The sequence below is a fragment of the Halomonas qinghailakensis genome (assembly GCF_025820815.1).
Classification (GTDB): domain Bacteria; phylum Pseudomonadota; class Gammaproteobacteria; order Pseudomonadales; family Halomonadaceae; genus Vreelandella; species Vreelandella qaidamensis.
This window is the reverse complement of the sequence record NZ_CP096973.1, coordinates 1,607,647-1,722,989: the sequence shown is the minus strand read 5'-3', so window position 1 is coordinate 1,722,989 and position 115,343 is coordinate 1,607,647. Positions and strand designations below refer to the sequence as shown.

At 50.9% G+C, this 115,343-nt stretch carries 111 protein-coding genes and 1 other RNA gene (1 of these 112 running past the window's edge); 45 read left to right on the top strand and 67 right to left on the bottom strand.

Translation table 11 applies throughout. The features are described from left to right. Together uvrD and M0220_RS08130 are read left to right on the top strand one after the other, a co-directional pair. Positions 1 to 1,305: the 3' portion of a DNA helicase II gene (gene uvrD, locus M0220_RS08135; RefSeq protein WP_264019109.1), read on the top strand. Its footprint begins 894 nt before the window's first position; only the last 1,305 of its 2,199 coding nucleotides appear in the window; the start codon falls outside the window, past its left edge; its stop codon occupies positions 1,303 to 1,305. Between the two features lie 136 nt (positions 1,306 to 1,441). Continuing rightward, complete coding sequence (locus M0220_RS08130) at positions 1,442 to 2,530, top strand: TRAP transporter substrate-binding protein (protein WP_264019108.1); 1,089 nt, start codon at positions 1,442 to 1,444, stop codon at positions 2,528 to 2,530. Positions 2,531 to 2,606: 76 nt separating this feature from the next. Here M0220_RS08130 and M0220_RS08125 read toward each other — a convergent pair whose 3' ends face one another. Continuing rightward, on the bottom strand, positions 2,607 to 3,020 hold the full coding sequence (locus M0220_RS08125; RefSeq protein WP_030071501.1) for an acyl-CoA thioesterase: 414 nt from the start codon (positions 3,018 to 3,020) through the stop codon (positions 2,607 to 2,609). Between the two features lie 153 nt (positions 3,021 to 3,173). On the opposite strand from M0220_RS08125, the gene M0220_RS08120 reads away from it, so the two are divergent. The 7 genes from M0220_RS08120 (at position 3,174) to M0220_RS08090 (ending at position 9,668) form a co-directional block, all read left to right on the top strand. After that, positions 3,174 to 4,058 (top strand): PstS family phosphate ABC transporter substrate-binding protein, encoded by an 885-nt coding sequence (locus tag M0220_RS08120; RefSeq protein WP_264019107.1) that lies wholly within the window; start codon positions 3,174 to 3,176, stop codon positions 4,056 to 4,058. A 96-nt stretch (positions 4,059 to 4,154) separates the two neighbouring features. After that, a complete protein-coding gene (locus M0220_RS08115; protein ID WP_264019106.1) occupies positions 4,155 to 5,273 on the top strand; it encodes an ABC transporter permease subunit in 1,119 nt (372 codons plus the stop codon). Next, entirely contained in the window at positions 5,273 to 6,697 is a 1,425-nt protein-coding gene (gene pstA, locus M0220_RS08110) for a phosphate ABC transporter permease PstA (protein WP_264019105.1), read from the top strand. The genes M0220_RS08115 and pstA overlap by 1 nt, the downstream gene beginning before the upstream one ends. After that, positions 6,691 to 7,506 carry a phosphate ABC transporter ATP-binding protein PstB gene (gene pstB, locus M0220_RS08105; protein ID WP_030071508.1) on the top strand — a complete coding sequence of 272 codons (816 nt, stop codon included), beginning with the start codon at positions 6,691 to 6,693 and terminating at the stop codon, positions 7,504 to 7,506. The genes pstA and pstB overlap by 7 nt, the downstream gene beginning before the upstream one ends. Positions 7,507 to 7,536: 30 nt before the next feature. After that, positions 7,537 to 8,262, top strand: coding sequence for a phosphate signaling complex protein PhoU (gene phoU, locus M0220_RS08100; protein ID WP_030071511.1), 726 nt, complete (start codon positions 7,537 to 7,539; stop codon positions 8,260 to 8,262). A 67-nt stretch (positions 8,263 to 8,329) separates the two neighbouring features. Next, the gene (gene cysZ, locus M0220_RS08095; protein ID WP_030071513.1) at positions 8,330 to 9,064 is read left to right on the top strand and encodes a sulfate transporter CysZ; all 735 of its coding nucleotides are present in this window, start codon (positions 8,330 to 8,332) and stop codon (positions 9,062 to 9,064) included. Positions 9,065 to 9,188: 124 nt separating this feature from the next. Continuing rightward, the gene (locus tag M0220_RS08090) at positions 9,189 to 9,668 is read left to right on the top strand and encodes a copper chaperone PCu(A)C (RefSeq protein WP_264019104.1); all 480 of its coding nucleotides are present in this window, start codon (positions 9,189 to 9,191) and stop codon (positions 9,666 to 9,668) included. A 113-nt stretch (positions 9,669 to 9,781) separates the two neighbouring features. Here the strand turns inward: M0220_RS08090 and M0220_RS08085 are convergent, their stop codons facing one another. The 6 genes from M0220_RS08085 to M0220_RS08060 form a co-directional block, all read right to left on the bottom strand. Further along, on the bottom strand, positions 9,782 to 10,102 hold the full coding sequence (locus tag M0220_RS08085; RefSeq protein ID WP_264019103.1) for a hypothetical protein: 321 nt from the start codon (positions 10,100 to 10,102) through the stop codon (positions 9,782 to 9,784). 467 nt (positions 10,103 to 10,569) lie between these two features. Further along, complete coding sequence (locus M0220_RS08080) at positions 10,570 to 10,872, bottom strand: hypothetical protein (RefSeq protein WP_264019102.1); 303 nt, start codon at positions 10,870 to 10,872, stop codon at positions 10,570 to 10,572. A gap of 298 nt (positions 10,873 to 11,170) precedes the next feature. Continuing rightward, positions 11,171 to 12,478, bottom strand: a complete 1,308-nt coding sequence (gene phoR / locus M0220_RS08075; protein ID WP_264019101.1) for a phosphate regulon sensor histidine kinase PhoR — start codon at positions 12,476 to 12,478, stop codon at positions 11,171 to 11,173. Positions 12,479 to 12,480: 2 nt separating this feature from the next. Then, entirely contained in the window at positions 12,481 to 13,170 is a 690-nt protein-coding gene (phoB, locus tag M0220_RS08070; protein WP_030071524.1) for a phosphate regulon transcriptional regulator PhoB, read from the bottom strand. A 123-nt stretch (positions 13,171 to 13,293) separates the two neighbouring features. Beyond that, positions 13,294 to 14,184, bottom strand: coding sequence for a 4-hydroxybenzoate octaprenyltransferase (gene ubiA, locus M0220_RS08065; RefSeq protein ID WP_264019100.1), 891 nt, complete (start codon positions 14,182 to 14,184; stop codon positions 13,294 to 13,296). 34 nt (positions 14,185 to 14,218) lie between these two features. Next, the gene (locus M0220_RS08060; RefSeq protein WP_232222355.1) at positions 14,219 to 14,815 is read right to left on the bottom strand and encodes a chorismate--pyruvate lyase family protein; all 597 of its coding nucleotides are present in this window, start codon (positions 14,813 to 14,815) and stop codon (positions 14,219 to 14,221) included. An 87-nt stretch (positions 14,816 to 14,902) separates the two neighbouring features. Between M0220_RS08060 and M0220_RS08055 the strand changes: the two genes are divergently transcribed. From M0220_RS08055 to yccS, 4 genes are all read left to right on the top strand, one after another. Then, a complete protein-coding gene (locus M0220_RS08055) occupies positions 14,903 to 16,096 on the top strand; it encodes an NAD(P)/FAD-dependent oxidoreductase (RefSeq protein ID WP_264019099.1) in 1,194 nt (397 codons plus the stop codon). Between the two features lie 104 nt (positions 16,097 to 16,200). After that, complete coding sequence (locus tag M0220_RS08050) at positions 16,201 to 16,473, top strand: HU family DNA-binding protein (RefSeq protein ID WP_018918476.1); 273 nt, start codon at positions 16,201 to 16,203, stop codon at positions 16,471 to 16,473. Then, complete coding sequence (locus tag M0220_RS08045; protein ID WP_030071535.1) at positions 16,473 to 16,829, top strand: hypothetical protein; 357 nt, start codon at positions 16,473 to 16,475, stop codon at positions 16,827 to 16,829. Before M0220_RS08050 ends, M0220_RS08045 begins: the two co-directional genes overlap by 1 nt. Before the next feature lie 302 nt (positions 16,830 to 17,131). Then, positions 17,132 to 19,378 (top strand): YccS family putative transporter, encoded by a 2,247-nt coding sequence (gene yccS, locus M0220_RS08040; protein ID WP_264019098.1) that lies wholly within the window; start codon positions 17,132 to 17,134, stop codon positions 19,376 to 19,378. Between the two features lie 14 nt (positions 19,379 to 19,392). Here the strand turns inward: yccS and recG are convergent, their stop codons facing one another. After that, complete coding sequence (gene recG / locus M0220_RS08035) at positions 19,393 to 21,471, bottom strand: ATP-dependent DNA helicase RecG (RefSeq protein WP_264019097.1); 2,079 nt, start codon at positions 21,469 to 21,471, stop codon at positions 19,393 to 19,395. Next, positions 21,468 to 22,397, bottom strand: coding sequence for a hydrogen peroxide-inducible genes activator (locus tag M0220_RS08030; RefSeq protein WP_030071541.1), 930 nt, complete (start codon positions 22,395 to 22,397; stop codon positions 21,468 to 21,470). The genes recG and M0220_RS08030 overlap by 4 nt, the downstream gene beginning before the upstream one ends. 149 nt (positions 22,398 to 22,546) lie before the next feature. Here M0220_RS08030 and M0220_RS08025 point away from each other — a divergent pair, with 149 nt between their 5' ends. Next, positions 22,547 to 23,428 carry an SDR family oxidoreductase gene (locus tag M0220_RS08025; protein WP_264019096.1) on the top strand — a complete coding sequence of 294 codons (882 nt, stop codon included), beginning with the start codon at positions 22,547 to 22,549 and terminating at the stop codon, positions 23,426 to 23,428. 189 nt (positions 23,429 to 23,617) lie between these two features. On the opposite strand, the gene M0220_RS08020 is transcribed toward M0220_RS08025, so the two are convergent. The 4 genes from M0220_RS08020 to gmk all read right to left on the bottom strand — a co-directional run bounded on the left by M0220_RS08020 (position 23,618) and on the right by gmk (position 27,303). Then, positions 23,618 to 24,007 (bottom strand): RidA family protein, encoded by a 390-nt coding sequence (locus M0220_RS08020; RefSeq protein ID WP_030071543.1) that lies wholly within the window; start codon positions 24,005 to 24,007, stop codon positions 23,618 to 23,620. A 137-nt stretch (positions 24,008 to 24,144) separates the two neighbouring features. Beyond that, the gene (locus M0220_RS08015) at positions 24,145 to 26,277 is read right to left on the bottom strand and encodes a RelA/SpoT family protein (RefSeq protein WP_264019095.1); all 2,133 of its coding nucleotides are present in this window, start codon (positions 26,275 to 26,277) and stop codon (positions 24,145 to 24,147) included. 44 nt (positions 26,278 to 26,321) lie between these two features. Beyond that, the gene (gene rpoZ / locus M0220_RS08010; RefSeq protein WP_030071545.1) at positions 26,322 to 26,582 is read right to left on the bottom strand and encodes a DNA-directed RNA polymerase subunit omega; all 261 of its coding nucleotides are present in this window, start codon (positions 26,580 to 26,582) and stop codon (positions 26,322 to 26,324) included. A gap of 88 nt (positions 26,583 to 26,670) precedes the next feature. Then, positions 26,671 to 27,303 carry a guanylate kinase gene (gmk, locus tag M0220_RS08005; protein WP_030071546.1) on the bottom strand — a complete coding sequence of 211 codons (633 nt, stop codon included), beginning with the start codon at positions 27,301 to 27,303 and terminating at the stop codon, positions 26,671 to 26,673. 207 nt (positions 27,304 to 27,510) lie between these two features. Between gmk and M0220_RS08000 the strand changes: the two genes are divergently transcribed. Then, positions 27,511 to 28,206 carry an extensin-like domain-containing protein gene (locus M0220_RS08000; RefSeq protein ID WP_264019094.1) on the top strand — a complete coding sequence of 232 codons (696 nt, stop codon included), beginning with the start codon at positions 27,511 to 27,513 and terminating at the stop codon, positions 28,204 to 28,206. Between the two features lie 23 nt (positions 28,207 to 28,229). On the opposite strand, the gene M0220_RS07995 is transcribed toward M0220_RS08000, so the two are convergent. Further along, the gene (locus M0220_RS07995) at positions 28,230 to 28,481 is read right to left on the bottom strand and encodes a hypothetical protein (RefSeq protein WP_264019093.1); all 252 of its coding nucleotides are present in this window, start codon (positions 28,479 to 28,481) and stop codon (positions 28,230 to 28,232) included. 92 nt (positions 28,482 to 28,573) lie between these two features. Then, positions 28,574 to 29,773, bottom strand: coding sequence for an MFS transporter (locus M0220_RS07990; protein ID WP_030071552.1), 1,200 nt, complete (start codon positions 29,771 to 29,773; stop codon positions 28,574 to 28,576). A 197-nt stretch (positions 29,774 to 29,970) separates the two neighbouring features. Here M0220_RS07990 and M0220_RS07985 point away from each other — a divergent pair, with 197 nt between their 5' ends. Continuing rightward, on the top strand, positions 29,971 to 30,582 hold the full coding sequence (locus M0220_RS07985; protein WP_264019092.1) for a DNA-3-methyladenine glycosylase family protein: 612 nt from the start codon (positions 29,971 to 29,973) through the stop codon (positions 30,580 to 30,582). Here the strand turns inward: M0220_RS07985 and aqpZ are convergent. Continuing rightward, positions 30,579 to 31,328, bottom strand: a complete 750-nt coding sequence (gene aqpZ / locus M0220_RS07980; protein ID WP_030071557.1) for an aquaporin Z — start codon at positions 31,326 to 31,328, stop codon at positions 30,579 to 30,581. The two genes, M0220_RS07985 and aqpZ, sit on opposite strands and share 4 nt — an antisense overlap. 429 nt (positions 31,329 to 31,757) lie before the next feature. Between aqpZ and M0220_RS07975 the strand changes: the two genes are divergently transcribed. Further along, the gene (locus M0220_RS07975) at positions 31,758 to 32,774 is read left to right on the top strand and encodes an IS30 family transposase (protein WP_264017463.1); all 1,017 of its coding nucleotides are present in this window, start codon (positions 31,758 to 31,760) and stop codon (positions 32,772 to 32,774) included. A gap of 63 nt (positions 32,775 to 32,837) precedes the next feature. On the opposite strand, the gene M0220_RS07970 is transcribed toward M0220_RS07975, so the two are convergent. The 3 genes from M0220_RS07970 to M0220_RS07960 all read right to left on the bottom strand — a co-directional run bounded on the left by M0220_RS07970 (position 32,838) and on the right by M0220_RS07960 (position 35,765). Further along, positions 32,838 to 33,407: a histidine phosphatase family protein gene (locus M0220_RS07970; RefSeq protein WP_264019091.1), complete on the bottom strand. Its 570-nt coding sequence runs from the start codon at positions 33,405 to 33,407 to the stop codon at positions 32,838 to 32,840. A 118-nt stretch (positions 33,408 to 33,525) separates the two neighbouring features. Then, on the bottom strand, positions 33,526 to 34,608 hold the full coding sequence (gene ppk2 / locus M0220_RS07965; RefSeq protein ID WP_030071560.1) for a polyphosphate kinase 2: 1,083 nt from the start codon (positions 34,606 to 34,608) through the stop codon (positions 33,526 to 33,528). 278 nt (positions 34,609 to 34,886) lie between these two features. Next, positions 34,887 to 35,765, bottom strand: a complete 879-nt coding sequence (locus tag M0220_RS07960) for a YicC/YloC family endoribonuclease (protein ID WP_264019090.1) — start codon at positions 35,763 to 35,765, stop codon at positions 34,887 to 34,889. A 143-nt stretch (positions 35,766 to 35,908) separates the two neighbouring features. Here M0220_RS07960 and rph point away from each other — a divergent pair, with 143 nt between their 5' ends. After that, positions 35,909 to 36,646: a ribonuclease PH gene (gene rph, locus M0220_RS07955; protein ID WP_030071563.1), complete on the top strand. Its 738-nt coding sequence runs from the start codon at positions 35,909 to 35,911 to the stop codon at positions 36,644 to 36,646. A 99-nt stretch (positions 36,647 to 36,745) separates the two neighbouring features. Here rph and M0220_RS07950 read toward each other — a convergent pair whose 3' ends face one another. Then, entirely contained in the window at positions 36,746 to 37,513 is a 768-nt protein-coding gene (locus M0220_RS07950; protein WP_009723298.1) for an exodeoxyribonuclease III, read from the bottom strand. A gap of 152 nt (positions 37,514 to 37,665) precedes the next feature. Here M0220_RS07950 and pyrE point away from each other — a divergent pair, with 152 nt between their 5' ends. After that, a complete protein-coding gene (gene pyrE / locus M0220_RS07945; RefSeq protein WP_030071566.1) occupies positions 37,666 to 38,331 on the top strand; it encodes an orotate phosphoribosyltransferase in 666 nt (221 codons plus the stop codon). A gap of 3 nt (positions 38,332 to 38,334) precedes the next feature. Here the strand turns inward: pyrE and M0220_RS07940 are convergent, their stop codons facing one another. Then, positions 38,335 to 38,808, bottom strand: a complete 474-nt coding sequence (locus M0220_RS07940) for a tRNA (cytidine(34)-2'-O)-methyltransferase (protein ID WP_264019088.1) — start codon at positions 38,806 to 38,808, stop codon at positions 38,335 to 38,337. Between the two features lie 96 nt (positions 38,809 to 38,904). Here M0220_RS07940 and rep point away from each other — a divergent pair, with 96 nt between their 5' ends. Next, on the top strand, positions 38,905 to 40,974 hold the full coding sequence (gene rep / locus M0220_RS07935; RefSeq protein ID WP_264019086.1) for a DNA helicase Rep: 2,070 nt from the start codon (positions 38,905 to 38,907) through the stop codon (positions 40,972 to 40,974). Positions 40,975 to 41,068: 94 nt separating this feature from the next. On the opposite strand, the gene M0220_RS07930 is transcribed toward rep, so the two are convergent. After that, positions 41,069 to 41,899 (bottom strand): c-type cytochrome, encoded by an 831-nt coding sequence (locus M0220_RS07930; protein WP_030071572.1) that lies wholly within the window; start codon positions 41,897 to 41,899, stop codon positions 41,069 to 41,071. A gap of 223 nt (positions 41,900 to 42,122) precedes the next feature. Further along, complete coding sequence (locus M0220_RS07925; protein WP_264019085.1) at positions 42,123 to 43,037, bottom strand: GNAT family N-acetyltransferase; 915 nt, start codon at positions 43,035 to 43,037, stop codon at positions 42,123 to 42,125. Positions 43,038 to 43,106: 69 nt separating this feature from the next. On the opposite strand from M0220_RS07925, the gene M0220_RS07920 reads away from it, so the two are divergent. The 3 genes from M0220_RS07920 (at position 43,107) to M0220_RS07910 (ending at position 45,923) form a co-directional block, all read left to right on the top strand. Continuing rightward, positions 43,107 to 43,766, top strand: a complete 660-nt coding sequence (locus M0220_RS07920) for a response regulator transcription factor (protein ID WP_264019084.1) — start codon at positions 43,107 to 43,109, stop codon at positions 43,764 to 43,766. A gap of 25 nt (positions 43,767 to 43,791) precedes the next feature. Beyond that, positions 43,792 to 45,204, top strand: a complete 1,413-nt coding sequence (locus M0220_RS07915; protein ID WP_264019082.1) for an ATP-binding protein — start codon at positions 43,792 to 43,794, stop codon at positions 45,202 to 45,204. 101 nt (positions 45,205 to 45,305) lie between these two features. Continuing rightward, positions 45,306 to 45,923: a CBS domain-containing protein gene (locus M0220_RS07910; RefSeq protein WP_264019081.1), complete on the top strand. Its 618-nt coding sequence runs from the start codon at positions 45,306 to 45,308 to the stop codon at positions 45,921 to 45,923. A gap of 115 nt (positions 45,924 to 46,038) precedes the next feature. On the opposite strand, the gene nhaD is transcribed toward M0220_RS07910, so the two are convergent. The 5 genes from nhaD to M0220_RS07885 form a co-directional block, all read right to left on the bottom strand. Further along, on the bottom strand, positions 46,039 to 47,505 hold the full coding sequence (gene nhaD / locus M0220_RS07905) for a sodium:proton antiporter NhaD (RefSeq protein WP_264019080.1): 1,467 nt from the start codon (positions 47,503 to 47,505) through the stop codon (positions 46,039 to 46,041). 153 nt (positions 47,506 to 47,658) lie between these two features. Further along, positions 47,659 to 49,485, bottom strand: a complete 1,827-nt coding sequence (gene glmS, locus M0220_RS07900) for a glutamine--fructose-6-phosphate transaminase (isomerizing) (protein WP_264019079.1) — start codon at positions 49,483 to 49,485, stop codon at positions 47,659 to 47,661. A 64-nt stretch (positions 49,486 to 49,549) separates the two neighbouring features. Next, entirely contained in the window at positions 49,550 to 50,917 is a 1,368-nt protein-coding gene (gene glmU / locus M0220_RS07895; protein WP_264019077.1) for a bifunctional UDP-N-acetylglucosamine diphosphorylase/glucosamine-1-phosphate N-acetyltransferase GlmU, read from the bottom strand. Between the two features lie 19 nt (positions 50,918 to 50,936). Next, positions 50,937 to 52,037, bottom strand: coding sequence for an FAD:protein FMN transferase (locus M0220_RS07890; protein WP_264019076.1), 1,101 nt, complete (start codon positions 52,035 to 52,037; stop codon positions 50,937 to 50,939). A gap of 77 nt (positions 52,038 to 52,114) precedes the next feature. Next, positions 52,115 to 52,915 carry an undecaprenyl-diphosphate phosphatase gene (locus M0220_RS07885; RefSeq protein ID WP_030071591.1) on the bottom strand — a complete coding sequence of 267 codons (801 nt, stop codon included), beginning with the start codon at positions 52,913 to 52,915 and terminating at the stop codon, positions 52,115 to 52,117. Between the two features lie 203 nt (positions 52,916 to 53,118). Between M0220_RS07885 and M0220_RS07880 the strand changes: the two genes are divergently transcribed. Then, complete coding sequence (locus tag M0220_RS07880) at positions 53,119 to 54,312, top strand: cation diffusion facilitator family transporter (protein WP_030071592.1); 1,194 nt, start codon at positions 53,119 to 53,121, stop codon at positions 54,310 to 54,312. Positions 54,313 to 54,318: 6 nt separating this feature from the next. Here M0220_RS07880 and mgtE read toward each other — a convergent pair whose 3' ends face one another. From mgtE to argC, 19 genes are all read right to left on the bottom strand, one after another. After that, the gene (mgtE, locus tag M0220_RS07875; protein ID WP_030071595.1) at positions 54,319 to 55,701 is read right to left on the bottom strand and encodes a magnesium transporter; all 1,383 of its coding nucleotides are present in this window, start codon (positions 55,699 to 55,701) and stop codon (positions 54,319 to 54,321) included. Positions 55,702 to 55,872: 171 nt separating this feature from the next. After that, entirely contained in the window at positions 55,873 to 56,301 is a 429-nt protein-coding gene (locus M0220_RS07870) for a F0F1 ATP synthase subunit epsilon (protein ID WP_030071596.1), read from the bottom strand. A gap of 24 nt (positions 56,302 to 56,325) precedes the next feature. After that, complete coding sequence (gene atpD, locus M0220_RS07865; RefSeq protein WP_030071599.1) at positions 56,326 to 57,705, bottom strand: F0F1 ATP synthase subunit beta; 1,380 nt, start codon at positions 57,703 to 57,705, stop codon at positions 56,326 to 56,328. A gap of 76 nt (positions 57,706 to 57,781) precedes the next feature. Then, complete coding sequence (atpG, locus tag M0220_RS07860) at positions 57,782 to 58,669, bottom strand: F0F1 ATP synthase subunit gamma (RefSeq protein WP_030071601.1); 888 nt, start codon at positions 58,667 to 58,669, stop codon at positions 57,782 to 57,784. Positions 58,670 to 58,734: 65 nt separating this feature from the next. Then, a complete protein-coding gene (atpA, locus tag M0220_RS07855; protein ID WP_009723316.1) occupies positions 58,735 to 60,279 on the bottom strand; it encodes a F0F1 ATP synthase subunit alpha in 1,545 nt (514 codons plus the stop codon). Between the two features lie 16 nt (positions 60,280 to 60,295). Then, positions 60,296 to 60,829: a F0F1 ATP synthase subunit delta gene (locus M0220_RS07850; RefSeq protein ID WP_009723317.1), complete on the bottom strand. Its 534-nt coding sequence runs from the start codon at positions 60,827 to 60,829 to the stop codon at positions 60,296 to 60,298. An 11-nt stretch (positions 60,830 to 60,840) separates the two neighbouring features. Beyond that, positions 60,841 to 61,311 carry a F0F1 ATP synthase subunit B gene (locus M0220_RS07845; protein WP_009723318.1) on the bottom strand — a complete coding sequence of 157 codons (471 nt, stop codon included), beginning with the start codon at positions 61,309 to 61,311 and terminating at the stop codon, positions 60,841 to 60,843. Between the two features lie 78 nt (positions 61,312 to 61,389). Further along, on the bottom strand, positions 61,390 to 61,617 hold the full coding sequence (gene atpE, locus M0220_RS07840) for a F0F1 ATP synthase subunit C (RefSeq protein ID WP_007112217.1): 228 nt from the start codon (positions 61,615 to 61,617) through the stop codon (positions 61,390 to 61,392). Between the two features lie 65 nt (positions 61,618 to 61,682). Further along, positions 61,683 to 62,510: a F0F1 ATP synthase subunit A gene (atpB, locus tag M0220_RS07835; protein ID WP_009723319.1), complete on the bottom strand. Its 828-nt coding sequence runs from the start codon at positions 62,508 to 62,510 to the stop codon at positions 61,683 to 61,685. A gap of 7 nt (positions 62,511 to 62,517) precedes the next feature. Next, positions 62,518 to 62,919 (bottom strand): ATP synthase subunit I, encoded by a 402-nt coding sequence (locus M0220_RS07830; RefSeq protein ID WP_030071604.1) that lies wholly within the window; start codon positions 62,917 to 62,919, stop codon positions 62,518 to 62,520. A 191-nt stretch (positions 62,920 to 63,110) separates the two neighbouring features. After that, a complete protein-coding gene (locus M0220_RS07825; RefSeq protein ID WP_264019074.1) occupies positions 63,111 to 64,040 on the bottom strand; it encodes a ParB/RepB/Spo0J family partition protein in 930 nt (309 codons plus the stop codon). 24 nt (positions 64,041 to 64,064) lie between these two features. Then, a complete protein-coding gene (locus M0220_RS07820; protein WP_030071608.1) occupies positions 64,065 to 64,832 on the bottom strand; it encodes a ParA family protein in 768 nt (255 codons plus the stop codon). Next, positions 64,832 to 65,497 (bottom strand): 16S rRNA (guanine(527)-N(7))-methyltransferase RsmG, encoded by a 666-nt coding sequence (gene rsmG, locus M0220_RS07815; protein ID WP_264019073.1) that lies wholly within the window; start codon positions 65,495 to 65,497, stop codon positions 64,832 to 64,834. Before rsmG ends, M0220_RS07820 begins: the two co-directional genes overlap by 1 nt. Next, a complete protein-coding gene (gene mnmG / locus M0220_RS07810) occupies positions 65,494 to 67,398 on the bottom strand; it encodes a tRNA uridine-5-carboxymethylaminomethyl(34) synthesis enzyme MnmG (RefSeq protein ID WP_030071612.1) in 1,905 nt (634 codons plus the stop codon). Before mnmG ends, rsmG begins: the two co-directional genes overlap by 4 nt. Before the next feature lie 566 nt (positions 67,399 to 67,964). Continuing rightward, a complete protein-coding gene (locus tag M0220_RS07805) occupies positions 67,965 to 68,723 on the bottom strand; it encodes an amino acid ABC transporter ATP-binding protein (RefSeq protein WP_318784692.1) in 759 nt (252 codons plus the stop codon). Positions 68,724 to 68,733: 10 nt separating this feature from the next. After that, a complete protein-coding gene (locus M0220_RS07800) occupies positions 68,734 to 69,405 on the bottom strand; it encodes an amino acid ABC transporter permease (RefSeq protein WP_264019072.1) in 672 nt (223 codons plus the stop codon). A 103-nt stretch (positions 69,406 to 69,508) separates the two neighbouring features. Beyond that, positions 69,509 to 70,279, bottom strand: coding sequence for a transporter substrate-binding domain-containing protein (locus M0220_RS07795; protein WP_264019071.1), 771 nt, complete (start codon positions 70,277 to 70,279; stop codon positions 69,509 to 69,511). 149 nt (positions 70,280 to 70,428) lie between these two features. After that, on the bottom strand, positions 70,429 to 70,782 hold the full coding sequence (gene erpA, locus M0220_RS07790; protein ID WP_030071618.1) for an iron-sulfur cluster insertion protein ErpA: 354 nt from the start codon (positions 70,780 to 70,782) through the stop codon (positions 70,429 to 70,431). Positions 70,783 to 70,961: 179 nt separating this feature from the next. After that, entirely contained in the window at positions 70,962 to 71,996 is a 1,035-nt protein-coding gene (argC, locus tag M0220_RS07785) for an N-acetyl-gamma-glutamyl-phosphate reductase (RefSeq protein ID WP_264019070.1), read from the bottom strand. A 214-nt stretch (positions 71,997 to 72,210) separates the two neighbouring features. Here argC and M0220_RS07780 point away from each other — a divergent pair, with 214 nt between their 5' ends. The 5 genes from M0220_RS07780 (at position 72,211) to M0220_RS07760 (ending at position 77,062) form a co-directional block, all read left to right on the top strand. Next, positions 72,211 to 74,016, top strand: coding sequence for a chloride channel protein (locus M0220_RS07780; RefSeq protein WP_030071622.1), 1,806 nt, complete (start codon positions 72,211 to 72,213; stop codon positions 74,014 to 74,016). A gap of 22 nt (positions 74,017 to 74,038) precedes the next feature. Next, positions 74,039 to 74,470 (top strand): protoporphyrinogen oxidase HemJ, encoded by a 432-nt coding sequence (gene hemJ, locus M0220_RS07775; protein WP_030071624.1) that lies wholly within the window; start codon positions 74,039 to 74,041, stop codon positions 74,468 to 74,470. After that, complete coding sequence (gene thiD, locus M0220_RS07770) at positions 74,470 to 75,279, top strand: bifunctional hydroxymethylpyrimidine kinase/phosphomethylpyrimidine kinase (RefSeq protein ID WP_030071626.1); 810 nt, start codon at positions 74,470 to 74,472, stop codon at positions 75,277 to 75,279. Before hemJ ends, thiD begins: the two co-directional genes overlap by 1 nt. Before the next feature lie 36 nt (positions 75,280 to 75,315). Beyond that, the gene (hemL, locus tag M0220_RS07765) at positions 75,316 to 76,596 is read left to right on the top strand and encodes a glutamate-1-semialdehyde 2,1-aminomutase (RefSeq protein WP_264019069.1); all 1,281 of its coding nucleotides are present in this window, start codon (positions 75,316 to 75,318) and stop codon (positions 76,594 to 76,596) included. 88 nt (positions 76,597 to 76,684) lie between these two features. Beyond that, a complete protein-coding gene (locus M0220_RS07760; protein WP_264019068.1) occupies positions 76,685 to 77,062 on the top strand; it encodes a hypothetical protein in 378 nt (125 codons plus the stop codon). 66 nt (positions 77,063 to 77,128) lie between these two features. Here the strand turns inward: M0220_RS07760 and M0220_RS07755 are convergent, their stop codons facing one another. The 6 genes from M0220_RS07755 to M0220_RS07730 form a co-directional block, all read right to left on the bottom strand. Beyond that, positions 77,129 to 78,370 carry a hypothetical protein gene (locus M0220_RS07755; RefSeq protein ID WP_264019067.1) on the bottom strand — a complete coding sequence of 414 codons (1,242 nt, stop codon included), beginning with the start codon at positions 78,368 to 78,370 and terminating at the stop codon, positions 77,129 to 77,131. Further along, positions 78,367 to 78,882 (bottom strand): hypothetical protein, encoded by a 516-nt coding sequence (locus tag M0220_RS07750; RefSeq protein WP_264019066.1) that lies wholly within the window; start codon positions 78,880 to 78,882, stop codon positions 78,367 to 78,369. The genes M0220_RS07755 and M0220_RS07750 overlap by 4 nt, the downstream gene beginning before the upstream one ends. Positions 78,883 to 79,162: 280 nt before the next feature. Further along, a complete protein-coding gene (locus tag M0220_RS07745) occupies positions 79,163 to 79,993 on the bottom strand; it encodes a CsgG/HfaB family protein (RefSeq protein WP_264019065.1) in 831 nt (276 codons plus the stop codon). Positions 79,994 to 80,064: 71 nt separating this feature from the next. After that, positions 80,065 to 80,481, bottom strand: a complete 417-nt coding sequence (locus M0220_RS07740; RefSeq protein ID WP_030071638.1) for a curli assembly protein CsgF — start codon at positions 80,479 to 80,481, stop codon at positions 80,065 to 80,067. After that, positions 80,481 to 80,996: a CsgE family curli-type amyloid fiber assembly protein gene (locus tag M0220_RS07735; RefSeq protein ID WP_030071641.1), complete on the bottom strand. Its 516-nt coding sequence runs from the start codon at positions 80,994 to 80,996 to the stop codon at positions 80,481 to 80,483. The genes M0220_RS07740 and M0220_RS07735 overlap by 1 nt, the downstream gene beginning before the upstream one ends. A 22-nt stretch (positions 80,997 to 81,018) precedes the next feature. Then, the gene (locus M0220_RS07730) at positions 81,019 to 81,711 is read right to left on the bottom strand and encodes a response regulator transcription factor (protein ID WP_264019064.1); all 693 of its coding nucleotides are present in this window, start codon (positions 81,709 to 81,711) and stop codon (positions 81,019 to 81,021) included. Between the two features lie 282 nt (positions 81,712 to 81,993). Here M0220_RS07730 and rdgB point away from each other — a divergent pair, with 282 nt between their 5' ends. The 4 genes from rdgB to M0220_RS07710 all read left to right on the top strand — a co-directional run bounded on the left by rdgB (position 81,994) and on the right by M0220_RS07710 (position 85,422). Beyond that, complete coding sequence (gene rdgB, locus M0220_RS07725; RefSeq protein ID WP_030071642.1) at positions 81,994 to 82,602, top strand: RdgB/HAM1 family non-canonical purine NTP pyrophosphatase; 609 nt, start codon at positions 81,994 to 81,996, stop codon at positions 82,600 to 82,602. Further along, a complete protein-coding gene (gene hemW / locus M0220_RS07720; RefSeq protein WP_264019063.1) occupies positions 82,595 to 83,764 on the top strand; it encodes a radical SAM family heme chaperone HemW in 1,170 nt (389 codons plus the stop codon). Before rdgB ends, hemW begins: the two co-directional genes overlap by 8 nt. Before the next feature lie 48 nt (positions 83,765 to 83,812). Further along, complete coding sequence (locus M0220_RS07715) at positions 83,813 to 84,493, top strand: OmpA family protein (protein ID WP_030071646.1); 681 nt, start codon at positions 83,813 to 83,815, stop codon at positions 84,491 to 84,493. 83 nt (positions 84,494 to 84,576) lie between these two features. Next, entirely contained in the window at positions 84,577 to 85,422 is an 846-nt protein-coding gene (locus M0220_RS07710) for a 23S rRNA (adenine(2030)-N(6))-methyltransferase RlmJ (protein ID WP_264019062.1), read from the top strand. A 38-nt stretch (positions 85,423 to 85,460) separates the two neighbouring features. Here M0220_RS07710 and mnmE read toward each other — a convergent pair whose 3' ends face one another. From mnmE to rpmH, 4 genes are all read right to left on the bottom strand, one after another. After that, a complete protein-coding gene (gene mnmE / locus M0220_RS07705) occupies positions 85,461 to 86,831 on the bottom strand; it encodes a tRNA uridine-5-carboxymethylaminomethyl(34) synthesis GTPase MnmE (protein ID WP_264019061.1) in 1,371 nt (456 codons plus the stop codon). A 101-nt stretch (positions 86,832 to 86,932) separates the two neighbouring features. Then, complete coding sequence (gene yidC, locus M0220_RS07700; RefSeq protein ID WP_030071653.1) at positions 86,933 to 88,618, bottom strand: membrane protein insertase YidC; 1,686 nt, start codon at positions 88,616 to 88,618, stop codon at positions 86,933 to 86,935. Positions 88,619 to 88,747: 129 nt separating this feature from the next. Beyond that, a complete protein-coding gene (gene rnpA / locus M0220_RS07695; protein WP_030071655.1) occupies positions 88,748 to 89,149 on the bottom strand; it encodes a ribonuclease P protein component in 402 nt (133 codons plus the stop codon). A gap of 13 nt (positions 89,150 to 89,162) precedes the next feature. After that, positions 89,163 to 89,297, bottom strand: a complete 135-nt coding sequence (gene rpmH, locus M0220_RS07690) for a 50S ribosomal protein L34 (protein WP_009723348.1) — start codon at positions 89,295 to 89,297, stop codon at positions 89,163 to 89,165. A gap of 534 nt (positions 89,298 to 89,831) precedes the next feature. Between rpmH and dnaA the strand changes: the two genes are divergently transcribed. The 4 genes from dnaA (at position 89,832) to gyrB (ending at position 96,127) form a co-directional block, all read left to right on the top strand. Beyond that, on the top strand, positions 89,832 to 91,298 hold the full coding sequence (dnaA, locus tag M0220_RS07685; RefSeq protein WP_030071658.1) for a chromosomal replication initiator protein DnaA: 1,467 nt from the start codon (positions 89,832 to 89,834) through the stop codon (positions 91,296 to 91,298). Between the two features lie 56 nt (positions 91,299 to 91,354). Then, entirely contained in the window at positions 91,355 to 92,458 is a 1,104-nt protein-coding gene (gene dnaN / locus M0220_RS07680) for a DNA polymerase III subunit beta (protein ID WP_264019060.1), read from the top strand. A 105-nt stretch (positions 92,459 to 92,563) separates the two neighbouring features. Further along, a complete protein-coding gene (gene recF / locus M0220_RS07675) occupies positions 92,564 to 93,667 on the top strand; it encodes a DNA replication/repair protein RecF (RefSeq protein ID WP_264019059.1) in 1,104 nt (367 codons plus the stop codon). A gap of 39 nt (positions 93,668 to 93,706) precedes the next feature. Beyond that, the gene (gene gyrB / locus M0220_RS07670) at positions 93,707 to 96,127 is read left to right on the top strand and encodes a DNA topoisomerase (ATP-hydrolyzing) subunit B (RefSeq protein WP_030071665.1); all 2,421 of its coding nucleotides are present in this window, start codon (positions 93,707 to 93,709) and stop codon (positions 96,125 to 96,127) included. Positions 96,128 to 96,291: 164 nt separating this feature from the next. Here the strand turns inward: gyrB and gmhB are convergent, their stop codons facing one another. The 3 genes from gmhB to glyQ form a co-directional block, all read right to left on the bottom strand. Continuing rightward, a complete protein-coding gene (gene gmhB / locus M0220_RS07665) occupies positions 96,292 to 96,843 on the bottom strand; it encodes a D-glycero-beta-D-manno-heptose 1,7-bisphosphate 7-phosphatase (protein ID WP_030071667.1) in 552 nt (183 codons plus the stop codon). A 212-nt stretch (positions 96,844 to 97,055) separates the two neighbouring features. Next, positions 97,056 to 99,122: a glycine--tRNA ligase subunit beta gene (glyS, locus tag M0220_RS07660; protein WP_264019058.1), complete on the bottom strand. Its 2,067-nt coding sequence runs from the start codon at positions 99,120 to 99,122 to the stop codon at positions 97,056 to 97,058. Then, complete coding sequence (gene glyQ / locus M0220_RS07655; protein ID WP_030071671.1) at positions 99,122 to 100,081, bottom strand: glycine--tRNA ligase subunit alpha; 960 nt, start codon at positions 100,079 to 100,081, stop codon at positions 99,122 to 99,124. The genes glyS and glyQ overlap by 1 nt, the downstream gene beginning before the upstream one ends. Before the next feature lie 110 nt (positions 100,082 to 100,191). Between glyQ and rfaD the strand changes: the two genes are divergently transcribed. After that, positions 100,192 to 101,148 carry an ADP-glyceromanno-heptose 6-epimerase gene (gene rfaD / locus M0220_RS07650; protein ID WP_264019057.1) on the top strand — a complete coding sequence of 319 codons (957 nt, stop codon included), beginning with the start codon at positions 100,192 to 100,194 and terminating at the stop codon, positions 101,146 to 101,148. Beyond that, the gene (gene waaF, locus M0220_RS07645) at positions 101,141 to 102,187 is read left to right on the top strand and encodes a lipopolysaccharide heptosyltransferase II (protein ID WP_030071675.1); all 1,047 of its coding nucleotides are present in this window, start codon (positions 101,141 to 101,143) and stop codon (positions 102,185 to 102,187) included. Before rfaD ends, waaF begins: the two co-directional genes overlap by 8 nt. Here waaF and M0220_RS07640 read toward each other — a convergent pair. Further along, entirely contained in the window at positions 102,177 to 103,835 is a 1,659-nt protein-coding gene (locus M0220_RS07640) for a sulfatase-like hydrolase/transferase (protein ID WP_035536395.1), read from the bottom strand. The two genes, waaF and M0220_RS07640, sit on opposite strands and share 11 nt — an antisense overlap. Positions 103,836 to 103,969: 134 nt before the next feature. Further along, positions 103,970 to 104,722, bottom strand: coding sequence for a glycosyltransferase family 2 protein (locus M0220_RS07635; RefSeq protein ID WP_030071680.1), 753 nt, complete (start codon positions 104,720 to 104,722; stop codon positions 103,970 to 103,972). A gap of 77 nt (positions 104,723 to 104,799) precedes the next feature. Here M0220_RS07635 and M0220_RS07630 point away from each other — a divergent pair, with 77 nt between their 5' ends. Together M0220_RS07630 and M0220_RS07625 are read left to right on the top strand one after the other, a co-directional pair. Further along, on the top strand, positions 104,800 to 105,849 hold the full coding sequence (locus M0220_RS07630; protein ID WP_030071682.1) for a glycosyltransferase family 4 protein: 1,050 nt from the start codon (positions 104,800 to 104,802) through the stop codon (positions 105,847 to 105,849). Beyond that, positions 105,827 to 106,735, top strand: a complete 909-nt coding sequence (locus M0220_RS07625) for a glycosyltransferase family 9 protein (protein WP_264019056.1) — start codon at positions 105,827 to 105,829, stop codon at positions 106,733 to 106,735. The genes M0220_RS07630 and M0220_RS07625 overlap by 23 nt, the downstream gene beginning before the upstream one ends. A gap of 9 nt (positions 106,736 to 106,744) precedes the next feature. Here the strand turns inward: M0220_RS07625 and M0220_RS07620 are convergent, their stop codons facing one another. Continuing rightward, a complete protein-coding gene (locus tag M0220_RS07620; RefSeq protein ID WP_030071685.1) occupies positions 106,745 to 107,488 on the bottom strand; it encodes a 3-deoxy-D-manno-octulosonic acid kinase in 744 nt (247 codons plus the stop codon). On the opposite strand from M0220_RS07620, the gene M0220_RS07615 reads away from it, so the two are divergent. The 3 genes from M0220_RS07615 to waaA are packed head-to-tail and all read left to right on the top strand — an operon-like array spanning position 107,487 to position 111,293. Further along, complete coding sequence (locus tag M0220_RS07615; RefSeq protein ID WP_030071686.1) at positions 107,487 to 108,584, top strand: glycosyltransferase family 9 protein; 1,098 nt, start codon at positions 107,487 to 107,489, stop codon at positions 108,582 to 108,584. The two genes, M0220_RS07620 and M0220_RS07615, sit on opposite strands and share 2 nt — an antisense overlap. Then, positions 108,574 to 110,004: a bifunctional D-glycero-beta-D-manno-heptose-7-phosphate kinase/D-glycero-beta-D-manno-heptose 1-phosphate adenylyltransferase HldE gene (hldE, locus tag M0220_RS07610; protein WP_030071688.1), complete on the top strand. Its 1,431-nt coding sequence runs from the start codon at positions 108,574 to 108,576 to the stop codon at positions 110,002 to 110,004. The genes M0220_RS07615 and hldE overlap by 11 nt, the downstream gene beginning before the upstream one ends. Continuing rightward, the gene (gene waaA / locus M0220_RS07605) at positions 110,004 to 111,293 is read left to right on the top strand and encodes a lipid IV(A) 3-deoxy-D-manno-octulosonic acid transferase (protein ID WP_030071691.1); all 1,290 of its coding nucleotides are present in this window, start codon (positions 110,004 to 110,006) and stop codon (positions 111,291 to 111,293) included. Before hldE ends, waaA begins: the two co-directional genes overlap by 1 nt. On the opposite strand, the gene rpiA is transcribed toward waaA, so the two are convergent. Further along, positions 111,285 to 111,959, bottom strand: a complete 675-nt coding sequence (gene rpiA / locus M0220_RS07600; RefSeq protein WP_264019204.1) for a ribose-5-phosphate isomerase RpiA — start codon at positions 111,957 to 111,959, stop codon at positions 111,285 to 111,287. The two genes, waaA and rpiA, sit on opposite strands and share 9 nt — an antisense overlap. 160 nt (positions 111,960 to 112,119) lie before the next feature. Here rpiA and ilvA point away from each other — a divergent pair, with 160 nt between their 5' ends. Then, entirely contained in the window at positions 112,120 to 113,634 is a 1,515-nt protein-coding gene (gene ilvA / locus M0220_RS07595) for a threonine ammonia-lyase, biosynthetic (RefSeq protein WP_030071695.1), read from the top strand. Between the two features lie 411 nt (positions 113,635 to 114,045). Here the strand turns inward: ilvA and M0220_RS07590 are convergent, their stop codons facing one another. The 3 genes from M0220_RS07590 to M0220_RS07580 form a co-directional block, all read right to left on the bottom strand. After that, complete coding sequence (locus M0220_RS07590) at positions 114,046 to 114,678, bottom strand: 5-formyltetrahydrofolate cyclo-ligase (RefSeq protein WP_264019054.1); 633 nt, start codon at positions 114,676 to 114,678, stop codon at positions 114,046 to 114,048. A 50-nt stretch (positions 114,679 to 114,728) separates the two neighbouring features. Next, positions 114,729 to 114,911: non-coding RNA, 6S RNA (ssrS, locus tag M0220_RS07585), on the bottom strand. A gap of 50 nt (positions 114,912 to 114,961) precedes the next feature. Beyond that, on the bottom strand, positions 114,962 to 115,270 hold the full coding sequence (locus tag M0220_RS07580; protein ID WP_030071698.1) for a cell division protein ZapA: 309 nt from the start codon (positions 115,268 to 115,270) through the stop codon (positions 114,962 to 114,964). Positions 115,271 to 115,343: the final 73 nt, after the last annotated feature.

The following is a 115,343-nucleotide window of genomic DNA, read 5'->3' as shown; positions in this document are numbered from 1 at the left end:
AGTCATAACAGTGAGCGGCTAGGCAAAAACCTGTGGACTGACGGTGTCGAAGGCGACCCTATTTCTATCTACGCCGGGTTTAACGACTTAGAAGAAGCCCGCTATATCGTCGATACCATCAAAGAAAAGGTCGATGAAGGGTTTAATCGCCGCGATATTGCCATTCTTTACCGCTCTAATGCTCAGTCGCGTTTACTGGAGGAGACGCTGATCCGCCAAGGGATGCCCTACCGTATTTACGGAGGACATCGCTTCTATGAACGTTTAGAGATCAAAAATGCCCTCGCCTACCTGCGGCTACTGCTTAATCGTGATGACGATGCCTCTCTGGAGCGCGTGATTAACGTGCCCACCCGCGGGATTGGCACCCGCACGGTTGAAATTGTGCGCCATCGCGCCCGAGAGCAAAGCGTTTCACTGTGGCAGGCGCTGCACGATGCCATCCAAGACGGCACGCTAAAAGGCCGTGCAGCCAACGCCGTGCAGACATTTGCCAACCTCATTGAGCAATTAGACAACGATGCATCTGGCTTGCCACTGCATGAAATTATCGACCATGTCACCGCTCATACTGGCCTTATCGAGCATCACAAGAGCGAGCGCGGCGAAAAAGGGCAAGCGCGCGTGGAAAACTTGGAAGAACTGGTGACCGCTGCTCGCGCCTTTACCCATGGCGATGCCTTCGAAACCCCTGAAGCGGGGGAAGGAATGGCGGCGCTGGAAGCATTTCTTTCTGAAGCGGCGCTTAACGCAGGCGACCATGAAGCCGATGAGTTTGAAGACAGTGTGCAATTGATGACACTGCACTCTGCCAAAGGCTTGGAGTTCCCCGTGGTGTTTATTGCCGGCGTTGAAGAGGGCCTGTTTCCTCATAAAATGTCGATCGAAGAGCCAGGGCGACTCGAAGAGGAAAGGCGACTTTGCTATGTCGGCGTTACCCGCGCAATGCAGAAACTCTACCTGACCCATGCCGAAACCCGCCGTCTGCACGGCAAAGAAGTGTTTCCCAGGCCATCGCGTTTTCTACGTGAACTTCCCCCCCATCTATTGGAAGAAGTCCGCCTACGTGGTCATATTTCGCGTCCCGTTACCGCTTCACGCTCAAGTTTTACGCAGCAGCGTGTTGAAAGCGACGGCGATCTGCCTGCTCTGCATGTTGGCCAGCGGGTAATGCACCCAGTGTTTGGCGAAGGCATTATTCTTAATGCAGAAGGCGAAGGAGCCCGCGCTCGGGTTCAAGTCAGCTTTGAAGGGGAAGGGGTGAAATGGCTCGTACTAGGGTTTGCCAAACTCGCCCCACTTTGATCGGTGTTAACGTAAGCGTAAAGCTGTAGGCGAGCACTTGCCCATTAAAACCTGCTTAGCGCATACTGGCTAGTGGACACTGCGCTCACTGCGCGTTAATAAAAAAACATCAGATAATTTCGGAGTTATGCCCGCCATGCAACGCCGTCAATTTCTCAAAACCGCCGGCCTCGGTGCCGCCGGTGTCGCTGCTGCGCCTTTTGTTTCCACCGCTAGCGCCAACGAAACCTACACTTGGGACATGGTCACCTCCTGGCCGAAAAACTTCCCCGCGCTTGGTACAGGTGCCAATGACTTCGCACGTCGAGTTGAGCAACTCTCCAATGGCCGCATGCGCATACGCGTACACGGCGCTGGTGAACTTGTTCCTGCACTTGAAGTGTTTGATGCAGTCGCTGCTGGTACTGCCGAGATGGGACATTCCGCGTCCTACTACTGGCGCGGCAAGGTCGCAGCCTCACAGTTTTTCACCGCGGTACCGTTCGGTATGAACACCACTGAAATGAACGCATGGCTGTATCACGGTGGCGGTCAGGAACTGTGGGATGAAATTTACGCCAACCATAACCTAAAGCCTTTTGCTGTCGGCAACACCGGCACACAAATGGGCGGCTGGTTTAAAAAAGAGATCAACTCCCTAGATGACATGCAGGGCCTGAAACTGCGTCTTCCGGGCCTTGCTGGCGAAGCCATGAACGGCATTGGCGTTAGTACTGTCAACATGCCTGGTTCAGAAATTTTTACCTCGTTGCAAACCGGCGCTCTCGATGCCGCTGACTGGGTTGGGCCTTACAATGACATGGCGTTTGGTCTTCACCAAGTGGCGGATTACTACTACACCTCTGCTTGGAATGAACCAACAGCCGTACTAGAAGGCACTATTAATCTAGACGCCTGGAATGCGCTACCTGAAGACCTTCAAGATGTTATTCGTGAAGCCGCGCGGGCCTCTAACCTCGCCATGATTAGCGAATTTGCCTATCGTAATGCCCAGGCATTGGAAACTCTGGTCGATGAGCATGGCGTTCAACTACGCACCTTCCCAGAAGATGTAATGGCGGCACTGTATGAATCTTCAAAAGAGGCCATTCAACGCCAAGTAGACAATGACGAAGAGTCACGCCGTGTTTATGAATCCTACTCAGCCTTTCAGAAAGTAGTGCGTCCGTTCAGCGATGTAGGTGAATACGCTTACCTGAAAAACCGCGATAATGTCGGTGCCTAGAGACACCACGGTCTGTTAGTAGCACTAAAAAAGGGCGCCAAGGCGCCCTTTTCATTTCTAATGATTGTCAACGTTTTCAGCCATGTACTGCACGAATACGTCCATTATCGTCTAACGCCACCATGACAAAACGTGCTTCGGTCACTTTCTGTCGCTCTTCCAAATAGCGACCATGGGGAGGACGCACCCATACCTCAACATTAATCTTAATCGAGCTACGGCCTATTTCCCGCACGCTGGTGTAAACACTTACCATTGAACCTACACGCACTGGGCTTAAAAAATCCATCGCTTCAATTGCTACGGTTGCTGTGCGGCCGCCTGCCTCTCTGCCTGCGGCCAGCTCGGCGGCTTGGTCCATTTGATTAACTAGCCAGCCACCCGGAATATCACCATAGAGATTGGTATCTTGCCGAGAAGCCAGTAACTTTAAGGTGAGCTGCCCCTGCGGAGCAGGTACATCGTCCAAATCAGTATCCAGCGGTGTCATAAGGTAGTCGCTTCAAAAGGTTATTGTTGTGATGTTGCTGCATCGCAATAGGCTGGTAATAGTTAATCACAAGAGGGGTGTCGTTTGAAGCGTTACAATTTACGACGAACGAGGAAATATCGGTTGCTGCTGATTGTCACTGGTTGGCTTCTAATGACAAGTAACTTTGCCTGGAGCCAGCCAGCCTCGGTGAGCGGCACATTAGGTGCTGTCGGTTCTGACACCATGGCAGGCTTGGTGCTGCGCTGGGGCGAAGCCTTAAGCGCTCGCTATCCAGATATTAACCTGCAGTTTCAAGCTGGCGGCTCAGCTAGCGCACCGACTGCCCTGGTGGCTGGTACAACTCGACTAGGTCCTATGTCGCGCCCAATGAGTGAAGCAGAACGCCAGCAATTTATTGACCGCTACGGCTATCCACCGCTTGAACTTCGCGTTGCCCAGGATGCACTAGTCGTGGTGGTGCATCGCCATAACCCGCTGGACACCCTGACACTCCAACAAGTCGATGCCATTTTTTCAACTAGCCTCGCTTGCGGTGCTCCCCAGCCCATCCGGCGTTGGAGCACACTGATGACAGCAACAGACTGGCCCTATGGCCAAATAGCTCCGCATGGTCGAAATCTAGCATCAGGAACCTATGGACTCTTCCAAGAAAAAGCTCTTTGCAACGGCGAGTTCAGGCGCGATATCAGCGAACACCTAGGCTCGTCAGCGGTCATCGCTGCTGTCGGTGAATCCTTCAACGCCATAGGCTATGCAGGCTATAACCATCTGAATTCCATGGTACGTGCACTTCGCCTAGTAGATGAGCACGGCACCGCTATTGCGCCTGACGAACGCTCCATACAACAGGGAAACTATCCATTGTCACGCGACCTCTATCTTTACGTTAATCTGCCTCCCAGCGAATCACTACCGCCCGTGGAACAAGCCTTTCTATCGCTTATTTTTTCCGACGCAGGTCAGCAGATTGTTAAAGCAGCAGGCTTTGTGCCGCTCCCTAAACGCCTACGCGATGCTCAGCGCCAACGCCTGTGAGCTGTCATTTAATTGTCACAAACAAACGATAGGGTAAGGAGACTCGACCATGCATGCTTATTTTTGTGACGGCTTTCGCTTTTCTATGATGTCGACATGACTCCTCCTCGGCTACCCTTTTCGCGTCAGCCGCTGCGCCACATGCAAGACAGACTTGCCACTGGGCTTATTACCGCCGGTGGTATTGGTGTCTTATTGGCCATTTTAGCGATTGGCATTTTCCTAATATGGGAAACGCTACCGCTGCTCGCTTTTGGCGACACAGTCTCTCTCAATAAACTTTCGCCCCTGGCCTGGGGCACGTTAAAAGCCGCACTGGCTGCCATGCTATTCGCAACACCCATTGCCCTGGGTGCAGCGATGTACTCAGCGCTATTTATGTCAGCACGTCTTCGTAGCCGTTTAAAGCCAACGCTTGAACTGATGGAAGCGGTACCTGGTGTTGTCATTGGCTTTATTGCCGGTTTACTACTCGCCCCTTGGGTAGAGCGACACCTGGCCAGCACCCTACTAATCATCATTTGGTTACCACTTAGCGCCGTCTTTGCGGGGTACCTGTGGCACCGGATTGCTGCCCGCTTTCGCCAGCGGCTGCCGCTTTCCTGGGCTGGTTTATGGCTTCTTCCCTGGCTGGCCGGCATGACGGTTCTGGCTATGTGGATGGCTCCCCTTATCGAGCAGCATTGGCTTGGCGGCGATCTGCGTCGTTTGTTGGATCAACGTTACGGTCTTGATTACGCCACGCGAAATGCATTAATTGTAGGCATTGCCATGGGGTTTGCGGTGATACCCAGCATTTATTCGCTTGCAGAAGATGCGCTCGCGGATGTGCCCCCTACTTTAATGGAAGGCGCCCAGGCACTAGGGGCTAGTCGCTGGCAAGCGCTTTGGAAAGTTGCCCTACCCACTGCAGCGCCCGGCGTTTTTTCAGCCGTGATGATTGGTGCTGGCCGCGCCGTTGGCGAAACCATGATTGTCTTAATGGCCAGCGGCAACACCGCACTCTTTAGCGCCAGTCCGTTTGAAGGTCTACGTTCACTATCAGCCTCTATCGCCATTGAACTTCCCGAGGCATCACCGGGTGGGTTGACCTACCACTTGCTGATAATGGCAGCACTGGCCTTATTCATTTTTACTTTTGTGGTGAACACGTTAGCTGAAATAGTCAGGCAACGCCTGCGCCGACGCTATCAACGCCTAGGAGGCACACGCTAATGCATTGGCAGCGTGTTGGCTTGTCAAAAAGCAGTTTTTCAAACATAAACGGTAGCGGGCTCTGGCCGTGGCTTTGTGCTGCCTGTGTGTCGCTTTCGTTATTAATGTTGGCATCATTAATAACGCTATTGGCGGTTCGCGGGCTAGGCCATTTTTGGCCAGCATCTCTTGAGGAAGTCACCCTAAATTCAGGTGAGGTTGTGATTGGACAGCCGGTACGTGAAATGGCGCTGCCTAAAGGAGCAGGGACTGAGCGGCTCTATTTCACTGGTAATCAAGAGGTGACGGGAAGCAACTGGCACTGGATTGCCATTGATGACATTAGCCAGCAGACCAAGCCAGCAGATCTTATCCGCTTAACGCGTACCCCATGGGGCGATTTCATCGGCCGTTTAACCGCTATGGAGAGTGGCGATCAACGACTAACAGACCAGGCAGCCTGGGCCTTCATCCAAGATGCGCTTGCCTTACCCGTCAACCAACGTCCCCCTGGAACGTTAGTGCTAGCCACCGCAGACGGCCAAACCCTTCGTCAACCGCTGGCGAATGTTAGCCACTTTCAATCGCCGAACGCTATGTCCTGGGGGGAAAAAACCATCGCCTGGGGGCAGCGCATCTGGCAATTTCTAAGTGAAGGCCCACGTGCTGCGAATACAGGCGGAGGTGTGTGGCCAGCCATTTTTGGCACCGTATTAATGGTCATTTTGATGTCAGTGATCGTTACCCCATTTGGAGTTCTCGCTGCTATTTACCTTAACGAAATTGCCCATCAAAACCGCTTAACACGTTTGGTACGCATTGGCGTACGAAACCTTGCAGGCGTGCCCTCGATTGTTTATGGCGTGTTTGGTCTTGGGGTATTTGTATACGGAATAGGTGGCTCTATCGATAGCTGGTTTTTTAGTGATGAGTTGCCTTCACCCACTTTTGGCACCGGTGGCCTATTGTGGGCATCGCTAACACTGGCTTTGCTCACATTACCCGTGGTGATTGTTGCTACCGAAGAAGGGCTTGCTCGCATACCCGATGCACAACGGGAAGGCGCGGTTGCACTGGGCGCTACGCGTTTTGAAATGTTGACGCGGGTTGTGCTGCCCATGGCAACACCCGCCATGCTAACCGGGGTAATTTTGGCGATTGCTAGAGCGGCTGGAGAAGTAGCGCCACTAATGTTAGTTGGCGTTGCTAAGTTAGCGCCTCAAATGCCTGTAGATGGCGACTTTCCCTACCTTCATCTAGAGCGCAAATTTATGCACCTCGGCTATCATTTATTTGATACTGCCTTTCACGGTGAAGATGTACAGGCTGCCATTCCCTTGGTTTTCGCTACCGCGCTACTACTGGTGTTAATTGTGCTAGTGCTTAACCTAACTGCCATATTTCTGCGTCATTATCTAAGGCGTCAGCGAGGAAACGAATGTTAGCGTCCTTATCGTCCGACAAGGTGGCTCCAACACCCGTGACGCATTTTTCAGCTGAACAACGCTGTTTGAGCATTCACCACTTTCACCTCGCTTATGCGGGGAAAATGGCGTTAAACGACCTAACGTTAGACCTACCGCGCCACAGCGTAACGGCCTTTATTGGCCCCTCTGGCTGCGGTAAATCAACGCTGTTGCGCGCGATTAATCGGCTACACGACCTTAATGAATCGGTAACACATAGCGGCCATATTCAGCTTGAAGGACAAGATATTCATGCACCAGACATGAATGTCACTGAGTTGCGGCGGCGCGTTGGGATGGTGTTTCAGACGCCAAACCCTTTCCCTATGTCGATTTATGAAAACGTTGCCTTTGGCCTACGTTTACAACAGCGTTTACCCAAGCGAAAAAGAGACGACATCATCGAATGGGCTCTAACATCGGCAGCGCTATGGGATGAGGTAAAAGATCGGTTACATCGCTCGGCGTGGCAGCTATCCGGAGGCCAGCAACAGCGCCTAGTCATTGCTCGTACGCTGGCCGTGCAGCCAGATGTGTTGCTACTCGACGAACCAGCGTCAGCGCTAGACCCTATCTCAACCTTAAAAATCGAAGAGCTAATCCGTAACCTAAAGTCACAGCTAACGCTGGTGCTGGTTACCCACAATATGCAGCAAGCCGCGCGGGTTTCTGACTACACGGCTTTTTTGCAGCACGGTGAACTCATTGAGTACGGGCCAACGGATCAAGTGTTCACCAACCCGCGTTTACAACGCACCGAAAACTACATCACCGGCCGCATTACCTAGGCCCTAAAGACATTACGTCAGGAGTGCTCAATGGATATTACGAGCGATACCCACAGCCAGCATATCTCTCGCCAATTCAACCAAGAATTGGAAGAGCTAAAAACCCACCTGATGGCCATGGGCGGCCTGGTGGAAAAACAAGTGCAAGATGCAGTTTTTGCGCTACTTGAAGGCGATAGCCGTCTTGCTGAAAAAGTGCGCGATAATGATCGCCAAGTAAACGACCTGCAACTGCAGATTGACGATGAATGCACCCGCGTACTGGCTCGTCGTCAGCCAGCGGCTTCCGATTTGCGCTTGGTGCTAGCGGTGATTCGCGCAACATCTGATCTTGAGCGCATCGGCGACGAAGCCAGCAAAATTGCTCGAAATGCATTACTTTTAAGCGAAAATAGCGGCAATATTCGCGGTCTAGTAGAAGTGCGCCATATTAGCGAGCATGTGCGTAAAATGCTACGCGATGCGCTTACCGCTTTCGCGCGTTTTGATACCGAACTTGCGATGCAAGTTGTCCGCGAAGATGAGTTCGTTGACGACGAGTACGGTAGCGCCATGCGCTCGCTAATGACCTTTATGATGGAAGACTCGCGTTCGATTAGCTCCGTGCTTAGCATCATGTGGGTGCTACGCGCCTTGGAACGCGTGGGTGATCATGCCAATAACCTAGCTGAGTACGTCGTCTACCTAGTAAAAGGGTTAGATATACGCCACAGCGACCCCGATTCTATCGACCCGCAAGTGCTTAAAAAATCTTGACCTAGCACTCAATTCCTCCTGCAATACGCCCAGATAATTTATCTGGGCGTTTTTATAAGGAGCAGGCATGTTGGATGCGATAACAGCGCTAAGTCGAGGTACACGTCTGGTGTACACAAAGGGCTTGCGGCGCTATATTTTCCTACCCATTCTGGTCAATATCTTCGTTTATGCTGGCATGCTGAGTTTTGTAGTCAACCGCTTTTCTGGCTGGCTAGACAGCGCCATGATGATGGTACCAAGCTGGTTAGAGTGGTTGTCATGGCTCATCTGGCCTCTGTTCTTTATCAGTCTGCTGCTGGTAATCTTTTTTACCTTTACCCTGGTTACCCACTTAATTGCCGCACCTTTCTATGGATTTTTAGCAGCCAAGGTAGAACGCCAAGCGACAGGGCGTGAACCACTGGACGACCGCGGGCTAGCCAAAACCGCCGTCGACGCCTTAGGCCGCGAGCTAGTCAAACTCGGCTATATTCTGCCTCGTATGCTGATACTGTTTGTCATTAGTTGGATACCCGGCCTAAACCTGATAGCCCCTATTTTATGGATACTCTTTTCTGCCTGGATCATGGCGATTACTTATTTAGATTATCCCATGGATAACAATAAGATAACTTTTAGAGATATGCGCACACGACTATCGCAACGGTGGTGGCCCAGTCTCACCTACGGCGGATTAATTATGCTAGTGACCTGGATCCCCCTCGCCAACCTGTTCTTGATTCCCGGCGCGGTGGCAGGTGCCGTATTAATGTGGGATGACCATTACCGTGGTACGCGCGACATTACGTCTCATCGCTAATGGCCTATCTGCTATAACGCTAGCCCAACCTATTTGTTACCTTAAGGTTGTTTGGCTTACCTAGTGTTATCAAGATTAAGCATAAGCCTTGTTAAGAAACAAGGCTCCTACAAGGAATACGACCATGCTGACCCGCGCACTCTGGCTAACGGCTCTCCTCTCTAGCAGCGTCTCTTTTGCATCGGCTCACGACGTTCAAACCGACCAGTTAAGGATTGTTCACCCTTTTGCCACACCAACTCCTCCTGGCGTGGTAAACGGTGCCGCTTATCTGGATATTACAGCTCGTACAGAACCCGTCACACTAGTTGGTGCGCAGTCACCTGTGAGTGACAGTGTTGAGCTGCATGACATGCAAATGGATGGCGATATGATGACAATGCGCCATGTCAGCGCCATTGAAATCGCTAAAGATGAAACACTGACGATGCGCCCGGGTGGCGGCTATCACCTGATGTTAATGGGCTTACACCAGCCACTGGTAGAGGGTGAGCGTTTTCCCATTACGTTAGAGTTTGCTCAACAAGACGACATTGAAATAGAGGTTTGGGTACAAGATGCCCAGCAAGGAAGCACAGATGCTGATCACCATCATCAGCATTAATAACCACAGCGTGCCGTTGCCCTGAGCGGTGCCACCATATAAAAGCCCCATAGAAGTGGGGCTTTATTAATAAACACGCGTGCTTTACCTCATAAATTTAGCCGTCACACTGGTTACCAGCGTGTACTGCTCCCCTCTTCACGATTTAGCTCTTCAGCACGATAACCTGATCTAGCTTTAGACTCTTCATCATCTTTGCTATTACGGCTAGAAGGAGAGTAGATCAGCGTATTTTCGTTATCGTTGATTAAATCCTTAGCTGAATAGCTCGCAGGACCCGAGGTATTGCGCGATTCAGGCTGAATAATTTCTTGATTATCAGCGCGTTCCTGATTCAGCTCTATAGAAGATTGCGCAAATGCCATTGGGCTAGTGATTAGACCAAACAACAAACCTACAACAGCTGCTTTTTTAATGAATGATGTCAACAACATACCTAAAACTCCTTGACCACCTACTACATGGAGTAACCGACAGGCTAATAATACGAGATACCTTTTTGTCAGTCACCAAGCACTATATTTGAATATATTAGCTCTAAGCACTCACTATAACTCAGGCATTAACAAGGCAATAGGGTATGAACCCCCTTTCAATTACCAATAAAATGTGAGCTACACACAAAAATTAATCTACGCAAAAAATTAGACCCCACCGAGGTGGGGTCTTGAGCGCTCTTACTGATCGCGATGTGCACTGCTGGCTTCCTATCCATTTGAGGGACTCCAACCTTGGAATTAACCCTAACCAGCGTGATAATCGTCGAATAATTCAATCCTTGAATTTAAGAGCATCCGTGCAATGAAACATCCGTGTTGCTAAATGGCTCATCCATAAGAATAAGAGCTATACTGACTTTAGAAAATATCAGTTACTAAAGTTAATACTAGACGGATAAGTCTTACATGCCACTATTTTCTTCTGGCAATTCTTCCGTGCTGTCATAGCCAGCATCTGAATCACCATGATCCGTTGAGCTTGGCTCCATGTCACTGGCGTTATCGCCTTCGTCATGGGTCAAATCTTGTTTGTCATAGTTACCTGTACCAGTTGTACTTTCGGTTTGGGACTCGACGGGCTGTTCATCTGGAGAAATATTATTCGCTGGGTCTGCTGGCTCTTGAGCGAATGCCGCAGGGCTAGCAACTAGACCGAACGCTACACTTAAAATACCAGCTTTCTTGAGTAGTTCCTTGGACATCATATTCCATCTCCTCGATCGCTGTTCAATACTGCTTAAATGGTAAGAAAGATTGCCTTTCGGCTTACCAATTCCTGTGATGTTCTCTCTTACCCATATACTTGCATTCGTTATGCCAAAAGCCAAAAAAAACAATAATATTTTTAATAAACAAAAACTTAAGGAAAAAAAAGAGGCGCAAGCACAACATAAGTCTTTCGAAATAAGGGGGGCAAACTGGTTAGAAATGGCACATGAGCATTATGTATCCATACTTATATGACAGCATGGCACACTTATACAATATTTGTATTTACAAGCCCTATGTCAGGCTATGCTCGTTTTCAACAACCCGGGAGGAGGGAAAAACACAGCGAAAGAGGGCTCCTTCGCCAGGATGGGATTCAATGTGTAGCAGTGCATCATGTCTTAGTAGTACATGCTTCACAATCGCAAGGCCAAGGCCCGTGCCACCCGTTGCTGTACTACGCCCTTTATCAACACGGTAAAAGCGCTCTGTTAGGCGTGGAATATGAACCGGGTCTATCCCTTCACCGTCATCATCAACGTCAATGCAGGCGCCACCATTCGGTAGCGTTTTCCAGCGAAGCGTTATCTGACTACCTGTTGGGGTATACCGCACAGCGTTAAAGGCAAGGTTAGAAACAGCACTATGCAGCTCTTGTTCGCTACCAATGAGCCGCGCGTCGCTCTCAAGCACAACATGAACACTGTGTTGTTGATTAGAAAGTGCAAGCGCATCGCGGCGGATACTATCGAGTAACGGTCCTACCGCTAGCGGTTGGTGATCCTCTCCCCCTTGATCAATTTCTAACCGCGAAAGTAGCAGCAAATCATTGACCAAATTTTGCATGCGTTTAGTCTGCTCTTCCATCTGGCCAATCCCGCGACCTAACCGCGGCGGCAACTGATCTTTCAGCTCGCCGTAGGTTTCTAAATACCCCGTTAACACTGTAAGCGGGGTACGTAGCTCATGGGAAACGTTCGCCACAAAGTCACGACGCATCTGCTCTAAACGATGGAGGCGGGTAATATCTCGCGCCATTACTAAGCGTTCATCATCGCCATAAAGGGTAATTTGATATTGAAGGATGCGCCGTTCATCGATGGGCGACGTCAAGGTTAGCGGCTCACCGTACTTACACGCGTTAAAATAGCTGATAAATCTTGGGTCACGAAGCAGGTTGGTAATGTGCTGGCCACGGTCATGAGCCGTTTGTAGGCCCAGCATTTCTGTCGCTGCGCTGTTCCACCACTCTAGGTCACCATGCCGGTCCAACATAACCACGCTATCACGCATTGCTTCAGATGATTCCTGAATACGTGCCAACGTCGCGCGTAAGCGGTTCTGGGTAATCCGTTGGCTTTTTTGATAGCGATACAAGCGATCAAATAGCTCACCCCATATCCCGTTCGCTGCAGGGGGTTCATCATGGGGATGAAGCGTTAACCATTTAAATAGCGCACGTAGTTGACGTAAATGGTAGCCAAGACAAACGGTAAGGCCCGCCGCTAGACCGATGCCTGGAACTGCCACCAGCCACCCTAGGAAAAGGCCTAGCATTGCCCACAAAACAAAGCGCCACAGTTCTCGGCTCCACAAACGCACGGTTACACCCGGGCAGAGAAGCGGTATCCAGTGCCACGCACCGTTTGAATAAGGTTTTGGTGGGCTTCCCCGAGGGCCTTGCGTAAACGACGAATGTGGACGTCTACGGTACGCTCTTCAACATACACGTTACCGCCCCACACTTGATCAAGTAACTGGCTACGTGTGTACGCGCGTTCTTGGTGGGTCATAAAGAACTGCAGCAAACGGTACTCTGTCGGCCCCATTTCCAATGCTTTGCCATAAGCGCTCACCCGATGGCTGACAGGGTCTAAAAGCAAGCCATTGATTTCGATAGGATCTTCGACGCCACGAGGCGTAGTACGGCGTAACACTGCTTTTAAGCGCGCTACCAGCTCACGGGGCGAAAAAGGTTTGGTGATATAGTCATCAGCGCCAGCTTCAAGCCCTTGAATCTTATTATCCTCTTCGCCTTTGGCGGTTAGCATGATTATAGGCACTTCTGCTGTCGCTTCTTCACGCTTCAAACGCCTTGCCAGTTCAATACCACTGGTACCGGGCATCATCCAATCCAGCAAAAGTAGATCTGGCTGATGGTCAACCATCATGGCGTGGGCATCCTGGGCGTTATCCGCTTCAAGTACGCGATAGTCAGCCATTTCAAGCGCCACGGCGATCATTTCGCGGATAGGCGCTTCATCATCGACAATCAAAACGGTCTTGGCGGTCATTCCAGGGGCCTCACGGTGTTCAATGAAAACTGGTTCGAAAGAACAGTTCAACAAAACAGTTCAGTGACATGTCAATGACGATAACACCATGACTTGATGACAATTCTATGACAAAGACGATATTTAGCCAGTGATTGGCCACCAACTCAGTACTATTCCTGCAAAAATCAATAAGCCAGACCAGTGATTGTTTAGAAATGCTTGGAAACAGCGGTCACGCTCACGGCCAGCAATTAGCCGCTGTTGGTGGGCAAACGTAGCGGCCATCCCCGTTAACCCAAGCCAGAAAAACCCTCCCAAACCAACGCGTATTCCCACCCATGCAAGTAGCAACAATGTCGCTGCTTGCAGCACACCAATGATAAAGCGGTCAGCACTACCGAACAGCACCGCGGTAGATTTAATGCCAATTTTAAGGTCATCGTCGCGGTCGACCATGGCGTATTGGGTATCGTAAGCCACTGTCCATAAAACGTTCGCACTAAACAACAGCCACGCTTCAAACGGAACGTACCCCAATACTGCACCGAATGCCATGGGGATTGCCCAAGAAAACGCCGCTCCCAAAAACACTTGTGGGAAGTGGGTATACCGCTTCATAAAGGGGTAAATAAACGCTAAAACAACACCGCCGATTGAAAGCAGCACCGTAAACCAGTTGGTCAGCAACACTAAAATGAAAGCGGCGGCAACCAGCGCGATAAACAGTAGCTGCGCTTCGGTTTCACTGATACGCCCAGTGGCTAATGGGCGATGCTTAGTGCGCTTTACATGGCCATCAAAGTGACGGTCAGCGTAATCATTGACCACGCAGCCCGCGGCACGCATCACATACACACCAGCAATAAAAATTAGCAGCACATTACGCTCAGGCACACCATCAGCCGCTATCCAAAGCGCCCATAACGTTGGCCACATCAGTAGCCAGGTGCCAATCGGGCGATCTAAGCGCATTAAATGTAAAAAATCTGCCACTCGGGCCCATCCCGTTGGCCGCAACAGAGAACGATCCATGCTTACCTCTCAAAAAGAATACGCTGGCACTAGCCTAGCGCGAAGGCAGGTCAAGATCATCTGCCATGCTTGATAAAAAGTATTCCTGTACCAATAGCGACAGTCCGCTGTGCTGAAACACTGAGCGCCGCCCCCATACACTGTCTGCCAATAGCGCAGACTGTTCGACGACAAAACGTGGCTGATGGCGGGTAGCGTAAAGCGGTCCACGCACTAGATCGGGCTGTCGAAACAACCAACTGCCTAACGAGCGCTCGCCCAGCCCTTCCAAGCCTTTGCCTTGTAACTGGCTAAGTGGCGCTACCGAGCGCGCAACCACCCAAGGTTTATTTCCCACACACAGTGCCACTTCCCTTAGCCAGGCATAGCGTCGCGGGGCAATGCCCAGCGCCAGCGCTTCATCACGCAGAGGAAACCCAACCGTTTGGCGCAGCAGTTGCACCCGAAACGCCTTGGTGTCGCCTGCGACGGTTAGCCGTGTTGTCAAGGAATCCTTCGAGGCTACCCACTGCCACCACGGGGCGCTCATCCCAGGACGAGCCGCCGCAACGGGTAGCCAATGAGTAAATAGTCGATGAGTAACGAGTTGGTGAGGGACTAGAGAGGCTTGCCGAAAAGTAGGGGCGTTCACCAGGGTCTCCGAGGCGGTCAATACATATAGAGCTAGTGTAACATGGTGACCATACTGGCTTTTGTTCCACCGACTTTTGGTGACTGCATGCCCGCAATCGATAAACAACTACTGTCCAACTCACATTCAGCGCTGATTATTATTGGCACTGGCATGGCGGGGATTGGCCTTGCACGAGCCTTGCGCCGGCAAGGCGATACACGCACCATTACCCTCATCAGCGCGGATAGCGGCGATGATTACAGTAAACCGCTGCTCTCCACCGGCTTTGCGAAGCGCTTAACGCCCGACCAGCTGGCACAGCGCAGCGCCCGCGACGTTGCCGAAGAGCTTAATGCCGAGCTAATTACCCACACCCAGGTCGTACACCTGCATGTGGATAACCAGCGCATAGTACTCAGTAACGGTCATCAGCTTCACTACGATGACCTTGTACTAGCGACTGGCGCGGCGCCACGTACACCCTTTAGCGTGCCGGAAAACGTCGCCAAACGGTGCTTTACGGTGAACGATTTAGACGAGTATCGCCGCTTTTATGATGCCTTGGCGACAGCGCCTGCACGGGTAGCAATTGTGGGGGCTGGCTTGGTGGGCTGTGAATTCGCTAATGACTTATATGCTGGCGGCCATCAAGTCACCCTTATTGCGCCAGAGCGCGCGCCGCTGCCACGTCTACTGCCCGAACCGTTAGGCCAAGCACTGGGTAACGCTTTTCAAGCAGCAGGTATTCAGCTTGCTTTAGGGCGCACCCTACAAACACTGACGCTTAACCCCGACAATGCCCTATCGCTGCACCTTGATAATGGCGACCACTATGTTGCCGACATAGCGTTACTGGCCACCGGCTTAACGCCGCGCAGCGAGCTTGCAGAAGCTGCCGGGCTGGCGGTGTCCCGCAGCGGCATCATGGTTGACCGCCAATTACGCACCTCGCAACCCCACATATTTGCGCTAGGCGATGTGGCTTGCGTTGAGGACGTAAATGCAATGTACGTGCAGCCCTTGCAAGCGTGCATAAAAGCGCTGACATCGACACTTACCGGAAAGCCAACCAGCGTCAGCTTTGGCGCATGGCCTGTGATAGTAAAAACGCCCTTACTACCCGTTGTTGCCTACCCACCTGCAACCACGCCAGCACAGTGGCAAATTGAGGGAGAAGGGAACGAAATGACAGCCATTGCTGAAAATAAAGACGGACGTTTGATTGGATTTGCGTTGACAGGTGGCTGCGTGAGAAGGAAAGTGGAGCTTTCCAGAACGGCCCCTGCGCTGCTAGGCTGATTCTCGCCGCATTTACGGCTAAGCTGAAAAAGCTAACCAGCTGAGCAATGCTGCTAATAACATCGATGAACTTACGCTTGATTTTCACATAGGGAGATACCTTTATGCGCAAACCTGAACTCGCCGCCGCCATTGCTGAAAGCGCTGATCTATCCAAAGACAAAGCAGGTCAAGTGCTCAACGTTATCTTGGACGAAATCACCAATAGCGTGGCCAAAGGTGAAGATGTCGCTCTCATTGGTTTTGGAACGTTTACCGTGCGCGAACGTGCTGCACGTACTGGCAAAAATCCACAAACTGGCGCGCCACTGCAGATTCCTGCCAGCAAAAACGTTGCGTTTAAGCCAGGCAAAGCGCTTAAGGACGCCGTTTCCTAATGAAACTCAAGCTGACGCTGTGGCTACTGAGCTTACTGCTTAAAAGAGCCCTGCGACGCAAACCGCGCTTTAGGGAACAACTTGAGCGAATGCGCGGTCTGGACTGGGGTGTTGCCACGGAAGACCTAAGCATTGCACGGTATTATCGAATGTCACCAAAAGGCATCACTACCGGCAAAGGCTTGCCCGTTGACCTAGACCTTGAGCTTCGTTTCCGCGATCAAGATACCGCGTTAAAAATACTCAAGAAACCTACACAACAGGCCTTTCTCGACGGTATGCTAGCCGGTGAAGTTCGCCTAGTGGGCGACTCTGCTGATATGAACAAGCTACAGAAGCTACTGAAAAATATGTAATAAACAGCCCGCCACCTTAAAGTGGCGGGCTTTTTTCTTCCTTTCTTTTTGTTTACCACTCAGCGTGTAAAGCATTGCCCAACCGGGCGGTGATATAAGCGTGTACCGCCAAGGTGCTGTATTGATGCGGGTTGGGGCGAGTTTGTCCGCCCACTCACCTATAAAGCCGGCTGGGCGGGGAGTGTCAGTAAACGTGAGGGAGAACACTGTCATTGATAACAGCAGGTAAAGACAAGCACAGGCCATTCCCTCTATACTAATTATTAAACTAAAGTCTAAAAAAGAGAACGCTAAGAGCCTCTATGCCGATATCCTTGCCTTTGCGGCGTCTTTGGACCCTAGATAAGTTCGCCTATAGCCTGCGCGTGTTTATCGCGTTCAGTGGGGCGTTGCTATTTAGTGGTTTTGCGGGTGACATCGCGCTGGTGATTCCGCTATTTTTGGGCATTATTGCGAGCGCTCTTTCTGAAACCGATGACAGCTGGCAGGGACGCTTACAAGCACTACTAGTCACCCTTGCTTGCTTTGCTTCAGCCTCGTTTATCGTTCAGTGGCTTTTCCCATGGCCGTGGTTGTTTGCAGTAGGGCTAGCAGTTTCTACCTTCACTTTGATTATGCTGGGTGCCATTGGCCAACGATACGCCACCATTGCCTCGGGCACATTAATCCTATCGATCTATTCGATGATCAACATTGAACAGCACGGTGGCGTTGACGAAGACGTGGCTGCCCGACAATGGCTGTTGCTTGCCGGGGCAGCGTGGTACGGATTTATTTCGATCTTATGGTGCGCCTTTTTTTCGCGTCAACCGGTTAAGCAAAGCATGGCCAGGGTATATAAAGCGCTAGGTGAATTTTTAATATTGAAGTCGGCGCTGTTTGAACCTGTTCGTGGGGTAGACCTGGAAGCCCGTCGTGTGGCACTAGCTCGACAAAACGGCAAGGTGGTCGATGCCCTCAACCAGGCAAAAGAGATGATTTTCCGCCGCTTAGAAGGCCAGCGTGGCAGCCGCAAACTGAACCGCTATCTACAGGTCTATTTTATCGCCCAGGATATTCACGAACGGGCAAGTTCTACTCACTACCCTTATAGCGCACTCACTGAAGCTTTTTTCCACCACGATGTCCTCTTTCGTTGCCAACGACTTTTAGACCAGCAAGGACGAGCCTGCCGACAGCTAGCCAAGTCGCTGCTACTTAACCGCCCCTTTGGTCATGAACAGAGCGAGCAGGCACTCGCCGATCTACGTGCCTCTATCGCCAACCTAAACGAACAGGGAAAAGCAGAATGGCGTCCGCTGATGCATCCACTCAATGCGCTTGCCGACAATCTCACTACCCTGGAAGCGCAGATTGCCAGCGCCCATAACCCAGGCACCAATGATAGCCACCGTGATAGCTCTCTTTATGATCGCTCTCCGTCTAGCGTGCTAGAAGCATGGAAACGTATTCAGCTAAATTTGACGCTGAACTCTCCAACATTTCGCCATGCATTACGCCTATCGATTGCACTATTAGTGGGTTATGGACTGCTCCAGTGGCTCGACCCAGAACAGGGGTTTTGGATTTTGCTAACCACACTATTTGTCTGCCGTCCTAACTTTGCCACCACGCGGCGCTTTCTCTCCCAGCGTATTCTGGGCACCGTGCTTGGCTTAATTGCCGGCTGGGCGTCGATTAGCCTATTCCCCCAGGCCAGCATTCAAAGCATGATTGCAGTGGCAGCGGGAGTCTCATTTTTTGCCAACCGTGAAAAGCATTATGTGATCGCCACCGCCTCTATCACCCTCCTAGTGTTATGTAGCTTCAACCAAGTGGGTGATGGCTTTAATCTGATTTGGCCGCGCCTTTTTGATACCTTGATCGGTTCACTAATTGCAGGGCTGGCAGTATTTTTTATTCTCCCCGATTGGCAAGGCCGCAAACTGTATCGAGAAGCGGCCAATGTGCTCGTCAACCATCGCCGCTATTTGGATGAAATAGTGCATCAGTACGAGGATGGGAAACAAGACGATTTGGCTTACCGGTTAGCCCGCCGCAATGCCCATAATGCCGATGCCGCACTGTCAACGCTGCTTACCAATATGCTCCACGAGCCAGGCCACTACCGTAAACAAGATGCAGACAACGGCCTACGCTTTCTGGTGCTCTCTAATACGCTGCTGAGCCATTTATCTGCCCTCGGTGCCCATCGTCACCAGTTAGCAGACGATGAAGATGATGCCGCCCTCATGCCACTTGCTAAACGTATCAGCAAGCTGATGGGGCAACTCGCAGAACAGCTTGATAAGCGCCAGCCTGTTACTCCGCTGGCCGATCACGTCAACGACCTCCTGGCACAGCTGGAGCAGAATGCCGTTGACGCATTAGATAAGAAAACTCAGGATGAACAAGGCCTAAAGGAAAATGAAAAAGCCGTGGCGCTTTACCGCCCCATACAAAGTCAGCTCCGCCTGATTGCAGCACAGCTAGGCCCACTTGGTGAAGCCGCCAACCGGTTAACTGACGACCCAGTAGAGAATCACTCTAACGCGAGCACCGCTGCTTAGCGCTGCATCACGCCCTACACTTGCCCATAGCGGCCGGCGGCTTCGCCGAGCCAGCGCCGTACTAAGACAGCAGTGACTTCAGCATTGCCTTGAAGCGCCTGAGCAAGGGCGGTGACACGCTCTAGCTGGTCGGCATCACGCTCAAGATCAGCAATTTTCATCTGGGCCAGGCCGGTTTGACGGGTGCCGAGCACTTCCCCAGGGCCACGAATTTCTAAGTCTTTTTCGGCAATACGGAAACCGTCGGTGGTTTCACGCATGACGCCCAGGCGCTCCCGAGAACTTTTTGATAGCGGCGGATGGTAAAGCAATACGCAGAAGCTTTCCGTGCTGCCGCGCCCTACTCGGCCGCGCAGCTGGTGCAGTTGAGAAAGCCCCAGGCGTTCCGGGTTTTCGATAATCATCAGGCTGGCATTGGGTACGTCCACACCCACTTCAATCACCGTGGTGGCTACCAACAGGTCGAGCTCGCCCGTTTTAAAGGCCTCCATCACCTCAACTTTTTCACTGGCCTTCATACGACCGTGAATCAGACCAATCGCGAGTTCAGACAGCGCCTGGGTTAGTTCATCACGGGTGACTTCGGCGGCCTGACACTGCAGCACCTCAGACTCTTCAATCAGCGTACACACCCAATAGGCTTGACGGCCATCGCTACAGGCATTACGGATGCGCTCAACCACTTCAGGCCGCCGCTCGTCAGACACCACCACCGTTTTAACCGGCGTACGCCCTGGCGGCAGCTCATCAATCACCGACACGTCTAAATCAGCATAAGCGCTCATAGCCAGAGTGCGGGGAATTGGCGTCGCGGTCATGATCAGTTGGTGTGGTGTTAGCCCGCCCGCTTCGCCTTTCTCACGCAGTGCTAGGCGCTGATGGACGCCAAAACGGTGCTGCTCATCAATAATCGCCAGCCCCAAACACTGAAAGTGTACGTCGCTTTGGAACAGCGCGTGGGTACCTACCACCATGCGGGCGCGACCATCGGCTATGGCGGCTTTGGCATCTAATCGCGCTTTACCTTTTAGTTTACCTGCCAACCAGGCTACTTCGATGCCCAGAGGTTCAAACCAGGCTTTAAACGCTCGGTAGTGCTGTTCAGCAAGAATTTCCGTTGGTGCCATCATCGCTGCCTGGCAGTTACCCGCCAGGGCTGAAAGCGCTGCCATTGCCGCCACCACGGTCTTCCCTGAACCGACGTCTCCTTGTACTAACCGCAGCATTGGGGCAGGGCGTGAAAGGTCTAGGGTAATTTCTTCCAGCACGCGGCGCTGCGCCCCCGTTAGGGCAAACGGCAGCTGGGCTAAAAAGCGGGCTTGTAGACTGCGGCCTGACGGCAGCGATGGCGCACCATCAGCTTGAATGCGCAGACGCACTTCACGTAGGCTGAGCTGGTGGGCCAATAACTCTTCCAGCGCCAACCGACGTGTGGCGGGGTGAAAGCCATGGGCAAGCTGCTCTAAATCTACATCTGGAGGTGGCTGATGCAGCAGCTGCAGGCTGGCATGCAGCCCAGGCAGGTTAAACCGCTGGCGCAGGTCATCGGGAATCACCTCCGGCAGCGACTCAGGCGAGCGTTGCAGTAGCGCAAGTGCTTGCTGGGTAAGTGCGCGAAGGCGCGTTTGATGCAGCCCTTCCGTAGTAGGATAAATCGGCGTGTAATACTCCTCTACCGGCGTTTCGCTACCGCCGCTTAGCCGATATTCCGGATGATAGATTTCCAGCCCGGTTGCCCCTGCCCGCGCCTCTCCAAACGCGCGCACCGTGACACCAGGACGCATTTGCTGCTGCTGGGCAGGGGAAAAATGAAAAAAACGCAGACTTAAAATACCACTGCCATCACGCAACCTGACTAACAAACTTCTCCGACGCCCTTTCACCACATCGCAGGCAGTAACTTCCCCTTCTACTACCGCCTCACTGCCCGCCCGCAATAAGCCAATAGGCGTTAGCCGTGTGCGATCTTGATAGCGCAGCGGCAAGTGAAACAAGAGGTCGCTAACGCGCTCTACTCCCACTCGCGCTAATTTCAGCGCGAGCGCCTCACCCACGCCTTTTAGCGACGAAACCGGTGCAGAAAGCTCACTCATGAGGATATGCTGGCCTTATGGTCGGGTTGCTGGCATTGGCTGATCGCCTTGGCTAGCGCATCTATCGCTTTTGGCCGAGGGAAGCTTGCTCGCCAAGCAATAGCAACGGTGCGTGATGGAGCGGGTTCAACAAAGGGACGGCTAACCAGCATGGCATTTTCATACTGGTCGGTCCCCAATGCCGACTGAGGAAGCACCGTAATTCCCAGTTTCGAGGCGACCATATGACGAATCGTTTCCAACGAGCCGCCCTCGGCAATCAGCGTATTGTTCGGACTGTTGAGCTTTTGGGTAATCGCTGGGCACGCTTCTAGAATTTGGTCACGGAAACAGTGCCCTTCGCCTAGCAACAACAATCGCTCTTCCAATAAGTCTTCTTTGTAGATCGCCTCACGGCTTACCCAGCGGTGACTAGCGGGCATCAATACTTCAAAGTGTTCATCGTAAATCGGTTTAGTAACCACATCAGTCTCTGTAAAAGGCAGTGCCACGATGATGACGTCTAGCTCGCCACTGCGCAGCTTCGCCCGTAGTGTGCTGGTCATACCCTCCTCAATATACAGCGGCATTTGCGGTGCGGCGTTCGCCAGCGCTGGCACTAAATGCGGGAATAAATAAGGGCCTATCGTATAAATAGCACCAATACGCAGCGGGTTAGCCAGCTGATCTTTGCCGGCATTGGCCATTTCATAAATAAGCCGGCTCTGCTCCAGCACGCGCTGTGCTTGAGCCACAATTTTTTCTCCCAGCGGGGTGACTTGCACGGTCGATTTCGAACGCTCGAACAGCGGCGTATCGAGCTCGTCCTCCAGCTTTTTCACTGCCACCGAGAGCGTTGGCTGAGAAACATGGCAGCGTTCAGCAGCGCGACCAAAGTGACGCTCTTGGGCAAGGGTTACGATATAGCGTAGTTCTGTTAAAGTCATAGCGGTGCCAGAGGCATCCTCTCGTTGCAGCTCGTTACAGGTAATCGTGATAGCGAGATGGAAAAGGACAAACAAACCCTATTGAAGATGGCACATCTCATAGGGACTTTGTATCTGATAGGGAATATTAATCAACAGGAGTGCGCAAGATGAAGCTAACGGTATTGATTATTGGCTGCGGGGATATTGGCATAACGTTAGGACGCGAGCTACTCAGTGAAGGGCATCGTGTCATCGGCGTGCGCCGCCAAGTCGAAACGTTAAAGGACACCGGCATTGAGCCGTTAGCACTGGATCTCAACGATCTTGAGAGTGCTGATGCCAATGCATTGCCCCATGCTGATTATGTTGTTTACACCGTTAGCGCTGACCGTTTCGAAGAAAGCGCATACCAAAGCGCCTACCCAGACGGTTTAAAGCGTGTGCTTGGCGTACTCGAACAGCACAAAACACCGCCAAGACGTATCTTCTTTGTCTCCTCAACCAGTGTCTACGGACAACAGGAAGGCGAAGTCGTTAGCGAAGATAGTCCAACAGAATCAACCAGTTTTTCTGGTAAATTGATGTGTGATGCTGAACAGGCACTCATTACGCATCCGTTACCCGGTACAGTAGTGCGTTTTTCCGGCATTTATGGCCCTGGCCGAGACCGTCTCATTCACCAAGTTGCGGAAGGTCGCATTGCCGCAGTTACGCCGGTTAGCTACTCTAACCGCATTCACCGTGATGACTGCACCGGTATTTTGGCGCACTTAATCCGCTGTCAGGAAAAAGGTATGCCGCTAGCAGAGCTTTATTTAGGCAGTGACTGCGAGCCCGTCACCCTGCATAACGTGATGGCCTGGCTAGCCAAGCAGCTAAATGTCGAATCTACCGATACCATGCAATCACCACTGCGCCGCCGAACCAGCAAGCGCTGCGATAACAGCCGTATTCGTGAAATGGGCTACCAGTTCCGCTACCCGACTTACAAAGAAGGCTACGCACAGGTGTTAAAAGAAGGTGGTTTCTTGGCGCCACAAAAAGCCTAACTGCTCTTTCACTAACTTATTTTTCGCTAACTTACTTTTCACTAACGTAAATTTTCTAACTTACTTGGCGCTAACTTATTCAACCTTATTTAGCGCCTCACTATTCTCATTCATACCCACCTCAAAAAAGAGCGAGCACGTAATTAAACAGTGCTCGCTCGTATGGCTGGCAACGTTAAGCCCGATGACTTAGTCGCCGATTACCATTACCGCTTCTGCTTCCACTTGGCTGCCTTTAGGCAGCGCTTTCACGCCAACGGCTGCGCGAGCAGGGAAAGGCGGTGAGAAAAACTCTTCCATTACCTTATTAACGATCGCAAAATTATCCAGATCAACAAGGTATAAGTTGAGCTTAACAATATCACCAAGCGAGCCAGCTGCTTCTTCACAAACCGCCTGCAAGTTAGTAAATACTTGACGCGCTTGCGCCTCAAAGTCGTCAGAGATAATGTCCATTGTCTCTGGATTCAGTGGGATCTGGCCCGAAAGATACACCGTATTGCCAGCCTTAATCGCCTGTGAATAAGGGCCGATTGCAGCGGGGGCTTTTTCAGTGTTAATAACCGCTTTATTGCTCATGAGATAGCACTCTCCTGTCGTGTTTAACGTATTTTTAGATGTATGTTATAGATATAGTGATAGTTTTAAATATTAATTCTTATGGCCCGCCATAGCAGTCGCTGCCAGCCCAACGCCAGCAGCCTACTCACGGGTGTTTAATTGCTCATTCTGGTTATTTTGCCAACATTAGGAAGGTTGCGAATACGCTTAATAATGCGCGCAAGATGCACGCGGCCTTTGACGGATAAGGTTAAATTAACAATTGAAAGCCGAGCATCTCGCTCTTCAATACCTATACGTTCGATATTTGCGTCGGCATCGGTCACCACGCCAGCCAGCTCGGCCACCAGCCCACGACGGCTCTCAACTTCAATGCGTAGTGCGACCGGAAAGTCTTCATCTATCGTGTCCGACCATTCAAGCGCAAATAGCTTCTCGGGGTCGTTCTTACGTTCACCAAGATTTTTACACTCGCTGCGATGGACGACTAGCCCTTTACCTACTGACAAATGGCCAACCACGGGGTCACCCGGTAAGGGATGACAGCATCGGGCAAAGGTAATTACCATACCTTCACTGCCACTGATCACTACCGCTTTGTCACTATCCGTGCTGAGGATATAGTCAAAATTACTACCATGAGCAGCATCGACTAAACGACGCGCTGCCACATGAGCCATCCGGTTTCCCAATCCAACTGATTCAAGCAACGCGTCTAATGAGGCAGCATCAAGTTCTTTAAGAGCTTTAGCAAATACGCTTTCATCGAGTTCTTCCAGGCTGGTCTCAAAGGGGGCAAGTGCTTTGTTCAATAAACGCCGCCCTAACGTAATCGCTTCAGCCTGCTGCTGGTGTTTTAAAGCATGGCGTATCGCAGAACGCGCTTTAGCCGTGGTAACAAAATTAAGCCACGCTACGTTAGGCCGCGCTCCAGGAGCGGTGATAATTTCCAGCGTTTGACCACTTTCAAGACGCGTAGACAGCGGTGCCAAGTGGCGATCAATACGGCAAGCAATACAGTTGTTACCAATATCAGTGTGTACGCTGTAGGCGAAGTCAATCACCGTTGCGCCCTGAGGAAGCTCCATAATGTCGCCTTTGGGGGTAAACACGTAGATATCATCTGGAAACAAGTCGTTTTTGACGTGTTCGATAAACTCTAGCGAGTCCCCTGCATGGCGCTGCATTTCCAGCAGCCCTTTTACCCAAGCCCGAGCGCGGGCATGGCTGCCTTCAGCAATAGGATGGGTAGTTTGCCCGGCTTTATAGAGCCAGTGGGCAGCGATGCCATTATTAGCCATCGCCTCCATTTCTCGGGTGCGAATTTGCACTTCAATGGGCATTCCACCCTGACCAAACAGCGTGGTGTGAAGACTTTGGTAGCCATTGGCTTTTGGGATGGCAATGTAATCTTTAAAGCGCCCTGGCACAGGCTTATAGAGATTATGCACTACCCCCAGGATGCGATAGCAGCTAGCGACATCTTCGGTAATAATGCGAAAACCAAAAACATCCATGATTTCCGCAAACGGCTTACGCTGATCACGCATCTTCTTATAAATCGACAGCAGATGCTTCTGCCGACCGATCACAGTACCTTTCAGCCCTTCGTCGTCCAAACTTTGCTGCAGCGATGACTGAATTTCTCGCATCGCACTACGCCGATTACCCCGGGCGCTAGCCACCGCGCGTTTAATGCGCTCAGCGCGCATAGGATGAATCGCCTGGAAAGAGAGATCTTCCAGCTCAACACGAATCGTATTGATGCCTAAACGCCCCGCAATACGGGCATAAATTTCCAGCGTTTCCCGAGCTATACGGCGCTTTTTATCTGGCCGTAAGGCACCCAGCGTGCGCATGTTATGTAGACGGTCGGCTAATTTTACAATAATGACGCGGATATCCCGCGACATTGCCAACACCATCTTCTGGAAATTTTCCGCCTGAGCGACAGCTTTGTCTTCAAAGGTGATCTGGGTCAGTTTGGAAACACCATCGACTAGTTCGGCAACAGGCTTACTAAATTGCGCAGATAACGCCTTTTTGGAGACACCCGTATCTTCAATGACATCATGCAGCATGGCAGCCATCAAACTTTGATGATCCATGTGCATGTTGGCCAAGATATTGGCGACCGCTAGCGGATGGGTAACATAAGGTTCGCCCGAGCGGCGGCGCTGGCCGTCATGGGCTTGCTCGGCATAATAAAAGGCGCGTTTGACCTGTTGAATCTCATCCGGAGGTAAATAGCCGCCGAGTCGATCGGCCAGGTCATCAATGGTGAACATTTACCGCGCCCCTAGTCGCTTCTAAGTCCAGTCTCTAGTAAACCTTAGTCGTCGATATGTGTGGTAGGTGTCATCGCGGGACGAACACGTACCGGGGCTTCCACTGGCTCATCCAGCACAGTGTGATTTACAAGGCCAGCAGCAATCTCGCGCAGCGCCATAACAGTAGGCTTGTCGTTTTCCCAGGGCAGTTGTGCTTCACGGGAGCCACGCGCAAGCTGACGCGCGCGCTGGGTGGAAATCATCACCAGCTTGAAGCGGTTCTCAACATTTTCCAGACAATCTTCAACGGTTACGCGAGCCATGGGGGTCTTCCTGTAATGACAACGCTGGGCCAGCGTTGTGGGGAAACGCCACTGGCCCAGCAAAAAAGTGGTAATGGAACCTGCTAGATTACTCGACGCTAGGCGCTTGTGACAAGAGCGCATCGAGCAGTGGCGCATGACGCGCCTGCATCGCCTGACGTGTTAAGCGGCGACTGATCACCAGCGACTGCAACTCTTGAAGTGCTGTGGTGAAATCATCGTTGATCACTAAGTAATCATATTCATCAAAATGAGACATTTCGCTAACGGCATCACGCATACGCCGCGCGATCACTGCGTGTTCATCGGTACCTCGGCTAGAAAGGCGGCGTTCAAGCTCGCTACGCGAGGGCGGCAAGATAAAAATCGATACCGCTGTGGGCATTTGTTTGCGTACCTGCTGCGCTCCTTGCCAGTCGATCTCTAAAATAACATCTTGCCCTGCATCCAGTACGGTTTGCGCCGCACGCAGTGACGTGCCGTAATAATTATCAAAGACCTTGGCATACTCGAAAAACTCACCACGCTCTATCATCGCTTCAAAGTCGGCTACGTGAGTAAAGTGGTAATTCACACCATCCACTTCTCCCTCGCGCTTAGCTCGTGTGGTATGAGAGACCGACACCTGAATGCCATCCAGGCTCTCGATCAGCTCACGAACCAAGCTGGTTTTACCAGCACCTGACGGGGCAGAAACAATAAAAAGCGTACCCTGGGACATGAAGCGCTTCCCTAATTAGCAAAAGATAGATAGCGAAATGATAGTCAGCGGAAAATCGTTAGCGAAGATAAACAGGGCAACGGTAAGGCGTTGTCTTGTTTATCAAGTACTGCTCATCAAGTACTGTGCGTGCATAAAGTATGCGCGCAGTATCGCACACCTATGCTATGGACTGTAGCGTTTCAGCGCAGTCACAAGGAGGTCATCATGCGCAGTACCCTCGTTATTTTATGCTTTATTGCCTTGGGGGTAGCGCTCCAAAAAGGACTGATTGAGATACCCCGCCATTGGGCGCCCTGGGCGCCGCTCTATATTGATGATCCTATAACGCCCATCACCCAGCTAAAGCTCAAACGTCTAAACGATGACCCAAAAGCCTGCTTAGCGGCCCTAGACACCGCACCAACAAACGAGCTTCGATACACACCATTAGCCGATTACTCCCCAACCGCTAGTTGTCCACTCACAAATGTCGTACGTGTGCAGTCAAGCACCGTTCGCTTCAACCAAAGCTTTGTCGCCACCTGCCCGCTGGCACTGGCCTGGGTAATGTACGAGCGCCACGCGCTGCAACCCGCCGCCCAGGAGATCATGGGCAGCCAAGTGGCCCAGGTTAATCACGTCGGCAGCTTTGCCTGCCGTAATGTTTACGGCCGCGAAACTGGCAGACGCAGTGAACACGCCACCGCGGAAGCGTTGGATGTGGTGGGGTTTCAGTTTGAAAACGGCCAGCGCATTACGCTGATTAATCACTGGGATGATGACGGTGAAGCGGGGGAGTTCTTAAGAGCAGCAAGGGACGGTGCCTGCGACACCTTTGGCAATGTGCTGGGGCCAGACTACAACGCCGCACATGCTGACCATTTTCACTTAGGCATGCGCGGCTTCAGGCTATGTCGCTAACTCGCGGGGTTGGTTAAGGCCAATCAGTCTAGGCTAATATCGTCTTCGTCCGTCGCGGCCCCTGTCGCAGCACCTGCACCTGCGCCAACCGCCGCGCCTTGCGTAACGTCGCCACCCGTAGCAGCGGCAGCACCAGCCCCAACAGCAGCGCCTACCCCTGCGCCACTGGCTGTCCGCTCGCCCGTAGTGGAACCACAGCCTGCTAAGACCAAGGTTACTGCGGTAATAGCACTCAACGTTAACAAACGCGGCATCTTGATTAATCGGATATGCATAGGTCACCTCCATATGGATTGCACCTAGTCACCCTAGATAAAAGTTACAGTTTTTGTCAATTTAGCGGCAGCCGCCCACGCTTACTCACCGCTTATTGGTAATGCTCAGCCGCTCTAAAAGTACGCTTTTCAAGCCAGCTCCCCCAAGCAAAAATCACTAGCCCACAGAGTGCTAACCCGGTACCGACTAACCCCGTGCTTGACCAGCTGAAACCTGCGCTAATCACTAAACCCGCTAACCACGCTCCCAACGCATTTGCCCCATTAAAAGCAGCATGGTTAAGTGAAGCCGCCATCGTTTGGGCATCTTCTGCTACATCCATTAAACGGGTTTGCAGCGCAGGTGCTAACGCCATGCTAGTGCCTACCAACCCCACAAATAACAGCCCTGTCCAAACATTATTAGCAGCGAAATAGAACAACCCCTGAATCACTGCGCACCACACCAAGGTAGCGGGAATCGCGCGCATTAGGTTTTTATCCGCTGCGCGGCCACCAATTAAATTGCCAGCGATAGAGCCAAGGCCAAAAATCACTAACACCATCGGCCCTAGCGCTTCACTCATACCCGCTTGCTGAGTAAGTGTGGGCATCACATAACTAAAAATCGAGAACATGCCGCCACAGCCAATACAGGCAATGGCCACCGTTACCAGCACCCGCTGTTTTATCAATGCCGACAACTCGCGTAACGGGCTTGCTAACGCATCGAATGGCTGTACAGGCACCCACAGGCGAATCAACAGCGCCGTCAGCAGTGCAATAACACCTACCGCTGCGAAGGCAATTTGCCAGCCAAATAGATTGCCTGTCCATGTGCCTAACGGCGCGCCAATCAAAATCGCCAATGTTAAGCCCATCATTACCCGTGAAATAGCCCGCGCCCGCTGATCAACCGGCACTGCGCCAGCCGCTACTAAAGCGGCTACACCAAAGTAAGCACCATGGGGCAACCCAGCGATAAAGCGCAGCCCAACAAATGACCAAAACCCTGGAGCCATTGCACTGGCGATATTACCAACCGCAAATACCAACATCAGCACAATGAGCAATGCACGCTTAGGTACACGCGCTGCAAAGGCAGATATCAGTGGCGCGCCTACCACCACTCCAAGGGCATAACTGCTGATGGCGTAGCCCACCTGGGGCACCGTGACGGCGAGATCTTCCGCGACACGGTTCATTAATCCCATAATGACGAATTCGCTGGTGCCAATACCAAACCCGCCTAACGCCAACACAACTTCTGCCAATCGCGGGTTACGTGCCAATCCCGATGACGTCGCCTGCATACTTTTCTCCCCAGGCGCACTCACACCTGCTTAACGAAACGGTCTTGTATAGCGACAAATGATCGCAGGATTAGACAAAAGTAGAAATATGCGACACCAAAAAAGTTAGCGGGCGAATAAGGTAATTCCTGTAGGTTAAAACACTAATGACCTAGTTTTGTTAGTGTGTTTTAACTTTATAGGCAGGCAGGTTATTCATGACACTAGAAACTATCGAGCTCGCCATGGAGGCACTGGCTAAGGTCGACCCCGATATTGCCCGAGCTTACCCGCTCGTTGGCGCACCCGCACCGCGCCAGCGCGACCAAGGCTTCGCAACGTTTTTTAGCACGATTGTTAGCCAGCAGATTTCAACGGGAGCAGCCCGCGCCATTATGGGCCGTGTGACTTCATTGCTACCTGAATTGCACGCGAAAGCAGTCATGGACGTTGAAGACCAAGCGCTACGTGATGCAGGGCTTTCCTGGCGCAAAGTTGAGTATGCCAAAGGGCTGGCGGAGGCAGAACTTGCAGGCACGTTCAGTGCCGACGGACTGGCCATGTTGAGCGATGACGAGGCGATTGCCGCCATCACTCAACTGCGTGGTTTTGGACGCTGGAGCGCCGAAATTTACCTGATGTTTTCGCTCCAACGCACGGATATATTTCCCGCCGACGACCTTGCTTTACGTGTAGCGCTTGGCCGTCTAAAAAAACTGGAAGACAAACCCACGCCTAAACAGGCTCGCCAGTTAGTTGAACATTGGGCCCCCTGGCGTAGCGTGGGTTCGCTATTTTTATGGCACTACTATCGTGGAGAACCGCTTTAAGGAACAATCTTACCCGTCAGATCATCGTCGTGATCAGAAGAAGATGGCGGGGCTATAAGTGACACAGGCTGAGCAATAAAGCGATACGCTAATGCCCCTAACGCCGCGCCGAGCATTGGCGCTACCCAGAACAGCCACAGCTGAGCTGTCGCCCAGTCTCCTACATACAGAGCAACGCCCGTACTACGCGCTGGATTCACCGAGGTATTGGTAACCGGAATGCTAATTAGGTGAATAAGCGTTAAGCCCAAGCCAATCGCCAACGGCGCAAACCCAGCCGGAGCGCGACCGTCGGTTGCCCCCATAATGATGAAGATAAACATCATGGTCATTACGACTTCCGTTAGTAACGCCGCCGTCATGCTATAACCGCCGGGTGAATGCTCTCCATACCCATTGGAGGCAAACCCAGCAGTCACATCAAACCCTGCTTGGCCACTCGCAATGAGATACAGCACGCCACCGGCAACAATAGCACCTATTACTTGCGCACCAATGTAGTAAGGCAACTCTTTAGCAGGGAAGCGCCCCCCCACCCAAAGTCCTACCGATACCGCAGGATTTAAATGGCATCCTGAAATATGCCCAATCGCATACGCCATCGTAACAACCGTCAAACCAAATGCCAGCGACACCCCTAATAGGCCAATACCTACGTCTGGAAAAGCCGCTGCTAACACCGCACTGCCACAACCACCCAATACTAACCAAAACGTACCGATTAACTCCGCTGCGTACTTTTTCATATCACTACTCCTCTAATGACCAAGTACCATTGGGAATACCACGCCACCTAATTAAGCACCCATAAGGTCACCCATTAGTATGTACGCAGTAATGCGCGCACTCAGTGCACGACACTTTTTAATTAGTGAAAAGTAAGAAATTAGCTTTTAACACTAACCGCATTGTTAAAATTTATTATAGCGAATTAGCGAAGAAACTCATTTAACTAATCACCCACAATAAAAGCGAGATTTATATAACAGCCTTTAAAACCAGGCAACAAAATATTACCAATGCATTTAAAATAAACAATAAGAAACAATATATCAGCAATAAAAATTATGAAGTACGTTGAAATGCTAAAAAGTGTTTCTTTAACATCGTCTTTTTAACTACTTGGCCGCAGAAACTGAGTGCAACACCTGAGCATTTCGCTAAGGTGTTGTCCCATGTCTTACCTCGAACTCAGTATTGAAGAACGTGCCAGCATCCAAGTGGGTCAAGCCCAAGGGATGAGCCTTCGGCATATTGCCCAGCTCCTGGGGCGAGCTCCTTCAACCATCTCTCGTGAAATACGCCGTAACCAAATGGCCCAGAACGGTTACTGCGCCCGGTACGCCCAGCGTCAGCGAGAAAAGCGTCGAGAGGTCTGTCGTCCTGCGCGTAAGCTTTTGCCAGGCACCGAACGGTTTGATCTCATCGTGCATATGTTGCGGCGACGCTTGTCTCCCGAACAAATTAGCGGCAAGCTCAAGACGATGAAACTACCTGATTTGCGCGATGCCTACGTCTGCCGAGAGACCATCTACACGGCCATTTATGCCTTGCCTGTTGGCCACCTTCGCAAGGAACTGATTCACTGCTTGCGACAAGGTAAAACCACACGCAAGCCTCGTCGTGGCGAAGTGGATCGACGTGGACAGATCCCTGACATGATCAGCATTCACTTACGTCCGCCCGAGGTCAGTAAGCGTGAAATGCCTGGCCACTGGGAAGGCGATCTGATCAAAGGTAAGAATAACGCGTCCGCGGTAGGCACCTTGGTAGAGCTTAGCAGTGGCTATCTGATCCTCGCAAAAATGGACGACGCCACCGCCACATCCGCCGTAGCAGGTTTTAGTGCCGCCCTGAACCGAATGCCGACCACCGCTCGAAAAAGCATGACCTATGATCAGGGGCGTGAAATGGCACAGCATGCAAAAATCACTCAAGAAACGGGCGTTGCGATTTATTTTTGCGACCCCCACAGCCCCTGGCAACGTGGGGCCAATGAGAATATCAATGGTCTTATCCGTCAATATTTACCGAAAGGAACGGACCTTTCAGCACATAGCCAGGAAGAGCTGGACGCCATTGCCTTTGAGCTGAATATGCGACCTCGAAAACGCTTTGGATTTAAATGTCCGATAGAAGTGATGAGCGAGCTGATGGTCAAGTACCATGAAAGCCCATCAACCATCCAATGAGTGTGTTGCACTCAGAGTCTGCATCCGCCCTAACTAATATGAGCCATCAAAGAAGCGTTATCACTACTTATCGTTTAATCGGCCCACCACCTGAAACGAATCGCCCGTTGGGCGCACAACGATCATTTCGCCTGAGCTCACTCCGCCGCCTGTGAGCGCCGTAATATTGACCTGATGAGTCACCAGCAACAAATTGCCTGGACCCTGCCAAGCAGCAGTGTGCTCACTGGCCGCCTGCGTGCGATCATCCCGCTCACTGCGCTGGCGAAAAAACGAATCAAGCCAGGGGGTTAATTCCACGCGGCCCAACGCCATTAGCTCAGCGGTTTCCAGTGCCCGACACCAACGAGACGAATACACCAAGGCAATAGGCACATCCCGGTCACGAAATGAACGACCAATTGCCTCAGCCTGAGCGCGCCCCTGGGCTGAAAGGTTACGCTGGGTGTCGCACTGAGAAAGCTCAAACCCAGCCGGGTCACCAATGCCAGGGGCCAGTGCGTGACGCATCAAAATCACCAGCCCTCCCTCTTGCAGCGCCTGCCAGGTGGTTTCGTTTGCGTAAGCATTGCTAGGCGGTATGCCGAGAATGCCGACGAGAAGCGTGCAAAAGAGAGCTCGTAAAATAGGCATAGTGAGGCATCCTCAGTCGATGGTGACCAGCAGGCAGCGACGCCTTACGTTTCAGTCTCAATTAATACGGCCAACGTTTAACCGTTATTGTTAGCGGCAGAGCTAGGTGGCTTAATCGCTAACCATTAGCAAACTCTGCACGGCCTACCACCAACGGATCAGTAGCCCCAATATTATTAATATCTTTACCTTCGTAGTTGAAAGCGTTCAACACATAGCGCATAGCATTTAGGCGTGCTCGCTTTTTACAGTTCGACTTAATCACCACCCAAGGACATTCTGAGTGATCAGTATGGAAAAACATGGTTTCTTTGGCCTCAGTATACTCATCCCACTTTTCCAACGATGCCAAGTCAATCGGGCTAAGCTTCCAACGCTTAAGCGGATGCAGCTCACGTTCTTTAAAGCGCCGCTGCTGTTCTTCGCGACTAACCGAAAACCAGAACTTAATTAAGTGGAGGCCACTGCCTACTAAATTGCGTTCTAGTTCAGGTGCTTGACGTAAAAAGTCTTGATACTGCTTCTCAGTACAAAACCCCATCACTCGCTCTACGCCTGCTCGGTTGTACCAGGAACGATCAAACAGTACCAGTTCGCCGTGAGTTGGCAAATGTGTGATATAACGCTGAAAATACCATTGGCCTTGCTCAGTTTCAGTGGGTTTTTCAAGCGCGACCACTCGTGATCCTCGGGGGTTTAAATGCTCCATAAAACGCTTAATGGTGCCCCCTTTACCTGCTGCATCCCTCCCTTCAAACACAATCACGACACGCTGACCAGTTTTCTTAATCCACGACTGCAGCTTCAATAACTCTACTTGCAGGTAGTACTTTTGTTTTTCATAAGATTTGCGAGATAGACGATTTTTGTACGGATAAGCTGCTGTTCTCCAATTTTCGACCAACGCTTCGTCTTTAGACACTGCGCGGCCTTTATCAAACTGCTTCCAATGCGTCAGCGCTTTTTTCAGTTCGGCTACATCATCAAGTGACGCCCCATCAATAATGTCTGCCACGGCTTTTAGCGTTTCTTCATGAGACTCAGGCAGCGGGCCTTTGAGACCCAAAATATCGGCAATAGCAGCAGCTTGGGCTTCCTGTGCGCCATGGGTCTTTTTCATCACGCTAAATTCATCCACCCATGGTACTGGTGCCTTCGCCTGGGGTGACGTGTCGCTATTGGTTGTGTTTGTTTTTACCATGACAGCCTCTTCCTCTTTTGCAACACGGTATTAATCGCCTTTTAAAGAGCATCGTACCGTAATACTCATTAAACAAATCTGATACGCATCAATCACTGTTCTAATAGAACTAGAACGGAGATATCGTTTACGTTTAAACCAAAAGACTCATCGGTCTTACTGCTAACCATCGTTAGCGCTGCCACTCTGGAGAACTCACTCTACTCTTAGCCACTGGGCATGCTTTTACATTAGAGCCCTCTTACTAAATAATGACGCCAGCCGAGCAGCTTTAAAGGTTATTCAATATTCTGAATCTGCTCTCGCATCTGCTCAATCAATACTTTTAGCTCCACCGCGCAGCGGGTGGTTTCGGCGACTACCGATTTTGACGATAGCGTGTTGGCTTCGCGGTTGAGTTCCTGCATTAGGAAATCCAGACGGCGGCCTTTGGGGCCTTTTTGGGCTAACTGGCGGCTGACTTCTTGTACGTGCGCCGTTAGGCGATCCAACTCTTCATCTACATCGGCTTTTTGTGCCACCAGTACCAATTCGGCTTCCAGGCGTTGCGGGTCGAGTTCGGTTTTGGCGACGTCTAAGCGTTCCAATAGTTGGGCGCGCTGGCGCTCTAAAATTTGCGGCAGCAGGCTGCGCACGGTGGCTACCTGCTCGCTTACAGCCGTTAGGCGGGTGGTGATCATCTCAGCGAGTTTTTCGCCCTCCCGGGCGCGGGCGTCGATCAACTCGTCTAGCGCTTGGTCAAACAGCGTTTTGGCAGCGGCTTTAATGGCGTCTTGATCAAGGTGCTGGGTTTCCATAACGCCGGGCTGGTTGAGTATCGCCAGCGTGGTGGGCGGCACGGCACTGGGCACCTGTTGCTGAATAGCGGCCAGGGCATCGGCAATCTCTTTCAACCGTTGCACATTTACCGCAGGAGCTTGGTTGGTTTCCGCGGCTTCAAAACGCAGGCTACATTCGACTTTGCCTCGCGCTAGGCGTGTGCGTAGGGCATCGCGCAGCACCGGCTCTAGCTCGCGCAGGGCGTCGGGTAGGCGAAAGTGCGGCTCCAGATAGCGCTGGTTCACCGAGCGGATTTCCACCTGCAGGGTGCCAAACGGGGCGGCCTGCTCGGTGCGGGCAAAGGCGGTCATGCTGTGTACGTGGCGTGGGTTAGCCATTAAAAATTCCTGTTCATCGCGCATTTAGGTCAGTCTACCCGATCTTGTGCTGGTAGATACGTCTGCCTTGAATAGGCCCATCAACGGCGTCGCTGACGTGTACAATGGTGGGCTTTTCCACTGATAAATTGATGTGAGGTGTTATGCGTCCTGATGTTGTTCGCCCTAGCGGTCGTGAAGCCGACCAGCTCCGTGAAATTCGCATAACCCGCGATTACACCCGCCATGCAGAAGGGTCGGTACTGGTGGAGTTTGGTGATACCAAAGTGCTGTGTAATGCGAGTGTGGAAGCGGGCGTACCGCGCTGGCTGCGTGGCAAAAATCAGGGTTGGATCACCGCTGAGTACGGCATGCTACCCCGTGCCACTCACACCCGCAGTGGCCGTGAAGCGACGCGTGGTAAACAGGGTGGCCGTACGCTGGAAATTCAGCGCTTGATTGGCCGTAGCCTGCGCGCAGCGGTTAACTTGAAGAAGTTGGGCGAGTTCACCATTACCGTGGATTGCGATGTGATTCAGGCCGATGGTGGCACGCGCACCGCTGCGATTACCGGCGGCTGTGTGGCGCTGGTAGATGCCATTCGTTATCTGCAGCGTGAGAAGAAGATCAAAGGTGATCCCTTTAAGCAGCTGGTTAGCGCGATTTCGGTGGGTATTTATAAAGGCGTACCGGTACTGGACTTGGATTATCCGGAAGATAGTAAAGCTGACACCGATCTGAACGTGGTGATGACTGAAAACGGCGAGCTAATTGAAGTCCAGGGTACCGCAGAGGCGGGGGCGTTTAACCGTACCGAGCTGAACGCGATGCTTGATCTCGCTGAGAAAGCTGGCTCCGAGCTGCGCGAAAAACAGCGCGAAGCATTGGGTATTCGCGGCTAAACCGTTAGTTAGCAAGCACTCAACGCGCCTACGCAAACAGGCCAGCTTATAAGCTGGCCTGTTGCTGAGACGGGTAATGCGACGCGGGAAAGTGAGCGCTTACAGCGCTAAGTCATACTCAACGATCAGCGGTGCGAACTCGGAGAAGGTCGCATCGTAATCAATCCACGCGTCGACCACATGGCGACGGAAGTTGGGGCCGACCAGCTGGTAGTCGATCCGCCAGCCTTCTTGGCGCTCTCGGGGCACGTCTTGGTCGAGCTTTGGCCACCAGGTATATTCACCCGCATCGCGATTAATTTCGCGGAAGGTGTCGATAAAGCCGGTTGGGCCAAGCACCTGATCCATCCAGGCACGCTCTTCCGGGCGGAAACCAGAGGTTAGCTGATTGTCCGACCAGTTGGCCAAATCGATGGTTTTATGGGCAACGTGCCAAGTACCACAGATGATGTATTCGCGACGTTTGCGCGACATCTTCGTTAGGTACTCTTGGTACTGCTCCATAAACGCCTGTTTGGCTTTTTGATCACTTCCATCAGGCATCAAGAAGGTGGCAATGCTGAAGCGGTCATAATCCGCCTGCAGAAAGCGCCCTTCGTGATCACACTGAGGGAACCCAAGACCATACATAATCGCCTTGGGAATTTTGCGGCAATAGAGTGCCACGCCGGAGAAACCATCTTCTTCTGCATCCAGGAAGTAGCCTTCGTAGCCTTCTGGATAGAGAATATGGTCGTCCAGTTCAAAACTTTTTGCCTTGATGTTCTGCACGCAGATCACGTCGGCATCCTGCTGAGCCAGCCAGTCCAGGAAGCCACGGTCGACGGCATCACGTATACCATTGACATTGATGCTGGCAATTTTCATAAATCGTCCCTTTTGCGTCGCTGCTGTATGATACCCGACGTTTAGACGTTTGGGTAAATAGACAAACCCAATCTTGCTGTTTAACTCTGATTTATTACTGCGTTTACTTAGATTTCTATTACTTACATTCCTATCGACAAGAGAAGACCATCGTGGCTACCACTCTACAACCCTATCAGCGCGATTTCATTGCCTTCGCTATTGAGCAGGGCGTGCTCAAGTTTGGCGAGTTCACGCTTAAGTCGGGGCGAGTAAGCCCTTACTTCTTTAACGCGGGCCTGTTTCAAACCGGTCGTGCCCTGGCTAAGCTGGGCCGTTTTTACGCTCAAGCCATTGTCGATAGTGGCCTGCAAGCGGATGTGCTGTTCGGCCCAGCCTATAAAGGCATTCCCCTGGCGGCGGTCACTGCCGCGGCCCTAGCCGACCACCACGATCGCGATATGCCCTACGCGTTTAACCGTAAAGAGGCCAAAACCCACGGCGAAGGCGGCAATATTGTCGGTGCACCACTGGCCGGCGATATTTTGATCATTGACGACGTGATTACAGCCGGTACGGCTATCCGTGAAGTGATGAGCCTAATTGAGCAAAGCGGTGCCCGCGCAGGTGGCGTGATTATTGCGCTTGATCGTCAAGAGCGCGGCCAAGGCGAACAAAGCGCTATCCAGGAAGTCCAGGCTCAGTACGGCATGCCGGTTGTCAGTATTGTCACCTTAGAGCAAGTGCTTACTTACCTTGAAGAGCATGCTGGCGGCGAAATGCTGGCTTACGCCGAAGCGGTACGCGCTTATCGCGACCGCTACGGCATCGCGGGTTAGTCGCTACTTACCGCTTAATGCGCCAGCGTAATCTTGCTGGCGCCACGCCTCATAGCTGACGATGGCAACGGCGTTAGAAAGGTTCAAGCTGCGGTTATTGGGCTGCATGGGGATGCGCAGCTTCTGTTCTGCGGGTAGCACAGCATGGACCTGGGGCGACAGCCCTGCGGTTTCCGAACCGAATAGCAGTACATCGCCCGGCGCGAAAGCCGCGTCGCTGTGGGCTCGGGTGCCTTTGGTGGTAATCGCCCATATCGTGCGCCCCTGCATTGCCGCTTGAAACGCCGTAAAATTAGCATGGCGGGTAACATTGGCTAGGTCACGGTAATCTAGTCCGGCGCGGCGCAGCTTTTTCTCTTCGAGATCAAAGCCCAGCGGTTCAATTAAATGTAATCGGCAGCCATTGTTAGCCACCAGGCGCATAATGTTACCCGTATTGGGTGCCATACGCGGTTCAAATAGCGCTACTTCAAACATTACCACCTGCCTATTATTAACTCATTGTGCGTTCGCCCAGCGCCGCTGATTGTAATGGAATTTGCCTAGAAACACTTGTAGAGGTCACCCTTCACCATGACGCCCCAACCGCCAAAGAGCATTCTTAGCCGTATTAAAGGGCTAAACCCGCGCCAGCAGGAAGCGGTGCGCTATATCGATGGCCCCTGTTTGGTCTTGGCGGGCGCGGGGTCTGGTAAAACCAGCGTTATTACCACCAAAATCGCCTATCTGGTGCAAGAGTGCGGCATGAGCGCGCGCAAAATAGCGGCGGTTACCTTCACCAATAAAGCCGCCAGGGAGATGAAAGAGCGCGTTGGGCAAATGCTGAAGGGTAAAGAGGGCCACGGGCTAACGGTGTCGACGTTCCACAATTTAGGCCTGACTATTATTCGCGGTGAGTTGAAAACACTAGGCTACAAACCAGGCTTTTCGTTGTTTGACCCAGAAGATGCCAAAGCACTGCTGCGCGATCTAATGAACAAAGACGCTCAGGTAGACGCCGAGCAGATCAACGCAGTGCAGAGCAAAATCTCCACGTGGAAGAACGATTTAGTGCTGCCCAGTGACGCGCTTTCTTTTGCCGCGGATGATGACGAGCACTTTGCCGCACGGGTTTATGAAGCTTACGTGCGCCACTTAAAAGCCTATAACGCGGTGGATTTTGACGACCTGATCCTACTGCCGGTGGTGCTGCTACAACGTGACCCAGAAGCCCTGGCCCGCTGGCGGAACAAAATTCACTATATGTTGGTGGATGAGTATCAGGACACTAACGTTTCTCAGTACCTACTGGTGAAACTGCTGATGGCCGAACGGGCGACCTTTACCGTGGTTGGCGACGACGACCAGTCGATCTACGCATGGCGCGGGGCCCGGCCTGAAAATTTGGTGACCCTTGGCGAAGACTTCCCGCGCCTGAACGTTATCAAGCTGGAGCAGAACTACCGCTCGACCGGCACCATTTTGCGTGCGGCCAACACGTTAATTGCTAACAACCCTCACGTTTACGATAAAACCTTGTGGTCGGATATGGGCGATGGCGCGCCGATTCGGGTCATCGTCAACCGTCATGAAGAGGCGGAGTCCGAGCGGGTAGCCAGCGAAATGCTGACTCGGCGTATCAAAGAAAAAGCAGAATGGCGAGATTTTGCGGTGCTCTATCGGGGTAACTTCCAGGCACGTTTATTAGAGCTCAAGCTGCAGCACTACCAAATTCCCTACAAGCTTTCCGGCGGTACGTCGTTTTTCTCGCGCAACGAGATCAAGGACACCATGGCCTATCTGCGGCTGTTAATTAACCCTGCTGACGATAACGCCTTTTTACGTATTGTGAACGTGCCCCGCCGGGAAATAGGCCCTGGCACGTTGGAAAAGCTAGCCAACTACGCAACAGAGCGTTCAATTTCGCTGTTTGCTGCCTGCCACGAGCTAGGGTTAGAGCAAACGCTGCCGACTCGGGCCGTAGAGCGGCTTTCCCGCTTTACGCACTTTATTGATGGCGTGCGTAAACGCATGGATCAAGACGATGCCATCGCCGCCATTCGCGACATGCTGCGCGATATGGATTACGAGGCCTGGCTGTACCAAAATGCCAGCGCCCCAACCGTTGCTGAACGGCGTATGGCCAACGTATGGATTTTGATTGATCAGCTAGAGAAGTCACTAAACCGCGACCCAGAAGATGCCGATGACTCCACCGCAACGGAAACAGACGGCGTAGAAGCCGCCATTTCCTGCCTAGTGCTTCGGGATATTCTTGAGCAACAGGCTGAAGAAGACGACTCAGACCGTGTGCAACTACTCACCATGCACGCCTCGAAAGGACTGGAGTTTCCCCATGTGTATTTGATGGGCTTAGAGGAAGATCTGCTACCCCACCGCAATGCTATTGAAATGGGCACCGTGGAAGAGGAGCGCCGCTTGGCTTACGTTGGGATTACACGAGCAAGGCGTACCCTGACACTGACATTAGCCCGCCAGCGTAAAGCGTATGGTGAACTAATGGACTGTCAGCCCAGCCGCTTTTTAGACGAACTGCCCGCTGATGATTTGGAGTGGGAGGGCCGCGCCGATAAAGAAGACCCCGAGAAAAAGCAGGCACGCGGGAAAGACGCGATTGCCGGGCTGCGTTCCTTGTTGGGTTAGCGGCAAGTCATAAGAACACAAAAAAATATCCACAGGGGGGGGGGGTTCAAAACCCACCTGTGGATAGATTACACAACATTATTACAACAACAGCTTATTGCACTTCTGACACCATGTAATCGACAACGGCCATGATCTCTTCGTCAGAGGCACTGCTACCACCACGTGGCGGCATCACGCCTTTGCCGTTAAACACGCTTTCGTATAACGCATCGACACCCTGCTCAAGGCGCGGCGCCCACGCATCAGCATCGCCAATCAAAGGGGCACCAGCAACACCTGCCGCGTGGCAAGCCACACAACCAGCACTGGCATAAAGCGCTTCGCCATCTAAACCGCTGCCACCACTAGAAGCTTCCTCTTCGCTAGCTGCAGCGTCTGCGGTGCCTTCATCGGCACTGGTTTCCTCTGCTGCGGCCATATCATCGCTAGCGCTCTCTTCCGTCGCCTCTGCAGCCGCTTCTTCGTCACCGCCACCTAGCTCGGGAACGTCCATGACAGGCTCCACCATATACGCTGTCGCCGCTTCCATCTCTTCGTCTGACAGGTTGGGGTTGCCGCCACGAGCAGGCATTGCACCAATACCGTTAATCGAGTGCTCTAGCAGTGTCGCGAAACCTTGTTCGGTACGCTCAGCCCACGCAGCTTCATCACCGCGAATAGGGGCTCCCGCTGCGCCCGTTTCGTGGCACGCCATACAGACGTTGTTGTAGATACCTTCGCCATCAACTTCGTCACCACCACCGCTGCTAGCGGCGGCTGGCGCTGCTGCGGTGCCACAGTCTTGGCCTTGCAAGCAGAGTTGACCTACCGGCGCTAAGCGCTCAGCGATTGCGTCACGTGCTGCGTCTTGAGCATAAGCACCGGATGTGCCTGCCATGACGCCTAGGGCCGCCAGCCCGCTCATGATCAGCTTAGATTTCACTCTCACCACCTCTTGAGTTTTGTCATAAAACGTTTTGTGCTTAACCCCTGCGCGCGGCAGCGACATCATCAACCTGCGGCAACCGGAACGCCAAGACGTGCATATCGCATTAGTATACCGAGAACGCCAAGCGTAAGAAAATGCTACTAAGCGCGGCAATTCAACCTAAACTTAGCTTTATGCTTAATTCAGCGGTTTAAAAACCGTATCAATGTTCAGCTATTTAGCACCAAGCCAGCAAACGCTGCTGAGCATAACGCGTAAAGCCTGCCTGAGCATATACACGCTTTGCTGGAACATTCTGTGTATCGACAGTGAGCGTAATGTCGCGGGCTTCCGCCTTGCTAGCCAACGCCTGCGCTTGTTGAATAATTTCCTTGCCCATTCCCCCGCCACGCCAATCAGGTAGCAGCCCCATCAACTGCAATGACCAGCGCTGTGTAACAGGGTTGGAAGCAAGTAATAATACACCGATAGTTTCCCCCTGATGTTTAAGCTGATACCAGTTATCTGGGGCATTCGGCGCTTGGTCATAAAATCCCGCTAGTAACGCGTCAATGGTGAGCACTTCGCGAAGCTCTGGGCAGTCTAACGAGCCTTCGCTTACTTTCTCTACTAACGCCCGCTGTTGAGCGGGAGTCAATTCAGCAAAGGGGCTTAGTATCAGTAGATTAGCGGGTGATTGAACGGTTTGGCACTGCCACACAAGATGCTCCAGAGTGGCAAGCGCCCGCATACCGTGGGTCACTAACCTTGTTTCCCAGCTGGCCGCATCGTCGGATAACGCCACATGGCATAGCGCAATCGGCTGCTCGTTTACCCAGCCCTGCAAGGCTTTCAACAACGCATCAACTGACGAATTATGCTGCCTGGGTAGCCAAAGCTGCGCCATTTGATTAGCCAATGGCTGTACCCAGGCGGCGGCTTCGATATGGCCCGCTTGAGTGGCTATCCAAAGGCCTTGCCATACAGTGTCAGGACCCGCTTTTACGGTTGATAAGGCATGCTGCAATGCAGGTTGTTGCGCAGGATCATGCACGGCAGCTAACTGCAGCAATGCTTCACGCCGTTGTTCACGTGGGCACTGCATTACTGTGGTAGTTAAGGAGCGATGGCCGAAAGGAGAATGACGTGTCATGTTACGTTCCTGAGTAGCCCGCCATGAATGAAAGTAGCCCGCCATGAATGAAAGGAGTCATCCATCGATATGCGCATTTTACTGGTTGAGGACGACCCCAGTTTAGCGTCAGGGATTCGTATGGCGCTAAAACCTGAGCACTATACGGTAGATCATTTAGCCGATGGCGATAACGCGCTTCATGCGCTTAAAAATGAACCCTTTGATGCGGTCATCCTGGACCTTGGTTTACCAACGATCGATGGAATGGAAGTGCTGCGCGCTATTCGGCGACATGGCAGCCAACTGCCTATTTTAGTTCTGACCGCCCGCGATGCGGTGGATAACCGTATCGAAGGGTTGGATGCAGGAGCCGACGATTACCTCACCAAACCCTTCGAGGTAGCAGAATTAAAAGCGCGCCTGCGTGCTTTATTGCGCCGCAGTCAAGGGCAAAGCAGCGGCTTACTCAACTGCCGGGGAATTAGCCTGGACCCTCAGACCTTACAGGTCAGTTATCAACATAAAGTGATCACGCTTTCGCGTCGTGAGCTGACATTACTACAGGAGTTTATGAGCCACCCAGGTCGTGTCTTTACCCGCGATACCTTAACGCGTTTAGTGTACGGCTGGGAGGAAGAAGTCGAGAGTAACGCTATCGAAGTTCATATCCACCACTTACGACGAAAGCTGTTTCCTGAGGTTATTCGCACCGTGAGAGGGATCGGCTATGTCATGGATAAATCATAATGGTTAACGTACACAAGGCAAGCGCATGAGTTCTATTCGTCAACGCACCCTGGGGCTTGCGCTGCTTGTGTTTGGCGCGAGCATGCTAGTGATTGGCTTTATTAGCTATCGCTATGCCGCCCATGAAATCGAAGAACTTCACGATGCTAGCTTGGCACAAAGTGCCCGTTTGCTAGAAGGATTACTACAGGCACCACTGCCCGATAGCGACCGTACGCTTTTACTAGAAAGTGTGGAGAGTGCGCTGCTTAGTGCCGAGCAATCCAATCATCGTTTTGCAGATCATCGCTATGAGAGCAAGCAGGCGTTTCAGCTTTGGGATGGCGATCGCCTACTGCTGCGTTCCGCCAGCGCCCCCGAAATACAGCTTACCCAGCAACCATCTGGTTATTCAACGCTTACAGTGAATCAACATGACTGGCGCGTTTTTGTTCTGGAAATAACAGGCACTAACAAACGCGTAGTGGTGGGCGAACGAGAGGACGTTCGTGGTGAATTGATCAGCGCAGTAGCACTGCGTACCTTATTACCTGATCTTATTGGCTTGCCCTTATTGACACTATTACTGTGGTGGTCAATTGGCTGGGGGCTTGCCCCCCTATCACGGATGGCAGAGCAAATCCGTGCCCGCGATCCCCACCACCTAAAGCCACTGACGCTTCATCCACTTCCCCAGGAACTGGAAACCATTTCTAGCGCCCTAAACCGGCTGTTGGAACAGCTGCGACAGCTGCGTATTCGCGAAAAGCGTTTCATTGCCGACGCTGCCCACGAACTACGCACCCCCTTGGCGGTACTTGATTTGCACGCGCAAAATGCACTGACCGCTGACAATGCCGATGACAGAAAAGAAGCGCTGCATCATTTACGCAGTGGAGTGAAACGTTCAACGCGGCTAGTCTCTCAACTCTTAACCCTGGCGCGCTTAGACCACGAAGAAGAACCGCTGTCAGAGTATCACCGCTGTAATGTATTACACGAAGCTCGCGAAACGTTGGCAAAGCTTGCGCCACTGGCCGCCGAGCGACAACAACCGTTGTTATTAGAGGCAGACGACTCGGCTAAATGGGAAATAGAAGCGGAACCAGGAGCTATTGAGGCGCTGGTGCAAAATCTGGTGGGTAACGCCATTCAACACTCGCCTGCTCAAAGCGCTATTACGATCACGCTTAAAGCATTAGCGAAAAGTGTTATTGTCATTGTTGATGATCAAGGGCCCGGTATCCCTGCAGCACAACGCAACCAGCTGATGGAGCGATTTCAACGTGCTGGGCCTGGTGCTGGCGCGGGTTTAGGTTTATCCATTGTCGAGCGCTTGGTCAAACGCCATCAGGGCGTCTTACTGCTTGATGAGGCCCCTAGCGGTGGGCTTCGTGTGCGCGCAACGTTTACCAGGAACGCCCTATCTCAACGCCAACCAAAAAATAATCGGCCATAAAGGGGCCTGTTAAGGTTCCCATAAGAATTCCGTGCAAGTGTGAAAGTACAAGACAGGCAAGCGGTTAACGACCTGTCTATTCATACGACGGAGATTCCCTGATGAATATGCTAGTCCATACCCCCAAACCACTTATCCAGTTTGGTGAAACACCACTGCTTATTACGCCAACAACAAAGCAGATAACACCTGAAAGTCCTGCGTTATCGGTGCTGACGGATTTTACTCAGGTCAGACCCCAGGCAGTAACCGCGGATACGCCTATCGACGATGCTCATTTACAAATGCGCCATGGCGGTGTTCGCCTGTTGTTTGTTCTCGACAAAGCTAACCACTGCATTGGCGTACTGACTGCCAAAGAAGTCATCGGAACACGGCGCATTAACTTGGCGATGCAGCAGAGAAATCTTGATCGTACGGAAATTACAGCCGACATGATTATGACGCCCTGGCAAAAGCTTAGTGCGATGCCATTTGAGCAACTTAACTCATTAACGATTGAAGACCTTGTGCTTTCTATGGAGCGCTTTACAGAGCAGCACTTATTGATTACTGAGCATAAACAAAATCAACCATTAAGCGTACGCGGTATTATTTCTGCCACCGATATACAGCACGCGATGGGCAATAAAACCACGATGAAAGTCACCTCTTCAGCAGTGCCGACTGCCAGTAGCTTTGCCGATATTTGCAAAGTCATTACCGGGCACGATTTATAGTCTCGACATCAAATTTATAGTCATTAAGTAAAGCTAGAAAACCTACTAACAGTATTAAAAAAACGCCCCTTATCAATGATAAGGGGCGTTTTTTTTAGCTAAATTAGCTGCTAATTTAAAATAGCGCTGCGTTTATCAACAAATGCGCAGCAATACTGGCAGCATACCCCAGCAAAATAGCCGGTGCCCAGCGCAGGTGGCCCGCAAAAGTATAAATACCTCGGGCTTGGCCCATTAACGCAACCCCCGCCGCAGAGCCCATTGACAGCAGGCTACCACCAACACCAGCAGTCAATGTGATCAGCAGCCAGTTACCTTGCGACATATCGGGCGCCATGGAAAGCACCGCAAACATCACCGGAATGTTATCGACTACCGCCGAGATAAGCCCCAAAACAACATTGGCCCACACAGGATTCCAACTGCCATACAAGGTTTCTGACAATAGACTTAAATAGCCCATAAAGCCCAGGCCACCGACACACATCACAACTCCGTAGAAGAAGAGCAGCGTGTCCCATTCTGAGCGGGCAATACGGCTGAAGATATCAAAAGGAACAACGCTACCCAGTTGCTCAAGCTTATTCCAGTCACCACGGCGGGAATAACGTTCACGCTTGCGCTCCAGGGAGCGTGGCAGACTGCGGCGCAGGTAGTAGCCAAAGAACTGCAGTAGGCCAAGACCAAACATCATGCCCATCGCAGGCGGCAGATAAAGAACCGAATGGCACAATACGGAAATAGCGACAGTCACCAAAAATAGCGCGATGATGCGACGCGAACCACGCTTTAACCAGACGTTTTCGGTGAGCGCTGCAGGTTGGCGGTTAACAATGAATAAATTCATGATCACCGACGGCACGATAAAATTGACAATAGCAGGCACCAAGAGCGCAAAGAAGCCGCCAAACGGCACCTGGCCTGCCTGCCACACCATCAACGTGGTGATATCACCAAACGGGCTGAACGCACCGCCTGCGTTTGATGCTACCACCACGTTGACACAGCACAGACTAATGAACTTTTTATCGCCTTCAGCCACTTTCAGCACCACCGCGCACATCAGCATCGCCGTGGTCATGTTGTTGGCAATGGCAGAAATACCAAAGGCAAGACATCCCGTAATCCAAAACAGACTGCGATAACTAAAGCCTTTACGTACTAGCCAAGCCCGCAGGGCATCAAAGATACGGCGTTCTTCCATAGCGTTGATGTAGGTCATCGCTACCAGCAAGAACAGCAACAACTCAGTGTATTCAAGCAGCGTTTCTTTAAACGCTGCTTCCGCTTCTTGCGGCATGCCCGCCTGTACATAGACCCACGCCACCAACGCCCAGATAAGCCCGGCGGCCACTAGTACAGGCTTGGATTTACGCATGTGAATTAGCTCTTCGCTCATTACCAAGGCGTAGGCAAGAACAAAGATGACAACAGAGGCAATACCGGCAAACGAAGCAGTCAGATCTAACGGGCCAGAAGCGGCATAAGAGAGGGTGGGAAAAGCAAACAAACACAACGCAATCAACAACCAAGCAAACCGGCAAGTAGACTGCCGCATTGCAAGGACGTTAGGTGGTTTCATAGTAAAGTGATCCTGGCAGGGTTGGAAGAGACCGCCACGATGATAAGCACACTAACTAAGTGCTGCAACGCAGCGATCACGCTAAAGATGCGGCCATTTGCCGCATCTTGTAAAGCCGTTTTACAGTGCCAGAAACATTTATTTTGTGGAGGTCTACTCGACCGTTACGCTCTTGGCTAAATTACGTGGCTGATCCACATCGGTGCCTTTCAAGACTGCCACGTGGTAGCTCAGAAGCTGCAGGGGCAGCGTGTATAAAAGCGGCGCCAGTGCTTCGTGAACATGAGGAAGTGTTAATACGCGAACGCCATCTTGCTCGCTGATTCCTACACGCTCATCGGCAAACACAAACAGCTGACCACCGCGGGCACGGACTTCCTGTAGGTTCGACTTTAGCTTTTCGAGCAGGTCGTCGTTAGGGGCAACTGAAATCACCGGCATTTCGCTGTCTACCAGCGCCAGCGGCCCGTGCTTTAACTCTCCAGCGGGGTAAGCCTCTGCATGAATGTAGGAAATTTCCTTAAGCTTTAGCGCGCCTTCTAGCGCAATAGGATAGTGAGCACCACGGCCTAAAAAGAGCGCGTGATGTTTTTCCGCAAACGCTTGGGAAAGGGTTTCAACTTGGCTATCTAGCGCTAATACCTGCTGACACAGTGCAGGGAGTCCGCGTAGCGCTTCGACAATATCTTGCTGCTCTGGCTGGCCTTTAGCTTTGTTTACCGACAGCGTTAGCAGCATTAACGCAACCAGTTGTGTGGTAAATGCTTTGGTAGACGCAACGCCGATTTCTGGGCCTGCCCGTGTCATCAGCGACATATCCGATTCCCGTACCAGGGAACTGCCGGGTACGTTGCAAATAGCCAGCGACCCAACATAACTAAGCGTTTTTGCAAAACGCAGCGCTGCCAGCGTGTCCGCTGTTTCACCGGATTGCGACAGCGTGACAAACAGCGTGCCTTCAGGCACAACAGGGTGTCGATAGCGGTACTCAGAGGCCACCTCTACCTGTACTGGCACACCGGCATAGCGCTCTAGCCAGTAGCGCGCCACTAAGCCAGCATGGTAGCTGGTACCACAAGCAATAATATGAATCTGGCGGGTAGCCTGAAACAGTGTTTGGGCATCAGGGCCAAAGCTTTCAATCAATACACTGCTGCCACTTAAACGCCCTTCAAGGGCGGCACTAATGACGTCAGGCTGCTCGAAGATTTCTTTGAGCATATAGTGCCGGTAGTCGCCTTTGCTGGCGGCGCCGTCGCCATGTTCAAACGTTTGAATTGGCCGCTCAACGGGATTCCCCTGATGGTCAACGATACGGATTGAGCCTTGCTCACGAAGCTCTACTAAATCGCCTTCTTCCAGGTAAATAAAGCGGTCGGTCACTTGTAAAAGCGCTAACGGATCCGAGGCGAGAAAAGCTTCATCGATCCCTACCCCCACCACCAGCGGACTGCCCTGACGAGCACCTACCACCACCCCTGGTTCTGCAGCGCTCATCACACCAAGCGCGTAGGCACCGCCTAAGCCGTTGACGATTTGCTGGGTTGCTTCAAATAATGTCAGACCGGTTGCTAATTTTTCAGACAGTAAGTGGGCGATGACTTCGGTATCAGTTTCGGAGGTAAAGCGGTAACCGCTGGTCTGTAGGGTGTCTTTGATCTGCTCGTAGTTTTCGATAATGCCGTTGTGCACCACCGCTACTTGGTCACTACTGTGATGCGGGTGGGCGTTTTCTTCAGACGGTTTACCGTGAGTAGCCCAGCGGGTATGGGCAATACCACAGGTGCCGGGTAGCGCTGCGGTGGCTAACCGTTCATCAAGAGCGGCTACCTTGCCCAAGGCGCGGTGACGCGTTAACACACCACTGTTCAGCACCGTCATACCAGAAGAGTCATAGCCGCGATACTCCAAGCGCTTGAGGCCTTCCAGCAAAATTCCTTGCACATTACGCTGTGCAACCGCAGCAACGATGCCACACATAGCCATTTCTCCTTGGGCGTCTTAATGCGTTATTGAAACCTAACGATTCCGCGAATAGACCGCTTTATTTAACTTTTTTGACAGGGCGCGGCCAATCCAGTTTTTCAAGTTGTCTGCTGCGAGTAACTGCCAAGGCGTGCTCAGCAACGTCTTTAGCGATTGTTGAGCCTGCCCCAATCGTGGCACCTTTACCCACCGTCACCGGCGCTACTAAGGCGCTGTTAGAACCAATAAACGCATTATCACCAATCTGGGTAATATGCTTATTTACGCCATCATAATTACACGTAATAGTGCCCGCCCCGACATTCACATCACGCCCTAAACGCGCATCACCCACATAACTTAAGTGATTAATTTTACTACCTTCTCCAACATCAGCGTTTTTGGTTTCAACAAAGTTTCCTACCTTGGCTTTGACTGCTAGGCGTGTGCCAGGGCGTAGTCGTGCAAAGGGGCCAACTTGATTCAACCCTGCGGCCACCGTGTTATCAATCACGCTATGACTATCGATGACACTTTCAGCCCCAATCGTGCTGTTTTTAATCACGCAGTAAGGGCCAATCTTTACCCCTTCACCCAGCTCAACATCACCTTCAAATACACAGCCCACATCGATAAACACATCGTGGCCACAGGTAAGCTTACCGCGAATATCGATTCTTGCTGGGTCCGCCAATGCTACGCCCTGCTCCATTAACTTATCCGCTAGCTGCTGCTGATAAGCGCGCTCTAACCGGGCCATTTGTGAACGATTATTCACGCCTTCAACTTCTACTGCGCTGGCTGGCTGGGCAGTGCACACCTTCACACCTTCATCTGCTGCCATGGCAATGACATCGGTTAAGTAGTACTCGCCTTGAGCATTTTCTGCCGACAACTGGGGCAGCCACCGTTTCAGCTGGGCACTGGTCATCGCCATAATGCCGGTGTTGCATTCGTTAATGGAAAGCTGTTCAGCGTTAGCATCTTTTTGCTCAATGATAGCGACCGCTTCTCCCTCATCATTACGAACAATACGTCCATAGCCAGAGGGGTCATCTAACGTGACGGTCAGCAGCCCCATGTGCTGCTCATCCACGTGGTTAAGAAGCGCAGCCAAAGATTCGCGACGAATCATCGGCACATCGCCATAAAGCACCAACACCTTTCCGTTACCTAACTGAGACTGCGCTTGAGCCACCGCATGGCCGGTGCCTTTTTGCTCTGCTTGAATCGCAAAGGATACGTCACTCTCCGCTAGTGCTTCACGCAGTTGATCTGCACCGTGGCCAATCACAACATGGGTACGCGTGGGGTTGAGTCCACTGGCTGTGTCCAGTACGTGTTGTACCATCGGTTTACCCGCCAAGGTGTGCAGCACTTTTGGCGTTTGCGAACGCATGCGGGTGCCTTTGCCAGCGGCAAGGATAACAACATCAAGCTCTTGCATAATATTCACCTGTAACGGTTTAGCGATTGACAGCTGGTGCTTCCCAAGCGTCAATACCTAGCTCATCAATAAGTGCTTTATCGAAGTAATCCATAAAGGCGGGACTGGCTAGGCTTTGCCAATGATCACTGTCTTTCACTAGCATCAACACACTTAGATTGTTCTCAACGGCCATCTGCATCCCTTCTTCGCTACCCGCTACCGAGATTGCTGTAGACCACGCGTCTGCCCAGGCATTGGAAGGGTGAAAAACAGAAACAGAGGCAAGCTGGTGCTTAACCGGCCGACCGGTGCGAGGGTCGATAGTATGGGAAAAGCGCTCGCCATCTACTTCAAAATAATTACGATAATCCCCAGACGTTGCGACCGATAGATCTTCAAGAGGAAGAACGTGTTGCGCCTCAGGCAAACCGCTATGTGGCACCTCAATTCCGACACGCCATGGGCTTTGCTCTTCTAAATCCCGATAGCCGCGAGCAATTAATTCACCACCAATATTGACTAAATAGTTTTCAATTCCCTGCTGATCAAGGTATGCCCCAACGCGATCAGTACCATGCCCTTTAGCCACTCCCGATAGATCAGCAAACACATCGCGCGTGCGCCGCGCCTGCATAAGTTGAGTATCAACATCAACTGCCTCATAGCCAATCGTAGCCATACGCTCGTTTAGCTCAGCGTCTGAAGGCACCTCTTCAGGGCGTGCTTCGGGGCCAAAACTCCACAAGTTGACGACATCACCGACCGTAATATCAAACGCACCGTTGCTTGCTTCGGATACGGAACGACTGATCGCAAGCACTTCAATTAACGCGTTGGAAAGCGGCTGCCATTCATTCAAAGGAGCGTCATTAAAAACTATAAGCTCTGCATCATCACGGTAAGTAGACATTGCCTGATCAACGTCATTAAGTTCCGCTAGAACACCTTCTTCTAAAGCATTCGCCTCGCCTTGGGTTAACGGGTCCGCAATGGTGACTTGATAAAACGTTCCGAAAATACCGCCTTCAAAGCGAACCGGGGAATCCAGTGGTCGATCATTTTCTGAACACCCCGCTAATACGCCAGCAGCAATGAGTAGGAGCCCTGAGTATTTTAATAAACGAGAAGTAACCTTCATTTTGTTTTTCCTTGGAGATAAGGCACGGGGTCAAGATGAAAAGACCTAGCTATGAAAAACTAGCAATGAACCACCAGCTAAAAATGGAAAAACCATAGCAACCAAGCCCCAAACAACACCCGATAAATGACAAATGGCTGCATGCCCAGTTTTTTGATCACTACCAGGAAATAGTGAATACACACATAGGCGCTAATACCTGAGAGTAAGGTGCCTACTAACATTGCCGGTATATCGATGAGCTGGGGATCTTTCAATAAGCTAATTGCCTCAAGCCCCCCTGCCAGAACAATAACGGGGATTGACAGTAAAAACGAAAACCGTGCCGCACCTTCTCGGCTCATACCCACCATTAACGCCGCTGTTATGGTGATACCTGAACGGGATGTGCCTGGAATAAGCGCCAACACTTGGGCACCTCCAATAATGAGCACATCCTTTAACGTCATCTGGTATTCGCTACGAGTGCCACGTTTTTTCCAGTCTGCATAACCAAGTAACAGGCCAAAAACAATCAAACTGGCACCAATAATCAACGTAGAGCGCATGTAACCCGAGATCAGGTCATGAAGCAAAAAGCCGACAATACATACGGGCAGCGTGGCAATCACGACCCAAAACGCCAATACAGCATCGTCGTTAACCTCTTGGCCGCGAAGTGCGGTCAAGCTACTAACGATCATTCTGCCTATTTCGTGTCGGAAATAGATAACCACCGCGCTTAAACTACCAAGATGCAATGCCACATCAAAGGCAAGGCCCTGGTCTTCCCAGGTAGTCAGCACCGGTACCAATATAAGATGAGCCGAACTCGATATGGGTAAAAATTCTGTAAGCCCCTGAACTACCGCTAACACAACTACCTGGAACCAATCCATGGGTTATCCTGTGTTTAACTATTCTTGATGGCATTCATGTGTTTGATGACACTCATGCGCTTGCAATGGCGCTAAGGATACACATCCCTTAATTCATTGTCCGCATTCAGCATACGAGCAAATTCACAAGAAGGTATAGAGCCAAGGACGCGGTACGCTACAATAGGTACTCATTAGTAATGCGCGATCCTGTAAGGTCACCCATGACTCAGACCGTAGAATCACCAGTGGTTCCCAAGCATGAGCTAGATAGCCGAGAGGCCAAACGTGTCACTTATATAGGCGCCTGGCTAGATGGCTTGTTGAGTGTTGTTAAAGTCGTGGTTGGCTTTTGGGTAGGCTCCGCGGCGCTCATTGCCGATGGTATCCATTCACTTTCAGACCTTGTGACTGATGGTTTTGTGTTGGCCGCTATTCACTACGGTCGTCAGGAACCAGATGACGACCATCATTACGGGCACGGCCGTATCGAAACCCTTACAACACTGCTATTGGGTAGTGTATTGATTTTTGTGGCTGGCGGTATTGCTTGGTCTAGCCTGGATCGATTATTTAATGGTACGGAAGTCAATGCTCCAGGTGCAGTCGCTATTGTTATCACAATTATCGCTCTGTTCAGTAAAGAGTGGATTTTTCGCTATACCATGCGCGTTGCTAAACGCGTTAAATCCAAGCTGTTAGAGGCGAACGCCTGGCATTCACGTAGCGATGCACTTTCCACTGCGGTAGTGCTGGTCGCGTTAATTGGCGCGCAGCTTGGTTTTGGCTGGCTAGACGCCGTCGCGGCCATTATCGTTGGCTTACTGGTGGGTAAAGTAGGCTGGGATTTACTGTGGGAGTCCGCGAGAGAACTCGTGGATACCGCACTCCCTGAAAGCGTTCAACAGCAAATGCACGATGTTGCCTGTAGCGTGCCAGGGGTTGATAGCGTGCATGATCTACGCACCCGTCAGTCCGCAGGCTGGGTAATGGTGGACTTGCATGTGGTGGTCGGACCAAAAATTACCGTGTCAGAAGCCCATGAAATCGGCAACGAAGTGAGCCGTCGCCTACGCCATGAATTCCCACTACTCACCGATGTTATTTTTCACGTAGACCCTGAAGACGACGCCGGAGAAGGCGATCCTAGCCGACTTCCCGGCCTACCTCTGCGGCCCGAAGTAGAAGCCGCGCTGAACGAGCGTTGGTATATGCATCCTGTTTGGCGCACGTTAAACGAGCTTCAACTCCACTATCTAGACGATAAGGTATCGGTATCGCTGATTATAGGCGATTCAGTACACCAGCCACCTCAGTGTCTTGCCAGCCAGTTAAAAGCGCTAGCCAGCGATATTGAGTGGCTGGGCCATGTGGAAGTACTGTTTATTACCCGCGCGGCCAGCAGTGCGATGCGTTAACCTGCGTTACACGCTTGCCAATACGACCGTCGCAATACTGAAGTAAATTAATACCCCGGTGGCATCAATTAGCGTGGTTACCAATGGCGCTGACGCAGTGGCAGGGTCGACCTTAAAGCGCTCTAATACAAACGGTAGGCACATACCAATCATGCTGCCAAACAAAACGATGGTCACCATGCTTAACGCCACGATAATGGCAACTGCTTCGCCGCCACGAAAAATCCCTATTGGCGTTACCGCAATTGCCATGGTGATACCCAAAGAGCCAGCCACCAACAGCTCACGGCCGAGCATTTTGCTCCAGTCTTTCACCCCCACATCGCCAGTTGCCATACCGCGTACCATCAGCGTGGCTGCCTGAGCGCCTGCATTACCGCCACTGCCAATCAGCAGCGGTAGAAAAAATACCAGTGCCACTTGGGCGGCAATCGTATCCTCAAAATAGGCGATCCCCGCGCCAGAAAATAAGTTAGCGAATACTAGTAGTACCAGCCAAAACACCCGCTTACGGTAAAGGCTCCACAGCGGAACGCGGCTAACACCATCCTCTAACTGGCCGATAGACATCCCCTTGTGGATATCTTCAGTTGCTTCAGACTCGGCAACATCCATCGCATCATCGTGGGTAACAATACCGACCATGCGTCCATCCGCATCCAAAACAGGCAGTGCCAGCAGGTCATAGCGAGCCACAATCCGCGCCACCTCTTCTTGCTCTTCATCTACCGGGGTGCTGATAACATCTTTGATCATGATGTCATCAACCAACGCCCCTGGGCGAGCCACCATCAGCTGGCGTAAAGACATCGTTCCTATTAACTGGCCGTCGCTATCAAGTACATAGAGCTGATACACCGTTTCCGCATCTGGAGCGGTTTGGCGTACCCGCATCATGGCTTGCGACACCGTCATGCCACTGGCTATAGCGACATAGTCAGAGGTCATGATGGCGCCTGCGGTACCTTCTTCGTAGCTTGCAAGGCGCTTTAGGTCTTCCCGTTCCTGGTGCGCCATACGCCGCAACAGCGCTTCGCGTCGGTCTTCACCAAGCAGATTAAATAAATCCGCCCGTTCATCGGAGCCCATTTCTTCGAGAAGCTTTAGCACTTGGGTATCCGACAGTTTCCCAACTACCTCAAGCTGACTCTCTCTTGGTAAGTAGCCCAGAACATTAGCGGCACGCTCAGTAGAAAGAGTATCAAGTATGGCAAGCGCTGCCGGAAGTTCTTCATCGTCTTCGATGAGTTCTTCTAGCACCTCACCAATATCTGCCGAACGGATTTCGGATAAACGTGCTGCCAACAGCGTTTTATCTGCTTTTTCTTTATTTAGCTCGTCAAGCAGCTCGGATTTTAATTCCTGTAAGGCTTCATCATTCAATGACATCGCTATCTCCCTTTGTGCAGACGCATAGTGTGCAGATGGGGTGTTACAGCCGAGCATCCCTACTCTGTGGATCTACGCTGAGTGCGTTTTCCTATGGTACCAGACAAAAAAAACGCTCCTTAAACCCTAACGGGCTCCAGGAGCGTTTTATTCACGCGAGTGCGTGTTTTACTAGCCTTTACCCGCCTTCTTACGCAGCTGTTGAATCGTTCGTAGCTGTGCAACGGCTTCGGCAAGTTCAGCGGCAGCACGCGTATAATCCAGCTCTGCTGACTTCTCGTTAAAAGCTTTCAGCGCTTGCTGACGTGCTTCTTCGGCAGCGGCCTCATCGAGGTCGCTAGCACGCGCCGCAGCGTCTGCCAGGATCGTCACAACATCCGGCTGGACTTCCATGAAGCCACCCGAGACAAAGAAGTTCTCTTCCTTGCCATCATCGTGGATCACGCGGATTGGGCCCGGCTGAAGCTCGGTCAGCAGCGGGGCGTGACCCGGCAAAATGCCGAGGTCACCCATAATCCCGGAAGCGACTACCTGCTCAACACTGCCTGAGAAGATAGATGCTTCAGCGCTGACGATATTGCAAGTGAAGCTATTCGCCATAGCGAATCCCCCTAGTGGACGGGATTACTTCTTCATCTGGTTGGCTTTTTCGACAGCTTCGTCGATGGAGCCGACCATGTAGAAGGCCTGTTCCGGCAACTCGTCATACTCACCCGCGAGGATGCCCTGGAAGCCACGAATCGTATCTTTCAAAGAAACATACTTACCGGGCGAACCAGTGAATACCTCAGCAACGAAGAATGGCTGCGACAGGAAACGCTGGATTTTACGCGCACGAGATACGGCCAGCTTATCTTCATCAGACAGCTCGTCCATACCCAAAATCGCGATGATATCCTTCAGTTCCTTGTAACGCTGCAGAACGTTCTGTACGCCACGAGCTACGTTGTAGTGCTCTTCACCCACTACCAACGGATCTAGCTGACGCGACGTAGAATCCAGCGGGTCGATAGCCGGATAAATACCTAGCTCAGCAATCGAACGCGCAAGTACGACGGTGGCGTCAAGGTGCGAGAAGGTGGTCGCCGGCGACGGGTCAGTCAAGTCATCGGCAGGGACGTAAACGGCCTGCACAGACGTGATAGAGCCGGTTTTAGTCGAGGTGATACGTTCCTGCAGAACGCCCATCTCTTCAGCCAGCGTCGGCTGATAACCTACCGCAGACGGCATACGACCCAGCAGGGCAGACACTTCGGTACCAGCCAGGGTGTAGCGGTAAATGTTATCGACGAACAACAGTACGTCACGGCCTTCATCACGGAATTTCTCAGCGATGGTCAGACCAGTCAGTGCTACACGTAGACGGTTACCGGGGGGCTCGTTCATCTGACCGTAAACCAGCGATACCTTGTCGATAACGTTGGATTCAGTCATTTCGTGATAGAAGTCGTTACCCTCACGCGTACGCTCACCGACACCGGCGAATACAGAGTAGCCGCTGTGTTCGGTGGCGATGTTGCGGATAAGCTCCATCATGTTAACGGTTTTACCAACACCCGCACCGCCGAATAGACCAACTTTACCGCCCTTAGCGAACGGGCAAACGAGGTCGATAACCTTGATGCCGGTTTCCAACAGCTCATTGGAAGCTGCTTGGTCAGCGTAGCTTGGTGCTTTACGGTGGATTGGCATGCGCTCTTGCTCGCCAATCGGGCCAGCTTCATCAATCGGCTCACCGAGCACGTTCATGATGCGACCTAGCGTTTCCTTACCGACGGGTACGGAAATCGCGGTACCTGTGTTGGTCACGTCCAAGCCACGTTTCAAGCCCTCAGTAGAGCCCATGGCAATGGTGCGCACCACGCCGTCGCCCAGCTGCTGCTGGACTTCGAGGATGGTCTCAGCATTAGAGACCTTCAGCGCGTCGTAGACCTTGGGCACAGAGTCCCGCGGAAACTCTACGTCAATCACCGCGCCGATGATTTGTACGATACGTCCGCTCATCTTGGTTCCTCTCAAAAACCTGCAAATGAAACCTGTCTGCCGGGAGCTATCTTTGCGATAGCTAGCTCCCTAGGCGTTATACGGCAGAAGCGCCGCCGACGATCTCGGAAATTTCCTGGGTGATGGCGGCCTGACGGGCCTTGTTGTATACCATCTCCAGATCGTCGATCAGGTTGCCCGCGTTATCAGTGGCACTCTTCATAGCGATCATTCGGGCGGCCTGTTCGCACGCACCGTTTTCGACTACCGCCTGATACACCTGTGATTCGATGAAACGAACCAACAGGCTGTCTAGCAACGCCTTGGCATCCGGTTCATACAGGTAGTCCCAGCTTCCGGGACGGGCGTTTTCTTCGTCATGCTTCGCGTCTGCGCCCATATCGGACGACAACGGAAGAAGCTGACGTACGACTGGCCGTTGCGTCATGGTGTTAACAAATTCGTTATACACCACAAACAAACGGTCAAGGCGTCCTTCGTCGTACGCTTCTAACATGACCTTGACACTACCGATCAGTCCTTCGACAGACGGCGATTCTCCCAATCCGCTCTTGGCAGCAACTAGGTTGCCTCCATAGTTGCGGAAAAAGGCGCCGGCTTTAGAGCCGAGGGCACAGAAGTCTAGCTCGGCGTCTTGCTGTTTCCAGACAACGGCATCTTTCACCACTGCCTTAAACAGGTTGACGTTTAAGCCGCCACACAGACCGCGGTCAGTAGATACCACAATGTAACCAACGCGCTTCACCTCATTACGCTCGACCATGTAGTCGTGCTTATATTCGGGGTTTGCGTCAGCAATGTGGCCTACCACATTACGAATCTGCTTGGCATACGGCTGGCCAGCCTTCATCAGATCTTGTGCTTTACGCATCTTAGATGCAGCCACCATTTCCATGGCGCTGGTAATCTTCTGCGTATTTTTAATGCTCCCGATCTGGGTGCGTATCTCTTTTGCAGCTGCCATAGCGATCTACCCTTCGTTCGTGGCTCTCAGAAAGCATGCAAGCCCGCCCGCAGGCGGGCCGGACATTACCAGCTCTGAGTCGCCTTGAACTTCTCGAGACCTGACTTCAAGCCGTCCTGAATCTCGCCGTTGTAGTCGCCGGTCTGGTTGATCTTATCGAGCAGGTCGTTGTGCTCAGACTTCATGTAGTCGTGCAAAGCACGTTCGAAGTCCAACACTTTATCGACGCTCACATCATCCAGGTGACCTTCGTTAGCGGCGTACAGAGACAGCGCCATTTCCGCCACTGACATCGGCGAATACTGCTTTTGCTTCATCAGTTCGGTAACGCGTTGGCCATGCTCAAGCTGCTTACGGGTCGCTTCATCAAGGTCAGAAGCAAACTGTGAGAATGCCGCCAGCTCACGGTACTGAGCCAAGGCCAAACGAACACCGCCACCCAGCTTTTTGATAATCTTGGTCTGCGCTGCACCACCAACACGAGAAACCGATAGACCTGCGTTAATTGCCGGACGAATACCGGAGTTAAACAGGTTGGTTTCCAAGAAGATCTGACCATCAGTGATCGAGATTACGTTAGTCGGAACGAACGCAGAAACGTCACCGCCTTGGGTTTCGATAATCGGCAGTGCGGTCAAAGAACCGGTTTTGCCTTTCACTTCGCCGTCAGTAAACTTCTCAACGTAGTCAGCATTAACGCGCGCAGCGCGCTCAAGCAGACGCGAGTGGAGATAGAAAACGTCACCAGGATAGGCTTCACGACCCGGCGGACGACGCAACAGCAGAGATACCTGACGGTATGCCACAGCCTGTTTGGAAAGATCGTCATAAACGATCAGTGCGTCTTCACCACGGTCACGGAAGTACTCACCCATGGTGCAGCCAGAATAAGCAGCCAAGAACTGCATCGGTGCCGGATCGGCAGCGCCAGCAGCGACAACGATGGTGTGTTCCATCGCGCCATGCTCTTCTAGTTTGCGTACCACGTTAGCAATAGTCGACTGCTTCTGACCAATTGCCACGTAGACACAGGTAACGCCTTTGCCTTTCTGGTTGATAATCGCATCGATAGCAATGGCAGATTTACCAATCTGACGGTCGCCGATGATCAGCTCACGCTGACCGCGACCGATTGGCACCATAGCGTCGATAGACTTCAAACCAGTTTGGATCGGCTCGTCAACAGACTGACGGGTAATAACGCCAGGCGCTACTTTTTCTACCGCGTCGGTCATTTTGGCGTTGATATCGCCTTTGCCGTCGATAGCATTACCCAGCGCATCGACTACGCGACCTACCAGCTCTGGGCCTACCGGCACTTCAAGGATACGCCCGGTACACTGGGCAGTCATACCTTCTTGAAGTTGCAAATAGTCACCCAAGACAACGGCACCAACGGAGTCACGCTCCAGGTTCAGTACCATGCCAAAAATGCTGTTAGGGAATTCGATCATTTCACCGAACATCGCGTCTTCGAGGCCGTGAATTTTCACGATACCGTCGGAAACGCTGACGATGGTGCCCTGATTACGGGCTTCGGATGCGACGTCAAGCTTCTCAATTCGCTGCTTGATGATGTCGCTGATCTCGGAAGGATTCAGTTGCTGCATGCCATGTCCCTCAGACTCAAGCGGTCAGCGCTTCGGAAAGGCGGTTCAATCGACCACGTACCGACCCGTCAATGACGGTATCGCCGGCACGTAGGATGACACCACCAATAAGCGTCTTGTCCACCTGAGTAGTAATGGAGATTTCGCGATTCAGACGTTTCTTGAGTGCGTTCGCTAGCTTGGTCTGCTGTGCGGCAGTCAGCTTGTACGCTGACGTTACTGTCACTTCAACACGCTGTTCATGTTCGGCACGCAAGTACTCAAACTGTTCAGCAATGAAAGGCAGTGCCAACAAGCGCCCTTGGTCAGCTAGGGTATCCAAAAACCGCGACAGGCCTTCTTGCTTTTCCGATAACATATCGGAAAGCAGAGCTACCTTTTTGTCGTTCTCAAGTTTTGGACTACCCAGCAGACGACGAACGTCGCTGTTGGCAACCGCAGCACTTAAAAAACCAAGCGCCTGGGACCAGCTATCAAACGCCTCATGATCACGCGCGTATTCAAACGCCGCCTTAGCGTAAGGACGAGCGACGGTAAGTAATTCCGCCATGGGTCACCTCCTTACAGTTCAGCAGCAAGCTCATCAAGTAACTTGCGATGTGCTTTCTCGTCGACCGAAGCTTCTAGTACACGCTCAGCACCAATGATGGCGAGGTGAGAAACCTGGGCACGAAGCTCGTCTTTTGCACGATTCACTTCTTGCTCGATTTCTGAACGTGCACTTGCCATTAGGCGTTCGCCTTCAGCGCGGGCCTGTTCACGTGCTTCTTCGATCATCTGAGCTGAGCGCTTGTTGGCTTGCTCGAGAATTTGAGAAGCCTGCTCCTTGCTTTCACGCAGCGTTTGTTCTGCACGCTCTTGAGCTAGCTCAAGGTCACGAGTAGCACGGCTGGCTGCGTCTAAGCCATCAGCAATTTTTTTCTGACGCTCGTGAAGAGCGTTGCTGATCGGAGGCCACACATACTTTATGCAAAACCAGACAAAGATCGCGAAGGCGATCGTCTGCCCGATAAGCGTCATGTTGATATTCACAGGGATGTACCTCTGACAAGTTCGTGGCGACCGGAGTGAAACAAAACCGAGCGGGTAGACCGCTCGGCTAAGCTGTCATTAACCGGCGACAACGAAGATCAGGTACATCGCGATACCAACACCGATCATCGGAACGGCGTCAAGCAGACCGGCCATGATGAAGGTTTTGGTTTGCAGCTGGTCGCCCAGTTCAGGTTGACGCGCAGTAGATTCAAGCAACTTGCCGCCCAACAGGGCAAAGCCAATGCCAGTAGCCAGTGCGCCCAGACCGATGATGATGGCAGCTGAGAGATAAACCATTTCCATGATGTTGCTCCTGAGTTTAAGTTTTGGTTAAGGGTTGAGGGTTAATGAAAACGTTGTTGCTTGGTTTAGTGGTGTTCGTGCGCCGCGCTCAGGTATACAACCGAAAGCGTGGTGAAAATAAAGGCCTGCAGCGTTACCACAAGAATGTGGAAGATGGCCCATGGCACGTCCAACAGCCAGATAGCCCAGAACGGCAGTAGGGCGATCAGGATAAAAATAACCTCACCGGCAAACATGTTGCCGAACAGACGCAGGCCAAGACCTAGCGGCTTCACAAGCAAACCAATCACTTCAAGCACCAAATTGAAGGGAATAAGTGCCCAGTGATTAAATGGTGTCAGTGAAAGCTCTTTCGCAAAGCCACCCGCTCCTTTTACTTTGATGCTGTAATAAATAATTAAGCAGAACACACCTAACGCCATACCTAAGGTGGCATTAGGATCAGTCGTCGGTACGATTTTCATGTACTCAACGCCGAGCTTATTGAACAGCACAGGGAAGTAATCAACGGGGATAATCTTCAACGTGTTCATGAGCAGAATCCACACGAACAGCGTCAACGCTAGAGGCGCAATAATAGGGTTGCGTCCATGGAAAGTAGCGCGAGTCAGGTTTTCAATGAACTCAACCACCATCTCTACAGCATTTTGCAAGCCGCCGGGCACACCCGTCGTGGCTAACTTGCCAGCTTTGCGGAAGAGCCAAATGAACAGCAAGCCCATGGCAATGGACCAACCCATGGTATCTAGATGGATAGCCCAAAAGCCCATTTCACGCGCTTCTTCGGCGGAATGTGCCAGCGACCAACCGTTCTCCGGGTGATTACCAAAGGTTAGGTTCTGCAAGTGGTGCTGGATATAGTAAGTCGACGAGACTTCGTTTCCTGCGGCCATAGACATGTCACCTCAATAAGTTGTGCGATTTCCTGGGCATTAGCCAAGGCGCTAGCCAATGCGTCAGAACAATCGCGACATAAGCACTAAAAAAGAAAGCGGGGTTTGAGGGGGGCGCTACAACAAACACCAGTGAAAAAAGTGCCACCGTCAAACCAAACTTGCCTGCTTCGGCGCGAAATAAATCCATCGCGCCAGATGTGCGACGCTTTACACGAAATACACCCATTCGATAGATAAAAAAAGCGTGTGGTAGTAATGCTACCAGCGCTCCTTTTAACACCGACAGCACATCAGCCGGAGGTGCTATCAAAAGGGCGAATAACATGCCCAAGAACGTAACGATAAGTTGCGCGAGTATCAGTCGAACAAAATATGTTTTTTGTCGCTGGGTTTCCAAACGTCGCATAATTCCCCAGCACGTTAGGTTGAAAAGTTTTACAACCTGTCACTTATCATCATTACGAGCGACCTGCACAAATCTTGCGCGATTATAGGGAAGCGCTATCACACCTTCAACCGATGTTGCACGGATTTCGCGCCTTTCAGCACTTACTTGCGACCAAAGGGCTAAAAATATGCGGTAACTTAGTAAGCCTGCTATTTAATGTGTGCCAAAATTCCGTCTAGCTCTTCAAGGCTGGTGTAGCGAATCGTTACTTTACCTTTTCCTTTTTGCCCATGGTCTATAGAGACGGGCGCACCTAGCAATTCCCCCAGATGTGTTTCAAGCCGTGAAACATCCGGTGTTTTAGTGGTACGTGGTGAAACTTGGGCAGGCGTGTTGTTAGATTGGACTTTTTTAACCAGCGATTCGGTGTCACGGACGGTCAAATCGTTGTTGACCACTTCATGGGCAATTTGACGTTGCTGGGTAGTGTTAAGCGAAAGCAGGGCTCGCGCATGCCCCATATCTAAATCACCGCGTTCAAGCAACGTTTGTACTTCAGGGTCTAACGCTAACAAGCGCAGTAAATTAGCGACCTGGGTGCGTGATTTACCAACTGCATCGGCAATTTGCTGCTGGGTAAGCTCAAACTCTTCCCCTAAGCGTTTTAGAGCAAGCGCTTCTTCGATTGCGTTTAAATTTTCGCGCTGAATGTTCTCAATCAGCGCGAGGGCTAAAGCTACTTCATCGCTAACATCGCGAATAACCGCTGGTATAACGTCTAATTCAGCCAACTGTGCAGCGCGCCAGCGCCGTTCACCTGCGATAATTTCATAGCGGTTTTCACCTACTGGGCGAACCACAATAGGCTGCATTACCCCTTGCGCACGGATGGAGTCGGCAAGCTCTTCCAGGGCTTCTGGCTGAATATCTCGGCGTGGCTGATATTTACCGCGAGTAAGCTGGCCAAGAGGTAAACGTTCTAGCCGTTCAGCCGCCGCTTCCGTTGTTGGCGCGGGCATCAGTGATGTGTCTGCACCATCAAGCGTTACACCACCAGTAAGATCTAAACTGTCACGACGACGGGCGCCCGCACCAATCAGGGCATCCAGGCCACGTCCTAGCGCGCGTTTACGCGTCATTCGCTTCCCCTCGTACTTTTTACGTTACAGCGATAGCCGCCGGATCATCTCTTTTGCAAGCACACGATAAGCCTGACTACCCCGCGAAAAACGTGCGTACTGGGTAACGGGCAAGCCATGGCTTGGTGCTTCAGCAACCTTCACATTGCGCGGAATGGTTGTTTTTAATAGGGCATCGCCAAAAAAGTCTCTCAGCTGTTTGTCGACTTCACGCGTCAAACTGGTGCGCTTATCGTACATAGTCCGCAGAATGCCAGAAACGGCTAAGTCAGGATTAATGCTTTGTTTGATCTGCTCAACGGTATCCAGCAATGCTGATAAACCTTCCAATGCATAAAATTCGCACTGCAATGGAATCAGCACACCATTAGCGGCCGTTAGCGCGTTGACGGTAAGCATATTCAGTGACGGTGGGCAGTCAATGAGGACAACATCATAGTCATCTGCGACGCTCTGTAGCGCTAACGACAAACGGCTTTGTCGCTGTTCACTATCAAGCAGTTCTACCTCTGCAGCCGTTAAGTCGCCATTGCTTGGTAGGACGTCATATTTCACTGGAAGTCCACGAACAATCGCATCGCTTGCGGTTGTTTCTCCCAGCAATACATCAAGTACACTTTTATCAAGAGCGTACTTGTCGATACCACTACCCATGCTGGCATGCCCTTGCGGATCTAAATCTACCAGCAGGATCCGACGATCCAATGCCGCTAAACTAGCGGCAAGGTTAACGGCTGAAGTGGACTTGCCCACACCGCCTTTTTGGTTGGTCAGGGCAATGATCTGGCTCACTACTCAACTCCTTTTGGGGTCAGAATCAACAGCTGCCGCTCGGCCGTCTCAAAGGGTACGCGCAGAAGGTGACGTGCCTGAAGCTCAACATAGGCGGGCAACTCACGCAGCTCATCATCAGCGCCAGGGCCTTTCATGGCAAGCCATTGACCGTTAGTTGCCGGTAACCCTTGGGTCAGTGTGACAAAGTCTACCAAGCTGGCAAACGCTCGGGAAATCACCTGATCAAAGACCTGCTCACTAAACTGTTCAACACGTGCTTGGGTTGGCGTTACGTTGTTCAGCGATAGCTCCATGACGGCTTGGCGCTGAAAACGTACTTTTTTACCATTACTATCAAGCAACGTTACCTGGAGGTCAGGCTTTAAAATAGCCAGCACAAGTCCAGGCAAGCCTGGCCCGGCTCCGACATCTAACAACGTTGTGCCATGGATATACGGTGCAATTGCTGCGCTATCCAGTACATGGCGAGACACCATGTCTTCAACATTGCGCACTGCCGTGAGGTTATAAGCCCGGTTCCACTTGTGCAACAGTGCTAACAGTCCTAGTAGCTGTTCGCGTTGAACAGCGCTGATAGCAATTCCAAATGCTGCCATCCCTTCATCTAAACGAGGTGCAACAGTATTTGGTAAGCTGTTGATTAACGGCGTTAATTGAGTCATCCGTTAACAACCTCGGTACTGCTTACAAGCCGACGTTTTTTTAGATGTATCAGCAAAATAGACACTGCTGCAGGGGTCACCCCTGAGATTCTAGCTGCTTGAGCTAACGTTTCAGGCCGCGTTTCGCTAAGTTTTTGACGGATCTCATTGGATAGTCCCTCAACCCGTTGATAATCCAGCTCAGCAGGCAGCGGGGTTGCTTCATGGCGTTTGAGCTTATCGATCTCGTCCTGCTGGCGATCAATATAGCCTTGGTATTTCGCTTGAATTTGTACCTGCTCGGCGACGGCGTCGTCATTAACGTCATGGTTTTCCATGCCGGGCAGTGATGTGATATCAGCGTAAGTCAGCTCGGGACGCTTTAACAAATCGCTTAAGCAATATTCTCGTGGAAGTGGCCTGCCGGTTTTCTCGGCAATCTTCGCGGCAGCAGGTGTATTGGGCTGTACCCAAACGGTTGCTAAACGTGCGGTTTCACGCTCAATGGCATCGCGTTTTTGGCTAAACGCCGACCAGCGTTTGTCATCCACCAAACCCAGCTCACGACCTTTTTCAGTCAAACGCAAGTCAGCATTGTCTTCGCGTAGCAGGAGACGGTATTCCGCACGCGAGGTAAACATCCGATAGGGTTCTTTGGTACCCATGGTAATCAGATCATCCACCAATACGCCGAGATAAGCTTCATCGCGACGTGGGTACCATGCTTCTAACTGTTTGGCACGACGAGCGGCATTTAGCCCTGCTAGAAGCCCCTGAGCACCGGCTTCTTCATAGCCGGTGGTCCCATTTATTTGTCCGGCAAAAAACAGGTTGTGGATAAATTTAGTTTCTAGCGAATGTTTTAAATCCCGCGGATCAAAAAAGTCGTACTCAATCGCGTAGCCAGGGCGAGTGATGTGCGCATTCTCAAGCCCTTTAATCGAGCGAACTACCTGTAGCTGAACGTCAAAAGGCAGTGACGTCGAAATTCCGTTGGGGTACAGCTCATGAGTATCGAGCCCTTCAGGTTCGATAAACACTTGGTGGCTCGATTTATCCGCAAAGCGGTGAACTTTGTCTTCAATCGATGGGCAGTAGCGCGGGCCAACGCCTTCGATGACACCAGAATACATAGGCGAACGATCTAAATTCGCCATGATGATTTCATGGGTTCGCTCATTGGTGTGTGCTATGTGGCAACTCACCTGATGAGGGTGCATCTCCCGTGAACCGAGGTATGACATAACTGGCGTTGGGGTATCACCTGGCTGTTCTTCCAACGATGTGAAGTCAACGGTTTTGGCATCAATACGCGGGGGCGTGCCGGTTTTTAACCGGTCAACGCGAAATGGCAGTGCACGTAGGCGTTCAGCTAAGGCATTGGAAGGGGGATCACCAGCGCGGCCACCGCGGCTTTGATCTAACCCAATGTGGATAACACCACCTAAAAACGTGCCTGTTGATAACACGACAGACTCTGCGTGGAAACGAATACCAGTTTCCGTAACGACACCACGTACGGTGTCGTTATCCACAATCAGATCGCCAGCAGCTTGCTGAAAAATCGTTAAATTCGGCTGATTTTCCAACATGCCACGAATAGCCGCTTTGTAGCGTATGCGGTCAGCTTGAGCACGCGTGGCACGAACCGCCGGACCTTTGCGTGCGTTGAGCACACGAAATTGGATGCCGCCTAAGTCCGTGGCTAGCCCCATTGCACCACCAAGTGCATCAATTTCTTTTACTAAGTGGCTTTTGCCAATCCCACCAATTGCCGGGTTGCACGACATCTGGCCGAGCGTTTCGAAATTGTGGGTTAGCAACAGGGTTTGACAACCCATACGAGCAGAGGCCAATGCGGCTTCGGTTCCCGCATGGCCACCGCCGATGACAATCACGTCAAAGCGGTCGGGATAGTTCAAGAGGCACCTCGTCTTGTGCCGTTTGGCACGGATGATGTTGGTCAGTGTGTGTTCACTGTTTGAGTAAGCCGGCCAGTATAAACCTCCTGTGGGTAACCGTCAGGTTTTTCCACATTCCAAATTAGGTCTTTGTCTATTATTAATAACAATATAAAAATATATAAGAGAAGTTCTATTGATGTTGTAACTACTAGTGTGGACAAAATCTGTTGATAACCATAATAAATCAATATTTTTCATGTAGTTAAACTGTTAGTTTTTACATGATTAAACGGCGAAGTACCTGAGTAGAAGCGGTGCTACTCCTGTGGATGAAAGCGTGACTTATGCACAAGCATGGCAAACAACGGGTTATCCACCGACTCATACCGAGTTTGTTACCGCACCTGTGAACAAGTGGAGTCAGTATCGTGAAAAGTGGCTATAACCGCTCATGGTAGGTGATGCAGCGTGATGTGGCGCAGCATGTAAAAAATAGTATCCACAGGCAAAAAAAATGGCCTGTCGTTGCGACAGGCCATTTAACGAAGTAAAAATTGGCTAAAAAATCAGTTTAACTCTGCTATTTAATGCTTCAACACACGAGCCAGGAAGGATTGTGTGCGCTCATGTTGAGGAGCATCGAACAGCTGTTCAGGTGATCCCTGTTCAGCAATTTCACCTTTATGGATAAAGATAACGCGGTCTGCTACTTCACGGGCAAACCCCATTTCATGGGTCACAATCACCATGGTCATGCCTTCTTTGGCAAGCTCGCGCATGGCATCCAATACTTCACCAATCATTTCAGGGTCAAGTGCTGAGGTAGGCTCGTCAAACAGCATAAGGCGGGGTTCCATGGCCAATGCACGCGCCAGCGCGACACGCTGCTGCTGCCCGCCAGAGAGCTGACTTGGGTATTTATCTGCTTGGTCGGCAATGCCCACACGTTCTAGCAGTCGTTCAGCGCTCTCTTCAGCATCTTGGCGGCTCCATCCCCGAACTTTCATAGGCGCGAGGGTAACGTTGTCGCGCACGCTCAAGTGGGGAAAAAGATTGAACTGCTGAAACACCATGCCGACTTCAGTACGGATGGTTTGCAGCGCTTTACTGCTTTTACCATTGGGTAGTAATTGGTTGCCATCAACATCAAGCGAACCGGATTGAAACTCCTCTAAACCATTGATACAGCGGATGAGCGTTGATTTACCAGAGCCGCTGGCACCGATGATAACGACGACTTCACCAGGGACAATTTCAAGGTCAATATTATTGAGTACGTGCAGGCTGCCAAAATGCTTATTGAGCTGCTGCATACGCACAATGGGTGATTGGGTAGAGGTCATTGCACGTTCCTTATTGTCCTGCGAGGCCTCTGCGCTCAACTTGGCGCAGAATCAAAGAGAGGGTCCAAGTGATGGCAAGATACAGCAATGCCACCATGAAATAGACCTCTAGTGCGGTAAAGGTAGTCGCAATATAAATTTGTCCTTGGCGGACTAACTCACCGACCCCGATAACGGAAAATAGCGAGGTATCTTTGATACTGATAATGCCCTGATTACCTAGTGGCGGAATCATGCGGCGCAGAGCTTGGGGCCAAATCACATAGCGAAAAGCTTGGGTTCGAGATAGGCCTAATGAGAGCGATGCTTCTCGCTGGCCACGTTCAATAGACTGCACGCCACCTCGCACAATTTCAGAGATATAGGCTCCTGAATTTATGGCGATAGCGGCAATGCCGGCGACTAAGGCGTTGATTGGACTGCCCAGAAGCTGGGGTAGACCGTAAAAAATAAACAAAACCTGCACTAAAATAGGCGTGCCGCGAAAAACTTCGACATAAAAAATAGCTGGCCAACGCAGCCAACGTACTGGGCTAATACGCAATAAGCCAAAGAAAATGCCAATAAAGAAGCCAATGGCTAGGCCGCCAAACGATATCAGCAGTGTCCAAGGAATACCTGGTAATAGGTAAGGGATCGACCCAAACGCGGCCGACCAATCAAACTGAAAGTTAACGTCCACGCGTTATCTCCAGAAAAATAAACAACGGCACAGGGCCGGGAGGTTAGCCACCCGGCCCTGAAATGAAATTACTCATTGGCGGTAGTAATAGCGACCAGCGATGTTATTCAGCGCTGGGGGCTTCACCAAACCATTTTGTGTAGATTTCATCGTAGGTACCATCTTCACGCATGGCAGCAAGCGCTTCGTTGGTTGGCTCTACCCACTCGCTACCTTTATGGAACACGATACCGTACTGCTGACCTTCATATAGCGGGCCAACCACCTTGGTGCGGCCTTCGCCACGAGTTTGTGAGAAGTAGGCAACGTTAGGGGCGTCGTACAGTACCGCATCAACGTTACGCCCTAAGAGCGCCATGTACATATCGGCGGTGCCTGGATAGGGAGTAATATCAGCATCTTCGCCAAGTTCTTGTTGAAGGAAGTCGTAGCTAGTAGAGCCAATTTTGGTGGCAACGGTGAGACCCGCTAGGTCCTCAATCGAAGAGACATCTTCGTTGTCGGCACGCACGATAATTTGCAGACCTGAGTCATAGTAGGGGTCGGAGAAGTCGACCACTTGCGCACGCTCTTCCGTAATGGTGGTGCCAGCAATAGCGATTTCTTGACTGCCGGTTTGGACGGCAGGAATGATGCCAGAGAATTCCATGGTGGTAAGGTTAACGTCAAAGCCAGCACGCTCGGCGACGGCGTTGATGATATCCATATCGAAACCAATCATTTCGCCGGTTTCTGGATCCATCATTTCGAACGGCACAAAGCTTGGGTCGGTCGCCACATTGACAGAGGGTGTTTGTGCAAACGCGACAGTGGTAGTACCTAAGCCAAGCGCAAGGGCGGTAGCAATGACAGATTTTTTCAGTAGGTAGTTCATTCGTTTCCCCGTGTTTTATTTGGTTAGCAACGCGATTTAAAGAAGATTTTTTCTTATAAATTGCATCTGTAACCGTTATTGACCTTTTAACCTTGGCGAGAAACCACCAAGGCGTCAAGTCACGGGGTGGGGGTTGTTACCAACGTTGGTTAGACCATAAAGGAAGCCCCGCAGCCGCAGGTGGTTGTGGCGTTAGGGTTTTGGACACGAAAACGGGCACCTGCTAACCCTTCTTCATAGTCGATGGTAGAACCCACCAAATATTGGTAGGAGAGAGGATCGACCACAAGAATCGCCTCACCAAATTCAATTAACGTGTCGTCTTCGGCCACGTTTTCAGCAAAATCAAACCCATACTGGAATCCTGAGCAGCCACCACCGGTGACATAAACGCGTAATTTCAGCGCAGGGTTTGCCTCTTCTGCTATTAGTGCTTGGATCCGTTTCCGGGCACTATCAGACAGTAGTAAAGGCGTTGGAACAAAAGCTTCTGCACCGCTCATGGGTACCTCCCGCGAGCTTTAAGAACGAAAAATCGGCATTGGAGTGTGATTATGGGTAATTCCCAGCAAAATGGTCAACTATTGTGTTGGAGTATCAAGTAAAGGACAGCTCACCGAGGAGGCTCTGGCAAATGCCCTCCTCTTTGAACTGTCTTCTACATGCTAGTGTTTTGTGTGGCTCAAGGCATCAACGCTGGGGCGTTGAGGCCCATATTTTCTTCAAAGCCAAACATGAGATTCAAGTTTTGAATCGCTTGCCCAGATGCTCCCTTAACTAGGTTATCAATTACTGAAAGTACGACCACGGTATTGCCATTGTCAGGACGGTGAACAGCGATACGGCAGGTATTGTTGCCTTTGACACTACGGGTTTCCGGGTGGCTGCCTGCAGGCATGACGTCAACAAACGGCTCGTTAGCATAGCGCTGTTCAAAAAGCGCCTGTAAATCGCCGGGCTCTTTCGTCAGCGTGCTATACAGCGTGGCATGAATACCACGAATCATTGGCGTTAAGTGGGGTACAAAGGTTAGACCGACAGCGTTAGGCTGCATATCACCTAATCCTTGGCGAATTTCAGGCAAGTGGCGATGGCCTGACGCGCCGTAAGCTTTCATCGATTCGCTGGCTTCGGCTAGCAGCGAGGCCACCTTGGCACCACGGCCTGCGCCGGTAACGCCTGATTTACAGTCAGCAATTAACTGGCCTGGGTCGATCAAACCAGCTTCTAAAAGCGGTAGATAGCCCAGTTGAACCGCTGTTGGGTAGCAGCCAGGCACAGCAATTAAACGGGCATTTTTGATCTGTTCCCGGTGCATTTCTGGCAGGCCATACACGGCTTCTTTCAGCAGTTCCGGCGCGCCGTGGGGTTGGTCGTACCAACGGCTCCACTCGTCGGCGTCGCGCAGCCTAAAATCAGCAGATAAGTCGATTACGCGAGTACCATTGTCGAGCAGTTCGCCTGCTAGTGCGTGGGCCACACCATGGGGGGTCGCAAAGAACACGGCGTCCATTGCACCCAATGCCTTGGCGTCTGGCTCACTAAACGTGAGTGCATCATAGTGGCCGCGCAAGTTAGGGTACATATCACATACCTTTACGCCTGCTTCTGAGCGAGAGGTAATCGCTTCAACACTTACTTGGGGATGCTGGGCGAGTAACCGTAACAGCTCAACGCCGGTATAGCCGGTTCCACCCACAATGCCAACCTTGATCACAAACGACTCCTTGCGCGCGTTGCGTGTTAAGACATAACAATAATTAACAGCCTAAAGAGATGGCAACAGGCTGTCGAACGGTATCTGGCTATGATACACAAGAGAGCAGATGCTTAAGAGCACTGCGCAGAAGAAGCTCGTTTAGGGTGATCCGTTCAGTGGTAAAGCAAAACACCGCTCAAAAAAACGAATAATCAGTGCAAGGATGAACGTTGTGGCACGTTTTTCGCGATCAGATTTTACGTTGGAGAGTTTTCGCCGCCAGCTGGCCAATGTGGATGCGTTGCCCCAGCTTTGTGTGCTGGGGTTAGTGTCTGGGGTGATCACGGGCGCGGTGATGGTAGCTTTTCGTTTGCTGCTAGAAGCGGGTGCTGCGCTTTACATGCCGGAAGGCAATCCCGAAGCGTTCGAAGGGCTTTCACCTTGGATACGCGCACTGCTGCCGGTCATCGCGGTGACTATCATTGGCACGTTCCTCTATCGCCAAAAAGCCGCGGCACGAAAATTAGGGGTTGGCCATGTGATCGAACGCCTCACTTATCACCAGGGGCGCTTTCCTTTGCGCAACTGGTTAAACCAATGGTGGGTGGGTGTTGTTTCTGTGCTGGGTGGTCTTTCTGCCGGTCGTGAAGGGCCTGCTATTCATTTGGGCGCGGCTGCATCCAGTGGATTGGGGCTTAAGCTTCGTTTACCCAATAACAGTTTGCGGGTGTTGGTCGCTTGCGGTACAGCAGCGGGTATATCAGCGTCGTTTAACACACCCATTGCAGGGGTTATCTTCGCTATGGAAGTAGTGATGATGGAGTACACCCTGATGAGCTTTATGCCGGTCATTCTCGCCTCTACCATGGGGGCATTAGTGGCTCAATTGGTCTATGGCAACGAACCAGCGTTTCGCATTCCTGAGGTTGCTCTAGGCTCTTTGATGAATGTGCCTTGGGTGGTGGTAATTGGTTTAGCGATTGGCCTATTAGCAGGTTTGTTTATTCATATCTCCCGCAATCAGTACTTGCAGCAATGGCCCCTGTGGCTAAGGTTAGCGGTCGTAGGCGTATCGACAGGCGCTGTAGCGTGGTGGTTTCCTGACGTACAAGGTATCGGTTACGACAGTGTAGCGGCCATGTTGAATAACCAGCTGACGATCAGTGTGTTGCTCGCACTGGTAATTGCTAAATTACTGATTACCGCTCTTACCGTAGCAGGTGGTGTGCCGATCGGCATTATTGGGCCTGTGTTAGTGATCGGTGCTGCCACTGGTACGTTAGGGGGAATGCTAGGCGGCTGGGTATGGCCAGATAAAGCGGCAGACCCGAGCATTTATGCCATGCTAGGTATGGCAGCAATGATGGGCGCTGTATTGCAAGCGCCCCTTGCTGCATTAATGGCATTGCTTGAACTAACTCACTCACCTCATATTATGCTGCCAGGTATGCTAGCCGTTGTGGTGGCCTGTTTAACATCAAGGCAACTTACCGGTTGTGAAGGCTTTTTTATCAGCTCGGTGCGTTATGGGCTGCACCCATTACAACAGCCTTTAATGCAGGCACTTTCGCGGGTATCGGTGCCAGCGGTCATGGAGCGCCATCTAGTTCGTACCGAGCGAATGATAACGCCCGATCAGGCTCGGCGTCTGTTGGAAACCAATCCTGTGTGGCTAGTGATTGAGCGTTCTAATGCAGAAAAACCGGTGCTGGCGCTAAAAGCCGCTGAGCTTGCGCGTTGGCTGCTAGAGCATGATGAAGCGCTGCAGGACGAAGCCCCTTCAGACGATGAACTCATCGATTTACTAGAAATTCCTGGGCAGCGACTTGAGATGGCACCTATCGGGCTACAGGCAACGCTATCTGAAGCGTTTCTAAAGCTTCAGAACAATGCGTTAGGCGCGCTTTATGTGGTGCACGGTTATCGGCCAAAGCAGCAGCGAATTTCAGGTATCATTACTCGAGACGCTATCGAGCGTTATTATCACTACGCTGACCCACGCGGTGCTGATCCCCGTGATGCTGATGCTCAGCAATAAGCCAAATGCCTAAGGAGAGACCATGTATTTATGGGTAAAAGCCATTCATCTAATGGCGGTTGTTACTTGGTTTGCTGCGCTGTTTTATTTACCACGGCTGTATGTTTATCACGCTATGGCGCGAGACAAAGGTGATGAACAAGCGATCACTTACTTTAAAACCATGGAACGTAAGCTGTACCGTGGGATTATGACGCCGTCGATGATCGTTGTGCTGATCTTTGGCGGTTGGATGCTTTATCTTGTACCGGCTTGGTTTAGCCAAGGCTGGATGCACGCTAAGCTGCTGCTTGTTGCTCTTTTGATTGCTTATCACCACGTATGCTTAATATATTTGAAGCAGTTTGATCACGCCCGCTGCACCAAAAGCCATGTGTTTTTCCGCTGGTTTAACGAAGCACCCGTGATTGCGTTAATCGCGATTATTATCCTGGCGGTGGTGAAGCCCTTTTGATGCGCCAACCTCTTCCTCCCGTTGTTTTAGTGTTAGCCGGTCACGACCCCACCGGCGGTGCTGGACTGGTCGCCGATAGTGAAGCAATCGCCGCCTGCGGTGGTTGGGCGGTGACAATTCCAACTGCACTAACCGTTCAAAATTGTCATAACGTAATACGCATTTTGCCTGCAGATCCAGCAGCCATGAGGCAAATGGCGGAAGCATTAAGCGATATGCACATTGCGGCTATTAAGCTGGGGCTGTTGGCAGATGAAGCGACGCTGCGTGCAGCGGAACAAATTATCCGCCGTTTTCCTGGTATTCCGGTGGTTGCAGATCCGGTATTAAAAGCGGGGGGCGGTACTATGTTATCCACACCCGCCTTACAGCAGCTTTATCGTGATCGTTTGTTACCACTTGTGGATATAGTAACGCCCAACCGGTTTGAACTTGCGGCGCTGACGCCTGATATAACCGATCCTTTTGATGATACGGCCCGAGCCGTTGAGCTGCTGGCGCAGGGTTGCCAAGGTGTATTAGTCACGGCCACCGACGACCCGCTGCCAGGTAATACGCAACAGGTGGTGCATACGCTGCACTCCCCTGACACTACGCGCCAATGGCAGTGGCCACGTTTGCCCGATGTTTTTCACGGGTCTGGCTGTACCTTAGCCTCAGCGCTTGCAGCCCGCTTGGCTGTTGGTGAGCGCTTACCAACCGCTTGTGAGCAAGCCCAGCACTTTACTTGGGAGAGTTTGTCTCACGGTTATCAGCCGCCTAGCGGCCAGTGTTTACCGAAACGCTTGCCACGCCCCGTACGCTTTTGATCTCATGGGCAGTAAGCCATTACTATTGAGGATGCCATGACCACATCTGCAGAACTGTTTGACCTCGCCAGTCGTCATATTCCGGGTGGCGTTAATTCCCCGGTGCGTGCTTTTAAAGGCCTCCATCGTCCGCCAGTTTTCATGGAGCGTGCCCAGGGTGCCTATTTGTTCGATGTGGAAGGCAACCGCTACGTTGACTATATCGGCTCCTGGGGGCCGATGATCACCGGCCACGCTGATCAAGATGTATTGGCCGCCGTGCGTGCACGGTTAGATAACGGCCTCTCCTTTGGTACGCCGACGGCGGTTGAAACCACCATGGCCGACCTGATCTGCAGCATGATTCCTTCCATGGAAATGGTACGCATGACCAGCTCGGGCACCGAAGCGACAATGTCGGCGATTCGCTTGGCGCGTGGAACAACAGGGCGCGACAAGATTGTTAAGTTTGAAGGTAACTACCATGGCCATTCGGACTCACTGCTTGTTAAAGCGGGTTCGGGGGCGCTCACCCATGGGGAGCCTAGCTCACCAGGCGTGCCTGCTTCACTTGCTGAGCACACCATTACGCTTTCCTATAACGACCCTGACGGGGTAGAAGCCTGCTTCGCTGAGATTGGTGAGCAGATTGCCTGCATTATCGTGGAGCCGGTCGCGGGTAATATGAACTGTATTCCACCCCAGCCTGGTTTCTTAGAAATATTGCGCCGGGTGTGCAATGAATCTGGCAGCATTTTAATTTTTGATGAGGTGATGACCGGCTTCCGTGTTGCGTTAGGTGGAGCACAGGCACATTACGGCGTTACGCCCGACCTTACCTGCTTAGGTAAAATTGTCGGTGGCGGCATGCCGGTTGGGGCGTTCGGCGGTAAACGAGAGATTATGCAGAATATCTCGCCGTTGGGGCCGGTTTACCAAGCAGGTACGCTGTCTGGTAACCCCTTGGCCATGGCGGCTGGCGTTGCCCTGCTAACCAAACTGCAGGTACCGGGCTTCCACGATGCCCTGACCCAACGGGTGCAAACCTTGTGTACTGGCTTGCAAGAGCGAGCTAATGCAGCGCGCGTACCGATGATGACCCAGTCCGCCGGCGGAATGTTTGGAATTTTCTTCACCTCGCAATCCCGTGTGGATAACTTTGCTCAGGCGACCGCCTGTAATCCTGATGCTTTCCGTCGCTTCTTTGGTGCCATGTTAGACCACGGTGTTTATCTTGCACCTTCTGCCTATGAAGCGGGCTTTATGTCGAGTGCTCACACCCCAGAAGATATTCAGCTCACCTTAGACGCAGCCGAAAAAGCCTTTGCTGTTATGTAACGCTAGGTAACAAGCACGCCTACTGCCTGCTACACTTCAAGAGCCGCTCTAATTGAGCGGCTCTTGTGGTTAGTGAGGTAAACAACCCATGAAACGGCAGTCGGCTTGGCACTCTTCACGTGTTAACGGCGTATTGTTAACCGCCATTCTCACCTTTGGCCTACCATTAACAGGAATGGCCGCACAGGAGCAGGATATGACCCAGATCCACATCACCATGGGCGGCACACCCGGCGCAGAATTTTCAGCCCAGTGGCGTATCACCCACAACGATGAAACCATCGAGCACCCTGAAACCCGAGGCACAGTACCCGCTGAGTTCACTTTCGAAGGCACCACGCTAGAAGGTACGGTAAAGCTACTTAGCGATGACGAGCGTTTAGAAGTAGATATCGTGAAAGGCAGTAACCGCTCACGCTCTTCGACCCAAGGCAAAGGCGGTACGCTAACAGTTGTGGTGCGTTAATATTTACATAGAAACATAAAAAACCGCCCCTTCCAGGGCGGTTTGAGAGCATTGGCTAACCAAGGTTTAGTACTGGATGGTAGAGGCCCAGTTACCAGTACCGCTTTGGGTCACACTTGCAGAACTTCCTACTGTGCCTACTTGGGTTACTGTCGAGATGTTAGCACCTCCAAAAAGACCAAAACCACGTGCTTGTGTAACAGTTGCTTCATGGTCATTGTTTGACTGAAGAATATACGATTCATTTGAACCAAACAGTCCTGTCTGAGTGACATTTGCGATGTTATCATCGCCAAATTGGCTTATATAAGAGTTTGAACCTCCACTAACCTGTAATAACGTAGCAGAGTTGTCATTACCCTCTTGCTGGATGTCTGAATCACTGAAAGCACCAACTTGTGTTACAACTGCATCATTGCCACTGCCATCTTGACCTAATTCAGAGAAGTTATCGAAACCTCCTTGAAATACGTCAGCAGTATTGCCATCTGGGCCAATACGACGTTGGCGCATATAGGATGTGTTATTGAAACCTAGATCAAGATATGTTGCTTGGTTTAGCCCTCTGTTTTGCGCGATAGCACTTTCACCATTTCCACCTAACTGTGTAGCAGAGGCGTTGTTAGCATCCCCGGTTTGGCGAATAACACTATCTTGTGAAAAGCCTGCTTGAACGGATGATGCAACGTTATCTGAAGAGCCGTGCTGAATTACTGAGCGATTGTTGATACCAGTTTGGTCAATAAAGGCACTATTATTTTGGTTTCCACCTTGTTCAACTCTGCCTTGGTTATTTGTACCGTTTTGCAATACTTCTGCAAGGCCAGAATCTAAATCTTGGGAAACATATGAAACGTTATTTGTACCGAATTGATCAACATATGCTTCATTAGGGCCGCCTGAACCGGAAGCTTTTACTTGAATAACGTCTGACTGGTTACCAACCCCACCGCCTTGCTGAACACTTGCTTCGTTAGCATTGCTACCTGATCCTGTCTGATCAATATCAGATACATTTTGGCTAGTATCAGAGGTTGGACCAAGAAGGTTTAAAGCATTAAGAATATTGCTGCCACTGGGCACCGCAGGTTGAACATTATCCCAAGCATCATTGTCTCTGCTGGTATTAGGGTTATCAACCCCCCAAGAAACACTGTTATCAAGAGGTAGTTGCTGTGCAAAAGCCATACCGCTCATTGTGATGGTTACAGCAGCGGCTAGAGCAGTCATTTGAGTCTTCATTTTGTTTCCCCTTTTTTCGATCATTTTGCTTTTTGGTTGTCTATTGAGCTGCAGATGGCGGCTCAATAGGTATCGATAGTGACTGGACGTGCACTGCCCGAATTATTTTGTTGCTGGACACTAATGCCGCGTAAGCCACTGCCCGATTGTGAAATCGTAATATCGCCGCTAAAACCTGTTTGATATATATCTGCTCTTAGTGAAAATGTATTGCCTTGCTGACTAATATTGGCAGAATGATTATTACCGACTTGCCATATAACGCCGATATTATTGCCATTACTTTGTACTATCTCAGCATGATTGTTATTACCACGCTGATGAATATGAGAAAAATTAGCGAATTGATAACTAGCTGAACGTGATTGAGTAACACTGGCTTTATTACTGTTACCCTGTTGCTCAATCACACTAATATTGCCTTGTAAAAATGAGGTGTCTATCTCACTTACATACTGAGCAACTCTTGAGTTATCTGCTTGAGCAATCATATTCATTGCCAGCAAGCCAATCGTTAAAAGCAAAGCTATGCAGCTTTTATGATTTGCATTGCTCTTAGTCAGGCTTGAAGGTTTCATTTCTTACCCCTTTTGAAACTTTTTGTATCTTTATGTTTCGTATATTTAGTTTGGACTATTTGAAGAAAGTCGCCATAAGAAGTTTTATTGTTGCTGCGACTAAATTTTTGGTTTTTCTATTAAATTACTAGCTAATAAATTCACACCCCATTGATTAGATAAATCATTACGATAAAATTACATGGGTAAACGACGAAAATTAAAAAAATGGCCACTCTATGAGTGGCCATTAAAACGTTTATATTTTATGTGGTGTTCCCTTGATTTAATTATGCCATGCCTACAGCATGGGTATGGGGGCGTTAAGGTATTCGTCTAAGATAGATTCTTGTAGGCTGGCCCCTGGCGCTAGATTCCATAGCCGGTTTTCTATACCTCTAGCAATAAGATGGATGACCGCAGACTCAATCGCCGACATAACCGCTAGCTGCACAGGCTCATTGGTAGTGATACCTGCCTCGGCTTCTAATAATCGGCTAAAGTCGATAAAGCGATAAACCCCAGCTCTTAGCTCTTTGGAGTAGATCGTTTTGGTGGTCGTGACGTTGGCCAATATTTCGCCGGTTGATATTTCGACGGCACGTAAATTAACCGTCACCTGATCCACTTGGTACTGGCCTGATGCACCTATGCCGAAATATTCCGCACCGGCGCCTCCGGTTCGTATGTTGGATTCGTAGGCAATAATGCCCCCTTCAAGCATTACCGAGGCTGCCCTTAACGATGGTAACGTATCAGGCTGACCAAACCGCTCGAATTCTGCGCGAATAATACGACGTTCGGTTAATAAGTTCTGTAACCCAATCCGCTCTAGGGGAATAAACCAGCCAGAGTCTGAGAGGGCGCCGGTAAGCATTGCCGCTGCCCCTTGGGTCACCGCTGTAGAGAAGGTACTTGCAGGGGCTGGCCGGTATTGACCTGTTTGGTCGCGGAAGTCATATACGGAAACAAAAATCTTACCCGCTGGCGGCGGTAGCGCAACAAGATCCTGATAGGTTGAGCCTCGTGGTGTTAAGGTTGCTTCAGCACCTTCTAAATTTTCTGATGTGGCTACCACCCCTGCGCAGCCGCTCAGCAAGCTGACAATGATAAGTGAGGCAATGATTTTCATAGTGATCCCCTGATGAAGCAGTTAGCGTTAAGCTTTATTCTCAGTTGTTGGCTATTTATTCTGCTTTTTTGTTAAGGATTAAATAAACCACCAACGCTTATTTCAGTGACATCACCCGTTACCTTATCAACTACTCTAACCACTAGTTGGCCACTGTTATCGCTCACCACAACGCCAAACTCATCACTATCGAAACTACCTTCGCTAACTTCACCGCGGCTAACATCAGAGATAAGCTGTGATATCAAGCGGCTTTCTAAACTTTGTAGCAGTCGATCTGTGGAAGATAGTGATTGCACGCTGCGCGTATTTGGGTCTTTATTAGTATCTTGTGCTTGAGCTTTGCCCAATAAATAACTACCGGCAAATGGATCACCACCGAAAGAGGGATTAATCGGTTGGTAAATTAATTCTCCCGAGTATGCATTTGTTCCTATGCCCATTACTGCTATTAACGTAGCGCAGCGAATTTTTACGCGAATGTTCATTAGAATAACTCCTCTTTTCCCAGGTCTTTATCTGATATAAGGGCAGATGCCAGCTGCTGCTGGAGAAGTGCCTCTTCCACAACTTGTACAGCTTCTCCGGCTATGCGGTCAGCTTCGCTAATCCTGGGAGAGAGCTGTGTCCTAAAGTACATGCGGTTGCCTTCCATAATGGCAACCTGACTACCCCAACGTGCATCGGGGCGCTCCTGAATGGTAATGGTGGCGTTGCCTATTAGTAGGCTATCCATGGCTCGTTGGCTGAAAGCACGATAGAAGGTCTTGCCAGCCATGGTTACCGTACGGTCCACCATGACGCCAGTGAGTTCACTACTGCCGCTTTGTCGGGATTGGATTTCTGGGCCATCGGGGCTTGATAGCTGATTAATTGCATCTACTTCTTCTTGTTCGCTGGCGGGTAAAGAACTAGGCTCGTTAGCTAAGACGCTTGTTAGCAGCGCGAAATAGACGACAAACGTAAGTAATACAGAGCGAGGTAATTGATAAAGTAGATACATGGCGATAGGGTCCTTTTGAAAGCTACCGATGGCGTTGTAAACTACGTGCGGTTTCTATGTTAGGTAGAATGGGGCCAAGGTTTTGATGAATCCAATTAAGTGCTTGAATGCGGTTGTGTACATTAATTTTACGGAAAATGTTATATAGATGAGATTTGACGGTGTGTTCGCTTAAAAACAGTTTTTCGGCAATTTGTTGATTAGATGAGCCGGCGCTTAATAAAGAGATAATTTCCATTTCTCGGTTCGTTAAGCCACAGGCAGGTCTGAAAGCATTACTTTGGTACTTACGGTAGAAAAGTATTAACCTTGCCATCAGTTCACGAGACATCCACAGCTCATTATCTAATAAGGCGTGAATGCCTTTGCAAAATACCTCTAAGCTTTCGTTACGGTAAAAAATCCCTTTTAGTTGAGCGCAAGAAAGTGACTCTAACGCGTGATCCATATCGCGAATATTGAAGGCCGCTAGCGGTGCTTTTGCCAGTGCGTCAGGAAGCTTTTCCTGCCAGTTTGGTAATGTATCGGCATCAATGTGGTCGCTGTCTATAAGAATAAGTAACTTGCCAGCGATTGTTGGTGGAAGTACGGCATCAGGTGTGTAGGTATTAATTTTGCAGCCCGTCTGCGTTTGTAAATAGTCTACAAATAGCTGCAATTGCGGACTATTTTCAGTAATGATATACACCAGACCTGTGGTTTTTTCCTGCGGCATTGGTTAGTCCTCATGGAAAGAAAGCGTGAATAAGTCTGCCTTTGATTGTTGCCTATGAGATACATTTCGTAAAGTTATGTTACTATGAAACTAGTAAAATAAATTTGTATATCGTTATTTCTTTTTTATATAAACATTTAATCAGCTGATTAATAAGAATTTTATTTACTAAATTAGTATTTTAAGATTAATTCGCTAGATTACGTTTTGTAACATTTTCTGGAGTTTATACCCTCCACTTTTCCTGCGTAAACTGATGCTTTTTTATTTGGAGACATACGGATGTCATCTATTAAGACGCTGGTTTTAGCCAGCAATAATGTTGGGAAGTTAAATGAATTCAATCAGTTGCTTACTCCCTTGGGGTTAGATGTCCGCCCACAATCTGAATTTGGTGTGCAAGAGGTTGATGAAACAGGGCTTACATTTGTAGAAAACGCATTACTGAAAGCTCGTGAAGCAAGTAATGTGAGTGGATTGCCTGCATTAGCAGATGACTCTGGCCTTGAAGTAGACGCACTCAATGGTGCACCAGGTATCTACTCAGCACGCTATGCTGGAGAACCTAAAAGTGATGAGCGAAATAATGAAAAGTTATTAACGTCGCTTAGCCCCTATGCTGAAGGTCAACGTAGCGGGCGTTATTGGTGTGTATTAGTCTATTTACGCCACCCAGAAGATCCTGTGCCTGTTATTGTGCAACGCAGTTGGGAAGGTGAAATTCTGGCACATCCTCGCGGTAACGGTGGTTTTGGTTATGACCCCCTTTTTTGGCTACCGGATCAAGGAATGAGTGTTGCCGAGTTGCCCAGTGAAACTAAAAACCGGCTTAGTCATCGCGGACGGGCATTACAAGGTTTGGTAGAACTGTTGAAGGTGGCACATGGCTGAGCTATTGCCACCCTTATCTCTTTACATACATACGCCATGGTGTGTGCGTAAGTGCCCTTACTGTGATTTTAACTCCCATGAGCCAAGCACTGAGGAGCTGCCTGAAGCCGCTTATCTCACCGCCCTGCTCAATGATCTAGATGGTGATTTATCGTTAGCGGATGAAAGAGAGATTCAAACCATATTTATTGGTGGGGGTACACCAAGTCTCTTATCACCAGCTTTTTATGATCAATTATTCAAAGAGATACGCCTTCGGCTGCCTTTCTCTTCTACTATAGAAATTACCCTAGAAGCCAATCCTGGCACGACCGAGCAGCAGCGGTTTATTGGTTATCGAGAAGCTGGCATTAATCGTCTGTCTTTAGGAGTTCAGAGTTTTCGCCCTGAACAGCTTAGCGCGTTGGGGCGTATTCATAGTGGCCAAGAAGCTGTGAATGCTGTTCGCCAGGCCCGTGAAGCTGGGTTTGATAATCTCAATATTGATTTGATGCATGGGTTACCCAAGCAAACCCCGGCTCAAGCGATGGAGGATATTAATCAAGCATTGGATCTGGGACCAGAGCACCTTTCCTGGTATCAGTTAACGCTTGAACCTAATACGGCATTTTTCTCTCAGCCGCCTGTGTTACCAGAAGAAGAGGCACTCTGGGACATTCAAGAAGCTGGGCATCAACGCCTTGAGCAAGCTGGCTTACGACGCTATGAAATTTCCGCCTACGCGCGAGTAGAGCAACAAAGTCGGCACAATATTAATTATTGGCAGTTTGGCGATTACTTGGGTATTGGGGCGGGGGCTCATGGAAAGCTGACGACGGTTGACAGTCAGGGGCAGCGGCATATTGAAAGGCGCTGGAAAACACGTCAGCCAGAGGCTTATTTACGCCGTTCAAATGATCTGCGTGGCTTTGTGGCCGGCAAGCAGCCGATAGCAACACAAGAGCTGCCCCTTGAATTTTCGATGAATGCGTTACGTTTAATCGATGGCGTCTCCATGGATGTCTGGACGGCTTACACAGGGCAGCCCCCAGCCGTGTTACTTGCACGGTTACACAGCGCCTATGAAAAAGGACTTTTAATGGAAATGCCCGAAAAGCTGCGTGCATCGCCTCAAGGTCTATTATTCTTGAATGAATTGCTGACATTAATAAGCGATGAGTGATCAGCGATATATAAAGTAATTACCCTGAAGACTATCAAGGAGTGAGTGATGCGTATTTCTCGACTACTGACCCCGCTAGCGGCAGCCATTTTGTTAGCTGGCTGTGCTACCTCAGACCCTTATGGCGGTCAGACGCAGCGCTCTAGCACGGCGATGGGATCTGGCATTGGTGCTGCCATTGGCGCTGCTGCTGGTGCGCTGTCTGGTGATGGCAGTACTAGCCGTCGCGATCGTGCCTTAATTGGTGCGGCGGTGGGTGCGGCAGCGGGTGCCGGTGTGGGCGTTTACATGGATCGTCAGGAACAACAGCTGCGTGAAAATCTCCAGGGCTCACGCATTGAGATCGACCGTCGTGGTGACGATATTGTGCTTAATATGCCTAGTGGCGTTACCTTTGGTTTCGACTCAGCCGACCTTACCAGCGAAGCACGTAACTCACTTAACCAAGTAGCGAATGTACTGACCCAGTATCAGGATACTCGCGTCAACATTGCTGGCCACACCGATAGCACAGGTGATGCAAGTTATAACCAGCGTCTATCTGAGCGTCGTGCCCAGTCTGTTGGTAATTATCTTAGCCAAAATGGCGTTTCATCTGCCCGATTAAACACTAGGGGATACGGTGCGAATCAGCCGGTGGCTAGTAATGACTCTGAACAGGGGCGTGCACAAAACCGCCGCGTTGAAATCACCTTGACTCCGACGGGAGATGGACAAGGCCAACGCTAACGATTTGTAACCTCGGCATTGCCGATAAACGCCCGCTATGCTCACATAGCGGGCTTTTTTCGATTCTCTGTTAGCGAGCGACTATGCTGTCTTACCAACACGCTTACCATGCCGGTAACTTTGCCGATGTGCAGAAACATTTGACGCTTTACGCAGTGGCTGAGTATTTATTACGTAAAAAAACTGCCATTACATATGTAGATACTCATGCGGGACGGGGTCTTTATCCCCTTAACACCAAAGAGACTCAGCGGCTTCAAGAGTACCGCGAGGGCATTTGGCCTCTATGGCAAGCACGTGGACAGCTAACGGACCCTTTACTAAACAGTTGGCTAACCACGTTGGGCACTGCCCAGCCCAATGCTTCCGAGCTAACCCATTATCCTGGTTCACCGTGGTGGCTTTCTCAGCCGCTGCGTGAGCAAGATCGCCTGACGCTATTTGAGCTTCACCCAGGTGAGCATGAGCACTTAAGCGCACAGTCGCTGTCTCCTCAGGCGCAACGAATCTATGGAGATGGCCTGGCAGGCTTGAGTGGGCTAGTGCCTGTTGCAACACCGCGTTTATGCGTGTTGATTGACCCTAGCTACGAACGTAAAGCGGAATATCTAGAGGTGGTTGATGCGGTGGCTTATAGCTTGGCAAAAGTGCGACATGCGGTGTTACTGGTGTGGTACCCATTGCTACCAGCAGGCAAACACCACTCGCTGCTAAATGGCTTGAGGGAAAGTGGCATCCGTAAAATTTGGCGCAGTGAGCTTCAACGTTATACGCCCAACGAGCAGAGCCATGGCATGTACGGTAGTGGAATGCTGGTGATTAACCCGCCCTGGGGATTAGATGAGCGTCTAGCGGCGGCAATGGGCCACCTTACGCCGCTGCTAGGCACTGACAGTGACTATCGATCAGAGTGGCTGGTAGGCGAATAGCTTGTTAGTCACTGCCTGTTATTGACCGAAGCAGATGATTATTTCCCGATACAAAAACTGCCAAAGATTTCGCCGAGCAGGTCGTCAGCGCTAAATTCACCGGTAATTTCGCCTAACGCCTGCTGAGCATCGCGCAAGTCTTCGGCTAACAATTCCCCTGCACCGTAGCCATCTAGCTGGGCGCGTCCAGTTTCCAGCGCAATCATGGCGCGGTCTAAGGCGTCTAAATGACGACGACGGGCTGAGAATCGTCCTTCAGTAGTCGCAGAAAATCCCATGATGTCTTTTAAATGAGATTTTAAGTTATCCACACCCACACCTGTTTTCGCGGATAGCCTTATCGTTGGTGTGGTTGTGGATAAATCAATGCCAGCTTGTTCGGCACTTGTATCAATTTTATTTCGCACTAGCGTTAGACGCGTTTGATCGGGGAGTCTGGCGACAAATTCCGGCCAAATAGTCATAGGATCGGTCGCATCAGTCGTGGAGGCATCTACCAATAGCAGCACGCGGTCGGCTTTTTCTATCTCTTCCCAAGCGCGGGCAACGCCTATTTTCTCTACGGCATCGGGAGTATCGCGTAACCCTGCGGTGTCGATAATATGCAGTGGCATGCCATCAATATGAATATATTCCCTCAGCACGTCACGCGTGGTGCCAGCAATATCCGTCACAATGGCAGTATCTTGTTCGGTCAGTGCATTGAGCAAGCTAGACTTACCGGCATTAGGTCGTCCAGCAATCACCACACTCATTCCTTCGCGTAATAGTGCCCCTTGGCCTGCGGCTTTGCGTACCGCTGTCAGCGCTTGCTGAACGCTATCTAAACGGTTGGCGACGTGGCCATCGGCTAAAAAGTCGATTTCCTCCTCTGGGAAATCAATCGCCGCTTCGACGTAAACCCGCAGCTCAATGAGGCGTTCCACTAATGCCGAGATGCGCTGGGAAAACTCGCCCTGCAACGAGCGTACCGCATTTTCGGCAGCGGAACGGGAAGTGGCATCTATCAGATCGGCAATGGCTTCGGCCTGGGCCAGATCCAACTTGTCGTTTAGAAAGGCTCGTTCTGAAAATTCACCCGGGCGTGCTAGACGTGCACCAAGCTGTAGGCAGCGTTCAAGCAGCATATCCATAATGATTGGCCCGCCATGTCCTTGCAGTTCAAGCACGTCCTCGCCGGTAAATGAGTGGGGCCCGTTGAACAGTAGGGCTATGCCTTCATCAATAATGCTCTCAGCGGCGTGAAACGGGCCATAGTGAGCGTAACGAGGGGAAGGGCAGTGGCCAAGTATGGCGGTGGCAATATCGTGGCAGGCAGGACCTGACACGCGAATAATGCCAACACCGCCGCGGCCAGGAGGCGTTGCTAGAGCGGTAATGGTGTCTTGGGTGTAAAGTCGGTCGGCCATGGCGCTTCTCGTTGGTGTATGGCGAAGATTGTCGCGTTGTTCATCCTAAAACGCCAGACCCCCGCTAAGGCGGGGGTCTGGGAGTAGGAGAAGGGTGCGTGTTACTTGGTTCGCAACCCTTTGCCGACGTTCGGATCATTCTCAATATTACGCGTAATGAGGTACTGCTGCGCCACCGAGATGATGTTGTTGACGACCCAGTAGATAACTAGACCTGCTGGGAACCACAAGAAGAAGAAGGTGAAGATAATCGGCAACATCTTCATAATCTTCGCCTGCATGGGATCGGGCGGTGTTGGGTTCAGCATCTGCTGAACGAACATCGAGATCCCCATCAGAATTGGCAAGATAAAGTACGGATCTTTCACTGACAAATCTTGAATCCAGAATATGAACGGTGCATGGCGCAGTTCAACAGATTCAAGCAGCATCCAATAAAGGGCAATGAACACTGGCATCTGGACAAGGATCGGTAAACAGCCACCCAAAGGATTAATCTTTTCCTTCTGGTAGAACTTCATCATCTCTTGAGACATTTTCTGGCGATCATCGCCATACATCTCTTTGAGACGCTGCATTTCCGGACCAAGCTTACGCATGCGCGCCATTGACTTGTAGGCTTTAGCAGATAGCGGGAACAGCACCAATTTCACTAGTACGGTCAGTAAGACAATCGACCAACCCCAGTTGCCAACGATGTCGTGGATCTTGTCCAGCAACCAGAACAGCGGGTTGGCGATAAACCACAGCCAACCATAATCGACGGTTAAGCGTAAGTTGGGAGCAACTTGCTCAAGGTAATCTTGAACTTTGGGCCCCATGTACAGCGTTGCGCTTAGCGTTGCCTCGCCATTAGCGGCCACACTGCTCGTGGGGCCAGCAAATGCTACGACATTACGATCACGTGAATCGGTAGTGACATAGTAAAGGTTTTGCTGATCCTGAGCAGGCGCCCAGGCAGACACAAAGTAGTGTTGGATAATGGCAATCCAACCACCTTGAGCTTCACGGTTTTCAAAGTTACGGCTCTGAATAGCATCAAAGTCGATCTTTTCATACCGTGCGTCTGGAGTAGAGTAAGCAGCCCCAAGATAGGAATTCATGCCCATGGCAACGCCACTAGAGGGATCGGGGCTGTTATCGCGGGCAAGTTGACCTATAAAGCGTGCGCTAACCGGTGATTCGGTGTTATTAGCTAAATAGTAGCTAACGTTGACCGCGTAGTTGCCGCGTTCAAACGTCAGGCGCTTAATAACTTCGACGCCGTTAACTTCCGCTGTTAAATCAACACTTAGCTGCTCTTCATTGTTACCTAAGCGGTACTCGGTACGCTCGGGCGTGAAGGCAATGCGGCTAGCCTGACCGTCCAGTTGAAGACCTGAACGGGCGACGTAGCTGCGTGATGAGTTATCAGAAAGCAATACGTAGTTACGATCTGAGTCCAGCGTTAACTTATGCTGCGGTAGGGCGGCGTACACGATATCGCCACCGTGCGGGTCAATACGCACGTCGAGAACATCGGTTGTAACAGCAATAAAGTCTCGGCTTGATGCGTTGCTTTCCATTTCCCCAGGCATACCTTCACTAATGGCATTCTGAGGAGCTGACGAGCTTGGCACCGATAAATCATCACTATCATTACTATTGATAGGTGAGCCGTTGCTGCTTTGGGTAATCTCAGGCGTCGAATCGACGCTTGTTTGCCCATAATCCTGATTCCACTGTACAACCAATAGATAGGCAAGTACTGCCAGTGGAATCAGTAATAAAAGTCGTTTTACGTCCATGAGGGTTCTGCCCGATGGGTGGTGAACATGCTAATGGCGCAGTGTCATCTACTCGACCTCATTTACTCGACCCATGACACACGAAAGCCTGCCAGGCGGCAGGCCGAGGTCGAGCGGCGAGGTGTGTCGTCAAGCGTCACGTGTTACGCCATTAGGCGGGGAAGATACAGACACCGCCTGTGCGTCTCTCTGAAGCCGTTTCCACATGCCATTTAACTGGCGTGTAAGCGTTTCGTTGTCGATATCTTGAACGCCGCGTTTTGCCAATATCACAATATCCACAGAGGGCAAGTGATCTTGGCGGAGACGAACAGACTCTCTAACAAGTCGCTTAAAGCGGTTGCGATCAACAGCGAGCTTCACATTTTTTTTGCTGACCACCAGTCCAACGCGGGGGTGACCCCGGGTACTCAAACGCGCTAACGCCATCATACCTTTGCCATGAACCTTTAGGTCTGCTTGTTCAAACACGTGACTAAAATCCCCAGCGTTTAGCAAACGTAAGCACCGGGGAAAGCCTTGATGCGGCACACGCAATCCGAGATCAGGCGCTCAGACGCTTGCGGCCTTTGGCGCGACGGCGTGCAATAACAGCACGGCCATTTTTGGTTGCCATACGAGCACGGAAGCCATGCGCGCGCTTGCGCTTGAGAACGCTGGGTTGAAAAGTGCGTTTCATAACTCGTTATTCCCACGTGGTTTAGGACGGAAAGTGAATTCCAAAATACCCGGTCCAGTGAGGAACTAGCCGGGGAGTTTTAATTCAAGACCGGAAATTGTAGAGACTTCCCGCGTCAGGTGCAATTTTTCCTTGCATAAAAAGCATGAAAAAGGCAATGGCGGTTGTTTGTATACGTTTAGCATTGCTTCCTACTATGAATCTATTATTACTAAGGGAGTTATTTAAAACCTACTGTTATTAATAGTGGGGATACTAATTGTGGATAAGCTATTTTAGCTTATTTTTATCAATAGCTTAAAATCATAAAAAATCTGTGCATAACCTTCGGATAAGCCTTAAATAAACTGTTAATTAGGTGTGCTCAACAGGTTATAAAATACATCAAAACAGGTTTGTGCTTGATCGATTACCAGCTTTTCCCTATATCTCATGAGTAGTTGTCCACAGGGCAAAAAGAGGCTTGAGTGCGTGTGGATAACCGCTCCGTTGGGCGCTACAATGGTCGGCCGTTTTCAACCGATGGTGAGATGAGTGTCACTCGCGCTTTGGCAACAGTGCCTGGACTACCTGCAGGACGAACTGAATTCACAGCAGTTCAATACCTGGATACGTCCGCTGCAGGCAGAAGAAGGAGAGACCAATGAGCTTCGCTTGTTGGCGCCGAATCGCTTTGTGCGCGACTGGGTGAGTGATAAGTATTCAAAGCGTATCAGTGAACTGATGCGCGAACTTGCGCCATCCAAGCCTCCCAAAGTCAGTTTGACAGTAGGCAGCCGCCGTGTCGCAGCACCTGCTCCGCAGCCGAGAGATTTAGGTAATCCGGTCTCAGCATCTCCTTCAAGGCAAGCATCGCCTGCGGTTCATACACTGCCAAGGGGAGACCTTGCTGATGAGCGAGAAATCGATAAGTTACGGGAAGAGTCATCGGGTCGGCGCGGTAATGAACGCCAGGTACAGGTTGAGGGCAGCCTTAAACATGGTAGCGGCCTTAATCCTAATTTTACTTTTGACACATTTGTTGAAGGTAAATCGAACCAACTTGCTCGTGCGGCTTCTCGTCAAGTTTCCGAAAACCCTGGCGGCGCGTATAACCCGCTGTTTTTATACGGGGGCGTTGGTTTAGGTAAAACACACTTGATGCATGCCGTAGGTAATGCTTTAGCTGGCCGCCGTGAAAATGCTCGTGTGGTTTATCTACACTCCGAGCGTTTTGTCGCTGATATGGTGAAAGCATTACAGTTAAATGCGATCAACGACTTCAAGCGTTTTTATCGCAGTGTTGATGCGCTATTAATTGATGATATTCAGTTTTTTGCTGGCAAAGAGCGTTCCCAGGAAGAGTTTTTCCATACTTTTAACGCACTGTTAGAGGGCGGGCAGCAGATGATCCTAACCTCTGACCGCTATCCAAAAGAGATTAGCGGCGTTGAAGAACGATTAAAGTCTCGCTTTGGCTGGGGGCTGACCGTTGCGATTGAGCCACCGGAGCTTGAAACCCGTGTAGCGATTTTGATGAAAAAAGCAGATCAAGCAAAAGTCGATCTCCCGCACGACGCTGCTTTTTTTATTGCGCAGAAAATTCGCTCGAACGTTCGCGAGCTTGAGGGGGCGCTGAAAAAAGTCATTGCAGACTCACATTTTATGGGTAAAACCATTACCCAGGACTTTATTCGCGAATCGCTTAAAGACCTATTAGCGTTACAAGATAAGCAGGTAGGCGTTGATAATATTCAGAGAACGGTCGCTGAATATTACAAAATTAAAGTCGCTGATTTGCTGTCTAAGCGTCGCTCACGTTCCGTTGCGCGGCCGCGGCAAGTTGCTATGGCGTTAGCGAAAGAGTTGACGAATCATAGTCTGCCGGAAATAGGCGATGCCTTTGGTGGCCGTGATCATACGACTGTGTTGCATGCTTGTCGTAAGGTAAAAGCGCTGCAAGAAGAGAATGCGGATATTCGTGAAGATTATAAGAACCTTCTTCGCCTGCTAACTAGTTAACCGTTATCGTTTGGGCCTGCACTGGCGGGCCTTTCAGGATAGAAACCGGAGTACCGATGAAATTTACTATTTCCCGAGAGGCACTGCTTCGCCCGCTGACTCTGGTGGCGGGCGTAGTCGAACGGCGCCAAACGCTGCCAGTACTTTCTAATGTACTGATCCAAGTAGAAGGGGATCATGTAGCATTAACCGGTACCGATTTAGAAGTAGAACTAATAGGCCGTACTGTGGCTAGCCAAGTAGATCAAGAAGGTGCTGCCACGGTGCCTGCGCGTAAGCTGATGGATATCTGTAAATCGCTGCCTGATCAGGCGGAGATCCAGCTAGCGGTAGAAGAGGGACGAGCTGTGCTGCGCAGTGGTCGTTCGCGTTTTACCCTATCGACGCTACCTGTTGCCGAATTTCCGAATATTGAAGATGCGGATGGTAGTCAAGAGCTTAGTGTGCCTCGTGGCACATTGAAGCACTTGATTGAGTCAACGTCTTTTGCAATGGCTCAGCAAGATGTACGGTATTATCTAAACGGTATGTTGCTTGAAATTCAAAGCAATTTATTACGCACCGTAGCAACTGATGGGCACCGCTTAGCTATGTGCTCACGTCCAATTGATGTTGCTGTAGATCAAGCACAAAAGCTAATTGTGCCGCGTAAAGGCATTTTAGAGCTTTCCCGCCTATTGGATGACAGTGATGAACCTGTCAGCCTCACCTTGGGTTCAACCCATGTACGGGCTCATACAGGTGACTTTACGTTTACCTCTAAGCTGATTGACGGCAAGTTCCCTGACTATGAGCGTGTTGTGCCTCGTAATGGCGATAAAGTACTGATTGCTGAACGTGCTGAATTGCGTCAGGTGCTTTCACGTACAGCTATTCTTTCTAATGAAAAATATCGCGGTGTACGCCTGTATCTTGAGGAAAACAATCTTAAGGTAATGGCTAATAACCCTGAGCAGGAAGAAGCCGAAGAGAACGTGTCCGTTGAGTACAACGGTGGCGCCATGGAAGTTGGCTTTAATGTTGGTTACTTAGTGGATGTACTGTCGGTCCTAGATGAAGATCGTGTACAGATTACCCTTGCAGACCCCAACAGCAGTGCATTGCTAGAGGAGCCTGGTGGCGGCGATGCGCTCTATGTTGTTATGCCGATGCGCTTATAATTACTTTCAATAACTAATAAGGGCGGCGCTTCTGATAGCAGAAGCGCCGTTTTCGCGTTTAATACGGATGACAAGTGATATGGTCTTATTGGATGGTAACTGCTAATGAGTGTGAAGCAGCTCAACTTTCAGGGCGTGCGTAATCTCGCGCCATTAGAAATGCGTCCTTCTTCACGTATTAATGTGATCTATGGCAATAATGGCAGCGGTAAAACCAGTCTGTTAGAAGGTATTCACATTTTAGGGATGGGACGCTCTTTCCGCACTCGCCAACTAAAGCATGCGATACAGAATGAAGTGCCCTATATGACGCTGTACGGACGTTTAACAGGCGATCCTGAGGTAACGCTAGGGGTAAGGAGAATGCGTGCTCAGCGCGAGCTGGAGCTGCGTCTTAGAGGAGAGAAAGGCGTTCGCTTAGCGGAGCTGGTTGAAGCGATGCCTCTTCAGGTAATAAATCCAGATGCCTTCCGCTTACTTGAAGGAGCTCCTGCGGGTCGAAGAGAGTTTCTCGATTGGGGGGTGTTTCACGTGAAACACTGCTTTCTTGACGCGTGGAAGCGAACGCGCAGAGCGGTGAAACATCGGAATGCGCTTCTTAGGCGTGGTAGAATAGAGCCAAGTGAAATAGCAGTATGGGAGCAAGAGTTAGCGATCTGGGGCGAGCGAATGGATATGCTCAGGCAGGCGTGGTTCAGTGAGTTCTTGCCAGTATTTGATAAAACCCTTAATGAGTTGATTTCTTTGCCAGGTTTAACGCTGCGTTATGCTCGAGGCTGGGATAAGCAGCGTGGACTTGCTGACGTGCTATATGATAGTCGCCAAGCGGATCAGCAGATGGGCTTTACACAGCAGGGCCCACAGCGTGCTGATTTACGAATTAGATTAAACAAACAGCCTGCAGTTGAGATCCTTTCCAGAGGCCAGCAAAAATTGGTGGTTAGTGCATTAAAGCTTGCCCAGGGGCGGCTTCTGGAAAGTACCACACAGCGGCACTGCATTTATTTAATCGATGATCTGCCAGCAGAGCTCGATAGCACGTACCGAGATAGATTTTGTAATTTACTTGAAAAGATGCAGTGTCAGGCATTTATTACTAGCGTCGAACCCTCCGCGCTTCGTGGTATATGGGAACCCTCAACAGAGGTTGGAATGTTTCACGTGAAACACGCCGATCAAGGGTTAAGCCAATTACTACCGGACGGGTAGACGACATGGAACGAGACAGACTTCACGACGGAGTGGTCAATGAGCGAGCAGGCTTACGATTCATCAAGCATTAAGGTGCTCAAAGGGCTAGACGCAGTGCGCAAGCGCCCAGGCATGTATATCGGCGATACCGACGATGGCACCGGGCTGCACCACATGGTTTTCGAGCTGGTGGATAACTCCATCGATGAAGCTCTGGCAGGTCACTGTAGTGAAATTCGTGTGGTTATCCACCCGGATGAATCAATAACGGTGAGTGATAATGGCCGTGGGGTTCCTACCGAGCTACATGAAGGCGAAGGCGTTTCGGCAGCAGAAGTTATTATGACAGTGCTGCACGCAGGCGGTAAGTTCGACGATAATTCATATAAAGTATCAGGCGGCTTACATGGTGTAGGCGTGTCGGTCGTTAACGCGCTTTCAGAAGAGCTGCGTTTGACCATCTGGCGTCAAGGTGAAGTGTTTGAGCAGGTCTATCACCATGGCGTGCCTCAGGCACCGTTAGGCGTAGTAGGTAAAACCGAAAAGAGTGGCACCCGTGTGCACTTTCGTCCTTCACCTAACACGTTTGCAAATATCGAGTTTCACTACGATATTCTCGCCAAACGCTTACGTGAACTCTCATTTTTAAACTCCGGCGTTGCTATTCGTTTAATGGACGAACGCAGTGGCAAAGAGGAGTTGTTCCACTATGAAGGCGGTTTGAAAGCATTTGTTGATCACTTGAATAAGAACAAAACCGTTCTAAATCCTGTGTTTCATTTTAATGCGGTGCGTGAAGATGGTGTCGAAGTGGAAGTCGCGATGCAGTGGAGCGATGCCTTCACGGAAAACATTTTCTGCTACACCAATAATATTCCCCAGCGGGATGGCGGTACTCACTTAGCTGGTTTCCGTGCAGCGCTAACACGTACGTTAAATCATTACATCGAAGCACAGGGGCTGTTAAAAAAATCTAAGGTCAACACGTCGGGCGACGATGCTCGTGAAGGCTTGACCGCAATTATTTCTGTTAAAGTTCCTGATCCGAAATTTTCGTCTCAAACCAAAGATAAATTAGTTTCCAGTGAAGTGAAGACTGCGGTTGAGCAGGAAATGGGTCGCCTATTTGCTGACTATTTGATTGAGAAGCCTAACGAAGCTAAATCGATCGTTAATAAAATGCTAGACGCTGCACGGGCACGAGAAGCTGCTCGTAAAGCGCGTGATATGACGCGTCGTAAAGGCGCGCTCGATATCGCTGGGTTACCGGGCAAACTTGCCGATTGCCAAGAGAAAGACCCAAGCCAATCTGAGCTTTATCTGGTAGAGGGCGACTCGGCTGGCGGTAGTGCTAAGCAGGGGCGTGATCGTCGCACCCAGGCAATTTTGCCGCTCAAAGGTAAAATACTCAACGTTGAGAAAGCGCGCTTCGATAAGATGCTGTCATCAGCAGAAGTTGGCACTCTGATTACAGCGTTAGGCTGCGGTATCGGTCGCGAAGAGTTTAATCCTGACAAGTTACGTTACCATTCTGTCATTATTATGACGGATGCCGATGTTGATGGTTCGCACATTCGCACATTGTTGTTAACGTTCTTTTTCCGTCAGATGCCTGAACTGATTGAGCGCGGACATATCTTTATTGCTCAACCTCCGCTTTATAAAATTAAGCGGGGCAAGCAAGAGCTCTACCTGAAAGATGAACAAGCAATGACTGACTATCTGACCACCACGGCGTTGGATGGAGCAGGGTTATATGTCAACGCGGATGCGCCAGGTATTACCGGTTCACAGCTAGAGGCACTGGTTACTCAATACCGAAATGTGATGAAACGAATTGATCGACTGGCTCGTGTTTATCCCATCGAGGTGCTCAGACAGGTTGTGCATGCAACAGCACTCCAGGGTGAAGTAAGTCTCAAAGACCGCATTACCATGGAAAACTGGATTGCTGAGTTGCAGAAAGCAATGGATGACATGGTGGCGTATGAAGGCGGTCCGCGTTACCAGTTCTATCTGCAGGAAGATAGCGAGCGTGGTTTGCACTTGCCAGCAGTGTCATTGATTGCCCACGGTGTTACTACTGAATATGTGTGGGGATTGGATTTCTTTGAAAGCACTGACTACCGGTCCATTACAGGCCTTGGCGAGACCTTAAACGGGTTGCTTGAAGAGGGTGCCTACATTGCCCGTGGGGAGCGTCAAAAACCGGTTTCACACTTCTCTGAAGTGCTAGCTTGGTTGATGCAAGAGGGCCAGCGTGGACTGTCCTTCCAGCGCTACAAAGGGCTAGGGGAAATGAACCCTGATCAGCTGTGGGAAACCACTATGGATCCTGACAGCCGTCGTATGCTGCGAGTGACCATCGAAGATGCGGTTGCTGCTGATATGATGTTCAACACGTTGATGGGTGATGAAGTGGAACCTCGTCGTGAATTTATTGAGACGAATGCGCTAGTCGCTAATCTTGATGTCTAATGTGTTTGCCCATAAACGTTTCACGTGAAACATGAACGTTGCTGGATAGGCATTTATAACGTCAGTAGATGAAAAACGAAACGCCGCTCCTATTAAAAAGGAGCGGCGTTTTTTCGTTGCTATCGAGAAAATAAGATAGGATAAATTGGAAGAAAAATAAATTGCTACTGTTTGCATAGCCAATCTGCAAACGCAGCTAGGTCTGAATAAACCAGCGTGTTCTCAAGTCCTTTATGATTTGCTAGCGTTTTCTCTCCTTTGCCTGTTCTGACCAACACTGGCTGGCACCCGACTGCTTCACCGGCTTGTAGATCTCGTAGGCTGTCGCCGACCATCCAACTGCCAATGATACTCTCCATTCCTAATCGCTGCTGAATTTGCAACAGCAATCCTGGTAATGGTTTTCGACAAGCGCACTGTTCATCGGGGCCGTGAGGGCAGTAAGCAATATGTGCAATATGCCCACCTTTCGCTTCAACTAGCGTTGTTAGACGCTCATGCATTAAGTGAAGCGTTGCCTCATCATAATAGCCTCGTGCAATACCCGACTGATTGGTAGCTATTGCCACGGTATACCCTGCCTGGGCCAGTTGGGCAATTGCATCGATTGCAGAAGGGTAGGGTATCCACTCCTCTAGTGATTTAATATAAGCATCGGAGTCGTGATTGATGACACCGTCACGATCGAGTATCACCAGTTGGTTAGCTGAGATCATAGAACTCCTTAATAGCACACCACGGTCATCTATAAGAGTAATAAGCGCTTAGCAATTGGGCGAGTGTTTCACGTGAAACAAGCAGCCAGCAGAACGCTGAGTTTAGTCTGGAGAAAAGCGACAATATAGTGGTAACAAGCCAAAAAAGCCCGGCTTGCGAGAAGCCGGGCTGCTGTGTCTACACCAGGATTAGCCGATTGTGATGCGCGTATTTACTGTGGCAGCTGTGAAATATCCGCCACTTCCAGAAAAAGCGCCTGCAGGCTGGCAAGTAGCGCTAAGCGATTATGGCGAACAGCGTTGTCGTCGGCCATGACCATAACCTGATCGAAGAAAGCATCGACAGGCTTGCGAAGCATCGCCAGCGCATCTAGCGCCTGCTGGTAGTCACCTGCTGCAAATAACGGAGCCACTTGTTGCTGGCTGGCTGTTACTGCATTGAATAGCGTCTTCTCAGCATCTTCTTGAAGCAGGCTCTGATCAACCTGGGTACTACCGTTATGTTCTTGCTTGCTCAGGATATTTGAAACACGCTTGTTGGCAGCGGCTAACGCAGCGGCTTCCTCACGTTGAGCAAAGGCTTTAACGGCACGTAAGCGGCGAGCAAAATCCAGTGGTTTAGTGACCGGGCGAGCGCGAACCGCTAAGTACATTTCTGCACTAATGCCTTCTTCCTGTCCCCAGGCGCGGAAGCGATCCAACATATACGTCAGCACGTCTTCCACTAAACCATCCGCCTTGGGTAGCCCCTGGTGCTGTTCTGCGGCCACGTCAAGTAGCTCGCGGAGATCCAGGTTTAGCTCACCTTTGATCAGGATGTTCAACACACCAATGGAGGCACGGCGAAGAGCGAAGGGGTCTTTCGCACCGGTTGGACGCTGGCCAATGCCGAAAATACCGATAAGCGTATCGAGCCGGTCAGCCAACGCTAGCGCTTGGCCGGTGAGACTCTGCGGAATGTCGTCGCTGGCAAAGCGGGGCAGGTACTGCTCCTCCAATGCCTGGGCAACGTCGGCAGGCTCGCCATCTTGCTCGGCATAATAGCGGCCCATAATGCCCTGGAGCTCTGGGAATTCGAGCACCATTTCGGTGACCAAGTCGCACTTGGCCAATGCCACCGCGCGTTGGGCATGCTCCACATCGCCCTTGATGCGCTCAGCGATAAAGGTAGCAATCGCCGTGCTGCGGCGGGCTTTATCTGCCAGCGTGCCTAACTGTTGCTGGAATACGACGCTTTCTAGCTGAGGAATACGCGAGGCAAGCGTTTGCTTGCGATCCGTGTCATAGAAGAAGGCAGCATCCGCTAAGCGTGGCCGAATAACCTTTTCGTTACCGGAAATGACCTGATCAGGATCCTGGCTTTCGATGTTTGAAATAGTGATAAACAGCGGTTTTAGATTGCCCTGATCATCCAGCAGGTGGAAATATTTTTGGTTGGCCTTCATAGAAGAGATCAAGCATTCGGCAGGCACTTCCAGAAAACGCTCATCGAAACTACCCGTCAACGCGACCGGCCATTCAACTAACCCGCTAACTTCAACTAGCAGGTCCTCATCAATCACGGCGTTGGCTTCTTGTACCTCGGCTTCGGCTAATACTTGCTCTCGGATACGCTCGCGACGGCGTTGGCGATCAGCCAGCACATAGGCATTTTCAAGTGCAGCTAGGTAGTCATCAGCGTGCTCAAGCTGTATAGCATCTGGTGCGTGGAAACGGTGGCCGTAGGTGGTGCGGCTGGCTTGAAGGCCAAGCGCCTCGGCGGCAATAACGTCGCTGCCATAAAGCGCAACCAGCCAGTGAACCGGGCGGGAGAACTCAACGCGAGAGGAGCCCCAGCGCATGTTTTTAGGTACCGGTAGCGACTGCAGCGTTTTGCGAACCATCTCTGGCAGTAGCGCCTGTACAGTCTCGCCTTGCTGCTGTTCGCGGAAACCAAGCCAAGTACCTTTATCGGTTTCCAGGTGAATCAGCTCATCAACGCTGACGCCGCAAGAGCGCGCGAAGCCTTCGGCTGCTTTGGTGGGCACGCCATCCTTGTATGCAGCGGCTAGGGCAGGGCCACGGCGCTCAACCTCACGATCAGGCTGTTTGTCTTCAAGGCCAATAACTTGTACCGCTAAACGGCGTGGGGTCGCGTAAGCAATGACGCTTTGGAACGGAATCTCGGCTTCTTGCAGGCCTTTTTCAATGCCGGCTGCAAAGGCGTCAGAAAGCGCATCCAGCGCTGTGGGGGGAAGCTCTTCTGCACCTAGTTCTAATAAAAGCGTATCAACAGCCATTATGCGTCTCCCTGATCGGCTAGTAGTTCGCGGCGCAGGGCCTCGGGGGCCATGGGGAAGCCTGCTGCTTTACGAGACTCAAAATAAGCGGTAGCAACGTCGCGTGCCATGGTGCGAACGCGCAGAATAAAACGCTGGCGTTCGGTCACTGAAATCGCATGGCGAGCATCCAACAGGTTAAACGTGTGAGACGCTTTGAGCACCTGCTCGTAGGCTGGCAGTGGCAGGCTGGCGGCTAGGAGTTTGCTGCACTCTTTTTCCTGATGGTCAAAGGAGGCGAACAGCTGATCAACATCCGCGTGCTCAAAGTTATAGGCTGACTGCTCACGTTCATTCTGAAGGTAGACGTCGCCGTAGCTGACCTTGCTGCCGTCAGGCGCGATGGCCCACACCAGGTCATAAACGCTATCGACGTTTTGCAGGTACATGGCGATACGCTCAAGCCCATAGGTGAGCTCACCTGTAACGGGGTAGCACTCAATGCCGCCTGCTTGCTGGAAGTAGGTGAACTGGGTGACTTCCATGCCGTTGAGCCACACCTCCCAACCAAGACCCCAGGCGCCCAGGGTGGGGGATTCCCAGTTATCTTCCACGAAGCGCACATCATGGATAAGCGGGTCGAGCCCTAGGCGTTTTAGTGAGCCTAGGTATAAATCTTGTAGATTGCTGGGCGACGGCTTCATTACCACCTGGAATTGGTAGTAGTGCTGCAAACGATTGGGGTTTTCCCCATAGCGGCCATCTGTCGGGCGGCGGGAAGGCTGCACATAGGCAGCATTCCAGTTTTCTGGGCCAATTGCCCGTAGGAAGGTGGCAGGGTGGAAGGTGCCCGCGCCGACTTCCATATCGAGAGGTTGGAGAATGACACAGCCTTGTTCTGCCCAGTACTGTTGCAGAGCAAGGATCAAGCCTTGAAAGGTCGACACATCAGGTGTCGATTGGTTTGTCGAGACACTCATCGCGGAAAGCACCGTTGGCCATGAATTCATAAGCCGTCAAGTATACAATCACATAGAGATGGGTTATAGGCACGTTAGCCAACAGAGCCGCTTTTGGTAAGGAGAACGCGATGATCGTGGTAACAGGCGGGGCCGGTTTTATCGGTGCCAATATTGTCAAAGCGCTGAACGCTCGCGGACGCGATGATGTAATGGTGGTCGACGATCTGCGTGATGGTACCAAGTTTATTAATTTGGCTGACTGCACGCTGGCCGATTACTTAGACAAAGATGACTTTTTAACGCGAGTAAAGGCTGCATTGCGAGGTGAATCGGTGGATCTACCAACCATCGATGCGATTTTCCACGAAGGTGCGTGCTCCGACACGACAGAGTGGGACGGGCACTACATGATGGAGAATAACTACGAGTACTCTAAGGTGTTGTTGAACTACTGTGAAAAGTTTGGCATCCCGTTTTTGTATGCATCGTCAGCGGCAACTTACGGTGGCAGTGAGGTGTTCAAAGAAGCGCCTGAGCATGAAAAACCGCTCAACGTATACGGCTACTCTAAACTGCTGTTTGATCAGCACGTACGTTCTCGCTGGGATGAGTTGACGACACAAGTAGTGGGTTTTCGTTATTTCAATGTTTATGGTCCCCGTGAACAGCATAAGGGCAAGATGGCGAGTGTGGCTTACCATAACCATTTGCAAATTTGTAATGGTGAAACCTTAAAGCTATTTGGCGCTTACGGCGGTTACGAAGCTGGTATGCAAAGTCGCGACTTTGTTTATGTTGGTGATGTGGTTGACGTCAATCTTTGGTTTTTAGACAACCCCCATGCCTCGGGTATTTTCAATTTGGGCACCGGACGTGCAGAGCCATTCAAAGCGATTGGCGAGACGGTGATTGAGTTTTATGGCCAAGGGCAAATTGACTACATCCCTTTCCCTGAAGAGCTTAAAGGACGCTATCAAAGCTACACTCGGGCAGATATTAGCAATCTGCGTGCCTCAGGGTGTGATGTCGAATTCAAGACCGTCGCCCAAGGTGTGAAAGCCTATTTGGAGTGGCTAAATGGCTAATTCTGCCAAGCGCATATTGGTGGTCGGCCCATCCTGGGTCGGCGATATGGTGATGGCGCAAAGCCTGTTCATCACCCTTAAAGCACGCTATCCAGGATCAACCCTAGGCGTAGTGGCGCCTGCTTGGTCAAAGCCTATCCTTGAGCGCATGCCTGAAGTCGATGAAGTGCTTTCATTGGCTGTAGGGCATGGCGAGTTTGGTCTTGCCAACCGCCGTGAGCTGGCGGTGCGTTTACGGGGGCGCTTTGATCGTGCCATTGTTCTTCCGCGCTCCTGGAAAGCAGCGCTAGTTCCTTTTATGGCACGTATTCCTGAGCGTATCGGCTTTTTGGGTGAACACCGTTACGGTTTGTTGAAGGAGAGGCGTAAGCTAGATAAACAAGTGTTGAACCAAACGGTGAAGCGGTTTGTTTCTTTGGGGCTACCTCTGGAAGAGGCAATGCGTGGTGAATTTGCGATCCCCACACCGCGATTAACGATTGATCGAGATAACCTAGTCAACTTACGTCTTACCCATGCGCTGTCGTCACGACCTGCGATTGGCATGATGCCTGGTGCTGAGTACGGACCTGCTAAGCAGTGGCCATTAGGTTATTTTCATGAGTTAGCAGCGCGGCTGATCAAAGACGGATTTGAAGTGCGTGTGTTTGGTGGGCCTAAAGACCATACTGCAGGTGAGAACATTGTAAAAGAACTGCCCCATGCGCATAACTTGTGCGGTAAAACCCAATTGGCGGATGCCGTTGATCTGTTAGCAGACTGTCGTCAAGTAGTTACCAACGACTCAGGCTTAATGCACGTGGCCGCCGCGGTGGGGGTGCGTATTCACGCTCTTTACGGTTCTTCATCACCTGCTTACACACCGCCCCTAACCGATAATGCCGTCATTCACTATTTAGCACTTTCCTGCTCACCTTGCTTTAAGCGTACCTGCCCGCTGGGGCATACCAACTGTTTGAATGAGCTAGAAGTAGAGCAAGTATACCGAGCGATGCGTGTCGATAGTCAGCGCGCTAACGGCGTTAATGTTAACGCATAATCTCGACTTCATCGGCCTGATCAGCAGGCGCTTCTATAACCTGTTGGTCGGCACTCTCATTATCTTGCGGTTTACGTCGTTGAGGAGTCAGTCCTTCCCAAAGACGGTGCTGTAACGCGGTCTCTTCTCTGAGCCGCTCGTTAAGCACCTCAAGCCCATGTGTTTCTACCAATGTTGGTTGATTGCTAAGTAATGACGCGCCAAGCCCTGCACGGTTGTTAGTAAGTGGTAGTCCCATGGCATCCAAAATAGTGGGGAATACGTCTAACATTGTCGCTCCCCGCCGCACTGTCAGTGGTGTGATGTCATCCCCTAGCATGATTAGCGTATTGTCTCGCTCAAGTGTTGTCAGTTGATCCCAAACTGACACGCGCATCGTGAGGTGATCGCTAAGGACGACAACTAAGGTGTTTTCGAGTAGACCTTCTTGTTCAAGGCGCTCAATAAGATCGCGCGCTTGGCTAGCCGAACATTTCACCGAATATAAGATATCCTGACCATCGAACTCACCCTGGCGGTCTAGGCACGTTTGGGAGGGGAAGCCGCCAGGAGCATGACCAGCAATGCTTAGATTAACCACTGCCCAGGGGCCGTCATCCTCTTCACTCAAACGACGAATCTCATCCACAGTAAAATCGTAAAGTGTATCGTCGTAGAGTCCCCAGCTATTAACGTACTCTGGGTCATCGAGTTCCGCCGATAGCTCCTCCTTTCCTTTTACTGTATTAAACTGATGGCCTCGGTAGAAAAGGCCTTTACCAGCAAACTGGGTGCTGGCCCCACCCAAATAGCTAAGACGATAGCCTTGAGCGGCTAACACATCGCCTAGGCAATCAACCCCGGGAACGACTTTAGATAGTGGATCGAACTGACTATCGTGTAACAGCCCTGCAGGCATCAGTGGCACACCACACTGGCTAGCAATCATACCCGCCATGGTCCAGCCAGTGTTTTCCATTTGCTGGATACCCTCAAAGACCAGCCCGCGTTCGCCTAGTGCGGTTAAATCAGCGTAAGCATCACCAAATAGCTCATTGCTATACGTGCGTTCAATACTTTCCAAGTACATGACCAATAGGTTAGGCGCATTGACTTGGTCTTCCGTGGGCGGTGGCACGTAACGTCGATCTAACCAAGCACCATCATCCGTTACAATAGCTGCGCTGCGCTGCCCTAAACCGTATAGCATCGGATTTGCGGCTAGCAAGAGAAGTGCAACAAAACGTTCAGCTAGTCGCCAACGCTGATCATGCCGAGTAATCCAGGTAACCGATGCCAGCACGGCGAGCACACTCGCCGTGTAAATAACCGCAGTGATCATTTTTCCAGCACCGCCATGCTCGGCCATGCCGGCTTGAAGGTGGAAAAACACGGCGCCTAAATCGACATTGCCAAAACTATCAGCTAAATAGATATAGACGCCTAGCAAGCTGAGTGGTATCAGCGACCAAGGCCACATCCGGCGATAGCGAGCGTTTAGCGGCGCGCCCCAGCGCAGCTTAAGACCAATGCTGATCCATAGAGCGGCTGTGAAAAATAGCGTCCACCAAGGCAGCCGAGTTAGGACGGTGATGGCATAGCCAAGACAGATACCGATAACGAGCAGTGGCAGCCATGGAGTAAGTTTGAGTGACCTTGGTGCTGGCATGCGTCTCCAGAAACGAGTGTTGATAGAGTAAAGAAATACGGGGCCTCTTGATCACAAGATCAGGTGGAGACTGCCCAGTAGTAGAGATATCTTTAGTGATATCAACACGTCGTGATAGAAAAATTTACAATGTATTATAGGCGGCTATTAACATTATTTTTGGCATATTTCCAAAAAACACCATTTGCATTAGCAACAGATATGGTAAGTCCACGCCAGCCATCTAGTATGCCGAGGCGAAAAAAATAAGTGCGTATAAATGCAAACAGAGCCTTGAGAAATATGAGTGAAAAAGGATGATGTTTGAGTTTTTTTGATGATGCACGAAGGTCTGAATAGCGATTTATCTTATCAAGGAACTGGGCGAGGTCGTTAATGGCAAGATGTTCAATTTTTCCATTAAGCCGAGAAACTTCTGTATTTTTTTCTAAGTTTACTGACTCATGAACAGCAGCATCATTAAAGTTGCATGTGTTACGATTAAACAGCCGAACTAACCAGTCATTTCCCCAGCCGGAGTGGCGAACGGGTTTACCCAGCATCCAGTTTTCACGCAATATTTTACCAGCCTGTTGAGGTGTGGCAGTGGCTACCCAGTCATTAATCGCAGCGTTGAGCTCTTTTGTCGGCGCTTCGTCAGCATCTATTGATAAGATCCAATCATATTTTGCTAACGATACGGCAGTACGTTTGGTAAGGCCAAAGCCTAAAAATGCACCATGGTGTAATGTTGTATTGGAGTAGGCTTGTACAATACTGCATGTTTCGTCTGTGGAGCCGTTGTCATATACCACGACATCGTCATAGCACGTCAAGGCGTCTAATGTTCGGCTAAGTGTCGCAGCCGCATTGCGAGTAATGATAACGACACTCACATCCATAGGCATTTATTTAAATCCTGCACTGGTGGTTGGTAGATACAGTACTATACCAGGGTGATGGCAACGATTTGTATGAGGAAAATTTGCATATTATTCACGTTAATCTTGCTAAAGGTTTCCGCGGTGGAGAACGCCAGACAGCGCTGTTAATTCAAGCCTTGCAACGTCATGTAGATCAGCAAACGTTGGTATGCAGGAAAGATTCTCCATTGCGTAATGAACTTCTATGCATTGAGAACTTAAGATTTGTGGATGCTAACCAGCAGATTGCTGGGCATAGGCAAGCCGGCCACGCATCGGTAGTGCATGCTCATGAAGCTAAAGCGGTGCACTGGGCGTGGTTGCATAAGCGTATATACGGTACGCCCTATGTGTTGACTCGCCGAGTAGATACACCGATTAAAGATAAATTGGTGAATCGACTGTTCTATAGTGATGCAGATTGCTGTGTGGCTATTTCATCGATTATTCGACAACAGTTATCATGCTGGAGTAAGCATGATGTGTTGACTATTCCTAGTGCGATGACGGGGTTTACAGCGGATCCCGAAGTAGCTGCTCACTTTCGCGCTAGCTATCCAGGTCGCTTTATTGTGGGCCATATTGGTGCATTAGTTGATCGTCATAAAGGACAGCGGATACTACTTGAGGCTGCAGCACGATTACAGCATAGCCATCCCGAAGTGCTGTTCGTTTTTTTTGGTCGAGGTGAGGATGAGGAAGCGCTTCACTCTGAAAGCAGTCACTTAAAAAATGTTGTATGGGCAGGCTTTAAGTCTAACATTGGCGATTTCATTCCAGCGCTGGATCTTTTTGTTTTCCCATCTCGCAACGAAGGACTAGGGTCAGTTCTTTTAGATGTTATGGATGCAAATGTACCTATTATTGCTAGTAATGTTGGTGGTATTCCTGATTTAATTAAGAATGGTGAAACAGGCATTTTAGTAACGCCAGGGAGTACTGAGGAAATCGAGAGCTGGATAGTGAAATTAGTAAAAAATAAATCTATGAGAGAGTCTTTTGTTGAAAATGCACGTCATCTTTTAGAGTTTTATAGTAAAGAAAAAATGGCTGAAAGTTATCTCGATGCCTATGAAGGAGCTGTTTTAAATGAACGATTTTTTAAAAGTTAAATGCATCGCTATTTTTTTACATAACAGGCCTTTTTTTGGTGCATATGTAGTTCATATTCCTTTTTTAGTCGCAGTTAAGGAAAGATATCCCAATGCTACATTGGTGGGTGTCTCTAAAAACTCAGGGGCAGATTTTCTAGTTGAAGCAGGTTTTATAAATGCACTTGAAGTAATTGATGGCTTTGGCACAGATAGCTTAAGTAGGAAATACAAGTTTGATATTGGCTTTAATCTGCGTCCTTCTAGTGTTGGGACTTCTCTGCAAATGTTAAAGCTGAGAATTCCTTATAGAATAGGGTTTAAAAAATTCGGAGCGCTTTATACGTATTCAGTACCTCTTGATGTAACTAACTACAGAGCTGACCTTTTTTTGTCACTTCTAGGAGTGACATCGACGTTGGATATCACTCCATATTTGAAAAATGATATTGAATCCGCTGGAGTATTAAAAAATAGAATTGTACTTGCTCCTGGTGCGGGGGGAGGCGAAAAAAAATGGCCACTTACTAATTATATTCAGCTAGCCAGAAAAATTTCAGAGTTAAGGTCAGAAGAAATTGCTTTTCTAACCGGGCCTAAAGAAGAAAAGGAAAAGGAGATTCTTGAAAAAGAAGGTTTTTTTGTTATTCATAGCCCTGATGTAAATGCTCTTTTTAGCTTGATAAATAGTTGTAAAATATTTATCAGTAATGATTGTGGCCCATCCCATGTTGCTCATATATTAGGGGCGAACCAAGTTGTTATTTTTAAGAAATATCTGTCTGAATGGTTTCTTGAAAGAGATAACAGCGATTACGTTGAATCACTAACAGATCTTTCATTAGTTACTCCTGACGAAATAATAAAGTGTATATCTAAAATTCTAAAATATGATGTTGCATTTTAAATTTAAAGGTTAACTATTATAACCTTTTAATATTGTGGGCAACACATGATGGCAATGAAATTTTGTTAGCGACCTTACTAGACGTTTTATATTGTGTTCCTGCCAATTTCCTTGTGGCCGCAAGCGACAGCGGTCCAGGTCAATCAGCCAGGGTTCACCGTTAGAGTCGATTAAAATATTGCGGGCGTTAAGGTCCACATGATCAAGGCCCACTTGATGGAAGCGTTTGATCATTACACCTACGCGCTGAAGTAAAGCCTCATCCGTCTCGTGAGTAGAAAGTAACGATGCTAGAGCCCTAGCACCTGGAACCCTGACGGTAATGAGCGCGGCTTCATACGTCAGACCATAACGCATAACACAACAGGCAACGGGGCGTGGCACGGGCAGCCCTTGGTCATACAAGGTGGCCGTTAAGCGAAGCTCACGAAAAGCCCGAGTGCGCTCTTCACCTAGCCATAGGTAACGTTTTTTACTTAGCTTGGCAATCAACCCGCCCCGGCGGTAAGGGCGTAGCACCCACTGCTCTGCATCGCCTGCTTTTAGAAATAAACTGCTCCCACGCCCTGGTGCTTCGCCAATGACTAAATTGCGTTCACGCCAATAGGCTTCACAAAAGAGAGCAGGATGAAGAGGGGGTGCCCCTGTTGGTAACAGTGGTTGTGACAGTTGGTGTGACGCGGCGGCGTCACTTACACTGTCTGAATCATGTAAAATCAGCCAATTTTTCTGCCGGAGTGCCGCTAAGCGCATGAAGCCCTCTCTGCCTGCTCAACCTAACCATATTGCCATTTTGCGCCTCTCCGCGTTGGGAGACGTGTGCAATCTCGTGCCCACGGTGCGAGCGTTGCAGCGCCAGTGGCCGCACGCTCATATTACCTGGATAATCGGCAAGGGGGAGCACAGTTTACTGGCGGGGCTTTCCGGGGTCGAGTTTATTGTCTATGACAAGTCCACTGGTCTTGCGGGTATGCGCGCGCTCTGGAAAGAGCTTTCTGGCACCCGCTTCGATGTACTGCTACACATGCAGCAGGCGATACGCGCTAGCGTGCTTTCGCTTGGACTCAAAGCCAATGCGCGGGTGGGATTCGATAAGGCGCGCGCCAAAGATAAGCAACATTGGTTTACCCAGTACCAGCTTGCCCCACGTGCGAATGCCCATGTGCTAGAGTCATTTATGGATTTTGCTCGCTTGCTCGGCGTAGAAGATGATCGATTGGAATGGAATCTGGCCGTACCACCGCTGGCCTATGAGGAAGCTCGTGGGGTCAGTGGCGATACGCCATATCTGGTCATTAATCCTTGCAGCAACGCGCGGTTACGCAACTTTCGTAATTGGTCAGTGGAAGGCTATGCCAGCGTGATTGAACATGCTTGGGTACACCATGGTTTGAAGAGCGTGCTGACCGGTGGTGGTAGTTCTTTAGAGCGAGAAATCGGCGATCAAATTGAGGCGCTGTGTCAGCCAGATAGCGTTATTAATGCTATCGGCGGTACGTCGCTCAAAGGCGTACTAGCGCTGATTGACAATGCCCGTGCGGTCATTGCCCCAGATACCGGGCCGGCGCACATGGGCAACGCCATGGGTACACCCACGCTTGGCCTCTACGCGACCACCAATCCTCAGCGTGCAGCGCCTTATTGTTGGCGGGATTTTGCGGTCAATGCTTACCCTGAAGCGGTTCGTACATATCTAAATAAATCCGTCGATGAGGTGAGCTGGGGGCAGCGAGTGCGTCATGCGGACGCTATGGATTTAATCAAGGCCGACGACGTAATTGCTAAGCTAGACGCGCTGCTGGCATCTACAGCAGTACAGCCAACAACAGGACCTTCGGATGAGAGTTGATTTAACCGCCCTGGAACATGCCCGCGTACTGGTGGTAGGGGATGTGATGCTCGACCGCTATTGGCATGGTGGCACGTCGCGTATTTCACCCGAAGCGCCGGTGCCAGTGGTACGTGTAGAGGATGCTGATGATCGTCCCGGTGGCGCGGCGAATGTGGCACTGAATGTAGCCTCTCTCGGTGGTCATGCAGCCCTGGCTGGAGTGGTGGGAGAGGACGACAATGCCGCACTGCTGACATCGCGTTTGGCGGCTTCAAATGTAAGTACTTACTTTCAAAGAAGCCCAGAGATACCAACGATTACCAAGCTGCGTGTGATGAGTCGTAATCAGCAGCTTCTGCGGCTGGATTTTGAGCAGCGCCTCGATAGCGTCGATACCACAGCACTGCTGGAACAGGTCGAAAAAGCGCTGCCCGATTGCGATGTGATGATTCTCTCTGACTACGGTAAAGGAACGCTTAACCAGGTCGAGTCATTAGTTCAGATGGCTCGTGCTTTCGGCAAGCGAGTTCTAGTTGATCCGAAAGGCCTAGATTTTAGTAAGTACCGTGGGGCGAGTTTGATTACGCCTAACTTAACCGAGTTTGAAGCGGTAGTTGGCCACTGCGCCAATGACGATGTTCTGGCTCAGCGCGGAGAAGCGTTGCGCGCCGAGCTTGAGTTAGAAGCGCTACTGATCACTCGCAGCGAAAAAGGTATGACCCTCATTCGTGAAGGTCACGCACCGCTCCATTTGCCCACTCGAGCCCAGGAAGTGTTCGATGTCACCGGCGCAGGTGATACCGTGATTGGTTTGATGGGCCTCGCGCTAGCGTCGGGGCACGCGCTGCCGGAAGCGATGATGCTGGCCAATTTGGGGGCAGGCTTGGTGGTTGCCAAGCCGGGAACAGCGACGCTTTCGATAGCCGAGCTATACACCGCGTTACATGGCGACAAACTAGCTGAGTTTGGGGTGATTGACCAAGTTCCGCTGGTCGACGCTGTGCGTGCAGCTCAGCTGCGCGGCGAGCGTGTAGTGATGACCAATGGTTGCTTTGATATTCTCCATGCAGGGCACGTGGCCTACTTAGAACAAGCCAAACGCCTGGGAGATCGCCTTATCGTTGCGGTAAATGACGATGCCTCGATTGGCCGCTTAAAAGGCCCTAAGCGGCCAATAAACCCGCTTAATCGTCGTATGCAAGTGCTGGCAGGGCTGGGCGCTGTCGATTGGGTCGTGCCATTTAGTGACGATACGCCCCAAGCGTTAATTGAAGCCGTTTTGCCGGATATTTTAGTAAAAGGCGGCGATTACCGCCCTGAAGATATTGCCGGTGGCGAAGCCGTTATCGCCAACGGCGGTGACGTGAAAGTACTTGGCTTTGAAGATGGCGTATCGACCACCGCAATGATTAGCTCCATCCTGGATCGCGAAGGGTAATGGCGTCACCGATGTGGCCGAGGCTGCTCTATTCAGCGGCGCTCTATGTTTTGTCTCCGTTGATTGGCTGGCGCATCTGGCGTGAGCAAGTGCTTACTTACTCGCGCTTACAGCGACTTGGGATGCGTTTGGGTACGCTTCCCCCAGCGCCGCGAATTTGGTTGCACTGTGCTTCGGTGGGGGAAGTACGTTCTGCCCGACCCCTAATAGAGGGTTTGCTGGCGCGTTACCCTCAGCACAGCCTGCTGCTGACCACAATGACTGCGACGGGTGCCCAGCAGGTTCAGGCGATCGCCAGTGAACAAACCGCAACGGACCAAGTACGGCTTGCTCACTGCTTCCTCCCTTTAGATTTTCCGGGAGCGGCCAAGCGCTTTATTACCCGCGTGCAACCCACTCTTGCCATTCTGTTTGAAACCGAGCTGTGGCCCAACTTGCTGCATGCTTGCCACCAACAAGCAGTACCTGTCGCGGTAGTGAACGGGCGGCTATCGCCGCGAGCCTTTGCACGCTATCAGCGGCTGCGTCCGCTAATGGCTGGCGCTTTGGCTAACGTTACGTGGTTAGCTGCTAAATCGGCGCAAGATGCTGAGCGTTTTCAAGCACTGGGTTGTCGCGCAGAAGTAACCTGTGTCGTTGGTTCGTTAAAATTTGAGATACCTTCTCAAGAAAAAACTCTAAAGAAGAGTGAGCACTTACTTCAAAACTGGAGCGCACGCCCTGTATGGGTGGCGGGCTCCACCCGTGACGGGGAAGAAGCACTGCTCTTGAAGGCCCACCGCCAGCTGTTGAAGCGCTTTCCAACTGCGTTATTGGTATTGGTGCCGCGTCATCCGCAACGTTTTGACGACGTAGCCAAGCTGTGTGCCCAGAGCGGCTGGGTACTAAGCCGTCGCAGCCAGCAAGAGGCCGTGACGCCGCAAACGCAGGTCTACCTGGGGGATACGCTAGGAGAGTTGGCAATGCTCTATGCAGCGGGCAGTGTGGCTTATGTCGGTGGCAGTTTAGTACCCGTTGGTGGCCACAATGTGTTGGAGCCGGCGGCGTTGGGTAAGCCGGTACTCTGCGGCTCCTCGCTTGAGAATTTTAGCGATGTAGCTGAGCCGCTGATAGCAGCAGGCGCATTAAGCGTGGTGGAAACACCGGATGCCTTGGCTGATGCGCTAGCCGAGTTATTGGCAAACCCACAACATGCCCAGCACATTGGGCATGTTGGGCGAGATGTCGTTGAAACCCACCGAGGCGCGCTGGCGCGCACGTTAGATGGGCTCAGTCAGTGGCTAACGTAAGGCTGTGCGCTCGACGCCGCTCTCTGTACCCAGTAGCAGCACATCAGCACTGCGTTGAGCAAATAACCCGTTCGTTACCACACCCACAATGGCATTAATACGCGCTTCCATAGACGCTGGGTCGTCAATCATAAAGTCGAAACAATCAATAATTTGATTGCCATTATCAGTGACGACACCTTGGCGGTAGACGGGGTCTGCGCCTAGTTTGACTAACTCCCGAGCGACATAGGAGCGCGCCATCGGAATAACTTCGACAGGTAGCGGAAAGTTGCCTAACTGAGCCACATATTTAGAGCCATCGGCAATACAAATAAAGCGTTTAGCGCAGGCAGCAACGATTTTTTCTCGGGTAAGCGCTGCGCCTCCGCCTTTAATCATTTGTAAGTTAGCATTTACTTCGTCTGCTCCATCGATGTAAAAAGGTACATCGCCCACATGATTTAACTCAAACACCTCAATGCCTAGCGCCTGTAAGCGTTTAGCACTGGCTTCTGAGCTGGCAACGGCACCTTTGAAACGATCTCTTAGCGGTCCTAAACGATCAATAAACAGGTTCGCGGTCGAGCCTGTGCCAATGCCTAGCACGGTGTCTTTTTCGAGATGAGGCTCAATCTCTTTAATCGCAGCATCCGCTACGGCCGCTTTCAATTCATCTTGGGTCATCATATTTTCCTGCGTCAGGGTTAGGCAGTGCTCCCTAGTATAACGGCCTTCGCGCCAACTGCCGATGGAAACGCCGCTAGACGACGCTAGGCGTAATCTGCTACCAATAAAGGCTTTGCTCTCACCCGTCAGGGTCACGATATTTTTCTGGGATTCCCGCATGCTCGAAGCAACCGTCAAAAAGATCCTCCAAGCCCGCGTCTATGAAGCCGCTTGTGAGACCCCTATTTCTCCCGCTCCCTTTTTGTCGCGTCGTTTCAATAACCAAATTTTGATTAAGCGCGAAGACCTTCAGCCAGTATTTTCATTCAAAATTCGTGGTGCCTACAACAAAATGGCCCAGTTGACTGAAGAGCAGAAGGCCAAGGGTGTTATCGCGGCATCGGCGGGCAACCATGCCCAGGGCCTAGCGATGGCGGCTAAGCTTATGGGCGTTAAAGCGGTCATTGTTATGCCTCGCATCACGCCCGATATCAAAGTTCAGGCAGTGCGTGCCCGCGGGGCAAAAGTCATTTTGAAAGGCGATGCGTTTGCCGCTGCCGCTGAGCATGCCCAAGAACTGATTAAAGAGCATGGCTATACCTATATTCCACCGTTTGACGATATTGATGTGGTCGCAGGCCAGGGCACTATCGGAGTAGAAATTCTGCGTCAGCATAGCGGCCGTTTAGACGCTATTTTTATTCCTGTCGGCGGTGGCGGCTTAATAGCCGGTGTCGCAGCGTATGTGAAATATCTGCGCCCAGATATCAAAATCATCGCCGTAGAAGCGGAAGATAGCGCGTGCCTCAAAGCTGCGTTAGAAGCTGGTGAGCGAGTCATACTTGATCAGGTAGGCGTATTTGCCGAAGGCGTGGCTGTGGCGCAAATCGGCGAGGTGCCGTTTTCATTAGTGCGTGACTTAATCGACGACGTTATCACGGTGAATACCGATGAAATGTGCGCCGCGGTGAAAGATATTTTTGAGGACACTCGTGCTGTGGCGGAAACATCAGGCGCGCTTTCACTAGCAGGCCTGAAGAAATATGTGCAGCAAACCGGCGCTGAAGGTGAGACGCTGATATGTATTAACTCTGGTGCGAATACTAACTTTGATCGTTTGCAGCATATTGCGGAACGAACCGAGCTGGGTGAGCAGCGAGAAGCGATCTTAGCGGTGACTATTGCAGAAAAGCCAGGCAGTTTTAAAAAATTCTGCCGCACACTAGGGAAGCGAATGGTCACCGAGTTTAGCTATCGCTATGCGGATAATAGCGAAGCGCATATTTTTGTGGGTGTTCAGGTCAAACCAGGTGGGGAAGATCGTCAGGCCGTGATTGATAAGCTGCGTGAAGGTGGCTATCAGGTGGAAGACTTAACTGATAATGAGCTGGCGAAACTGCATATTCGCCATCTTAGTGGGGGCCGGCCTAGCGAGCGTTTTGAAGAAGAACTCTACCGCTTCGAATTCCCAGAGCGCCCTGGTGCGCTCATGAACTTCTTAACCCAGTTGCCCCATGACTGGAATATTTCACTGTTTCATTACCGTAATCACGGCGCTGCCTATGGTCGTGTGCTGGTGGGGATGCAAGTGCCCAGTAGCGATCGAACGCATGTAGCTGAGTACTTGGATGCGATTGGTTACCGCTATTGGCAGGAGAGTGATAATCCAGCGTATCGGCTTTTTATGGCGTAAATATTTGTAAGTGTTCGCTAACCCCAGGATACAGGGCTGCTAAGAAATATGAACTTTTAGAAACGTTTAATAGAGCGTTAAAAATAGCGCTGAAAGCAGTTGTCAGTTGTCCCCTATGGCCCTATAGTCGTGGGCGAAATTAATGAGGTGTGTCATCTTTTCATACGTACTGCCTAGATGACGCACTTAGGGCATTCGGCAACTGTGAAAGACGTTGGAGATGAGGCATGCGGCGGAAAAAGCCTGATATGGTGATGGCGCTAACGGTGGTGTTTTTACTTGGGGTACTCGCCACTGGCTATGCGCAAGCGCTGTCGGGGAGTTAACTTCTCAAGTTAGTCACAGCGCTTTCAGCCTAAACGCTGCACCTAGCGAGTGGACGCTGATAGTAAAACGGGCTGATCTTAACGATCAGCCCGTTTTTATTGGCCGAATGACCATCGTGTCACTAACCACCACGTCCAGCGGAATATCCCAAGGCTCTACGGGCAGCGTAGCCACCTGTTGGCAGGCGTGTGCAACGCCAATCAACGTTGGAGCGGGTCCTTGATAGCGCATAAAAGCAAGGCTCCGATCATAAAAGCCACCTCCCATGCCCATACGGTTTGCTTGCTTATCAAACCCTACCAGCGGAACAATCAGCGTATCTAGCGCCCAAGCCGGCATGCGATTGCGCCGCTCGGCGGCAAATCGTGAGCATGGTTCTGCGATGCCAAAGCGATTTTTAACCATAGGGGTGGACTCGTGGTAGGCAACAAACCAAAGACGATTAGTCGAGAATGGGCGTAATACAGGTAAGTAAATACTTACTTTTCGCTGACGAAGCCACGGTATTAAGTGCGTCGGGTCTATCTCGCCATTAACCGGTAAATAAAGGCTAATGCGTTTCGCTCGACGAATTTCAGGCAGCTGTTTAAGGCGCTGGCAAAGGGCGGCAGCGGCTTGTTTTTGCTGATCTAGGGAAAGGATACGGCGTCTGCGTCTAAGCTCGCGGCGAAGCGCAACTTTATCGCCGGATATACTGAAGACAGCAGTGTCGTTCATAACGAGCTACTCATAACGAGCTAACTAAGTTATTCCGCAGAATAGACTAAGAGTTCCCCAGAATGCCGCTGTCGTTCTGGCCCTGAACCTACTGGTTCAGGTGGGTGGCCGCAGCCAAACCGTCAGGCTTTCCGACGCACGGACATGCACACGGGTTTGGCTAGCATTTGGCCCCCTGGGTACTTCGCATAGGCTCGAGGGACTATAACGACTGGCGTACACCCCAGAGAACATCTTCATCTTAACAGAGCCAGTGATAATGCCAAAGGGGCGTGGCAGGTTCTTAGGGTTCTTTTTGTTGGCGAGTGCTGGCAAGTGCCCGTTCAAGGCGGTCGTTTAGACGGCTAAGATTCGCTTCGCTCGCACGGTGTTCATCTAGCACCTCGAGCAATTCATGGGTGATGTTTAGGGCTGCCATGACGGCCACCCGTTCGCTGCCAAGGGTATTACTTTGAGCATGAATGCCGTGCATTGCGCGATCTAAATAGCGAGCAGCGCGTTCAAGCTGGGTTTCTTCGCCAGTGTCGCAAGCAATCATATAGCTGCGACCCAGTAGGGTGATTTCTTTGGTTGGCCGCTTCGCGTTACTCATCAAAAACTCCGGCACAGGTCATTTTAGTGACCAATGCGTTAACATCACTGCATAGGAAGGGTAGCTAGCATTC

Coding starts and splice junctions, on each gene's coding strand:
- M0220_RS07805 (WP_318784692.1), bottom strand. CDS start 68,723: ATGACCTCTACCCAATCACCCATTGTGCGTATGCAGCAGCTCAATAAG.
- waaA (WP_030071691.1), top strand. CDS start 110,004: ATGGCGTCACCGATGTGGCCGAGGCTGCTCTATTCAGCGGCGCTCTAT.
- M0220_RS07915 (WP_264019082.1), top strand. CDS start 43,792: ATGAGTTCTATTCGTCAACGCACCCTGGGGCTTGCGCTGCTTGTGTTT.
- erpA (WP_030071618.1), bottom strand. CDS start 70,782: ATGAGCGGTGCAGAAGCTTTTGTTCCAACGCCTTTACTACTGTCTGAT.
- hemW (WP_264019063.1), top strand. CDS start 82,595: ATGGCTGAGCTATTGCCACCCTTATCTCTTTACATACATACGCCATGG.
- aqpZ (WP_030071557.1), bottom strand. CDS start 31,328: ATGAAAAAGTACGCAGCGGAGTTAATCGGTACGTTTTGGTTAGTATTG.
- M0220_RS07870 (WP_030071596.1), bottom strand. CDS start 56,301: ATGGCGAATAGCTTCACTTGCAATATCGTCAGCGCTGAAGCATCTATC.
- rpmH (WP_009723348.1), bottom strand. CDS start 89,297: ATGAAACGCACTTTTCAACCCAGCGTTCTCAAGCGCAAGCGCGCGCAT.
- M0220_RS08080 (WP_264019102.1), bottom strand. CDS start 10,872: ATGATGTCCAAGGAACTACTCAAGAAAGCTGGTATTTTAAGTGTAGCG.
- M0220_RS07975 (WP_264017463.1), top strand. CDS start 31,758: ATGTCTTACCTCGAACTCAGTATTGAAGAACGTGCCAGCATCCAAGTG.
- M0220_RS07910 (WP_264019081.1), top strand. CDS start 45,306: ATGAATATGCTAGTCCATACCCCCAAACCACTTATCCAGTTTGGTGAA.
- ppk2 (WP_030071560.1), bottom strand. CDS start 34,608: ATGGTAAAAACAAACACAACCAATAGCGACACGTCACCCCAGGCGAAG.
- M0220_RS07940 (WP_264019088.1), bottom strand. CDS start 38,808: ATGTTTGAAGTAGCGCTATTTGAACCGCGTATGGCACCCAATACGGGT.
- mgtE (WP_030071595.1), bottom strand. CDS start 55,701: ATGTCATTGAATGATGAAGCCTTACAGGAATTAAAATCCGAGCTGCTT.
- M0220_RS07950 (WP_009723298.1), bottom strand. CDS start 37,513: ATGAAAATTGCCAGCATCAATGTCAATGGTATACGTGATGCCGTCGAC.
- M0220_RS07795 (WP_264019071.1), bottom strand. CDS start 70,279: ATGAACTACCTACTGAAAAAATCTGTCATTGCTACCGCCCTTGCGCTT.
- gmhB (WP_030071667.1), bottom strand. CDS start 96,843: ATGATCTCAGCTAACCAACTGGTGATACTCGATCGTGACGGTGTCATC.
- rep (WP_264019086.1), top strand. CDS start 38,905: ATGACGCCCCAACCGCCAAAGAGCATTCTTAGCCGTATTAAAGGGCTA.
- M0220_RS08045 (WP_030071535.1), top strand. CDS start 16,473: ATGAAACTCAAGCTGACGCTGTGGCTACTGAGCTTACTGCTTAAAAGA.
- M0220_RS07750 (WP_264019066.1), bottom strand. CDS start 78,882: ATGAAACCTTCAAGCCTGACTAAGAGCAATGCAAATCATAAAAGCTGC.
- hldE (WP_030071688.1), top strand. CDS start 108,574: ATGAGAGTTGATTTAACCGCCCTGGAACATGCCCGCGTACTGGTGGTA.
- M0220_RS08090 (WP_264019104.1), top strand. CDS start 9,189: ATGCTGACCCGCGCACTCTGGCTAACGGCTCTCCTCTCTAGCAGCGTC.
- ubiA (WP_264019100.1), bottom strand. CDS start 14,184: ATGGATCGTTCTCTGTTGCGGCCAACGGGATGGGCCCGAGTGGCAGAT.
- gmk (WP_030071546.1), bottom strand. CDS start 27,303: ATGTCCCAGGGTACGCTTTTTATTGTTTCTGCCCCGTCAGGTGCTGGT.
- M0220_RS07990 (WP_030071552.1), bottom strand. CDS start 29,773: ATGCAGGCGACGTCATCGGGATTGGCACGTAACCCGCGATTGGCAGAA.
- M0220_RS07885 (WP_030071591.1), bottom strand. CDS start 52,915: ATGGATTGGTTCCAGGTAGTTGTGTTAGCGGTAGTTCAGGGGCTTACA.
- rpoZ (WP_030071545.1), bottom strand. CDS start 26,582: ATGGCTCGCGTAACCGTTGAAGATTGTCTGGAAAATGTTGAGAACCGC.
- rpiA (WP_264019204.1), bottom strand. CDS start 111,959: ATGACCCAAGATGAATTGAAAGCGGCCGTAGCGGATGCTGCGATTAAA.
- M0220_RS07995 (WP_264019093.1), bottom strand. CDS start 28,481: ATGCATATCCGATTAATCAAGATGCCGCGTTTGTTAACGTTGAGTGCT.
- M0220_RS07880 (WP_030071592.1), top strand. CDS start 53,119: ATGACTCAGACCGTAGAATCACCAGTGGTTCCCAAGCATGAGCTAGAT.
- cysZ (WP_030071513.1), top strand. CDS start 8,330: ATGTTGGATGCGATAACAGCGCTAAGTCGAGGTACACGTCTGGTGTAC.
- glmS (WP_264019079.1), bottom strand. CDS start 49,485: ATGTGTGGCATCGTTGCTGCGGTTGCACAGCGTAATGTGCAAGGAATT.
- M0220_RS07970 (WP_264019091.1), bottom strand. CDS start 33,407: ATGCCTATTTTACGAGCTCTCTTTTGCACGCTTCTCGTCGGCATTCTC.
- waaF (WP_030071675.1), top strand. CDS start 101,141: ATGGCTAATTCTGCCAAGCGCATATTGGTGGTCGGCCCATCCTGGGTC.
- M0220_RS07890 (WP_264019076.1), bottom strand. CDS start 52,037: ATGAAGGTTACTTCTCGTTTATTAAAATACTCAGGGCTCCTACTCATT.
- M0220_RS08015 (WP_264019095.1), bottom strand. CDS start 26,277: ATGTTCACCATTGATGACCTGGCCGATCGACTCGGCGGCTATTTACCT.
- M0220_RS08000 (WP_264019094.1), top strand. CDS start 27,511: ATGCGCAGTACCCTCGTTATTTTATGCTTTATTGCCTTGGGGGTAGCG.
- M0220_RS08085 (WP_264019103.1), bottom strand. CDS start 10,102: ATGTTGTTGACATCATTCATTAAAAAAGCAGCTGTTGTAGGTTTGTTG.
- atpE (WP_007112217.1), bottom strand. CDS start 61,617: ATGGAAATGGTTTATCTCTCAGCTGCCATCATCATCGGTCTGGGCGCA.
- ilvA (WP_030071695.1), top strand. CDS start 112,120: ATGCTCGAAGCAACCGTCAAAAAGATCCTCCAAGCCCGCGTCTATGAA.
- M0220_RS07580 (WP_030071698.1), bottom strand. CDS start 115,270: ATGAGTAACGCGAAGCGGCCAACCAAAGAAATCACCCTACTGGGTCGC.
- atpG (WP_030071601.1), bottom strand. CDS start 58,669: ATGGCAGCTGCAAAAGAGATACGCACCCAGATCGGGAGCATTAAAAAT.
- M0220_RS07715 (WP_030071646.1), top strand. CDS start 83,813: ATGCGTATTTCTCGACTACTGACCCCGCTAGCGGCAGCCATTTTGTTA.
- M0220_RS07920 (WP_264019084.1), top strand. CDS start 43,107: ATGCGCATTTTACTGGTTGAGGACGACCCCAGTTTAGCGTCAGGGATT.
- M0220_RS07640 (WP_035536395.1), bottom strand. CDS start 103,835: ATGCCAGCACCAAGGTCACTCAAACTTACTCCATGGCTGCCACTGCTC.
- phoB (WP_030071524.1), bottom strand. CDS start 13,170: ATGACCGCCAAGACCGTTTTGATTGTCGATGATGAAGCGCCTATCCGC.
- rsmG (WP_264019073.1), bottom strand. CDS start 65,497: ATGACTCAATTAACGCCGTTAATCAACAGCTTACCAAATACTGTTGCA.
- yidC (WP_030071653.1), bottom strand. CDS start 88,618: ATGGACGTAAAACGACTTTTATTACTGATTCCACTGGCAGTACTTGCC.
- M0220_RS07745 (WP_264019065.1), bottom strand. CDS start 79,993: ATGAAAATCATTGCCTCACTTATCATTGTCAGCTTGCTGAGCGGCTGC.
- atpD (WP_030071599.1), bottom strand. CDS start 57,705: ATGAGCGGACGTATCGTACAAATCATCGGCGCGGTGATTGACGTAGAG.
- rph (WP_030071563.1), top strand. CDS start 35,909: ATGCGTCCTGATGTTGTTCGCCCTAGCGGTCGTGAAGCCGACCAGCTC.
- thiD (WP_030071626.1), top strand. CDS start 74,470: ATGCGCCAACCTCTTCCTCCCGTTGTTTTAGTGTTAGCCGGTCACGAC.
- M0220_RS08055 (WP_264019099.1), top strand. CDS start 14,903: ATGCCCGCAATCGATAAACAACTACTGTCCAACTCACATTCAGCGCTG.
- nhaD (WP_264019080.1), bottom strand. CDS start 47,505: ATGAAACCACCTAACGTCCTTGCAATGCGGCAGTCTACTTGCCGGTTT.
- M0220_RS08125 (WP_030071501.1), bottom strand. CDS start 3,020: ATGACACCGCTGGATACTGATTTGGACGATGTACCTGCTCCGCAGGGG.
- glmU (WP_264019077.1), bottom strand. CDS start 50,917: ATGCAAGAGCTTGATGTTGTTATCCTTGCCGCTGGCAAAGGCACCCGC.
- rfaD (WP_264019057.1), top strand. CDS start 100,192: ATGATCGTGGTAACAGGCGGGGCCGGTTTTATCGGTGCCAATATTGTC.
- M0220_RS07625 (WP_264019056.1), top strand. CDS start 105,827: ATGAACGATTTTTTAAAAGTTAAATGCATCGCTATTTTTTTACATAAC.
- atpB (WP_009723319.1), bottom strand. CDS start 62,510: ATGGCCGCAGGAAACGAAGTCTCGTCGACTTACTATATCCAGCACCAC.
- atpA (WP_009723316.1), bottom strand. CDS start 60,279: ATGCAGCAACTGAATCCTTCCGAGATCAGCGACATCATCAAGCAGCGA.
- M0220_RS08020 (WP_030071543.1), bottom strand. CDS start 24,007: ATGAGCAATAAAGCGGTTATTAACACTGAAAAAGCCCCCGCTGCAATC.
- M0220_RS07730 (WP_264019064.1), bottom strand. CDS start 81,711: ATGCCGCAGGAAAAAACCACAGGTCTGGTGTATATCATTACTGAAAAT.
- M0220_RS07985 (WP_264019092.1), top strand. CDS start 29,971: ATGACACTAGAAACTATCGAGCTCGCCATGGAGGCACTGGCTAAGGTC.
- M0220_RS07735 (WP_030071641.1), bottom strand. CDS start 80,996: ATGTATCTACTTTATCAATTACCTCGCTCTGTATTACTTACGTTTGTC.
- M0220_RS07620 (WP_030071685.1), bottom strand. CDS start 107,488: ATGCGCTTAGCGGCACTCCGGCAGAAAAATTGGCTGATTTTACATGAT.
- dnaN (WP_264019060.1), top strand. CDS start 91,355: ATGAAATTTACTATTTCCCGAGAGGCACTGCTTCGCCCGCTGACTCTG.
- M0220_RS07760 (WP_264019068.1), top strand. CDS start 76,685: ATGAAACGGCAGTCGGCTTGGCACTCTTCACGTGTTAACGGCGTATTG.
- rdgB (WP_030071642.1), top strand. CDS start 81,994: ATGTCATCTATTAAGACGCTGGTTTTAGCCAGCAATAATGTTGGGAAG.
- M0220_RS07710 (WP_264019062.1), top strand. CDS start 84,577: ATGCTGTCTTACCAACACGCTTACCATGCCGGTAACTTTGCCGATGTG.
- M0220_RS08030 (WP_030071541.1), bottom strand. CDS start 22,397: ATGACTTTAACAGAACTACGCTATATCGTAACCCTTGCCCAAGAGCGT.
- M0220_RS07740 (WP_030071638.1), bottom strand. CDS start 80,481: ATGAACATTCGCGTAAAAATTCGCTGCGCTACGTTAATAGCAGTAATG.
- M0220_RS08120 (WP_264019107.1), top strand. CDS start 3,174: ATGACAAGTAACTTTGCCTGGAGCCAGCCAGCCTCGGTGAGCGGCACA.
- M0220_RS08130 (WP_264019108.1), top strand. CDS start 1,442: ATGCAACGCCGTCAATTTCTCAAAACCGCCGGCCTCGGTGCCGCCGGT.
- M0220_RS08115 (WP_264019106.1), top strand. CDS start 4,155: ATGACTCCTCCTCGGCTACCCTTTTCGCGTCAGCCGCTGCGCCACATG.
- recG (WP_264019097.1), bottom strand. CDS start 21,471: ATGAGTGAGCTTTCTGCACCGGTTTCGTCGCTAAAAGGCGTGGGTGAG.
- hemJ (WP_030071624.1), top strand. CDS start 74,039: ATGTATTTATGGGTAAAAGCCATTCATCTAATGGCGGTTGTTACTTGG.
- M0220_RS08025 (WP_264019096.1), top strand. CDS start 22,547: ATGAAGCTAACGGTATTGATTATTGGCTGCGGGGATATTGGCATAACG.
- glyS (WP_264019058.1), bottom strand. CDS start 99,122: ATGGCTGTTGATACGCTTTTATTAGAACTAGGTGCAGAAGAGCTTCCC.
- M0220_RS07960 (WP_264019090.1), bottom strand. CDS start 35,765: ATGGCTAACCCACGCCACGTACACAGCATGACCGCCTTTGCCCGCACC.
- M0220_RS07925 (WP_264019085.1), bottom strand. CDS start 43,037: ATGACACGTCATTCTCCTTTCGGCCATCGCTCCTTAACTACCACAGTA.
- gyrB (WP_030071665.1), top strand. CDS start 93,707: ATGAGCGAGCAGGCTTACGATTCATCAAGCATTAAGGTGCTCAAAGGG.
- M0220_RS07830 (WP_030071604.1), bottom strand. CDS start 62,919: ATGCGACGTTTGGAAACCCAGCGACAAAAAACATATTTTGTTCGACTG.
- yccS (WP_264019098.1), top strand. CDS start 17,132: ATGCCGATATCCTTGCCTTTGCGGCGTCTTTGGACCCTAGATAAGTTC.
- glyQ (WP_030071671.1), bottom strand. CDS start 100,081: ATGAGTGTCTCGACAAACCAATCGACACCTGATGTGTCGACCTTTCAA.
- M0220_RS07825 (WP_264019074.1), bottom strand. CDS start 64,040: ATGACGCGTAAACGCGCGCTAGGACGTGGCCTGGATGCCCTGATTGGT.
- hemL (WP_264019069.1), top strand. CDS start 75,316: ATGACCACATCTGCAGAACTGTTTGACCTCGCCAGTCGTCATATTCCG.
- pstA (WP_264019105.1), top strand. CDS start 5,273: ATGCATTGGCAGCGTGTTGGCTTGTCAAAAAGCAGTTTTTCAAACATA.
- M0220_RS07850 (WP_009723317.1), bottom strand. CDS start 60,829: ATGGCGGAATTACTTACCGTCGCTCGTCCTTACGCTAAGGCGGCGTTT.
- M0220_RS07635 (WP_030071680.1), bottom strand. CDS start 104,722: ATGCCTATGGATGTGAGTGTCGTTATCATTACTCGCAATGCGGCTGCG.
- mnmE (WP_264019061.1), bottom strand. CDS start 86,831: ATGGCCGACCGACTTTACACCCAAGACACCATTACCGCTCTAGCAACG.
- M0220_RS07590 (WP_264019054.1), bottom strand. CDS start 114,678: ATGAACGACACTGCTGTCTTCAGTATATCCGGCGATAAAGTTGCGCTT.
- recF (WP_264019059.1), top strand. CDS start 92,564: ATGAGTGTGAAGCAGCTCAACTTTCAGGGCGTGCGTAATCTCGCGCCA.
- M0220_RS08050 (WP_018918476.1), top strand. CDS start 16,201: ATGCGCAAACCTGAACTCGCCGCCGCCATTGCTGAAAGCGCTGATCTA.
- pstB (WP_030071508.1), top strand. CDS start 6,691: ATGTTAGCGTCCTTATCGTCCGACAAGGTGGCTCCAACACCCGTGACG.
- phoU (WP_030071511.1), top strand. CDS start 7,537: ATGGATATTACGAGCGATACCCACAGCCAGCATATCTCTCGCCAATTC.
- M0220_RS07615 (WP_030071686.1), top strand. CDS start 107,487: ATGAAGCCCTCTCTGCCTGCTCAACCTAACCATATTGCCATTTTGCGC.